At 70.5% G+C, this 103164-nt stretch carries 94 protein-coding genes and 1 pseudogene; 65 read left to right on the plus strand and 30 right to left on the minus strand.

All coding sequences use genetic code 11. The features are described 5' to 3' along the window. Positions 1–280 precede the first annotated feature (280 nt). Genes AB0B72_RS29635 through AB0B72_RS29645 form a run of 3 tightly spaced genes read left to right on the plus strand, consistent with a single transcriptional unit; the run spans position 281 to position 1116 of the window. On the plus strand, positions 281–427 hold the full coding sequence (locus AB0B72_RS29635; protein WP_367742429.1) for a hypothetical protein: 147 nt from the start codon (positions 281–283) through the stop codon (positions 425–427). Positions 428–437: 10 nt separating this feature from the next. After that, on the plus strand, positions 438–665 hold the full coding sequence (locus AB0B72_RS29640) for a DUF6158 family protein (RefSeq protein ID WP_367742431.1): 228 nt from the start codon (positions 438–440) through the stop codon (positions 663–665). After that, positions 658–1116 carry a hypothetical protein gene (locus AB0B72_RS29645; protein WP_367742434.1) on the plus strand — a complete coding sequence of 153 codons (459 nt, stop codon included), beginning with the start codon at positions 658–660 and terminating at the stop codon, positions 1114–1116. Before AB0B72_RS29640 ends, AB0B72_RS29645 begins: the two co-directional genes overlap by 8 nt. Before the next feature lie 83 nt (positions 1117–1199). On the opposite strand, the gene AB0B72_RS29650 is transcribed toward AB0B72_RS29645, so the two are convergent. Next, complete coding sequence (locus AB0B72_RS29650; RefSeq protein ID WP_367742436.1) at positions 1200–1574, minus strand: hypothetical protein; 375 nt, start codon at positions 1572–1574, stop codon at positions 1200–1202. Positions 1575–1739: 165 nt separating this feature from the next. Between AB0B72_RS29650 and AB0B72_RS29655 the strand changes: the two genes are divergently transcribed. The 6 genes from AB0B72_RS29655 to AB0B72_RS29680 all read left to right on the plus strand — a co-directional run bounded on the left by AB0B72_RS29655 (position 1740) and on the right by AB0B72_RS29680 (position 9006). Then, positions 1740–2720, plus strand: coding sequence for a LacI family DNA-binding transcriptional regulator (locus AB0B72_RS29655; RefSeq protein ID WP_367742437.1), 981 nt, complete (start codon positions 1740–1742; stop codon positions 2718–2720). 161 nt (positions 2721–2881) lie between these two features. After that, positions 2882–3892, plus strand: a complete 1011-nt coding sequence (locus AB0B72_RS29660; RefSeq protein ID WP_367742438.1) for a LacI family DNA-binding transcriptional regulator — start codon at positions 2882–2884, stop codon at positions 3890–3892. Positions 3893–4050: 158 nt separating this feature from the next. Continuing rightward, the gene (locus tag AB0B72_RS29665) at positions 4051–5424 is read left to right on the plus strand and encodes an ABC transporter substrate-binding protein (protein ID WP_367742439.1); all 1374 of its coding nucleotides are present in this window, start codon (positions 4051–4053) and stop codon (positions 5422–5424) included. Positions 5425–5509: 85 nt separating this feature from the next. Continuing rightward, positions 5510–6421, plus strand: a complete 912-nt coding sequence (locus AB0B72_RS29670; protein WP_367742441.1) for a carbohydrate ABC transporter permease — start codon at positions 5510–5512, stop codon at positions 6419–6421. Then, on the plus strand, positions 6421–7395 hold the full coding sequence (locus AB0B72_RS29675; protein WP_367742443.1) for a carbohydrate ABC transporter permease: 975 nt from the start codon (positions 6421–6423) through the stop codon (positions 7393–7395). Before AB0B72_RS29670 ends, AB0B72_RS29675 begins: the two co-directional genes overlap by 1 nt. Positions 7396–7425: 30 nt before the next feature. Then, positions 7426–9006, plus strand: coding sequence for an alpha-amylase family glycosyl hydrolase (locus AB0B72_RS29680; protein ID WP_367742445.1), 1581 nt, complete (start codon positions 7426–7428; stop codon positions 9004–9006). A 99-nt stretch (positions 9007–9105) separates the two neighbouring features. On the opposite strand, the gene AB0B72_RS29685 is transcribed toward AB0B72_RS29680, so the two are convergent. The 3 genes from AB0B72_RS29685 to AB0B72_RS29695 all read right to left on the minus strand — a co-directional run bounded on the left by AB0B72_RS29685 (position 9106) and on the right by AB0B72_RS29695 (position 10535). Further along, positions 9106–9306 carry a DUF397 domain-containing protein gene (locus AB0B72_RS29685; protein WP_367742447.1) on the minus strand — a complete coding sequence of 67 codons (201 nt, stop codon included), beginning with the start codon at positions 9304–9306 and terminating at the stop codon, positions 9106–9108. Between the two features lie 121 nt (positions 9307–9427). Beyond that, entirely contained in the window at positions 9428–9649 is a 222-nt protein-coding gene (locus tag AB0B72_RS29690; RefSeq protein ID WP_367742547.1) for a DUF397 domain-containing protein, read from the minus strand. Between the two features lie 25 nt (positions 9650–9674). Then, positions 9675–10535 carry a helix-turn-helix domain-containing protein gene (locus AB0B72_RS29695; protein ID WP_367742448.1) on the minus strand — a complete coding sequence of 287 codons (861 nt, stop codon included), beginning with the start codon at positions 10533–10535 and terminating at the stop codon, positions 9675–9677. A gap of 386 nt (positions 10536–10921) precedes the next feature. Here AB0B72_RS29695 and AB0B72_RS29700 point away from each other — a divergent pair, with 386 nt between their 5' ends. Together AB0B72_RS29700 and AB0B72_RS29705 are read left to right on the plus strand one after the other, a co-directional pair. After that, positions 10922–11230: a hypothetical protein gene (locus AB0B72_RS29700; RefSeq protein WP_367742449.1), complete on the plus strand. Its 309-nt coding sequence runs from the start codon at positions 10922–10924 to the stop codon at positions 11228–11230. Continuing rightward, a complete protein-coding gene (locus tag AB0B72_RS29705) occupies positions 11227–11832 on the plus strand; it encodes a hypothetical protein (protein ID WP_367742450.1) in 606 nt (201 codons plus the stop codon). Before AB0B72_RS29700 ends, AB0B72_RS29705 begins: the two co-directional genes overlap by 4 nt. Positions 11833–11891: 59 nt before the next feature. Here AB0B72_RS29705 and mscL read toward each other — a convergent pair whose 3' ends face one another. The 4 genes and pseudogenes from mscL to AB0B72_RS29725 form a co-directional block, all read right to left on the minus strand. Beyond that, the gene (gene mscL / locus AB0B72_RS29710) at positions 11892–12320 is read right to left on the minus strand and encodes a large conductance mechanosensitive channel protein MscL (protein WP_367742451.1); all 429 of its coding nucleotides are present in this window, start codon (positions 12318–12320) and stop codon (positions 11892–11894) included. A 212-nt stretch (positions 12321–12532) separates the two neighbouring features. Next, positions 12533–13987 carry a protein kinase gene (locus AB0B72_RS29715; protein ID WP_367742452.1) on the minus strand — a complete coding sequence of 485 codons (1455 nt, stop codon included), beginning with the start codon at positions 13985–13987 and terminating at the stop codon, positions 12533–12535. Next, positions 13974–14855: a LacI family DNA-binding transcriptional regulator gene (locus AB0B72_RS29720; RefSeq protein WP_367742548.1), complete on the minus strand. Its 882-nt coding sequence runs from the start codon at positions 14853–14855 to the stop codon at positions 13974–13976. Before AB0B72_RS29720 ends, AB0B72_RS29715 begins: the two co-directional genes overlap by 14 nt. Continuing rightward, positions 14847–14981, minus strand: a pseudogene (locus AB0B72_RS29725) (LacI family DNA-binding transcriptional regulator); the annotation flags it as partial. The gene AB0B72_RS29720 and the pseudogene AB0B72_RS29725, both read right to left, overlap by 9 nt. A gap of 517 nt (positions 14982–15498) precedes the next feature. On the opposite strand from AB0B72_RS29725, the gene AB0B72_RS29730 reads away from it, so the two are divergent. From AB0B72_RS29730 to treZ, 5 genes are all read left to right on the plus strand, one after another. Next, entirely contained in the window at positions 15499–16143 is a 645-nt protein-coding gene (locus AB0B72_RS29730) for a DUF305 domain-containing protein (RefSeq protein ID WP_367742453.1), read from the plus strand. Positions 16144–16694: 551 nt separating this feature from the next. Continuing rightward, complete coding sequence (locus AB0B72_RS29735; protein ID WP_367742454.1) at positions 16695–17600, plus strand: TauD/TfdA dioxygenase family protein; 906 nt, start codon at positions 16695–16697, stop codon at positions 17598–17600. A gap of 475 nt (positions 17601–18075) precedes the next feature. Further along, on the plus strand, positions 18076–20220 hold the full coding sequence (gene glgX / locus AB0B72_RS29740; RefSeq protein ID WP_367742455.1) for a glycogen debranching protein GlgX: 2145 nt from the start codon (positions 18076–18078) through the stop codon (positions 20218–20220). A 93-nt stretch (positions 20221–20313) separates the two neighbouring features. After that, positions 20314–22494, plus strand: a complete 2181-nt coding sequence (treY, locus tag AB0B72_RS29745; protein ID WP_367742456.1) for a malto-oligosyltrehalose synthase — start codon at positions 20314–20316, stop codon at positions 22492–22494. A gap of 53 nt (positions 22495–22547) precedes the next feature. After that, positions 22548–24254: a malto-oligosyltrehalose trehalohydrolase gene (treZ, locus tag AB0B72_RS29750; protein WP_367742457.1), complete on the plus strand. Its 1707-nt coding sequence runs from the start codon at positions 22548–22550 to the stop codon at positions 24252–24254. Positions 24255–24279: 25 nt separating this feature from the next. On the opposite strand, the gene AB0B72_RS29755 is transcribed toward treZ, so the two are convergent. Together AB0B72_RS29755 and AB0B72_RS29760 are read right to left on the minus strand one after the other, a co-directional pair. Next, a complete protein-coding gene (locus AB0B72_RS29755; protein WP_367742458.1) occupies positions 24280–24978 on the minus strand; it encodes a Fic family protein in 699 nt (232 codons plus the stop codon). Beyond that, complete coding sequence (locus tag AB0B72_RS29760) at positions 24975–25196, minus strand: hypothetical protein (RefSeq protein WP_367742459.1); 222 nt, start codon at positions 25194–25196, stop codon at positions 24975–24977. The genes AB0B72_RS29755 and AB0B72_RS29760 overlap by 4 nt, the downstream gene beginning before the upstream one ends. Positions 25197–25702: 506 nt before the next feature. Here AB0B72_RS29760 and AB0B72_RS29765 point away from each other — a divergent pair. Together AB0B72_RS29765 and AB0B72_RS29770 are read left to right on the plus strand one after the other, a co-directional pair. Next, on the plus strand, positions 25703–25828 hold the full coding sequence (locus AB0B72_RS29765; RefSeq protein ID WP_367742460.1) for a hypothetical protein: 126 nt from the start codon (positions 25703–25705) through the stop codon (positions 25826–25828). Next, the gene (locus tag AB0B72_RS29770; RefSeq protein WP_367742461.1) at positions 25825–26934 is read left to right on the plus strand and encodes a methyltransferase domain-containing protein; all 1110 of its coding nucleotides are present in this window, start codon (positions 25825–25827) and stop codon (positions 26932–26934) included. Before AB0B72_RS29765 ends, AB0B72_RS29770 begins: the two co-directional genes overlap by 4 nt. Before the next feature lie 271 nt (positions 26935–27205). On the opposite strand, the gene AB0B72_RS29775 is transcribed toward AB0B72_RS29770, so the two are convergent. Next, a complete protein-coding gene (locus AB0B72_RS29775; protein WP_367742462.1) occupies positions 27206–28177 on the minus strand; it encodes a superoxide dismutase in 972 nt (323 codons plus the stop codon). A gap of 420 nt (positions 28178–28597) precedes the next feature. On the opposite strand from AB0B72_RS29775, the gene AB0B72_RS29780 reads away from it, so the two are divergent. Both AB0B72_RS29780 and AB0B72_RS29785 read left to right on the plus strand, forming a co-directional pair. Then, positions 28598–30043, plus strand: coding sequence for a hypothetical protein (locus AB0B72_RS29780; protein WP_367742463.1), 1446 nt, complete (start codon positions 28598–28600; stop codon positions 30041–30043). 153 nt (positions 30044–30196) lie between these two features. Continuing rightward, complete coding sequence (locus AB0B72_RS29785) at positions 30197–30967, plus strand: sensor histidine kinase (protein ID WP_367742465.1); 771 nt, start codon at positions 30197–30199, stop codon at positions 30965–30967. A gap of 79 nt (positions 30968–31046) precedes the next feature. Here AB0B72_RS29785 and AB0B72_RS29790 read toward each other — a convergent pair whose 3' ends face one another. From AB0B72_RS29790 to AB0B72_RS29800, 3 genes are read right to left on the minus strand one after another with little or no spacing between them, the layout of a single operon-like run. Next, positions 31047–31835 carry an ABC transporter permease gene (locus tag AB0B72_RS29790; protein WP_367742466.1) on the minus strand — a complete coding sequence of 263 codons (789 nt, stop codon included), beginning with the start codon at positions 31833–31835 and terminating at the stop codon, positions 31047–31049. After that, positions 31832–33241 carry a hypothetical protein gene (locus AB0B72_RS29795; RefSeq protein ID WP_367742467.1) on the minus strand — a complete coding sequence of 470 codons (1410 nt, stop codon included), beginning with the start codon at positions 33239–33241 and terminating at the stop codon, positions 31832–31834. The genes AB0B72_RS29790 and AB0B72_RS29795 overlap by 4 nt, the downstream gene beginning before the upstream one ends. After that, positions 33235–34167: an ABC transporter ATP-binding protein gene (locus AB0B72_RS29800; RefSeq protein WP_367742468.1), complete on the minus strand. Its 933-nt coding sequence runs from the start codon at positions 34165–34167 to the stop codon at positions 33235–33237. The genes AB0B72_RS29795 and AB0B72_RS29800 overlap by 7 nt, the downstream gene beginning before the upstream one ends. 167 nt (positions 34168–34334) lie before the next feature. Between AB0B72_RS29800 and AB0B72_RS29805 the strand changes: the two genes are divergently transcribed. The 3 genes from AB0B72_RS29805 to AB0B72_RS29815 all read left to right on the plus strand — a co-directional run bounded on the left by AB0B72_RS29805 (position 34335) and on the right by AB0B72_RS29815 (position 37170). Next, positions 34335–35453, plus strand: coding sequence for a sensor histidine kinase (locus AB0B72_RS29805; protein ID WP_367742469.1), 1119 nt, complete (start codon positions 34335–34337; stop codon positions 35451–35453). After that, on the plus strand, positions 35450–36157 hold the full coding sequence (locus AB0B72_RS29810) for a response regulator (RefSeq protein WP_367742470.1): 708 nt from the start codon (positions 35450–35452) through the stop codon (positions 36155–36157). Before AB0B72_RS29805 ends, AB0B72_RS29810 begins: the two co-directional genes overlap by 4 nt. A 146-nt stretch (positions 36158–36303) precedes the next feature. Then, positions 36304–37170 carry a hypothetical protein gene (locus AB0B72_RS29815; RefSeq protein ID WP_367742471.1) on the plus strand — a complete coding sequence of 289 codons (867 nt, stop codon included), beginning with the start codon at positions 36304–36306 and terminating at the stop codon, positions 37168–37170. Here the strand turns inward: AB0B72_RS29815 and AB0B72_RS29820 are convergent. Continuing rightward, positions 37143–39722 (minus strand): LuxR C-terminal-related transcriptional regulator, encoded by a 2580-nt coding sequence (locus tag AB0B72_RS29820; RefSeq protein WP_367742473.1) that lies wholly within the window; start codon positions 39720–39722, stop codon positions 37143–37145. The genes AB0B72_RS29815 and AB0B72_RS29820 overlap by 28 nt on opposite strands. 65 nt (positions 39723–39787) lie before the next feature. Between AB0B72_RS29820 and AB0B72_RS29825 the strand changes: the two genes are divergently transcribed. After that, positions 39788–40879, plus strand: coding sequence for a phosphotransferase (locus AB0B72_RS29825; protein ID WP_367742474.1), 1092 nt, complete (start codon positions 39788–39790; stop codon positions 40877–40879). A 20-nt stretch (positions 40880–40899) separates the two neighbouring features. Here the strand turns inward: AB0B72_RS29825 and AB0B72_RS29830 are convergent, their stop codons facing one another. Further along, entirely contained in the window at positions 40900–41319 is a 420-nt protein-coding gene (locus tag AB0B72_RS29830) for a winged helix-turn-helix transcriptional regulator (protein ID WP_367742475.1), read from the minus strand. A 106-nt stretch (positions 41320–41425) separates the two neighbouring features. On the opposite strand from AB0B72_RS29830, the gene AB0B72_RS29835 reads away from it, so the two are divergent. After that, positions 41426–42358 (plus strand): NADP-dependent oxidoreductase, encoded by a 933-nt coding sequence (locus AB0B72_RS29835; RefSeq protein ID WP_367742476.1) that lies wholly within the window; start codon positions 41426–41428, stop codon positions 42356–42358. A gap of 83 nt (positions 42359–42441) precedes the next feature. Here AB0B72_RS29835 and AB0B72_RS29840 read toward each other — a convergent pair whose 3' ends face one another. Beyond that, positions 42442–42714, minus strand: a complete 273-nt coding sequence (locus AB0B72_RS29840; RefSeq protein WP_367742477.1) for a hypothetical protein — start codon at positions 42712–42714, stop codon at positions 42442–42444. A 115-nt stretch (positions 42715–42829) separates the two neighbouring features. Between AB0B72_RS29840 and AB0B72_RS29845 the strand changes: the two genes are divergently transcribed. Further along, positions 42830–43771, plus strand: coding sequence for a hypothetical protein (locus AB0B72_RS29845; RefSeq protein WP_367742478.1), 942 nt, complete (start codon positions 42830–42832; stop codon positions 43769–43771). A gap of 2 nt (positions 43772–43773) precedes the next feature. On the opposite strand, the gene AB0B72_RS29850 is transcribed toward AB0B72_RS29845, so the two are convergent. Continuing rightward, entirely contained in the window at positions 43774–44307 is a 534-nt protein-coding gene (locus tag AB0B72_RS29850; protein WP_367742479.1) for an Lrp/AsnC family transcriptional regulator, read from the minus strand. 34 nt (positions 44308–44341) lie between these two features. Here AB0B72_RS29850 and AB0B72_RS29855 point away from each other — a divergent pair, with 34 nt between their 5' ends. Genes AB0B72_RS29855 through AB0B72_RS29865 form a run of 3 tightly spaced genes read left to right on the plus strand, consistent with a single transcriptional unit; the run spans position 44342 to position 46769 of the window. Then, positions 44342–45265 (plus strand): DMT family transporter, encoded by a 924-nt coding sequence (locus tag AB0B72_RS29855; RefSeq protein ID WP_367742480.1) that lies wholly within the window; start codon positions 44342–44344, stop codon positions 45263–45265. Then, positions 45192–46172 carry an aldo/keto reductase gene (locus AB0B72_RS29860; protein WP_367742481.1) on the plus strand — a complete coding sequence of 327 codons (981 nt, stop codon included), beginning with the start codon at positions 45192–45194 and terminating at the stop codon, positions 46170–46172. The genes AB0B72_RS29855 and AB0B72_RS29860 overlap by 74 nt, the downstream gene beginning before the upstream one ends. A 48-nt stretch (positions 46173–46220) precedes the next feature. Continuing rightward, complete coding sequence (locus tag AB0B72_RS29865) at positions 46221–46769, plus strand: MOSC domain-containing protein (RefSeq protein WP_367742482.1); 549 nt, start codon at positions 46221–46223, stop codon at positions 46767–46769. A 60-nt stretch (positions 46770–46829) separates the two neighbouring features. Here the strand turns inward: AB0B72_RS29865 and AB0B72_RS29870 are convergent, their stop codons facing one another. The 6 genes from AB0B72_RS29870 to AB0B72_RS29895 form a co-directional block, all read right to left on the minus strand. After that, positions 46830–47180, minus strand: coding sequence for a hypothetical protein (locus AB0B72_RS29870; RefSeq protein ID WP_367742483.1), 351 nt, complete (start codon positions 47178–47180; stop codon positions 46830–46832). Between the two features lie 23 nt (positions 47181–47203). Continuing rightward, positions 47204–47881, minus strand: coding sequence for a uracil-DNA glycosylase (locus AB0B72_RS29875; RefSeq protein WP_367742484.1), 678 nt, complete (start codon positions 47879–47881; stop codon positions 47204–47206). 203 nt (positions 47882–48084) lie between these two features. Beyond that, the gene (locus AB0B72_RS29880) at positions 48085–48975 is read right to left on the minus strand and encodes a carbohydrate ABC transporter permease (protein ID WP_367742485.1); all 891 of its coding nucleotides are present in this window, start codon (positions 48973–48975) and stop codon (positions 48085–48087) included. Next, on the minus strand, positions 48972–50453 hold the full coding sequence (locus AB0B72_RS29885; RefSeq protein ID WP_367742486.1) for an ABC transporter permease subunit: 1482 nt from the start codon (positions 50451–50453) through the stop codon (positions 48972–48974). Before AB0B72_RS29885 ends, AB0B72_RS29880 begins: the two co-directional genes overlap by 4 nt. A 12-nt stretch (positions 50454–50465) precedes the next feature. Continuing rightward, positions 50466–51788: an ABC transporter substrate-binding protein gene (locus AB0B72_RS29890; protein ID WP_367742487.1), complete on the minus strand. Its 1323-nt coding sequence runs from the start codon at positions 51786–51788 to the stop codon at positions 50466–50468. A gap of 3 nt (positions 51789–51791) precedes the next feature. Next, complete coding sequence (locus AB0B72_RS29895; RefSeq protein ID WP_367742488.1) at positions 51792–53054, minus strand: ABC transporter substrate-binding protein; 1263 nt, start codon at positions 53052–53054, stop codon at positions 51792–51794. 131 nt (positions 53055–53185) lie between these two features. Between AB0B72_RS29895 and AB0B72_RS29900 the strand changes: the two genes are divergently transcribed. The 5 genes from AB0B72_RS29900 to AB0B72_RS29920 all read left to right on the plus strand — a co-directional run bounded on the left by AB0B72_RS29900 (position 53186) and on the right by AB0B72_RS29920 (position 58178). Further along, the gene (locus AB0B72_RS29900; RefSeq protein WP_367742489.1) at positions 53186–53692 is read left to right on the plus strand and encodes a PadR family transcriptional regulator; all 507 of its coding nucleotides are present in this window, start codon (positions 53186–53188) and stop codon (positions 53690–53692) included. Between the two features lie 31 nt (positions 53693–53723). Next, entirely contained in the window at positions 53724–54479 is a 756-nt protein-coding gene (locus AB0B72_RS29905; protein WP_367742490.1) for an ABC transporter ATP-binding protein, read from the plus strand. A 60-nt stretch (positions 54480–54539) separates the two neighbouring features. After that, positions 54540–56810, plus strand: coding sequence for an FtsX-like permease family protein (locus AB0B72_RS29910; RefSeq protein ID WP_367742491.1), 2271 nt, complete (start codon positions 54540–54542; stop codon positions 56808–56810). A gap of 232 nt (positions 56811–57042) precedes the next feature. Next, positions 57043–57546 (plus strand): RNA polymerase sigma factor, encoded by a 504-nt coding sequence (locus AB0B72_RS29915; protein WP_367742492.1) that lies wholly within the window; start codon positions 57043–57045, stop codon positions 57544–57546. Continuing rightward, positions 57543–58178, plus strand: a complete 636-nt coding sequence (locus AB0B72_RS29920) for a permease-like cell division protein FtsX (RefSeq protein WP_367742494.1) — start codon at positions 57543–57545, stop codon at positions 58176–58178. The genes AB0B72_RS29915 and AB0B72_RS29920 overlap by 4 nt, the downstream gene beginning before the upstream one ends. 102 nt (positions 58179–58280) lie before the next feature. On the opposite strand, the gene AB0B72_RS29925 is transcribed toward AB0B72_RS29920, so the two are convergent. The 4 genes from AB0B72_RS29925 to AB0B72_RS29940 form a co-directional block, all read right to left on the minus strand. Continuing rightward, positions 58281–58883, minus strand: a complete 603-nt coding sequence (locus AB0B72_RS29925) for a superoxide dismutase family protein (protein WP_367742495.1) — start codon at positions 58881–58883, stop codon at positions 58281–58283. Positions 58884–59014: 131 nt separating this feature from the next. Further along, positions 59015–60700: a maltose alpha-D-glucosyltransferase gene (gene treS, locus AB0B72_RS29930; protein WP_367742496.1), complete on the minus strand. Its 1686-nt coding sequence runs from the start codon at positions 60698–60700 to the stop codon at positions 59015–59017. Positions 60701–60922: 222 nt separating this feature from the next. Further along, positions 60923–62617, minus strand: coding sequence for an asparagine synthetase B family protein (locus tag AB0B72_RS29935; RefSeq protein WP_367742497.1), 1695 nt, complete (start codon positions 62615–62617; stop codon positions 60923–60925). A 95-nt stretch (positions 62618–62712) separates the two neighbouring features. Then, the gene (locus AB0B72_RS29940) at positions 62713–63381 is read right to left on the minus strand and encodes a TetR family transcriptional regulator (RefSeq protein WP_367742498.1); all 669 of its coding nucleotides are present in this window, start codon (positions 63379–63381) and stop codon (positions 62713–62715) included. Positions 63382–63470: 89 nt separating this feature from the next. Between AB0B72_RS29940 and AB0B72_RS29945 the strand changes: the two genes are divergently transcribed. The 9 genes from AB0B72_RS29945 to AB0B72_RS29985 all read left to right on the plus strand — a co-directional run bounded on the left by AB0B72_RS29945 (position 63471) and on the right by AB0B72_RS29985 (position 76287). After that, complete coding sequence (locus AB0B72_RS29945; protein WP_367742499.1) at positions 63471–64892, plus strand: FAD-dependent oxidoreductase; 1422 nt, start codon at positions 63471–63473, stop codon at positions 64890–64892. A 254-nt stretch (positions 64893–65146) separates the two neighbouring features. Then, positions 65147–67246 (plus strand): hypothetical protein, encoded by a 2100-nt coding sequence (locus AB0B72_RS29950; protein ID WP_367742500.1) that lies wholly within the window; start codon positions 65147–65149, stop codon positions 67244–67246. A 31-nt stretch (positions 67247–67277) separates the two neighbouring features. After that, positions 67278–67976, plus strand: a complete 699-nt coding sequence (locus AB0B72_RS29955; RefSeq protein WP_367742501.1) for an anticodon-binding protein — start codon at positions 67278–67280, stop codon at positions 67974–67976. 130 nt (positions 67977–68106) lie between these two features. Then, positions 68107–69456, plus strand: coding sequence for a diaminopimelate decarboxylase (gene lysA, locus AB0B72_RS29960; RefSeq protein ID WP_367742550.1), 1350 nt, complete (start codon positions 68107–68109; stop codon positions 69454–69456). Between the two features lie 43 nt (positions 69457–69499). Next, a complete protein-coding gene (locus tag AB0B72_RS29965; RefSeq protein ID WP_367742502.1) occupies positions 69500–70807 on the plus strand; it encodes a homoserine dehydrogenase in 1308 nt (435 codons plus the stop codon). Between the two features lie 157 nt (positions 70808–70964). Then, on the plus strand, positions 70965–72440 hold the full coding sequence (locus AB0B72_RS29970; protein ID WP_367742503.1) for a glycosyltransferase family 39 protein: 1476 nt from the start codon (positions 70965–70967) through the stop codon (positions 72438–72440). Positions 72441–72487: 47 nt separating this feature from the next. Then, positions 72488–73312 (plus strand): polysaccharide deacetylase family protein, encoded by an 825-nt coding sequence (locus tag AB0B72_RS29975; RefSeq protein ID WP_367742504.1) that lies wholly within the window; start codon positions 72488–72490, stop codon positions 73310–73312. A gap of 96 nt (positions 73313–73408) precedes the next feature. Next, entirely contained in the window at positions 73409–74650 is a 1242-nt protein-coding gene (locus tag AB0B72_RS29980; RefSeq protein WP_367742505.1) for a glycosyltransferase family 2 protein, read from the plus strand. Continuing rightward, complete coding sequence (locus AB0B72_RS29985) at positions 74647–76287, plus strand: glycosyltransferase (RefSeq protein WP_367742506.1); 1641 nt, start codon at positions 74647–74649, stop codon at positions 76285–76287. The genes AB0B72_RS29980 and AB0B72_RS29985 overlap by 4 nt, the downstream gene beginning before the upstream one ends. 52 nt (positions 76288–76339) lie before the next feature. Here the strand turns inward: AB0B72_RS29985 and AB0B72_RS29990 are convergent, their stop codons facing one another. Continuing rightward, entirely contained in the window at positions 76340–77935 is a 1596-nt protein-coding gene (locus AB0B72_RS29990; protein WP_367742508.1) for a glycosyltransferase family 2 protein, read from the minus strand. A 198-nt stretch (positions 77936–78133) separates the two neighbouring features. Between AB0B72_RS29990 and thrC the strand changes: the two genes are divergently transcribed. From thrC to AB0B72_RS30015, 5 genes are all read left to right on the plus strand, one after another. Beyond that, positions 78134–79192 (plus strand): threonine synthase, encoded by a 1059-nt coding sequence (gene thrC, locus AB0B72_RS29995; protein WP_367742510.1) that lies wholly within the window; start codon positions 78134–78136, stop codon positions 79190–79192. A 104-nt stretch (positions 79193–79296) separates the two neighbouring features. After that, positions 79297–80262, plus strand: a complete 966-nt coding sequence (thrB, locus tag AB0B72_RS30000) for a homoserine kinase (RefSeq protein WP_367742512.1) — start codon at positions 79297–79299, stop codon at positions 80260–80262. A 413-nt stretch (positions 80263–80675) separates the two neighbouring features. Next, entirely contained in the window at positions 80676–82754 is a 2079-nt protein-coding gene (gene rho / locus AB0B72_RS30005) for a transcription termination factor Rho (protein ID WP_367742514.1), read from the plus strand. A gap of 176 nt (positions 82755–82930) precedes the next feature. Continuing rightward, positions 82931–84250 carry a sensor histidine kinase gene (locus AB0B72_RS30010; protein WP_367742516.1) on the plus strand — a complete coding sequence of 440 codons (1320 nt, stop codon included), beginning with the start codon at positions 82931–82933 and terminating at the stop codon, positions 84248–84250. Positions 84251–84278: 28 nt separating this feature from the next. Next, positions 84279–84920: a response regulator gene (locus AB0B72_RS30015; protein ID WP_367742518.1), complete on the plus strand. Its 642-nt coding sequence runs from the start codon at positions 84279–84281 to the stop codon at positions 84918–84920. 110 nt (positions 84921–85030) lie between these two features. Here the strand turns inward: AB0B72_RS30015 and AB0B72_RS30020 are convergent, their stop codons facing one another. Beyond that, positions 85031–86119: a hypothetical protein gene (locus AB0B72_RS30020; RefSeq protein ID WP_367742520.1), complete on the minus strand. Its 1089-nt coding sequence runs from the start codon at positions 86117–86119 to the stop codon at positions 85031–85033. A gap of 320 nt (positions 86120–86439) precedes the next feature. Here AB0B72_RS30020 and rpmE point away from each other — a divergent pair, with 320 nt between their 5' ends. From rpmE to atpD, 17 genes are all read left to right on the plus strand, one after another. Beyond that, the gene (rpmE, locus tag AB0B72_RS30025) at positions 86440–86658 is read left to right on the plus strand and encodes a 50S ribosomal protein L31 (RefSeq protein ID WP_367742522.1); all 219 of its coding nucleotides are present in this window, start codon (positions 86440–86442) and stop codon (positions 86656–86658) included. A gap of 110 nt (positions 86659–86768) precedes the next feature. Beyond that, the gene (gene prfA / locus AB0B72_RS30030) at positions 86769–87815 is read left to right on the plus strand and encodes a peptide chain release factor 1 (protein WP_367742525.1); all 1047 of its coding nucleotides are present in this window, start codon (positions 86769–86771) and stop codon (positions 87813–87815) included. 93 nt (positions 87816–87908) lie between these two features. Beyond that, positions 87909–88763 carry a peptide chain release factor N(5)-glutamine methyltransferase gene (gene prmC, locus AB0B72_RS30035; RefSeq protein ID WP_367742526.1) on the plus strand — a complete coding sequence of 285 codons (855 nt, stop codon included), beginning with the start codon at positions 87909–87911 and terminating at the stop codon, positions 88761–88763. Between the two features lie 49 nt (positions 88764–88812). Next, positions 88813–89460 carry an L-threonylcarbamoyladenylate synthase gene (locus AB0B72_RS30040; RefSeq protein WP_367742527.1) on the plus strand — a complete coding sequence of 216 codons (648 nt, stop codon included), beginning with the start codon at positions 88813–88815 and terminating at the stop codon, positions 89458–89460. Positions 89461–89622: 162 nt separating this feature from the next. Next, on the plus strand, positions 89623–91959 hold the full coding sequence (locus tag AB0B72_RS30045; protein WP_367742529.1) for a hypothetical protein: 2337 nt from the start codon (positions 89623–89625) through the stop codon (positions 91957–91959). A 245-nt stretch (positions 91960–92204) separates the two neighbouring features. Then, the gene (locus AB0B72_RS30050) at positions 92205–92591 is read left to right on the plus strand and encodes a hypothetical protein (RefSeq protein ID WP_367742531.1); all 387 of its coding nucleotides are present in this window, start codon (positions 92205–92207) and stop codon (positions 92589–92591) included. 177 nt (positions 92592–92768) lie between these two features. Then, on the plus strand, positions 92769–94037 hold the full coding sequence (glyA, locus tag AB0B72_RS30055; protein WP_367742532.1) for a serine hydroxymethyltransferase: 1269 nt from the start codon (positions 92769–92771) through the stop codon (positions 94035–94037). 57 nt (positions 94038–94094) lie between these two features. Continuing rightward, on the plus strand, positions 94095–95594 hold the full coding sequence (locus AB0B72_RS30060) for an undecaprenyl/decaprenyl-phosphate alpha-N-acetylglucosaminyl 1-phosphate transferase (RefSeq protein ID WP_367742533.1): 1500 nt from the start codon (positions 94095–94097) through the stop codon (positions 95592–95594). Positions 95595–95761: 167 nt separating this feature from the next. Further along, positions 95762–96184, plus strand: coding sequence for a hypothetical protein (locus tag AB0B72_RS30065; RefSeq protein ID WP_367742535.1), 423 nt, complete (start codon positions 95762–95764; stop codon positions 96182–96184). A 63-nt stretch (positions 96185–96247) separates the two neighbouring features. Then, positions 96248–96463: a hypothetical protein gene (locus AB0B72_RS30070; RefSeq protein ID WP_367742536.1), complete on the plus strand. Its 216-nt coding sequence runs from the start codon at positions 96248–96250 to the stop codon at positions 96461–96463. A gap of 143 nt (positions 96464–96606) precedes the next feature. Next, complete coding sequence (atpB, locus tag AB0B72_RS30075) at positions 96607–97398, plus strand: F0F1 ATP synthase subunit A (protein ID WP_367742538.1); 792 nt, start codon at positions 96607–96609, stop codon at positions 97396–97398. 63 nt (positions 97399–97461) lie between these two features. After that, positions 97462–97692 carry an ATP synthase F0 subunit C gene (gene atpE / locus AB0B72_RS30080; RefSeq protein ID WP_367742540.1) on the plus strand — a complete coding sequence of 77 codons (231 nt, stop codon included), beginning with the start codon at positions 97462–97464 and terminating at the stop codon, positions 97690–97692. 28 nt (positions 97693–97720) lie between these two features. Further along, positions 97721–98266, plus strand: coding sequence for a F0F1 ATP synthase subunit B (locus tag AB0B72_RS30085; RefSeq protein ID WP_367742541.1), 546 nt, complete (start codon positions 97721–97723; stop codon positions 98264–98266). Beyond that, complete coding sequence (locus AB0B72_RS30090) at positions 98266–99075, plus strand: F0F1 ATP synthase subunit delta (RefSeq protein WP_367742542.1); 810 nt, start codon at positions 98266–98268, stop codon at positions 99073–99075. The genes AB0B72_RS30085 and AB0B72_RS30090 overlap by 1 nt, the downstream gene beginning before the upstream one ends. Positions 99076–99098: 23 nt before the next feature. Beyond that, positions 99099–100748, plus strand: a complete 1650-nt coding sequence (atpA, locus tag AB0B72_RS30095) for a F0F1 ATP synthase subunit alpha (protein WP_367742543.1) — start codon at positions 99099–99101, stop codon at positions 100746–100748. 3 nt (positions 100749–100751) lie between these two features. Further along, a complete protein-coding gene (locus AB0B72_RS30100; protein WP_367742545.1) occupies positions 100752–101651 on the plus strand; it encodes a F0F1 ATP synthase subunit gamma in 900 nt (299 codons plus the stop codon). Position 101652: 1 nt separating this feature from the next. Continuing rightward, positions 101653–103080, plus strand: coding sequence for a F0F1 ATP synthase subunit beta (atpD, locus tag AB0B72_RS30105; RefSeq protein WP_367742546.1), 1428 nt, complete (start codon positions 101653–101655; stop codon positions 103078–103080). Positions 103081–103164 lie beyond the last annotated feature (84 nt).

The following is a 103164-nucleotide window of genomic DNA, read 5'->3' on the forward strand; positions in this document are numbered from 1 at the left end:
GGGGCCGGAAACTCACATAAGGCCAGGTCGCACCAGGCCTCCAAAAGATCTACCTAGGTGCCTGCAGTCAACCCGCCGTCCAATGTGCGCGCCCCTGGCCGGTTCTGGCCGAGGGCGAGTGGAGACCGGCGCCTTAGGAACCATGATCACTGAAAGGTGTCCAGTACGGACCTTGATGAACTCGAGGGCAGGTGAGGCCACGACTTCATACGGGGCCTGGGGCGACTCCGCCGCCGTACGCCTGATGTATGGGTGCCCGGCGAGCGGGCAGGGAACCGGCATGCGTACAGAAGACGGCCGTTATATCGAGACCGACGACGAGCCGGACTTCGCCGACGAGAACGCCCCGTCGGCGACCGACCCGCCGAACGCCGGGCCCGACGACGACAACCCGGACGAGCGCTGGGAAAAGCCGACCGAAGTGTGAGGGAGACGTTATGACCATGGGAGTCGACCCGCAGGAGTTGGGCGACGAGGACCTCTTCCGCGAGTTGCGCAGCCTGCACGAGACCCGGACGGACACGCTCCTCCACGGGTCGGACGACGCGCTGGAGCGCCACACCTCGCGGACCGAGGAGCTGGAAGGGGAGTACCTCAAGCGCTATCCCGACCGGCACATCGACCCGGGACGGCTGCGGGACGGGGCGAGGTTGCGCAATGCGTGACGGCGGCACCACCCGCGACGGCGCGCCCGAGGGCGGCGCCTGGAAAGGCGCAACCCCGGATAACGGGACGCGGGACGACGGCATCCGGGACGACGCAACAAGGGACCACGCAACGCGGAACTTCGGCACTCGGGACGACGGCACTCGGGACGACGCAGCAAGGGACGACGCAACCCGAGACGACGGCATCCGGGGTGACACGGCGCGGGACGACGAGAGCCTGCGTGACGCGCAGGAGATGTCAGCTGAGCAGATGAGCGTCTACGAGGCCGTGGCCGCGCTGAACGTGGAGGGCGATCGCCGCGCCACGCTCGCGGAGATCGCCGGCTTCACTGGGCTGCCCGAGGACACCGTACGGTGCTGCCTCGACAGCCTGGCCGGAGGCGGCCGCGTGGTGCCGAAAGGCGACCTCTTCCTTCTCGGTCCCCACGACTGGGGCCTCGACTACTGAGATCGCGGCACATTTCGAGGCCGGCACGAGACGGCGAAGCCGCCGGCCCGGGCACGGGTGCGGCGGCTTCGCGTGCCGGTCTTTCAGGAGCAGGCGGCGGCCAGCTGCTGGGTGGCCTGGGTCGCCTTGGTGGTGAACTCGGTGAGCTTCGCGGTCGCCGCCGGGTCGGTGATGTCGATCTTGAAGGACGCCCACGAGTCCGCCATGCCGGCGAGCGCCGTCTTGAGGTCGCCGTCGGCCTGGCCGGAGAGGTCCTTCAGCCGGGAGGCGAGGTCCGCGGTGGCCGAGTTGAGGTTCTCCAGGTTCCCCGCGGAGGCGCCGGCCTTGGCGCTGTAGTCGGTGAACGCCTTGGTCGCGTCCTGGCACACGGAGGCCTGGGCGCTGCTGCCGCACGCGGCGGTCAGGCTCAGAAGGACGGACGCCGCGGCGAGGGCGAGGGAGGTCTTGAGGATGTTCATGGTGCCTTCCTGGGGATCTTGTGACGTCACAGACACTACGAACGGGCCCTTGCGGATCACTTACACGGCGCTTTCAAGGAGCCGAGCCGACCCCGGTCCGGCGGGGTGAACGCGGCCGGAAACGGAGATCGTTGACCGCAGGGCCCGCGCCGTATGCTTGCGGCCATGACGCGGCGGCTTGCGGAGGTTGCGAAGAAGGTCGGTGTCAGCGAGGCGACGGTGAGTCGCGTGCTCAACGGCAAGGCCGGAGTCTCCGAAGCCACTCGCGAGGCCGTGCTGACCGCGCTCGACGTGCTGGGTTACGAGCGGCCCACGCAGCTGCGCGGTGAGCGTGGCCGGCTCGTCGGGCTCGTCCTGCCCGAGCTGCAGAACCCGATCTTTCCGGCGTTCGCCGAGGTCGTCGGGGGCGCGCTGGCCCAGCAGGGGTTCACGCCCGTGCTGTGCACGCGGACCGTCGGCGGCATCTCCGAGGCCGACTACGTCGACCTGCTCCTCCAGCAGCAGGTGTCCGGCGTGGTGTTCGCCGGGGGGCTCTACACACAGACGGGCGTCGTCCACGGGCACTACCTGAGGCTGGTCGAGCGACGGCTGCCGACCGTGCTGGTGAACGCGGCCGCCGACCACTGGGACTTCCCCCGCGTCTCCTGCGACGACGCCATCGCGGTCGAGCAGGCGCTGGGGCACCTGCGGGCCCTCGGCCACGAGCGCATCGGGCTGATCGTGGGCCCTGCGGACCACATGCCGTCGATACGCAAGCTGGAGGCGTTCCGCGCGTCGGGCGGCGAGCTGGTCGAGCACACCATGCACGCGCTGGAGGGCGGCCACGCGGCGGCGCTCAAACTGGTCCGGCAGAAGACCACCGGGATCATCTGCGGCAGCGACCCGCTGGCCCTCGGCGCGATCCGGGCGGCCCGCCGGGCCGGGCTGCGCGTGCCGCAGGACATCTCGGTCGTCGGCTACGACGACTCCGCGCTGATGACCTGTGTCGATCCGCCCCTCACGACCGTACGCCAGCCGATCGAGGCGATGGGCAGAGCCGCCGTGGAGCTGCTGGTCAGCCAGATCGAGGGTGCGGCGGTCGCCACGGGGGAGCTGCTGTTCGAGCCCGAGCTGGTCGTCCGCTCCTCCACCGGCCGGGTCACCTGACTCTCCGCGCATGCGAGGCGGAGGCCTCCAGCGCAGGTTCACACCAGGTGAGCGCGGCCGTCGCCCGCCATATCGACTCTCCCTCCATACGACCTCTGGCCGTATCACGTCATACGCAAGTGACTGAAATTGCTTGCAGAAATTGTCGTATAGTTGCGCTCATGACGCGACGGCTTGCGGAAGTGGCCAAGAAGGTCGGCGTGAGCGAGGCGACGGTGAGTCGCGTGCTCAACGGCAAGCCCGGGGTCTCCGAAGCCACCCGCGAGGCCGTGCTGACCGCGCTCGACGTGCTCGGCTACGAACGGCCGACGCAGCTTCGCGGCGACCGCGGCCGCCTGGTCGGGCTCGTGCTGCCCGAGCTGCAGAACCCGATCTTCCCGGCGTTCGCCGAGGTCGTCGGGGGCGCGCTGGCCCAGCAGGGCTTCACCTCGGTGCTGTGCACGCGGACTGTGGGCGGGGTCTCCGAGGCCGACTACGTCGACCTGCTGCTCCAGCAGCACGTGTCAGGGATGGTCTTCGCCGGCGGACTGTACGCCCAGGGCGACGCCTCGCACAGCCATTACCGGCGGGTGCTGGAGCGCAAGCTGCCGATCGTGCTGGTCAACGCGGCGGTGGAGCATCTCGCATTCCCGCAGGTGTCGTGCGACGACGTGGCGGCGGCCCAGATAGCGCTCGGCCACCTGATGGCCCTCGGGCACCGGCGTGTCGCCATGCTGCTCGGGCCGCCCGACCACGTGCCGTCGCAGCGCAAGCTCGCCGCCTTCCGTTCGCACGCCAAGGCCAACGGGCTGGAGTTGCCGCCCGACCATGTGGAGCACACGATGTTCTCGCTGGAGGGCGGCCACGCCGCCGCCGCCCGCATGGTGACCCGGGGTGTGACCGGCATCGTCTGCGCGAGCGACGTGCTTGCGCTCGGCGCCATCCGCGCCGCCAGGCGGGCCGGCCTCTCCGTGCCCGGCGACGTCTCGGTGATCGGGTACGACGACTCCGCGCTGATGAACTGCACCGACCCGCCGCTGACCACCGTCCGCCAGCCGATCGACGCGATGGGCCGGGCCGCGGTGGAGCTGCTCGTGGCGCAGATCGACGCCGCCGTGGTCACGGAGGACGAGTTGCTCTTCGAGCCCGAGCTGGTCGTCCGGGCCTCCACCGCGCCCGCTCCGCGCGACTGAACCCCATCACTGTCACTTTTTTGCAGCGTTACTACTGGACTATTGCTCGATCCTGCTTGCATCTATATGTTTCTCGCAACCGAGCGGATCGGGGCGCTCCAACCGGCCCCGGGACGCGTGCTCCAACGGGTCGTGGCGCGCGGTTCCAGAAGGGAACGATGATGAAAGCCCACAATCTCTCGATACTGCTGGTCACGGGGCTCGCTCTGACGGCCGCCGCATGCGGCGGCGAGGACGGCGGCAGCGGTGACGGCAAGAACGCCGCGGCCCCCGCCGCGGCGGCCAAAGTGACGATCTCGGTCGGCTGCCAGCCGCCGAAGACCAACCCGGTGCAGCGCGCGGAATGGGACGAGGACGTCGCCGCCTTCCAGAAGCTGCATCCCAATATCACGATCGACAGCAAGGACGGCTTCCCCTGCCACGACGTCAAGACGTACGACGCGAAGCTCGCGGGCGGGCAGATGGAGGACGTCTTCTACGGGTACGTCGGTGACGTCCAGACGGCCATCAAGGCGGGTCAGGCCGCCGACATCACCGAATACGTCAAGGACGTCAAGACGCTCAAGGACCTCGATCCGAGCGTCATGAACGCCTTCACGGTCAACGGCAAGATCTACGGCCTGCCCAGGACCACGTACAAGGTCGGCCTGGTCTACAACCGCAAGCTGTTCACCCAGGCGGGCCTCGATCCCAACTCGCCGCCGAAGACGTGGGCGGAGATCCGCGAGGCCGCCAAGAAGATCAGCGCCCTCGGCCCCGCGTACGTCGGTTACGGCGAGTACAGCGCGGGCAACACCGGCGGCTGGCACTTCACGCAGGAGATCTACGGCCGGGGCGGCTCCGTCGTGTCCGACGACGGCAAGACCGCGACGTTCAACACCCCTGAGGGCAAGGCCGTCCTGCAGAACCTCAAGGACATGCGCTGGACCGACAACAGCATGGGCACCAAGCAGCTCTACCAGTGGGACGACCTGATGCGTCTCATGGGCGCCGGAAAGATGGGCATGATCCTCGGCGCTCCCGACGTCATCACCGAGCTTCACGACAACCGCAAGGCCAAGTACGAGGACTTCGGGCTCGCGGCCTTCCCCGAGGCCAAGGCCACGCTCGGCGGCGGTGACGGTTACCTGTTCAACGTGAAGGACACCCCCGAGCAGATCCGGGCCGGCATCGCCTGGCTCGACTACTACAACCTCACCCCCGGCCAGGGGCAGTTCAACTACGAGCGGCAGAAGGCCAAGGGCAGGGCCGTCGGCCTCCCGGACAACAACCCGTGGGGCGCCAGCCCGAGCGGCCAGAAGCTTCTCGACCTGCGCAAGCAGTTCGCCACGCTGCCGCTGGACAACTACGCGGCCTACGCCGACGGCTCCGGGTCCATCCCCCTCAAGCTGGAGCCGGTGAACACCCAGCAGATCTACCAGATCCTCGACACCCCGATGTCGGCCGTACTGACCCGGCAGGACGCGGACGTCGACAAGCTGCTCATGGACGCGGAGAAGAAGGTCAACGACCTGCTCGCACGGGCGGGCTGACCCACGACCGGGGTGCCGGGCGGTGCCACCCACCGCCCGGTGCCCCCCCGGCTCACGTCCAGACCTCACCAGGAGAGACACACGCATGAACGTCGTGGCCATCGGCCGGCGCCGAGGACCGTCGGCGCGCGCCCGTGACGTGCGACGGAACCTCACCGCTTACGGATTCCTCTGCGGAGCGCTGATCTGCTTCGCGTTCTTCTCCTGGTATCCGATGATCCGGGAGGTCTTCCTCAGCTTCCAGAAGAACAACTTCGTCAGCGACCCGGTCTGGGTGGGCTTCGACAACTTCAGGGCGGTCTTCGCCGACTCGGCGTTCTGGCCCGCGTGGATCAACACCGCCGAGTTCACCCTGCTGGCGCTGGTCGTCGGCTACGTCGTGCCGTTCGCCTCGGCGATCGTCCTGAACGAGCTGCGGCACGCGCGGGCCTACCTCAGGTTCGTCGTCTACCTGCCCGTCATGCTTCCCCCGGCCGTGTCGGTCCTGCTGTTCAAGTGGTTCTACGACCCCGGCGCGGGCCTGTTCAACCAGATCCTCACGTTCTTCCACCTCCCGGCGCTGAGCTGGCTCGACTCGGGCAGCACGGCGCTCATCTCGCTCGTCATCGTCTCCACCTGGATGAACCTGGGCAGCGGCACGCTGATCTACCTGGCCGCGCTGCAGACGATCCCGAGCGAGCTGTACGAGGCGGCCGAGCTGGACGGGGCCGGGATCTTCCGGCGCCTCCGGCACGTGACGATCCCGCAGACGAAGCTGATCCTCCTGGTGATGCTGATGTTGCAGATCATCGCCACCATGCAGGTCTTCATCGAGCCGTTCATGCTCACCGGCGGCGGCCCGGAGGACGCCACCGTGACCGTGGCGTACCTGATGTACCAGTACGCGTTCAACTTCGGGAACTTCGGCGGCGGCGGCGCGCTCGGCCTCATGCTGATGATCGTCTTGATGGTGTTCTCGGTCGCCTACCTGCGCGTCGCCCGGGAGGACACCCGCTGATGCCGAACGTCACCGCCCCACCGAGCCGTACGGCGCCCGCCCGGCCGGCCGCGCCCGCCCCACGGCCGGTCAGGAAGCCGGACCGCCTGGCGACCACGCAGTTCCGCACGCTCGTCTCCCCGCACCAGCTGAACAGCCGCAGGGGCCGGAGGATCTACTGGATCGTCCTGGTCACCATGATCACGACCTTCACGCTGGTGTTCGTGTTCCCGCTGTACTGGATGGTCACGGGCGCGCTGAAGTCCCCCGAGGAGCTCTCCCAGATCCCGCCGACGCTCTTCCCCCGCGACGGCCTCAACTGGGACGCGTACAAAGAGGCGTGGGACCTGCTCGACCTCGGGACCCTCCTCAAGAACACGGTGCTCTACGCGGCCGGCGCCTGGATCTTCACGATGGCGGTCGACGTGACCGCCGCGTACGCGCTGTCGAAGCTGCGGCCCGTCCTCGGCAAGGTCATCCTCGGCGGCATGCTCGCCACCTTGATGATCCCCCCGATGGTGCTGCTGCTGCCCACGTACGTCACCGTGCTGAACCTGCCGATCCTGCACGTCAACCTACTGAACACCCCGTGGGCGATCTGGCTGCCCGCCGCCGCCAACGGGTTCAACATCTTCCTGCTCAAGCGGTTCTTCGACTCGATCCCGCGGGAGCTGCTGGAGGCGGCCGAGATGGACGGCGCGTCTCCGGCGCGCATCCTGTGGTCGATCGTCCTGCCGATCTCCCGCCCGATCCTGGGCGTGGTGTCGATCTTCACGATCGTCAACGTCTGGCGGGACTTCGTCTGGCCGCTGCTGGTGCTGCCGGACACCGAGAAGATGACCGTGAGCGTCGCCATCAACTCCCTGTCCCAGACCATGCCGCAGAACGCGCTCACGGCGTCCCTGGTGATCGCCAGCCTGCCGACCATCGTCGTCTTCTTCCTCTTCCAGCGGCACATCATGGCCGGCCTCACGGCCGGAAGCCTCAAGGGCTGACGCCTTCACCTGTAAGGAGTTGTATTCAGCATGCCCGGCAGCACGTCCCCGGGGACGACCCCGGACCGCGGATGGTGGCGCGGGGCCGCGATCTACCAGGTCTACCTGCGCAGCTTCGCCGACGGGAACGGCGACGGCACCGGAGACCTGGCAGGGCTGCGGTCGCGCCTGCCGTACCTGGCGGACCTCGGCGTCGACGCCATCTGGCTGAACCCGTGGTACCCCTCGCCCATGGCCGACGGCGGCTACGACGTCGCCGACTACCGGAGCATCGAGCCGGTCTTCGGCACGCTCGCCGAGGCGGAGAAGCTGATCGAGGAGGCCCACGGCCTCGGCATCCGCACCATCATCGACGTCGTCCCCAACCACGCCTCCGACCAGCACGCCTGGTTCACCGAGGCGCTCGCAGCCGGTCCCGGTTCGGAGGCCAGGGAGCGGTTCTGGTTCCGCCCGGGCGTGGGGGACGGGCCGCCCAACGGCTGGCAGTCGATCTTCGGCGGCCCCGCCTGGACACAGGTCCCGGACGGCGAGTGGTACCTGCACCTGTTCGCCCCGGAGCAGCCCGACTTCAACTGGAACAGCCCCGTCGTGCGCGAGGAGTTCCTCGACGTGCTGCGCTTCTGGTTCGATCGAGGCGTGGACGGCGTCCGCATCGACTCGGCCGCCGTCATCATCAAGGACCTGGAGAGCGTCGAGGAGTCCTACACCGACCACGACGGGGTCCACGACATCTACCGCGAATGGCGCCGCCTGTCCGACTCGTACGGCGACCGCATCCTGATCGGGGAGGTGTGGCTGCCGGACCAGGAGCGTTTCGCCAACTACCTGCGCCCCGACGAGCTGCACACGGCGTTCAACTTCGAGTTCCTGTCCAGCGCGTGGGAGGCGGGCGCGCTGCGCGCCGGCATCGACCTCACGCTCGCCACCCACCTCCCGCTCGGCGCGCCCGCGACCTGGGTGCTGTCCAACCACGACGTGGCTCGTCCCGTCACCCGGTACGGCAGGGCCGTCACCTCGTGGGACAACGCCGACCGCAGGGACGGCATGCCGTCCGACCTGGAGCTCGGCGGGCGCCGGGCGCGGGCGGCCGCGCTGCTGGCGATGGCCCTGCCCGGCAGTGTGTACGTCTACCAGGGGGAGGAGCTCGGCCTGGAGGAGGTGGAGGACATCCCCGAGGAGCTGATCGACGACCCGATGTGGACTCGGTCGGGCCACACGGTCCGCGGCCGTGACGGCTGCCGGGTGCCCCTGCCCTGGTCGGGGACCGAGCCGCCGTTCGGGTACAGCACCGGAGTCCCGTGGCTGCCCCAGCCCGCGGGATGGCGCGACCTCACGGTCGAGGCCCAGCGGGACGACCCGTCGTCGATGCTGTCCCTCTACCGGTCGGCCCTGCGCATCCGGCGGGAGCTGCTCGGAGACGGCGTCATGTCCTGGCTCCCGCTCGGCGACGACGTGCTGGCCTTCGTCCGCGACTCCGGCCTGCTCTGCGTCGTCAACCTCGGCCCGTCGCCGCTCGTGCTTCCGCCCCACGAGTCGGTCCTGCTGTCCAGCGGCCCGCTGGACGGCGACCTGCTCCCCACCGACACCGCGGTCTGGCTCATGACGGCGTGACGATCAAGAGCCGGGGATCCATTGAAGCCGAGAGGCTTCCCCGGCCGAATGCCGGGGAAGCCCTTTCAGCGCATCGATGAGCGAGACCCTCGCGGGACCTCAGGGCATGTCGAAGTACCCGTTTCTGACCCCTCCCACAAACGCTCGCCACTCCTCAGCCGTGAACGTCAGGATCGGGCCCTTTTCACCCGCTTTGCCGTCGCGCAGGGCCACCCATTCCGCCTGGAAGGCCACCTGGACACAGTTGCCTCCGTTGCAGATGGAGTGCCAGACGGCGCCCTCGAACGTCGGTCGCATCATGTGCGCTGCCTTTCGTAGGCGGGGTAAAGATCTCTCTGAGATCTCGCGCCATGATGATTCTATCGGTTTGAGGTTCTCTACTCCATATGTCCGTTGAGGGGGCTGCTGGGGCTATTGGTGATTACGTGATTCGTGGGTCATGGGCCCCGTCTTTCACTTCTTGGACGAAAGCGTTCCATGCGTCACGTGGAAACTCCAGTACCGGACCGCCGGCGACCTTTGTATCCCTTAGCCCGATGACTCCCTGGCCCAGGTTCGCCACTTCCACGCAGTTGCCGTTGTTGCAGCGACTGGCCTTGATCCAGACGGCGTCGGCGTGGCGCCGCTGTTGTGATGACTTCATCGTCACCGTGCTCTTTCTGTGCAGATCATATGGGGAAGCGTTCTCTGCTGATCTTTTTCACCAGCTCCACTGACTCTCGTGGGTGCAGTGCCGCCGCGTGGAGGTGACCTAACGCTTCCCTGTAGGGTTTGAGGTCGGAAGGCTTTTCCAAGTATTCCATGGTCTCAAGGCCTTCGATGAATACCACGGCGGACGTCTGGGGATCGGGTATCTCTAGAAATGCGAAGGAATTGTCCAAGCCCATGTAGGCGCCGACCGAAAACGGGATCACCTGGACGACGATATTGGGCAGCTCCGCCGTCTTGATGATTCCCCGGAGCTGTTCGCCCATCACCTCGGGACTTCCCACGACGCGATGCAGGGCGGCCTCGTCGATGAGCGTCCAGTACTGGGGCGGTTCCTCCTGGCGCAGGAGTTCCCTGCGTTTCATCCGCGCCTCGACGCGGCTGTTGAGCACATGCTCCTGAATGTGGGGAAGCATGCCCCGTATGAGCGCCCGAGCGTAGTCGGGAGTCTGCAGCAGACCGGGAAGGAAGCAGCACTGGAACTCAGTGATCTTCGAGGCGCTCGCTTCCAGTTCCACGTACGGATAAGCGGCCTGGTCTCCGAGATCGCCGAGCTGCTGACGCAGCCCCGGCTGCCTCGCCTCTCTGGCGAGGCTCATCAATGACTCGGTTTCCGAGGCGCTGACGTCGTAGATCGCGCACAGGTCCCGGACGTCGCGCAGCATTATGCCGCGCTGCGCGTTCTCCAGCCTGGACAGCTTTCCCGCTGAAACCATGAGCCGCTCGCCGACCTCGTCGAGGGTCAGCCCTCTGGCCAGGCGCAGCTCTTTCAGCTTGGCGGCAAGCTGGCGGCGGCGCAGGGTCGGATTCGGCCGTGCCACGCACGCTCACCTCTTCCCGCCCGCGCTGTCCGTCGCTGCTCTCCTTCCGGCGCCCCGATGCTAACAGGACGGGACATGTCAGCGGCAAAACTAGATGGTAACTATCACGAGACATTTCAGGTGGCAATTGCCAACTCGCGGTTGCCAAGGCTATGTGCGGGTAAAGGCTACATAAGCCTCAACGTGGCGGCTGCCGCAGCCGGTTCCCGGAGGGAGGCGATGTTCTCAGGGCCGCAGGATCTCGGCCCCTCCTTGTCTCATAACGCCGCTGGGCCGATGGTGACACATCGGCCCAGCGAGGGATGACCACCCGAACCAGTAAGGGATGATCCACCGTGAATCGTAACCACATCCGCACCCGGAAAAATCCCCCTCGGGGATTACGGATGCGCATCGTCGCCCTGATCTGGGCGCTGAGCGACGAGGCGTTCGCCGAGATAGACGCGTTCGCCTGGGTCCAGCGCTGGCAGATCCGGCGTTCCTGGCAGCGGCACACCTATCGCGACCGGCGGTTCGACGCCGTCATCGCCTGCCGGGCATGCCAGGCGACCGGCCAGGCCCCTACTTCTGGGCCCTGCCCCTCCTGCGGGGGGACCGGACGGCTCAATCTGCTCGAACCCGTGGTGAGCCCGAACAAGGGCTCACCACGGCCGCCACGGCCCGGCCGCGAGTGCCCCGAGGGAGGGCGCACATGAGGCACCGGGTCCGGCGGAACCCCCACCTGGTCATGCGGTTCATCGAGAGCTCCGTCTCTCCGGTGGCAAGGCCGGGGCCGCTGACCCTGCTGTGGAGGTGGCGGTACGAGACCGCGCTGATCGCCGGCGGCCCCGCCGTCGTGGTCCTCTCCGTACGGACCGTCGACCCGGCGTTCACGGTGACCACCGGTGCGGTGGTCTGCGTGATCGTCATCGTGTGGCCGCAGGCCCGCCGGGAGGTGGAGAGCCGCCTCTGGTGCGTGGTCACGCCCCACCGCGTACGCAAGGCGTGCGCCGAGGCGATGATCGTCACGCGCCGTGGCAAGCTGCCGGTCATCCTCCGGACCAGGCCGGAGCCGTTCGGCGAGAGACTGTGGATCTGGTGCCGGGCCGGGATCAGCCCACGCGACCTGGAGCAGGCGCACGACGTGATCGCCGCCGCCTGCTGGCTGGCCAGGGAGGTGCGGGTGACGCGCCATCCCCACCGGGCCTCCCTCGTGGTCCTGAATGTCATCCGGCGGCCGGAGGGACCTGTCCTGGAGGAGGAGCCGCCGCCATGTGAGACGTGGCAGCGGTCCCTTCCCCGGTTCCCGAGACATTGACGCAGAGACAGCGACGCGGTGGCAGTCACGCGGTGGCAGTCACGCGGTGAGCCGGGAGGTCAGGCAGGGGGCTTCTCGGCGGCGGGGACGGTGGTCAGCTCGGCGGTGCAGAACGCGCAGCGCCGGGCGGCGACGGGGATGTCGCTGAGGCACTCGGGGCACTGCTTCTCGGTGGCCTCCTTGTTCCGGTCGAACAGGCTCATGAGGCGGGTCATCGGCGTGACGACCAGCCAGTACACGACGGCGGCCATGATGACGAACGCCAGCAGGTGGTTGACCAGGTCGCCGTACTGGAAGGCGGCGCCGTTCACGGTGAACTTGTACTTCGCGAAGTCGGGCTGACGGCCACCTGTGACGGCGGCGATCAGAGGAGTGATGAGATCGGCCACGAGGGCGTTGATGAGCCCGCTGAATGCGGCCCCGATGACTACTGCGACGGCGAGCTCCACGAGATTGCCGCGCATGAGGAACTTCTTGAATCCACTCATGAGGCATCGCTTTATCCCGATTTGCCCTCGCTGTGCAAGGTCTTGACGGAGGCGTGGATTTCCCGGTAAGTAAGATCAACAGTGTGAGTCGGGGTACCCCTATGGGGTGTGGGAGCGCTCCCATTGTCCGAAACTAATTACCGGACACGCAGACATGGTGACGGGGCGTCCGAATATTACTCAAATTGGTCAATAAGGGTCCGACCGCTGCGTCAGGTTCCGCTCGCCTGCGCGAGGGCGTTTTCGACGCGGTCGAGCTCGCCGTCCAACCGCGCGCGGATCTCGGGAGGGAGCCGGCCCTCCCGCGAGCGTACGGCGAGCTTGTCGCGCACCGGGTCGACCCCGTAGCCGGCTTCGACGGCGTTGCGCAACACCTGCTTGAGGTCGAGGGCGACGTCGTCGTCGATGTCGTGGGCGGCCTCGGCGTCGTCGACGAGCAGCCCGAACCGGGAGATCGCGGTGTCCAGGGCGATCGGAGCGGTCGAGGTGGCCAGCGGCAGAGTGGAGACGTCGGGCTTACGGGTGGCCCGCGGGGACTTCTCGCCGCGGGGGGCCGGGGTCGTGTCCGCCCTCTTCGGAGTGGCGGTGTCGTGCTGGTCGGAGGGGTGGCCGGGAGACGAAGGCAGCCCGGTGGGAAGTCCCGGGTCGGCCACGGGTTCGACCTGCGGACCCGGGGCGGTGGAAGTGGTGAGGACGGGATTGCCGGCGACCGAGGGGCTCGGCAAGGTGACCGCGCCCCTGTCGGCGCCGGCCGACTGGGTGAACCAGAGGACGGTGCCGAGGGCCAGGGCGCCGACGGCGGCGGCGCCCCAACCCGCACCGTGGGGGCCCGGAGGCTTCCTGACCTCGGTGAGGGCGGCCGCCACGGCCCGTGCGCTCGGCCGGTCGGCCGGGTCGGAGCACAGGCAGGTGCGGCACAGCTCGGCCACCTCCTGCGGCAGGCCGGGCACTCGTTCCGGTTTGGGCGGCGGGCCCTCCCGCCGGGCGGCCTCGACGGCCTCCCAGGTCGTCTCCGGGTACGGCGGGGCGCCGGTGAGCATCTCGAACAGCAGCACGCCGAGCGCGTAGACGTCCACGGCGGGATCCGCCGTGGCGCCCTTGAGCCGCTCCGGCGCCACGTACGGCGGGGTGCCGAAGTCGGCCACGAGCTGGTCGTCGCACTCGCCGATGAACGCGGCGATCCCGAAGTCCAGGAGCTTCGGCCCGTCGGCGGCCAGCAGCACGTTCTCCGGAGTCACGTCACGGTGCACGATGCCCCGGTCGTGGGCCGCGGCCAGCACCTTGGCCAGGCCGCAGGCGATCGCCGTCGCCTCCGGCCAGGGGAGCGGGCCCTCGCTGACGCGGTCGGCCAGCGAGCGGCCCTCAAGCAGCCGCATCACGACATAGGCCGCCAGGCGGCCGCCGTTGGTGACGGTCTCGCCGTAGTCGTACACCTCGATGGCGTCCGGGTGGATCAGCCGGGCGGTCGCCCTGGCCTCCCGCCGCATCAGCTCACGGCCGGGGTTGTCCTCGTTGAGCGTCGCGTCCAGGACCTTGATAGCCACCATCCGCTGGAGGGACTGGTCGAAGGCGCGCCAGATGACCGACATCCCTCCCGTCGCTATCCGTTCCTGGAGCAGATAGCGACGGGTCAGGACGTCGCCCTCCTTGAGCTCAGGCCGATTCACGAACCACCAGTTCCGTGGGCAGCACGGGATTGCCCTTCGGCTTGTCCTCTTCGTCGCTCAGCGCCATGAGCAGCAGCCTGGCGGCGAGGGTGGCCATCTCCTCCACCGGTTGCCGGACCGTGGTGAGAGCCGGCGAGGTGTGCCGGGCGACCGGTGCGTCGTCGTAGCCGATCACCGCCACGTCCTCCGGCACCTTGCGCCCGGCGCGGCGCAGCGTCTGCATCGCCCCGGCCGCCATCACGTCCGACGCCGCGAACACGGCGTCGAGGTGGGGCGCCCGCTGGAGCAGCCATTGCATCGCGTGAGCGCCTGACGCATGGGTGAAGTCACCGTACGCCACCGGCATGTCGACCATCCCGGCGTCGCGCAGTGTCTGCCGGAAGCCCTCCAGCCGATCCCGGGCGGCCGGGAGGGTCGGTGGACCGGCGATGGTGGCGATCGCCCTGCGGTTGCCGAGCAGCAGGTGCTCGGCCGCCTGCCGGCCGCCGTCGATGTTGTCCATGTCGACGTAGGGTAGGTCGATGCCGTCCGGCGGCCGCCCGGCGCAACGCACCGGGATGCCCGAGGCCGCCAGGGTCACGGCGAGCGGGTGCCTGGCGCGTGCTCCGATCAGGAGCACGGCGTCGGCGGCTCCCGCCACCAGTGGTGGCGCGGCGATGGAGGCCGTCGCGGGGGTCGCGGTCATGATGACCAACGGCACCCCATGGCTCGCGAGCACCTCCTCGCAGGCCGATAGGAGCCGTGCGTAGAACGGCTCACTGAACAAACGTGGACTGTGCTCGCAGACAACGGCGGCGATGATCTGCTCGGCCCGCCTGCCCGCCGAACCCCTGGGGGCACGGCGTCTGACATAGCCCAGACGCGACATCGCGTCATGGACCTGTCGACGGGTCGATGTCGTCACGCGTACCGAGCCGGTCAGGACCCGGGAAGCTGTTGCCGGGGAGACGCCGGCTGCGGCGGCTACCTCTGCGAGGGTGGGAAGATCGGCCATCCGGTCTCCTCGGCCCGAAGGTTCACACGGCTTGGGAGCGCTCCCAAGCGAAAGTATCACTGTTTCGCTCGTGTCAACAGAGGTTTCCTCGGTGTGAAACCTTTCGTAGAGTTTCACGGCCTTTTCGCATGAGATGGAGGCTAGAGCAAGCGCCGTCAGGCTGGGAAGCGAATGGGAAATTTGTCAGGGAATCCCTACGTCTGACCTGGAATCGTGGGATGTGGGATGACCGGGGAGCCGGGGACCCGAGGGGCGGATGAGGGCGGAGCGGGCGGGCTCCCCCCGGCGGTAAGGTCCTCCTGTAAGGGATCACGGGAAGGGGAGGCCTGGGTGCTGGAACCCGCACTCACCTGCGTCTCCCGCAGCGCGGCGGCCCGATGCGGCCGCTCGCGGCCCCGTTCGACCGCGCATGGTCTCGGGGGTCCGTGCGGCCTCGCCGGCCGGTCCGACCGCCCGAGCCGGAAAGGCCACTCCAGTGACGACCACCTCCCGCCGGATCCCCGCGCACGGTGTGACGATGACGTTAACGGGCGTGATCGCCGCCGCTCTGCTCGCGGCGTGTGGCGGGTCGGGCGACGCCGCCGCCCCGTCGCCGGCGGCCTCGCCGGCGCCTGTCTCCACCGAAAGCCCGCAGGCCACGGCCTCACCGGCGTCGCCGGCCCCGTCGGTGGCGGCGGCGGAGACCAGCCCGGCCGCTGAGACCCCGGCTGCGGGGTTCAATCAGGCCGACGTCTCGTTCGCGCGGCAGATGATCCCCCATCACCTGCAGGCCATCGACCTCGCGATCCTCGCCCAGACCAGGGCGGGGGACCAGTGGATCCGCGACCTCGCCGCGCAGATCAAGGACGCCCGCGACCCGCAGATCCGCACGCTGAAGGGCTGGCTGGACGCCTGGGGCGCCGAGCCGCTGCCCCGGGGTCATCGCATGCCGGGCATGCTCTCCTCCGCCGACGTGGAGAGGCTGGCCAGGGCGAGTGGAGCACGGTTCGACCGGCTGTTCGTGACCATGATGATCGAACACGAGGGCGGGGCGATCACCCTGGCCCGCGCGGAACAGGCCCAGGGGGCGTTCGCGGACGCCACCGCGATGGCCGAGTCGATCTCCACGACCCAGACAGCGGAGGTCAAGGAGATGAAGAAGTACCTCACCGCGCTTCAATGATCCGTTAACCGAAACAAGGCTTTCGGACAACCGATCCCGACGCCTCCCTCGGAGACCGCCGCCGGCATCTCATGGGCCCCGTCGTCGCCTGGCTCACAACGCGCCCTGAGTGCAATGCCCTCATTGGGACGTGACAGCATGCCTGGACCCTCCGGGGAGCGCATTCTGTCGTGACGGGTAATTTCGGTTGTAAATAAAAGACAGATAGGCGGAGGGGTGGTCAGTCGCGACATCCCTGAGGGGCGTACCGCACCTGAGTGGCCGGCCCCGGGCGACTCGGGCCGGGGTCGAGGATGACTCGCGAGGATCGCGGCGCGCCCGGCGTCGGCGGGAGGTGCCGCCCCTCGGACGGCTTCCAGGTAATTCCTACTTGCTTTGCATGAAACTCTCGGGTTAACGTCGGCCCATGACGCCATCCGAGGGGCTCGCCCGGCGCGGCCACGTGGACTTCTGCCGCGTGGCCAGCGCCCTGTGTCGCGCCGCCTGATTCCGCTCTCCCTCCGTACGGCCGGGCTCCGCCGTACGCCATGATCAGGATGAAAGGCGCAACCATGTCCAACGACCTGCACATTTCCCCCGTCTCCGGCCGCATCGGGGCCACCGTCTCCGGTGTGAAGCTCGGCGGCGACCTCGACAAGGCGACCGTCAAGGAGATCAGGAACGCGCTGCTCCGGCACAAGGTGATCTTCTTCCGGGGGCAGGACCACCTCGACGCCGACGGCCAGGTCGCCTTCGCCGGGCTGCTCGGCCCGCTCACGACGGCGCACCCGACCGTGCCCTCCCTCGACGGGCATGAGCACGTGCTCGACCTCGACTACGGCTCGGGCCAGAAGGTCGACCGCTGGCACACCGACGTCACGTTCGTCGACCGGCCGCCGCAGGCGTCGGTCCTGCGCGCGATCGAGGTCCCGGCCGCGGGCGGCGACACCCTGTGGGCCAACACCGTGACCGCCTATCTCGACCTGCCCTCGGAGCTGCGCGAGCTCGTCGAGCGGCTTCGCGCGGTCCACACCAACGCCTTCGACTACGCGCGGATCGCCTTCGCGGACGACCCCGAGCGGACCAGGGCGCACGCCGCGGTGTTCGCCTCGACGGTCTACGAGACCGAGCACCCGGTCGTACGCGTCCACCCGGAGACGGGTGAGCATTCGATCCTGCTGGGGGACTTCGCCCGGCGGATCGTCGGCCTGCCCTCCGACCTGTCCGAGGGGATCATCCGGCTGATCCAGCAGCAGGTCACCAAGGTGGAGAACACCGTGCGCTGGCACTGGCAGCCGGGCGATGTGGCGGTCTGGGACAACCGTTCGACGCAGCATCGGGTGGTCCACGACTTCGGCGACCAGCCCCGGCGGCTCCAGCGGGTGACGGTCGCCGGAGACGTCCCCGCCGGGGTGGACGGCCGGGCCTCGGCCGTGCTGCGCGGCGACGCCACCGCGTACTCCCGGCTCGCCGCCTGACGCCTGCTTCCTCGGGAGAGGGCCGGTCCCCTACGTGGACCGGCCCTCTCCGCCTATTTTCGGACAAATAGGTCGAGGTGACATGGACTGCTCCAAGGGTGTCGCGACCGGCCCAACGGCTGCGGTAAGTGACGATTGCCGGGGCCGTCCAGTCGCGGCCGGGTGTCCGGTCGCCGGCCCTCCCGGGCGGCGGCGCACCGCGTCCTCGCAGCTCTCCGCTTGATCGGCTCCTCCCCAGGGGTGGACGGCCCATTTGCTCCGGCATGGCACGTTCACCCCTTTGCCATACCCGCAGTTAACGTGGCGGGACTGTCGCAGCCATTTCTGGGCAGGCACGATGTCTTGTGAACGACTGTCATTCCAGAGATCTCACGTGCGGACGCCGGGGGCGCACCGCCGGAGAGCGCAGCGATAGGACCGGTGGGCTCGGGGGCACTCCCGCGAGGGCCGCCGCACCGGAAGGCGAGGAGGGCCTGTGAGGGAGATCTGGCCGGGGGATTCGTATCCGCTCGGAGCGACGTACGACGGAGCGGGGACGAACTTCTCCCTCTTCTCCGAGGTGGCCGAGCGGGTGGAGCTGTGCCTGTTCGACGACGAGGGCAACGAGGAGAGGGTGACGCTCGCCGAGGTCGACGGCTTCGTCTGGCACGGCTACCTGCCCGGGATCGGGCCGGGCCAGCAGTACGGCTACCGCGTGCACGGGCCGTACTCGCCGGGTGAGGGCCTGCGGTGCAACCCCAACAAGCTCCTGATCGACCCCTACGCGAAGGCGGTCGAGGGCCACGTCCGGTGGGACCAGGCGGTGTACGGCTACCGCTTCGGCGAGCCGGACAGCCGTGACGACAGCGACTCGGCGCCGTACGTGCCTCGCTCGATCGTCGTCAACCCCTTCTTCGGATGGGGGCACGACCGGCCGCCGGCCACGCCGTACCACGACACCGTGATCTACGAGGCGCATGTCCGGGGCCTGACGATCTCCCACCCGAAGATCCCGGAGCGCATCAGGGGCACCTACGCCGCGCTCGGCCACCCGGAGATCATCGATCACCTCACCGGGCTCGGGGTGACCGCGATCGAGCTGATGCCGGTGCACCAGTTCCTCACCGACCACATGCTGGAGAAGCGGGGGTTGGCCAACTACTGGGGCTACAACACGATCGGCTTCTTCGCGCCCCACAACGCGTACTCCAGCTCGGGGGAGCGCGGCGGGCAGGTGCTGGAGTTCAAGGCGATGGTGAAGGCCCTGCACGAGGCGGGCATCGAGGTCATCCTCGACGTGGTCTACAACCACACCGCCGAGGGCAACCACCTTGGGCCGACCCTGTCCATGCGGGGCATCGACAACGCCAACTACTACCGGCTCGTCGAGGACGACCGGCGCTACTACATGGACACCACGGGCACCGGCAACAGCCTGCTGATGCGCAGCCCGCACTCGCTGCAGCTCATCATGGACTCGCTGCGCTACTGGGTGCGCGACATGCACGTGGACGGCTTCCGCTTCGACCTCGCGGCGTCCCTCGCGCGGGAGCTGCACGAGGTCGACCGGCTGAGCGCGTTCTTCGACCTCGTCCAGCAGGACCCGGTCCTGTCGCAGGTCAAGCTCATCGCCGAGCCCTGGGACGTCGGCCCCGGCGGCTACCAGGTCGGCAACTTCCCCGCCCGCTGGACGGAGTGGAACGGCCGCTACCGCGACACGATCCGCGACCTGTGGCGGGGGGAGCCGGCCGCGCTGCCGGAGTTCGCCTCGCGGCTCACCGGGTCGAGTGACCTCTACCAGGACGACTCGCGCCGCCCGGCCGCGTCGATCAACTTCGTCACCTGCCACGACGGCTTCACGCTGCAGGACCTCGTGTCGTACAACGACAAGCACAACGAGGCCAACGGCGAGGACAACCGCGACGGCGCCGACGACAACCGTTCGTGGAACTGCGGGGTCGAGGGCCCGGCGACCGGTCCGGTGGCGCAGCTGCGCGAGCGGCAGAAGCGCAACTTCCTCACGACGCTCTTCCTGTCGCAGGGCGTGCCGATGCTGTCCCACGGCGACGAGATGAGCCGCACCCAGGGCGGCAACAACAACTCCTACTGCCAGGACACCGAGATCAGCTGGGTCGACTGGGGGGCGCTGCTGGAGGAGGGCGCCACCCAGCAGGACGACGCCGAGATCAGGGAGAAGCGGCAGCTGCTGGAGTTCACCCGGCGGCTCGCCCGGCTGCGGCGCGACCACCCCGTCTTCCGGCGCCGCCGCTTCTTCTACGGCCGGCCCGTGCGGGGCTCCCACGACCAGCTCAGCGACATCGCGTGGCTCACGCCCTCGGGCACGGAGATGGCCGACACCGACTGGACCAACGGCTACGCCAAGGCCCTGGCGGTCTTCCTCAACGGCGACGCCATCACCGAGCCCGACCGGCGGGGCAGGCGCATAAGGGACGACTCGTTCCTGCTGCTGTTCAACGCCCACCACGAGGTCATCCGGTTCACCGTCCCCAAGGACTACGGCGAGATGTGGGCGACCGAGCTCGACACGGCGATGCCGATGCCGAGCGAGTCGCGGCTGTGCCGGGCCGGCGAGGCCGTCCCCGTGTCGGGCCGGTCGGTGCGGGTCCTGCGACGCGTCTAACCTGGCCCTCCAGGGTCCTGTCCCGGCAGGCGCGGATTCGTGACGCGCGGCCCTGGGCAGGACCCCGGGGATTCGACTTCGAAGGGCGGTTCCGTGACTTCTACCTACCGGGTGCAGCTGACGCCTGACTTCGGCTTCGCGGAGGCCGCCGGCCTCGTCGGCTACCTGCGGGAGCTGGGGGCCGGTCATCTCTACCTGTCGCCGATCCTCCAGGCGGTGCGCGAGTCGCGGCACGGGTACGACGTGGTGGACCACGGCCGCATCCGGGCCGAGTTCGGCGGGGAGGAGGGGCTGCGCGCGCTGGCCGCCGAGGGTCTTCCCCTGGTCGCCGACATCGTCCCCAACCACATGACGATCCCGCTGCCGGAGTCGGACAACGCGCAGCTGTGGGCGGCGCTGCGCGACGGCCCGGAGTCGCCGCACGCGCGGTGGTTCGACTTCCAGTGGCCGGTGGCCTTCCCGATCCTGGGCGACCAGCCCGGCGGGCTGGTGGTGGACGGGCAGGTTCTGCGTTACCACGACCACGAGTTCCCCATCCGGCCGGGCACCGAGCACCTGCCGCTGGAGGAGCTGCTCGAGGCCCAGCACTACCGGCTCGTCAACTGGCGGGAGAGCCCGGGATACCGGCGCTTCTTCGACGTGTCGTCCCTGATGGGCCTGCGCGTGGAGGACCCCGCGGTCTTCGAGGCCACCCACGCCGTGACGTTCAGGCTCATCGACGAGGGGGTCGTCAAGGGCCTGCGGGTGGACCACCCGGACGGCCTGGCGGACCCGCGCGGCTACGTGCGGCGGCTGCGCCCCCACGTGCCCGGCCCCCTGTGGGTGGAGAAGATCCTCATCGACGACGAGCGGCTGCCGGCCGACTGGCCGTGCGACGGCACCACCGGCTACGACGCGCTGAACATGGTGACCCGCCTGTTCGTCGACCCGTCGGCCCGTGACGCGCTCATCGAGACCTTCGCCCGCCACACCGGCGTGCGGGACGACTACGACACCGTGCGCAGGCAGTCGAAGAGGCACGTCCTGGAGCTGTTCTTCAAGGGCGAGGTCGACCGGGTCGCGCGGGACCTCGGCGATCCCGGGCTGCGTGACGCCGTCGCCGAGCTGCTGACCGCCATGCCGATCTACCGGGCGTACGTGAACCCGGGTGAGCAGCCGCCGCCGGAGTCGGTGAAGGTCGTCCAGGAGGCCGCGCGGGAGGCCGCCACCCACACCGACCCCGACGCCGTCGCCAAGGCCGCCGACCTCGTGCTGTACGGCCCGCCCGAGGGGGTCACCCGGTTCCAGCAGACCTGCGGCCCGGTCATGGCCAAGGGCGTGGAGGACACCGCGCTCTACCGGTGGTATCCACTGGCGTGCCTCAACGAGGTGGGCGGCGAGCCCGACCGCTTCGGCGTGTCGGCGGGCGAGTTCCACGAGTTCTGCGCCGGCCTGCCGCCCCGCACGATGACGACGCTGTCGACCCACGACACCAAACGGTCGGAGGACGTGCGGGCGCGCCTCGCCGTGCTGTCGGAGATGCCGCGGGAGTGGGCGCTCGCCGTCGACTCGTGGGCGTCGTCGGTGTCGTTCGACCCGAAGCTCGACTACCTCGCCTGGCAGAACCTGATGGCCGCCTGGCCCATCACGCCGGAGCGCTTCACCGACTACCTGCTCAAGGCCGCGAGGGAGGCCAAGACGGCGATCTCCTGGATGGAGCCCGACCCGGCGTACGAGGACGGCGTCCGGGATTTCGTCCAGCGGGCCGTCGACGTCTGCGGCTACTCGATCGCCTCGTTCACGGAGGTCGTCGACAGGTACGCCCGGGTCAACTCCCTGGGCCAGAAGGTCGTCCAGCTCCTGATGCCCGGCATACCGGACGTCTACCAGGGCAACGAGATCACCGACTTCTCGCTGGTCGACCCCGACAACCGGCGGCCGGTCGACTTCGCCAGGCGCCGCAGTCTCCTGGCCGAGCCCGACGACAGCTGGGACGGCGAGAAGCTGCTGGTCACCAGGACGGCCCTTCAGCTGCGGCACCGGTTCGACCCCGAGGCGCCGTACGTGCCGATCGAGGCGGGTGAGCACGCGGTCGCGTTCGCCAGGGGGGACCGGGCGGTGGCGGTCGCGACCCGGCTGCCGGTCGGGCTGGAGCGGCGCGGCGGCTGGGGGAGCGAGACGCTCATGCTGCCGCCAGGCACCTGGCGCGACCTGCTCACCGGCAGGCTGTACACCGGCCGGGTCCCCATGGCGCACCTGCTGTCCAGCCACCCTGTCGCGATCCTCGAAGGGTGAATTCCCTCCCACATCGGGGAAGAGGGCATGGTGCGGCGAGCGGATAAGGGGAGATGATGTTCGAGGTCTGGGCGCCCGAGGCGACGCAGGTGGAGGTCGAGTACAAGGGCGGCAGGCACGGCATGACGCCTGGCGAAGGCGGCTGGTGGAGGGCGCCCGGTGACGAGCACGGCCTCGACTACGCCTTCTACGTCGACGGCGAGGGGCCGTTCCCCGACCCGAGGACGCAGCGGCAGCCGTACGGCGTGAACGGCGTGAGCCGCGTCTACGAGCACGGCAGGTACACCTGGGGCGACCAGGACTGGCACGGCCGTGACCTGCGCGGGTCGGTCATCTACGAGCTGCACGTCGGCACGTTCAGCCCGGAGGGCACCTTCCGCGGGGCGGCCAAGAAGCTCGACCACCTCGTCGACCTGGGCGTCGACTTCGTCGAGGTCATGCCGGTCGCGCCGGTGCCGGGCACGCGCAACTGGGGATACGACGGCGTCGACCTCTACGCCGTCTTCGAGGAGTACGGCGGGCCCGACGGGCTGAAGACCTTCGTCGACGCCTGCCACCAGGCAGGGCTCGGCGTGATCCTCGACGTCGTCTACAACCACCTCGGGCCCTCGGGCAACTACCTGTCGAAGTTCGGGCCGTACTTCAAGAACTTCAAGGGGTCGTACTGGGGCGACGCGGTCAACCTGGACGGGCGCGGCTCCGACGGTGTGCGGCGGTACTTCATCGAGAACGCGCTGCAGTGGCTGCGCGACTACCACATCGACGGCCTGCGCCTCGACGCCGTGCACGCCCTGCACGACAGCCGCGCCGTCCACTTCCTGGAGGAGCTGGCGGCCGACGTCGACGCCCTCGCCGCGAGCGTGGGCAGGCCGCTGACGCTGATCGCCGAGTCCGACCTGAACGACCCGCGCATGATGACGCCGCGCGACGCCGGCGGTCTCGGGATGCACGCGAGCTGGAACGACGACGTGCATCACGCGATCCACGCCGCGGTCACCGGGGAGAGGCAGGCGTACTACTGCGACTTCGGCTCGCTGCCCGCCCTGGCCAAGGTGCTGACGTCGGGCTTCTTCCACGACGGCACGTTCTCGACCTTCCGCGGGCGGTCGCACGGCAGGCCCGCGACGGGGGTGCCCGGCTACCGGTTCGTCTGCTGCGTGCAGAACCACGACCAGATCGGCAACCGGCCCGAGGGCGACCGGATGGACCCCGACCACCTGTGGCTGGCGTCGGGCCTGCTGCTGACCTCGCCGTTCACCCCGATGCTGTTCATGGGGGAGGAGTGGGGCGCCACCACGCCGTTCTTCTTCTTCACCGACCACTTCGAGCCGCACCTGGCCGAGGGCGAGGGGGAGCGCCGGGCGCGCGAGTTCGAGAGCTTCGGCTACGACTGGAAGGCCCCCGAGCCCGGCGAGGAGGAGACGTTCCTGCGCTCGAAGCTCGACTGGAACGAGCTGGCGGAGGATCCGCACGCCTCGCTGCTCGGCTGGTACCGGGATCTGATCGCGCTGCGCAAGGCGCACCCGGACCTCGCCGACCCCCGGCTCGACCGGGTGAAGGTCCGCTTCGACGAGGACCGTCACTTCCTGGTCGTCGAGCGCGGCTCGCTGCGGGTGGCGGCCAACTTCGGCGAGATGCCCGTCCCCGTACGGCTCTCGCCCGGCGCGAGGCGGATCCTGCTCGCCTCCGACGAGGGCGCCCGGACCATGGACGGCGACCTCCACCTCCCCGCCCGCTCCCTCGTCGTCGTCCAGACCTGACCGCGCTGAGAAGCGTTGCCCATTGTCACGAAAGGCTGCCTCGCGTCCATGACGCTGAGCGGCCGACGCCGTCGGCGGTGATGATCCCTTCCTTCCTCAACTCGGTGAGGACGAGTCGGATCGTCTGATCGCTGATGCCCGGGAGCGCGGCGCGGATGTCGGTGACTCGAAAGACAGGTGGGCCTTGACGGAGGACGTAGTCCCGCACGCGATCCTGCTTGGTGCCTGGTGAGTGCTCGGCCGCGGCGCGGGCGGCGAAGGTCTCGTACGCCTGGGAGAGCAGTCCGGTGAAGTAGCCCAGCCAGGGCCATGGGTCGGCGTTGTCCTGGTGCCAGCCGTGGGTGGAGTCCAGCAGGCTTTGATAGTAGGAATCGGACGATCTGGCGATCGCCTGCTCAAGGCTGACATAGCGCACGACGCCGTATCCGGCGTCCGAGAGTAACGCATTGGTGAGCGCGCGGGCGATCCTGCCGTTTCCATCCTCGAAGGGGTGGATCACCAGCAGATCCAGGACGAAAAGGCCGACCAGTAGTACGCGGTGGTGCGAGCCTTGGAGGAAGGCCTTGCGGTAGTTCTCGATGAGCTCCCGGACGTACATGTCGGTCTCGGCGGCGGTGACCGGACGGAACCGCTCGACCAGCGTCCCGTCGGCCATTCGATCGACGACCAGATTTGCCCCGTACATCTCGGCAAGCGTGGCCACCGCTTTGAGTACCGCGCTCACCACCGAACGTCGGTCGGATCCAGATCGCGGAGTGTACTCGACACGTGGCTTGAGGTACTTGGGATGATCACCGTGCCCTCGTGCCGGGTGGCCGGCTTGCGCTTCAACGTGATGCCGGCCGCGCCGAGAACCCGCTCCGCGTCCGCGGTCGATCGTGTGATGTCCGCGATCGCACCAATGGAATCAGCACTGAGCAAAGGGCGCTTCGTCTCCGTCATGGGACCAATTTTCCTCTCCCACCGACCGTTATCGGCGTGATCCGCGTGATGCCCTGGGGGTCTTCGAGGGCGTGCGGGGCGCTCATCGTTTGGGCGTCACCGCGCCCGGGTGACCCCCTCTTACGGCGATGTTCGCGCGTGGCCCCTTCCGGCCGGTGGGTCTGCGCCAGATGACCCCGACGTTGAAGGTTTCTCCCAGGAGGTCGAGCGCCCAGTGGTCCGCAAGCAGCTGGAATCCCATATTGGGGGAGACTATTGCGCAGCCTTGACTCCTGGTGTCCAGGGTCTATGTGCTGATAGCGCTATAGCGGTCTTGCTCCTAGATTGTTTTCGTCTGATTCTTTTGCGGTGATTTGTTAGCCGAATCGATATGGCTTCTCGAGTGACTAGTTGGAGTTCCATCTAATCGCTATGCTGGCAATGCATTGAGAGTGGGTTCTCAACACTGGGGATCAGCCGTATAGGTCTCTATCGGGCACTTCTGAACAAGAAGGGAACCTTCGAGCGTGGGTGGAAAGCACGAGGGGCGGCCGTCGGAGAGCAAACCGGTGGAGGTGCCGAAGAAGCCGAACGGTGACACCGTCCGGCCTGACCCGGGCGGTGGAAAACACGAGAAGAAGGACGGCAAGTGAACGCCGGCGAGCGAGCCGCCCGACTCGCCGACCGCTTACCGGTCGCCGACGAGCGATGGCGAGAGGCGATGCGGGCGGTGCCACGCCATCTCTTCATCCCCGACCAGGCCTGGTGCCTGCCCGGCGACGGGAGCCCCGGCTATCCGATCGACCGGGGCGGCGAACCCGAGCGCTGGCTCGACGCCGTCTACTCGGCTGCCGCGATCATCACCCAGGTGGACGACGGCGCTACGGACGTTGCCGAGGGTGGAGGTGACTACACCTCGTCGTCGTCCATGCCCGAGATCGTCGCGGCCGAGCTGGAGCTGCTCGATCCGTACGACGGGGACGAGGTCCTGGAGATCGGCACAGGCACGGGCTGGACGGCGGCGCTGCTCGCCCACCGGCTGGGGCCGGACAGTGTGACGAGTGTCGAGATCGACCCGGCCGTGCACGAGGCGGCGGCCGGGAACCTGAAGCGTGCGGGATACGCGCCCCGGGTCGTCCTGGGGGACGGTGCGGACGGGTGGCCGGAGGGCGGGCCGTACGACCGGGTCCACGTCACGTGCGGCGCGACCAGAGTGCCGTACGCGTGGATCGCGCAGACCAGGCCAGGCGGGATGATCGTGTTCCCCTGGATGTCTGGCTGGGGCGGCCACCTGACGAGGCTTACGGTCACGGCGGACGGTGCCGCCGGAGGCGGCTTCCATCAGGCCTGTGGCTTCATGCTGCTGAGATCCCAGCGAGCCGCTCCTGGCGGGATCGAAGGCGACTACCGGGATTCGGGGACGCTCCTCGATCCACGCCGGATCGCGCGTGCGGGTCATGGCGCCGAGGTCGCCCTCGCGGGGCTGCTTCCCGATGTGTCCCGCGTCCATCGCGAGGAGGACGACGGCCGTTTCCGACTGTGGGTGACGTCCGCAGGCTCCGAGGCGCAGGTGCACCATGCGCCCGGATACAGGCAGGCGGCGGTCCATCAGCGAGGGCCGCGCGACCTGTGGGACGAGGTGGAGGCCGCCTTTATGCGCTGGGTCTCCTGGGGAAGCCCCGGCCGGGACCGTTTCGGGCTGACGGTCACGGCCGAGGAGCAGTACGTCTGGCTCGATCGGCCAGGCAGTCGCCTCTGAGCCAACAGAGCCGCCGCATCCCGTGGCGCCACGGGATGTAGGCGGCCTGTCCCATGATGAGCGCGGCGCGGTGGCGCAAGTCACGCCTTTCCGGTGATAACCCTGATCAGCTCGCTAGATATGGGTGATGAGCGCGTAACGCTCACCGTTCATCTGGGCCGCCCCAGAGATCGGGATCGTCGCTGAGCGGTTCGATACGCAGGCGCGACGGGCGGCCCGGTCCCGCCCCGGTCGGTCTGTGCCGGGCCCGGCTGCGATGAGTCCCGTCGGCTCAGCTGTTGACGGCAATCACGCTGTACGGGGTCGTCGGGGTGGGGGGCACGGTGAAGCGTCCGTTGGGGAGGTAGAGACGGCTTCCGTAGGAATCGACGGTGGTGGGGATGTCGAAGCGGCTGTCGGTGAGCCTGCGGACGACCTGTCCCGACCTGCCGTCCGCGCTGAGGCGGACGGAGGTCAGGGTGTTGAGGTAGTTCTGCACCGCGTAGAGGGTGCGCCCCCGGAGCAGCAACCCGTCGCCGTAGAGGAGGGAGTCGGCCCCGAGGTCGACCTGGGTGGCGACGCCGGTCGAGGGGGCGACGCGGAACAGCTTGCCGGTGCTGGACTGGACGATCAGCAGGGCCTGGCCGTCGGGCGTCGGGGCGATGCCGTTGGCGTTGATGCCGTCGGCCCCGCTGCCGGTGGTGTAGACGATGTCCCCGCTCAACGGCACCGTCACCACCTCACTCGGCAGTTGCCCGTCCGTCCGGAGGGGAAGCTTGTACAGCACCGGCCTGATCGAGTCGGTGAAGTAGGCCGCGTCGTGGAGGAGCACGACGTCGTTGACGAACGCGGGCTCCGTGGAGAGCCGGTAGGTCGCGAGCAGACGGCCACTGAAGGCGTCGATGACGCGCGCGTCGCCGCCGGCCCCGCCGGCGACGAACAGACGGCCGCGCCCGTCGAGTTTGAGGCCCAGCGACGGGGTGCCCGGTCCGGGGTTGATGACCCCGCCCCGGCCGGTGAGCAGGTCGGCCCGGTAGATCGCGCCGCTCTCGCGTGAGCTGATGTACGCCACCGGGCCGGGGCCGATGGCGATCCCCTCCGGTGCGAAGCCGCCGGGGAGGGGAAACTCGGTGGGAAGGGCTCCCGCCCTGCCCGAGGCGGAGGAGAAAGTCGCGCCGGCGGGGCCGGTCTCGGCGGCGGCGGAAGCAGCCGGGGCCGCCATGAGCACGGACAACAACCCCGTCACGAGAATTGTGAACTTCATGCAATGCATCCCATCTATAACGAACGACATGATTCGACGGAAATGCTCGCCGATCATGGTTCAACGTACGACACGGACTGGGCGGTGACCATGAATTTCGGCAACCATTCGCCGGCGATCCGATCCGTTCGCTCTCCCGGGCGTCCGAGGGGCCCAAGCTGGGCGCCGCCGGGGTCAAGGCCGATGTGACCTTCATGGCCGGGGCATGCGGTGCGCGCCCCCCGGTTTCCCCGGCGTGGATTCCACCCATGGCGGGCCGCTAACCGCGGGACCGGACGAGCTCTGTTCGCTCGTGAACGAGGCGCGTTCGTGATCGAGTGTCTCCCGCTCGCCGGCCGTATGGGGACTGCGCGTAACCGTTCTTTAGAAATGAGGACTTTGCCGGGAAACGCCGTGTGGTGGACGGTATCCTCCGTTCTCATGTCGCGGCGATCTTGGATTCTCTGGGCGGCGGCGATGCTGACCGCCCTGGGGCCCCAGCTCTACTTCCTGCTCATATCGTTCGCGTTCGGGGACGACGGCATCCGGAGCTACATATGGGAATCCTGGGGTTCCTGCCTGGGCCGTGACATCTACGACCCGATCGAAAGCTGGACGTTCGCGGTCGCCGATTTCCCCCTCTTCCAGTACGGCGGGGCACCGTTGATCGTGCTGGGCTTCGCCGGCTGGTATCTGAGCGTCCGGAGGGGGCGCGAGACGCTCGGCAGGGTCCTCGGCCGCGTCATCGCCGTAGTGCTGCTCGTCCTCAGCCTTCCCGGGCCCTTGCTGATCGGCCTCGACTCGGCGCTCGGCCCCCAATGCGCAGAGGCGTGGGGACCGGCGGACCTGGTGAGCGACCGCATGTGGTGGGGGCTCTATTCGCTGGTGTCTCCCGTGCTGGTCCTGCTCGCCGTACGGCCCCCGCGGCGTGAGTTCGTGCGGCGCAGCACTGTCGCCCTTACGGCGGCGGCCATCCTGGTGGTGGCGACGCTCCTCCTGCTCCCCACGCGGTCCGCCGCGCCATCCAAGGTGAGCAGCGAACAGGAGCTCGACTGTGTCGGCTTCGGGGGCGGGACCGTCACTGGGCTGAGCGCGGATGAGAAGCGCTTCTTATGCCAGGTCCGTGGCTACGACCTGCCCGATGGTTCGTCCTATGGCACGGAAGGTCTCGAGGGGTGGGACGAGGTTTCCGACGAGGACGTCCTGGCGCAGGGGCGTCAGCTCTGTGACGTGGCAACGCGGCATGGAGGCGACATCCAAGCACCGGCCGTACAGCAGGCTCCGCAGGTGTCGCTGGCGGGCGCGCTCACGAGTCTGTGCCCCGCGGTCGCCCGCGCGCAGGAGGCGGAGGGCCGGCGGAGGCAGGAGGAGGCCGACGCGTACGTCGCCGAGAAGGAGAAGGCCTGCGCGGCGCATCCCCGGCACCGGCCGAGGATCCACCCGGTACGGCAGCGCCGGGCCACCATGTGGACCGAGTTCTGGACGATCGACGGGTGGGACGAAGGATTCGAGGGCACCGTCCCCGATCTGGTGAAAGACCTGGTCGGAAGCGAGCGGGGGGCCCTCAGGATCTGGGCGGCCGACGAGATCGGACATGCCTGTGTGACCGCCGAGTCCTACACCAGGCGGCCTCCGCTGGAGGCCAAGGCGTGGGAGGAGATCGTCGAGGTGGGCTACGAGAGCCCGACCGGATCCCTGTACCTCGTCGACGGTGACGGCAAGCAGCTGCCCGGACTCGCGTCCCGCGGCCCGGGTTCGTACCGGGTGCGGGTCCACCTGCGCGGCCGCAAGCTTGTCTACCAGGTGGCGTATCCGCCCGACGGAGCCGTGGAACTGCTGATCGAGGTGTTCCCCGGCAAGGAGAAGAAGCCCGTCGTCTACAAATGAGTCCCGGGCCGTCCAAGGCTCGCCGATCCAGGCGATGGCCCGGAAAGCCGCAGAGGAAGCCCGAGGGGGCCGGCCGACGCCGCCACATGCGACACGGGGCTACTTCAGGTAGCTATAGGGGTATATGTCCGGTCAGTGGGAGGAGGCCGGGACATGGTGTCGTCCAGCCATCTGCGGGCTTGCGTCGGCGAGCTCGACCAGTTCGAACGCGGCCTGCAACGGTCACTGGACAGCCTGCACAACAAGCTGCGGAAGGCGATCGACGAGCAGCGCCGGTTCGAGGCGGACGCCTCCCACGAGTTGCGCACCCCCGTCGCAGGGCTGAGGGCCCGGCTTGAGGAGGCCCAGCTCAACCCCGGCGAGGTAGACCTGGACAAGCTGCTCGAGCGTGCCCTGGGCGACGTGAAGCGGCTGCAGTCCATCATCGACGACCTCCATCTTCTCTCCCAGGTCGAGGCGGCAGGTCGGCCGGCCGGGCCGGTGCCCGTGGACCTCGCGGAGTTCGTCCAGGCCGAGGTGTCCCGGCGGGACCACAAGCACGAGGTCACGGTGAAGGGGGAGCGGGGTGTGGTCGTCACGGCGGTACCCCCGAGGCTCGGCCGCCTGCTCGGCGAACTGCTCGACAACGCTCAACGCCACGCGCGTTCCCTTGTGCGGGTGGATGTCCGGCGCGCCGGAGGCCTGGGTGAGCTGGTCGTGTGCGACGACGGGCCGGGAATCCCGCCGCATGAGCGCGAGCGCGTGTTCGATCGCTTCGCGCGGCTCGACACCGCCCGGTCTCGCGACCGCGGGGGGAGCGGCCTCGGCCTGGCGATCGTCTGGAAAATCGCCGAGGCGCACGGCGGCGATGTCCACGCCGAGGAGGCGCCCGGCGGCGGCGGTGTCTTCGTCGTGCGCCTGCCTCTCGCCCGTACGGCCCGGTGATCGGCGTGCCGCCGTACGGCACCCGCGGGCGTCCGGCGTAGCCGTCGCCGACGGCGCGGTGCCCGCTCAGGAGATGCGTTCAGGCTCTGCGGACCATGAACAGGACGCCTCCCAGCAGCATGGCCCCGGCGGCGTAACCGGCCAGCACGCCGAGGCCCGGCCAGGGAGCGATCGGCAGCCGTTCGAGGTTCCTCGTGGCCTGGATGGCGAGGCCGGCCGTCATCGGCGAGAACCTCCTCAGGCGGTCGAGCCACTCCGGGTCCTTCACGAACGCGCCGACCACCGGCACGACGTACAACAGGGTCAGCACGGCGGTGATGCCGGAGGCGGTGTCGCGGACGGCGGTGCCGACGCCGAGCGCCAGCAAGGCGATCAGGGCGAGATACAGCACCGAGCCGGCGGCGGCCCGCAGCGTCGGCCCGTCCGCGAGCGACAGGGGCGGGTAGCCGTTGGCCTGGCCGAACCCGTTGATCGGCAGCACCACCCGGCCGACGGCCAGCGAGCCGAGCACGCCCACCGTCCCGGCCGTCAGCACGGCCGCGACGACGACGGCGGCCTTGGTCAGCAGCACCGTGTGCCGCCGGGGGACGGCCGCCAGCGTCGTCCGGATCATTCCCGTGCCGTACTCGTCGCTCATCGCGAGCACCGCGAGCACCACGACCAGCGCCTGCCCGAGCCAGACCCCTTTGAGGCTCAGCCTGGCGGTGTCCTCGAAGCACGTGGTGGGCGTGGGGCACTGGGCGGTGCCGACGGCCGCGGTGGCCGCCGCCGTGGCGGCCACCGTGAGCCCGGCCGCGGCGAGCGCCAGCCACAGGTTGCCGCGCAGCGTGCGCAGCTTCGTCCACTCGGCGCGCAGGGCGTGCCTCATGCGTGCCGCCGCCCGCTCCGCCAGATCGCGTAGCCGAGCGCGAGCGCCGTGTACACGCCGAGCACGGCCAGCCCGGGCAACGGCGCGATGGCCGTGTCGTACCGCTCCAGGGTCTGCTGTACGGCGAACCCGGCGGCCGGCGTGACTCTCTCCAGCCACTTCGCCGCGGCGAGTGGAAGCGCGCTGCCGGCGACCAGCGGCGCCAGCAGGAGCAGCAGGACCACGGCGATCGCCGCGGCTCCGCGGCGCAGGATCGAGGCGACGGCCAGGCTGAACACCGCGACCAGCGCCAGCAGCGCGGCGGTGCCCACGATGGCGCGCAGCACCTGCGGGTCGGACAGCGCCGGCGGGGCGGCGTTGCCCTTGCGCACCATCGGTGAGGCGAGCAGGAAGGTGGCGAACGCGGCGACCAGCCCGACCACGAACGTCACCCCCCCGAGCACCACCGCCCGGGCGGCCAGGACCCTGCCGCGCCGCGGGCTCGCGGTGAACGTCGTCCAGATGAGGCCGTGCTGGTATTCGGAGGTGAGGTACAGGACGGCGAGCGCGACGATCGCCATCATCCCGAACATGGCGCCGGTCAGCATCGTCTCGGTGGCGTCGGTGGCGTAGTGGTACATCGCGATGTCCCCGGCCCCCGCCAGGGAGAACGACGTCGCGTCCGGAGCCGCCCGCTCGCCGCCGCCGCGCCACGGCGGCAGCTGCTGGGGCCGCGCGGGCTCCACCTTCACGTTGTCGAAGGTGGCCTCTCCCAGGTTGCTGGTCTCGACGAGGTCCTCGCCGCCGAACTGACGTCGCAGGTTCAGGGCGTCGGGGGAGGCGACGAACATGCCGATCTCGGCTCCCTGGCGCAGCCCTTCGAGCTCCACCGTGCCGACCTTGTTCCACGTGACGCCGTCCGCGGACTCCGAGCCGGTCACGGAGGTGCCCTGGCGGGTCAGCTTGAGCCACCGGGGAGCCCGGCCGGAGCTGCCGGGGATGTCGGTGGTGAAGTTCGCCTGCAACCGGACGCCGTTCCCCGGCGTGATCATGAGTGCCGCGTACGGCGAGCCCGGTTCGGTGCTCGCCCGCAGCATGAGGCCGCCCTTGGCCCACGGGTCGTTGTTCTTCTGTGAGGCGACCCGCACGGTGATGCTTCCGTCGCCGAGCAGCACCCGGTGCACGTAGTCGCCCGCGTCCCGGTACTGCGGCGAGATGCCCTTGGTCGAGCCGTCGCTTCCCGAGCCGGAGCTTCCCGCCCCACCGGCCACCAGCATGCCAGAAAGGATCGTCACGGCGACTCCGGCCAGCATGGTCAGCCCCCACCGGGGCACCGACCTGAGCTTGGTCCACTCCGACAGCATGAGCTGCGCGAAACCGTCACGGGGGTCGCGCACCGAGCTGCGGTACGGCGTCGTCGTCACCATGCCCGCACCTGCCCGGCGGTCGCGTGGAACTCCACCGCGTTCCGGGTGAGCTCCATGTACGCCTCTTCGAGCGACGGGCGGTGCTCGGAGACCCCGGAGAAGGACACCCCGCCGTCGCTGAGCAGGGTGACGATCCGCTCGACCGGCAGCCCCGCGACGGTGACCGAGTCGGGGCCGCCGGCCGCCACGGTCGCGCCGTCGACCGCCAGCACGGTCAGCGCCTCCAGGCACTGCGCGGTGCGTACGGCGACGCGCCCGTCGGACGCGCGGTCGAGCAGCTCCCGCACGCTTGTGTCGGCGATGAGCCTGCCCCTGCCGATCACCACGAGGTGGTCGGCGCTGCCCTCCAGCTCGCTCATCAGGTGGCTCGACACCAGCACCGCCCGGCCCTCGCCTGCCAGACGCCGCAGCAGGTCGCGTATCCACACGATGCCTTCGGGGTCCAGCCCGTTGACCGGCTCGTCGAAGATCAGCATGGGTGGGTCGCCGAGCAGGGCGCCGGCGATGCCGAGCCGCTGGTGCATCCCGAGGGAGAAGGCGCCGGCCCGCCGCCCGGCGGCGGTGGTGAGGCCCACGAGTTCGAGCACCTCGTCGACCCGCTTGGCGGGTAACCCGTTGGATCGCGCGATCCACAGCAGGTGGTCACGAGCGCGCCGGCCCGGGTGGAAGGCCCCGGCGTCCAGCAGCGCCCCGACCTGACACAGTGGCGCCCGCAGCTCGCGGTACCTGCGGCCGCCGACCAGCGCGACGCCGCCGTCCGGCGTGTCCAGCCCCAGCAGCATGCGCATCGTTGTGGACTTGCCCGCGCCGTTCGGCCCGACGAAGCCGGTGACCTGGCCGGGCCGCACCGTGAACGACAGGCCGTCTATGGCGACGGTGGACCCGTAACTCTTGCGCAGCTCACGAACTTCGATGGTTGCCTCCATACCCCGAGAGGCTACGAAGGGGAGGGGCCCCAGGTCGTCACGCCGGGGGACTGTCTTGCGCGCCCCGGCGCCGGGGGACGGACGGGCGGCGTGTCCCTCCAGCGGGGTACGGATCACGGTTCGTCACGGGGGATGGCAGGGGGCGTCGCGTTGGCGACAATGGTCCGATGAAGGAGAGCAGCCGCGTCCTCATGGCCGGCCGGTGGCTCGCAGGCGAGGCCGACTGGCCGCTGGTGGCCGGAGTCGCACTCGGTCTGCTCGCGACGGTCGAAACCGTCATCCGTACGGACGGGTCCTGGGTGATCAGGCCCGTCGCGCTGCTGCTGGCCCTGTTCGCCACCGTGCCTGTGGTCTTCGTGCCCCGTCACGCCCTGTCCGCGGGGATCGTGATCACCGTGTCGGCGTCGCTGACCGCCATGGTCTACCGGTGGGGGCCGACGGCGTCCGGAGTGGTGGCAGTGCTCGCCGTCTGGTCCGTCATCCTGCGCGACCGGGCCCGGCGGCTGCGCGCCGAGGCGGAGGAACGCGAGTCCTCCCGGCGGGCCCTGGAGGACTCGCTGCTGGAGTTCACCGCGCGAGGTGAGCGCGCGCGCATCGCCCGTGAGCTGCACGACGTGGTGGCGCACCACATATCGATGATCTCGGTGCAGGCGGAGACGGCCCGCCTGACCACGCCTGGCATGCCGGAGGACGGGGCGATGCGCCTGCGCGCCATCGGTGAGACGGCCAGGACGGCGCTCACCGAGATGCGCCGCCTGCTCGGCGTGCTGCGCGAGGAGCCCGAGGACGAGCCCATGCGCCGGCCTCAGCCCGGTCTGCGGCAGCTCCTGGAGCTGATCGACGAGACCCGCGCGCTCACCGGCGCCGGCACCCGGCTCATCGTCCGCGGGCCGATCGCCGCGCTCGACCCGGGGGTCGAGCTGACGGCGTACCGCATCGTCCAGGAGGCGCTGACCAACGCGCGCAGGCACGCGCCGGGCGCCGCCGTCGACGTGGAGATGGACTACGCCGGCGAGACCCTCTACGTGCGGGTACGCGACAACGGCCCCGGGCCGCGGGGCTCCACCGGCGACTTCGGGGACCGGCCGGACAGGCACGGGGGCCACGTGGGCCACGTGGGCCACGGGGGGCACGGGGGGCACGGGGGGCACGGCCTGCTCGGGATGCGTGAGCGCGCCGCGATGGTCGGTGGTGAGCTGCGGATCGGCCACGCGAACGGCAACGGCTTCCTCATCGAGGCCGCCCTCCCTGTGGCGGAGCCGGCCCGGAACGGGGTGGGCGTATGAGCGCCGAACGCCCCATCCGCGTCGTCGTGGCGGACGACCAGGAGGTGGTCCGCGCCGGGTTCGCGGCGTTGTTGAGCACGCAGCCCGACTTCACGGTGGTCGCGACCGCCGCCGACGGGGCGGAGGCGGTCTCCCACTGCCGGGCGCATCACCCGGATGTCGTCCTCATGGACGTACGCATGCCGGTCATGGACGGCATCGAGGCGACTCGGAGGATCACGGCCGGCGCCGACGGCGGGGAGCAGCCGCGTATTCTCATGCTCACCACGTTCGACCTGGACGAATACGTGTACAACGCGCTCACCGCCGGTGCCAGCGGCTTCCTGCTCAAGGACGTGACGGCCGAAAGGCTCTTCGACGCGGTGCGCGTGGTCGCCGCCGGGGAGGCGCTGCTCGCGCCCAGCGTCACGCGGCGGCTGATCAGCGAGTTCGCCCGGTTCCGGCCGCGCCCGGTCTCGCCGCGGCTGCGGCGGCTGACACCGCGCGAGCTCGACGTGCTCCGGCTGGTGGCCGAGGGGCTGACCAACGCCGAGATCGCTCCGCGCCTCGTGGTGAGCGAGCAGACGGTCAAGACGCACGTGAGCCGGCTCCTGCGGAAACTCGAGCTGCGCGATCGGGTGCAGGCCGTCGTGCTGGCCTACGAGTCCGGCCTCGTCGTGCCGCGCTCCGACGGTCAGGGGCCGGGCCGGCTGGCCTCACGCTGACGCGGCAGCCGTACGGGGGCTTGCCTGTGGATGAATCGCGCCGTCCTCCGCGCCGGGCGGCTCGCCGTCCACAGAACCGGTTTCGGGAAGCGCGGGGAGGAGGGCGATCGCGGAGTCTGGGGCCTCCAGCGTTCGGAGGAGGAGCCATGAAGATCACCTATCCGATACCGGCCGAGACGACCTCGGTGTTCGTCGTGGCGGTCGACCGCACGCCGACCGACCTGTCGTCGATCGTCCCCTGGCGGATGGGCAAGCCCCACCGGCGTGCCGCGATGGACGTGCTCGACACGCCCCGGCTTGAGCTGGAGGCGTACCGGTCGGGTCAGTCGCCGTGGCGGCGGATGGACGTGAGCCCCGGCGATCTCAAACGGGTGCGGGCGGCGCGCTACCACGTGGTGATCTCCAGCACCGCCCCGGTCGCCGTCCAGCCGGAGGCCGCGCAGGTCGCCCGCGCCGCCGCGCGAGGCGTCGCCGAGGCCTACCGCGGCACGATCCTCGACCCTCTCACCGGTACGGCCGTCTACCACTGCGCCCGGTGCCCGGGGGAGCGGCAGGACTTCCGCCTCGGCGACGACTGGCTGGGGTGGACGGCCGCGGAGACCGGACAGGCGGAGTCGTGCGCCTCCCAGGGGGCCGCCGGGATGTGCGCCTGCCTGCGGATGACGAGCCGGGGCCTGCGGCGGTTCGGCCTGCCCGAGATCATGCTGGAGGGCGCCGCCTGCGCGCACAGCCTGTGCGCGGCGACCATCCTGCGCACTGTGGCGGGGCGGCTGCTGGGGGAGCACCTGGAGTGGACGGCCGCCAACCCGGCCGCGAGCTTCCGGACGGTGGGGGAGCGTCTCCGCGTCGACGGCGCCGACTTCGCCGTGCTGTCCGGTACTCCGGACGCGGAGGGCGAGCCCTTCCGCGTACGGCTCACGCGTGGCGCCGCCGGCCGGGCGTGTGCACGGGTCGCCGGGGCGGACGGCGCCGACGCGCCGCTCCGTCACACCCCCGGGCTGCTGGTCGCCTGAGGCGGGTTCCCCGCATGAGACTCACTCGGGGGCGTGAGCGTCTCCATGACGCGGGCCAGCTCCTCGCGGCCGGTGACACCGGTCCTTTCGTAGACCGTGTAAAGGGTGTTCGCCACCGTGCGGATGGAGACGACGAGGTGTTCGGCGATTTCGCGGTTGGTCAGTCCCCGGGAGGCCAGGACGGCGATCTCGCTCTGCCTCCTGGTGAGGCCGGGCAGGGACAGGCCGACCAGGGCCGGGGTGCGGGCGCCCTGGCAGTGATGGGCCAGGGCCCATGCCCGGGTCTCCGCGGCGCGGGCGTCGCGGGGGCGGCCGTCCTGACGGTAGAGGGCGCCGGACCGGGCCAAGCTCTCTGCCGCGTACAGGAGCATGCCGCGCCGCTCGAAGCTCGCGGAGACCTCCTCCAGCTCCGCGGGGCCACGGGCGTTCGCGTGCCGCGCGAACAGCTCCGCGAGCGGGCCGTGCCCGGCGAGCCGCGCCAAGGGGGCCGCGGCCAGCTCCGGATGGCCGAGCCGTACGACGTCGTGCAGGGCGAACAACGAGAAGAACACATACGGGCTGTCGCCCATCTCCAGCGCCAGCTCCACGGCACCGCTCAGATCGCCTCGGGCGGCGGCGGTCCACACCCTCGCCATTCGCAGCGGGTAGGCGACGAGAGGGCCGGCGGGAGGCACGTGCGCCTCCGCGCGTGCCAGCGCCGCGGCGGCCGCCTCGGCGTCACCCCGGAGGGCGTGGGCATGGGCGAGCTCGCTGAGGCATGGACCGGCGTAGGCGCTCCGCTCCGGCAGCCGGACGACCGCCTCGTCACAGACCGCGATGGAGTCCAGCAACCGGCCGCGCAGCCGGTGGATCTCAGCTTTGCGCCCGCCGAACTGGAGGAACGCCCTGTCCCACAGCTCGAACCGGCCGTCAGGGCCGTACGTGCGGTCCACATACCGATCGGCCCGCCGCAGATCCCCTGTGACGATCGCGGCCGTGACACCGGCGTCGAGCACCACGGCCATGATGCTCGGCATCGCGTCGGGCAGCTCGGCGAGCCTGGTCAGCAGACGGTCGACCTTGATCATCGCCTCGCCGCCGTGGCCGGTGAGCGCGAGCAGACAGGCCTCCGAGGAGGTGAGCGCACCCCACGCGGAGTCGTCGGCAGGCCCCTCTCGCCGGACATCGGCCAGGTAGAACTCACCGGCCGGGAGGTCTCCGGCGAGCGTTGCCACCCCGGCCTCGAAGCAGTGCAGTACCTGCCAGGCGGCCCGGCTGGACGTGGTCCGCTTGGCCTCGGCGAGCACGGCCCTGGCCTCGTCCGTACGGCCGAGAACCCAGGCCAGATTGATCGCTCGCATCGCGGATCCCTCGAACCGCGTGACGTCGTCGAGGCCGGAATCCATCGCGGCCCGAAAGAGCTCCTCCGCCTCCGCGCCGCGATCCATGTAGGTCAGGACGTTGGCGAGGGCGAGCCGGGCCCGGGCGCCCTCGCCCGCGGCGGTGGCGAGGCGCTCGGCCAGCGTCAGGTCCCGCACCTGTCTCGCCTTGCCGCACGCCCGCAAAAGGAGGTCCGAATCGCCCGCGTCGCCGGCGTCGAGCCGCCAGACCGCGATTCGCAGCACGTCCTCCCGCCGGCGCGCTCCGGTGCCCGCGACGGCGTCGGCCAGCCGGCGCGACACCGTCCTGGTCCGCAGCTCGCCGCACTGGTCGCGCAGGACTTCGCCGTACAGAGGGTGCGCGAGCCGCACATCCAGCCGGCGTCCGCTCGGCTGCACCGTGACGAGCTGCCGCTGCTCCAGCCGCTCGATGGCGGCCTCCGAGCACAACGAGGCCAGCAGCCCGGCGCCGAGCGGCTCGCCGAACGCGACGAGCTCCATGACCTCGCGCTCCTCGCCGCTCAGGTCTCCGATGCGCGCGGTGACGATCTCGCGCATCGAGGTGCTCATCGCGAGGGGGCCGTTCCACACCCACAGACCGCCGAGGTCGCGCAGCACACCGCTGAGGACCAGCTCGCGCAGATAGAGCGGATTGCCCTGGCTGACGGCCCAGAGCCGGGCGAGCGACCCCGCCTCGATCCTCCCCGGCAGCGCCTCGGCCAGCATGCGCTCGGTCTCCTCCATCGACAGCGGAGCGAGCTCAAGCCGGGTGAGCAGCTCGTCCTTCCACAGGGCCACGACGGCGTCGGGCGGCTTGGCCCCCGCGCGGACCGTCACCAACAGCCGTGCGGTCCCGTGCAGGGCCAGAAGATGGACCAAGCCCGCGGACGCCGGGTCCAGCAGATGTGCGTCGTCCACGACCAGGGTCGGCGCGTCGATCGCCGCGGCCGCCCATCTCAGCGGGTTGCCGCCGGGCCGCGAGCCGGGCAGCAGGTGCGCGAACGCCCCGAACGGCAGCTCGGCCGCCGCCTCCGTGGCCCGGGCCCACGCCACGCCCGGGACATCCCGTACGGCCTCGGCGACCAGCCGGCTCTTCCCCGCGCCCGCCGGTCCGAGCACGACGACCCCGCGTCCCGCCGCGCGAAGCTCGGCGAGCTGGTCCGCGCGGCCGGCGAAGGGCCAGGGACTCGACATGCCGCGAGGATATTTGAGTACGGCCGACTCATGCGATGCCCGCAAGGGGCGATCATCGTGGTGCCATGAGCGTTCTCGCCGACACCGATCTGACCCATCTCGTCCGGACCAGCCTCGAAGACCCCACCGCGGAGATAGCCGAACAGCATGTGACACCGGTCGACGCCGAATCGGGCGCCTTCTCGACGGCCGGCCTCCACCGGGTGAGCGGGACGACCACCGCCGGAGCGACCTGGTCGTTCTTCGTGAAGTCCGTCCGCTCCGTCCGCCACTCCCCGGCGCTCGCGACGCTTCCGGAGCACCTGCGGGGCCCGTTGGTCGAGACCTTCCCGTGGCGCGCCGACGCGGACGTCTACCTGGCGGCCAGGGAGCTTCCCCCCGGGTTGCGCCTGCCCCGGCTGTACCGCGTCGACGACCTGGGAGACGACAGCCTGATCATGTGGCTGGAGTACGTCGAGCAGGCCCCCGGCGCCGCGTGGGACCTCGGCAGGTACGCACGGGCCGCCCACCTCCTGGGAGCCCTGGCCGCGATACGCCCGATCGCCGGCTCCGCCCCCGGCCCGTCACCGGACAGCGGCCTACGCGTCTTCTGCGAGAAGCTGCTCCCCGGCACGATCGACCCGCAGCTCCTGGGCGACGAGCTGTGGCGGCATCCTCTGGTCGCGCCATACGCCGACGACCGCCTCCGCCAGGACATCAAGATCCTCATCGACCGCCGGACGGCCATACTCGACGCCCTCGACCGTCTCCCGCGCACCGAGGTCCACGGCGACGCCAGCCCGCAGAACCTCCTGATCCCGGCCGACGGCTCGGCGGACTTCGTCGCCGTCGACTGGAGCTTCAACGACCCCGCTCCCGTCGGCCACGACCTGGGCCAGCTCCTCATCGGCCGCGTCCACACGGGCCGGCTGGCGGTCGAGGAGCTGCCCACGCTCCAGGAGACGATCAAGTCGTCCTACGCCGCCGCCTTTCCCGCGGCCGACCCCTCCCACATCACCCGCGGCTTCCTCGGCGGCCTGGTCGTCCGCAGCCTCTGGACCGCCATCCCCGTCAACCGCGTCGCCGAGGAGCCCACCCCGGACCTGCACGCGGTCTTCCGGCGACGCGTGGCCCTGGCCCGCTACATCGCCGACCAGGGTCTTGCGCTCGACCTGTGAGGCGTACGCCCGCAGGCGTGTCAGGCGGGCGGGTCAGGCTCCGGGAACGGCCGGGGCTCCTCGGCGGCCCGGCGATCGAAGGACTCCCGGGCCGCGAGGATCTCGTCGACATGGTCCTCCGACCAGCATCGGATCCCTTCCATCAGCGTCACCAGGCTGTGCCCCAGCTCCGTCAGCGCGTAGTCGACCCGAGGAGGGATCGTGGGGTAGATGGTCCGCGCCACCATCCCGTCGCGTTCGAGGTTCCGCAATGTCTGGGTGAGGCTCTTCTGGGTGATGCCGTCGAGCCTGCGGCGGAGCACGCCGAACCGCACCGGGCCGTCCCGCAGAGCGTCGATCAGCAGGCAGGTCCATTTGTTCGCGATGGCATCGAGCACCTTCCGGGACGCGCAGTCCCTCAGGTACGCGTTCGCCCCCCCGCTGTATCTGAGCCGCGCCATGGTATCCATAAGGTACCTATATCTCTGAAAGGTGCCTTCTTTCCAGTGGATACCGGAATGAAGACCATTGATCTCGACGAGGTTCCCCCTTATCGAGGAGATCGAGATGCGCACCATCACGCAGTCCGTCTTCGGCGGCCCTTCCGTGCTGCAGGTGACCGAGGTCGAGCGCCCGGCGCCGGACCACGGGCAGGTCCTGATAAAGGTCGGTGCGGCGGGTTACAACCCCGTGGACTCCGTTGTCCGATCCGGCCTGTTCCCGCTGCTGGGCGAGCCGCCGTTCACACTCGGCTGGGACGTCGCCGGCGTGATCGAGGAGACCCACCCCGGCGTCTCGGCGTTCCAGCCGGGAGACGAGGTGTTCGGGCTGGTCGGCTTCCCCTCGGCGGGCAACGCGTACGCCGACTACGTGGTCGCCTCGCCCAATGAGATCGTCCGCAAGCCCGCGCGGCTGACCTTCGAGGAGGCGGCGGCGCTGCCGCTGTCCGGCCTCACCGCGTGGCAGGCGCTCACCGGCATCGCCCGGCTGGACGCGGGCCGGCGGGTGCTCGTCCACCGGGCCGCCGGCGGGGTCGGGCATCTCGCCGTGCAGCTCGCCAAGCAGCGCGGCGCGTACGTGATCGGCACCGCCACGGCGGCCAAGCACGAATTCCTGCGAGGGCTGGGCGCCGACCAGCTCATCGACCACACCGCCGCCGACTTCGTCACCGAGACCGAGCCGGTGGACGTGGTGCTCGATCTCCTCGGCGGAGAGTACGCGGAGCGGTCGGCCGCCGTGCTCAAGCCCGGCGGTCTGCTCATCGGCGCCATCGGCGGCAATCTGGGCATCACGCCGGAGCGCGCCGCCGAGCTGGGCGTGAGGTTGCAGGTGCTGTCCGTACGCCCTTTGGCGGCCGACCTCGCGGCGCTGGGGGCGCTGGCCGAGACAGGGCGGCTGAAGGTGCACGTCGAGCAGGCCGTGCCGCTGGCCGAGGCGGCCAAGGCGCACGAGATCGGAGAGACCGGGCGGGTAACCGGCAAGATCGTCTTGGTGCCCTGATTCCCCCGCCTGTGCGTGTCACCCAGCCTCTTCGGGCTCGCGTCGATCGAGACAAGGACCCGCACCGGCGGGCGGCGTCGTGATCAGCGGTCAGGTCGCGGCCACGGGGGCCACGGGGCCGCGGGGGCGTCGAGGAACGCGCGGGCCTTCTCGACGCATCGGGGGCACACCGGCTCCTTCACGGCCCTCGCCAGGCTTTCCGGTGTGGGCTCGCGCATGGATCCCAGAGGCGTCATGCCCGGAGGGAGACCGGTTGCCGGGTCGACGTCGAAGAGGGTGACGGTCGACGGATCGAAGGCGAAGGCACGCCGGCACGCGTAACACCGCCCGATGGTCGTGATCGGTTTGTCGTCCATCGCTCCTCCCTGTCCGGACGCTACACCTGGCGGGCGTCGGGCACGACGCCCGCCGGGCGTCCGGGCGGGTACGAGGCGCGGGAACCATTCGACGCGGGCCGCACGTCTGCCGTATGTGACCCCCTTCGCTGCGATCGACGAAGAGATACGCGACGCCCGGGACCGGGCCCGTCGCCGCGAGCAGCTCACCCGGCAGCGTGCCGCCCTTCTCCACCAGATGGACGAGGTCAGGCACCTGCTCGCCGAGCTGGAAGGACAGCTCGCCAAGGAGGACCGTGACGTCGCCAAGCTGGAGCAGGGCGGTTTCACGGCCTTCCTGTCCGGCCTGACGGGGAACAAGGACGAGCGGCTGGCCCGGGAGCGCGCCGAGGCCGCCGCCGTGCGGGAGCGTGTCAAGGGCCAGCGGACGAGGCTCGACTGGCTGGCCACCGACCTCCGCGCGGCGGAGCAGGGTCTCGCGGAGGCCGGTGACCCGGGACGCGAGCTGGAGGCACTGCTGGCGCGCAAGGAGCGGATGCTGGTCGACTCGGGAGACCCGCGTGGCCGGGACCTCGCCGATGTCGCCACCCGGCTCGCCGGCGTGACGGCCGACCTGCGTGAGCACCAGGAGGCGCACCAGGCCGGGATGGCGGCGGCTCAGGCGGTCGCCTATGTCATGCGTTTCCTGGGGAGCGCCCGCGGCGCCTCCACCTGGGACATGCTGGGCGGCGGCGGCTTCGCCGACATGGTGGAGCACGGACACCTCCGGCAGGCAAGCGAGGCGGCGTGGCACGCCCAGGCCGTGCTCGACCGGTTCTCCCGGGAGCTGGCCGACATCGGTGTCACCGCCGCTCCGCGGCTGCCCGAGGTGGACACCCGGTGGTTCGCCGACGTCTTCTTCGACAACATCATCACCGACGCGCTGAAGCACCAGCGGATCGCGCGTACGGCGGAGTCGGTGCGGCAGGTCGCCGAATGGGTCGGCGGCATGGTGAACCAGCTGGCGGCCAGGTGCGGGGAGCTCACCCGCTACCAGGAGTCCCTGGTCAGGCGCCGCGAGGAGCTTCTCGGCGCCTGACGTCACAACGGTGGCGCGTCCTCGAACGCGGGCTCCCGGCGGGGTGATGCCGGCTCGTCCGGCGTCACGGGACGGCGGGGGACGGGGGCTGACTGGACGATCGACGTGGTCGTCCGCCCGAAGGGGGTGAACCGGTCGAGGATGGGTTCGAGCTCGTCGATCGCGCGCAGGTGCATGGTCAGGTGGAAGCAGTCCTCGCCGGTCATCCGGTAGCACTCGACGATCTCGGGGATCTCCCTGGCGATCATGGCGATGCGCGGCAGCTGGCGGACCGCCGGACGGACGCGGACGATCACCATGAGGGGGAAGCCAAGCGCCCGGGGGTCCACCTCGGCGCGATACCCCGTGATCACTCCCGTGTCCTCCAGCCGCTGCACTCGCTCGGCTACCGACGGCGCCGACAGGCCGACCCGCCGGCCCAGCTCGGCGAGGCTCAGCCGGGCGTTCGCCTGGAGCTCGACGAGGATGCGTCGGTCGACGGCGTCGATCGCCTTCGGTTCGTAGGCGCGCTCCGGGCGTATCCTTCGGTTCGTCATTCCGCCACGTTAACGATCTGGCTGACAATCCGGTGTGGGCCTTCTCCAGCGTTCCCCCTGGCTCTATTTCGTCGGAAGCGCGATCTTTCACTACCTCGGCCCGGCGTTCGCGGTGCTGTTGTTCGCCCGGATCCCGCCCCTCGGAGTGGCGGGCCTGCGCATCTGGAGCGCCGGTGTGGTACTGGCGATGTGGTGCCGTCCCTGGCGGGCCTACGCCCGGCTCGGTGCGGGAGGACGGCGGGACGTGGTCGCTCTCGGCGCCGTGCTCGCCGCCATGAACGCCTGCTTCTATCTGTCGATCGCGCGGTTGCCGATGGGCACGGTGGCGGCGATCGAGTTCCTGCCGGTCATCGCGCTGGCCGCGGTCGGCGCTCGCACCGGCCGCAACCTCGCCGCGCTTGCCGGCGCCGTGGCCGGCGTCTACCTGCTGACCGACATCCGGCTGGCGGGAAACGTGACCGCCTTCGTCTTCGCCTTCGCCAACGCCGCGCTGTTCGCGGCCTACATCGTGCTGGCCCACCGGGTCGCCCAGCGGCTGAAGGGCCTGGACGGGCTGGCCCTGGCCATGTTGGCGGCCTCGGCGTTCATCCTCCCCGTGAGCCTGCTGCCTGCCGGTCCCGCCCTCGGTGACATCACCCTGCTCGGCGCGGCGATCGGCGTCGGGATCACCTCCTCGGTCATCCCCTACGTGTGCGACCAGCTCGCGATGGCCAGGATGAGCCGGTCCACGTACGCGCTGCTCGTCGCTCTGCTCCCGGCGACGGCCACGGTGATCGGCGTCCTCGTGCTCAGACAGGTGCCGTCGGTCGTCGAGGTGGCCGGAGTCGGCCTGGTCGTGTGCGCCGTCGCCCTCCACAAAGGAACCCACTCCGAACGGAGAGACCATGAAGTACGTGAGCCTGGGATCGTCGGGCCTGAAGGTGTCGCGGATCTGCCTCGGCATGATGAGTTACGGTGACGCCGGCTCGCGAGCGTGGCACCTCGGCGGTGAGGCGGCCGAGGCCGTCGTGCGGCGAGCGGTCGAGTCCGGCGTCACGTTCTTCGACACCGCCGACATGTATTCCGAGGGCGCGAGCGAGGAGATCACCGGGCGGCTGCTTGACAAGCTGTTCGGATGCCGTGAGGACTACGTGCTGGCCACCAAGGTCTACTTTCCGACCGGACCGGGGCCCAACGACCGGGGACTGTCGCGCAAGCACATCCTGGCCGCCGTCGACGCGTCGCTGCGGCGCCTGGGCACCGACTACGTCGATCTCTACCAGATCCACCGGTGGGACGACGAGACGCCCATCGAGGAGACGATGGAGGCCCTGCACGACGTCGTGCGGGCGGGCAAGGCCCGCCACATCGGCGCCTCCAGCATGTACGCCTGGCAGTTCGCCAAGGCGCAGCACACCGCCGAGCGCCACGGCTGGACCAGGTTCGTCAGCATGCAGAACCACTACAACCTCGCCTACCGCGAGGAGGAGCGCGAGATGATCCCCCTCTGCCGTGATCAGGGCGTGGGGGTGATCCCGTGGAGCCCGCTCGCCCGCGGCCTGCTCGTCGGCACGCGTGAACGGGGCGGCGGGGGACGCACCGTCCGGTCCGGCAGCGATCCACTCGCAGACGAGTTGTACGGCGAGGCCGACTTCGATGTGGTGGACGCCGTCCGGGCGGTCGCCGGCGCGCGAGGGCTGCCGCCCGCGCAGATCGCCCTGTCCTGGCTGGTGGGGCGGCCGGAGGTGACCGCGCCCGTCGTGGGCGCGACCAAAATCGGCCACCTTGACGACGCCGTGGCCGCGCTGGGGATCGCGCTCACCCCGGAGGAGGTCGCCCGGCTCGAAGCGCCCTACCGGCCGCACGCCGTGCTGGGCCACCAGTGACACGGACCCAATGTCCGGTCTGCGAAGATGATCCCCGGAGGGGGGACGATGAGCACAGGCGCGGTGGTGGTGGCCGTGAGCCGCAGCGGAGGCCACACCTTCAGCAAGCCGAACGCGCATGCCATCCGGCTTCTGGCCGGTCTCGGCGTCGAGGACGACGCCCACATGGGTGTGACGGTGAAGCACCGGTCGAGGGTCGCCCGCGACCCCTCGCAGCCCAACCTCCGTCAGGTGCACCTCATCCACGAGGAGCTGCACGACGAGTTGCGCGCCCAGGGCTTCGCCGTACGGGCGGGGGACATGGGGGAGAACGTCACGACAAGGGGTGTGGACCTGCTCGGCCTGCCCACGGGGACGCTGCTGCGCATCGGCGCTTCGGCCGTGGTGGAGGTCACCGGCCTGCGCAACCCCTGCGCGCAGCTCGACCGGTTCCAGGACGGCCTGATGAAGGCGGTGCTGGACCGGGACGAACACGGCGGGCTCGTCCGCAAGGCGGGGGTCATGGGAGTGGTGCTGGCCGGTGGAGAGGTCCGGCCGGGAGACCCGATCGAGGTCGAGCTCCCGGCCGGGCCTCCCCGCCGGCTCGAGGTCGTCTAGAGCTTCGACGGTCGTCTGCCCTCGAAGCCGTCGAGCTCGCCGGCGCTGTACCGGGCAGGATCAGTGAAGGTGGCCGGGCCCGTCGAACTCGTGGTCGTCCTCGTCCTCCTCCTCGAGGACGCCGTCGGAGGGCTCGACGCCCAGCATGGCCTCCCTGGGCTCCACTTCGGCCACGTGCTCGACCAGCCCGAGGACGTGATCGGGCTCGATGAGCCACTGCAGGGCCGCCGCGCCGGTCTCGTCGGTGTTCACCAGCTCGATCTGCTCCTGGCGCTCGCCGTCGTCCAGCTCCGTCTGGGGGTCGCGGATCTCCGCGAGAGCCGCCGCCTGCAGCGCGCCGATGTCGAGGACCTCGACCACGAGGTCCACCGTGAGCCGCAGGTAGCGAGCCGTATCCGTTCCATCGCTCATGGTCGGGATCCTATCGGCAGCCGTCACGGCAGCTTCCATTCGACGGGTGCGGCGTCCTGCCGGACGAGGAGTTCGTTGGCCCGGCTGAAGGGCCGGGAGCCGAAGAAGCCGCTGCGGGCCGACAGCGGGCTCGGGTGGGCGGACTCGATGCACGGCACCTCGCCGAGCATCGGGCGCAGGTTGCGGGCGTCACGGCCCCACAGGATCGCGACCAGCGGGCCGCCCCGGGCCACGAGTGCCTTGATGGCCTGCTCGGTGACCTCCTCCCAGCCCTTGCCCCGGTGCGAGGCGGGCTTGCCCGGCATGACCGTCAGCACCCTGTTCAGCAGGAGGACGCCCTGCTCGGTCCAGGGGGTGAGGTCGCCGTTGGACGGCTGGGGATGGCCGAGATCGGCCGTGTACTCGGTGAAGATGTTGCGAAGGCTCCCCGGCAGCGGCCGCACGTTGGGGGCGACGGAGAAGCTGAGGCCCACCGGATGGCCGGGCGTGGGATATGGATCCTGCCCCACGATCAGCACCCGGACATCGGCCAGGGGCTGCTGGAACGCGCGGAGCACGTTCGGCCCGGCCGGGAGGTACTGCCGGCCCTCGGCGATCTCCTGCCGGAGGAAGTCACCCATGGCGGTGATCTGCGCGGCGACGGGTGCGAGGGCCTCGGCCCACCCGGCTTCCACGACTTCATGCAACGGACGTCCTGACATGGTCGCGCACTCTATCGGCTTTCCCCGTTCCGTACGGGAGACACCGGCGGAAAACATCGGATGCCCGCCTACCCCCGTAAAGCGGGCATCCGACATCTTGAATACCCGAGTCCCCGATTAGGGGACATCGGGGGCCCCGGGCCCCCACAATGGGGCCTAGTCCGGATGCGCGCTTTTCCCCCCGTGAAGTGCGCATCCGGACGCTACTTGACCGACCCCGCGAGCAGTCCCTGGACGAAATACCGCTGGAACGCGAAGAACAGGATCAGCGGCACGATCAGCGACAGGAATGCACCGGGTGCGAGGATGTCGACGTTCGTGCCGAATTGCCGCATCTGGGACTGCAAGGCCTTGGTCATCGGCTGGTTCGCCGAGTCGGCGAAGACCAGCGCGACGAGCAGGTCGTTCCACACCCAGAGGAACTGGAAGATGCCGAGCGACGCGATCGCGGGCTTGGCCAGAGGGAACACCACGGTCGCGAAGATCCGCCACTCCGGAGCACCGTCCATGCGGGCCGCCTCAAGCAGCTCCCTGGGAATTCCCGCGAAGAAGTTGCGCAGCAGGAAGATGGCGAACGGCAGGCCGAACGCGACGTGGAAAAGCACCACCCCGGTTATCGACCCGAAGATGCCGAGCAGTCCGTACAACTTGGCGATCGGGATCAGCGCGATCTGGACCGGCACCACGAGCAGCGCGATGACCACGAGGAACACCGTGTCCCTGCCGGGGAACTCGATCCAGGCGAACGCGTACGCCGCCATCGCCGCGATGCCGATGACCAGCGCCGTGGACGGCACCGTGATGAGCACGGTGTTCCAGAACGACGAGCTGAACCCGGACGCGAGCAGGTTCGAGTAGTTCTTGATCGTCAGCTCGGCCGGCTTGGTGAAGATCGTCCACCAGCCGGTCGAGTTGTTGGCGGTCTCGCCGCGCATCGAGACGATGAGCAGCCCCAGCGTCGGGAGCAGCCAGAACAGCGCGATCAGCACCATGAAGATCTGGACCACGCCGCCGCCCAGCCGGTCCACGAGGCGGCCTGCCCGGCCGCGTCGGACTCCGGGCGTCGCCTGGATCGGTTCGGCCAGGGTTGTCATCGCTCGTCCCTCCTGAACCGGCGGATGTTGAAGATCATGAACGGCACCACCAGCACGAGCAGGAGGATCGACAGCGCGCTTCCCATGCCCTGGTTGCCGCCGCCGCCGAACGAGACCCGCCACATCTCCAGCGCGATCACGTTCGCCTGCGGCTGCACCGAGCCCGGCGCGATGATGAACACCAGGTCGAAGACCTTGAGCACATTGATGATGATCGTGACGAAGACCACGAGCAGCACCGGCGCGAGCAGCGGCACGGTGATCCGGCGGAACACCTGCCACTCCGTCGCGCCGTCGATGCGGGCCGCCTCCAGCGCGTCCCTGGGGATCGCCGAGAGCCCGGCCGCGATCAGGACCATCGCGAACCCGGCCCAGACCCAGATGTACGCGCCGATGATCGCCGGCGTGATGAGCGACGGGCCGAGCCAGCTGATCCCGTTGAACGGCGCGGTGAAGTTCGACTGCGGCAGCCGCAGGGTGTAGGACCCGTCGGGCAGGCCGGCGAAGTGGAACGTGCCGTCCTGCGCGGTCTCCGTCGTCGCCCTGACCGCGCCGCCGGAGACCGCTTCCACCGTGATGCCGGCCAGGCCCTTCTCCTGGGTGTCGATCTGGTTCAGAGTGCCGCCGCCCCCGCGGACGACGTCGAGCCAGACGGTGCCACTGAGACCGCCGGCGGGCGCCGCCTTCGCGGGCGCGGCTCCCTTGACGGCGTCCTGGTTCAGCCCCACGAGGGGGATGAGCACAGGCCGGCCGGCCTGCGCCTGCTGTTTGGCCACGACGGCGCCGCCCTGCACGACCGCGGGCGCCTGGTCGTTCTCCCGAGGCCGGGCGCCGGGGTAGCCGTGGCTGGAGGAGAACGCGTCGTGGATCGTGGTGACGACGGCGTTGGCCACGCCGCGGTCGGGGTCCTGCTCGTAGACGAGCCGGAAGATGACCCCGGCGGCGAGCAGCGAGACCGCCATCGGCATGAACAGGATGAGCTTGAACGCCGTCGCCCACCGGATCCGCTCGGTGAGCACGGCGAAGATCAGGCCGAGCGCCGTCACGATGATCGGGGCGACCACGACCCAGATCACGTTGTTCCTGATCGTGGTCAGGGTCGCGGAGTCGGTGAAGATGGACAGGTAGTTGCCCAGCCCGACGAACCGGTTGCCCGTCGCGTCGTAGAGGCTGCGGTACGCCGAGTAGGCGATGGGGTAGAGCATCCAGGCGGCGAGCAGGAGGAGCGCGGGCAGCAGGAAGAGCACCGCCAGCCTCGGTGACGGGCCGAGCCTCCGTGGTGCGGCCCCCTCATTGGAGACGCCGGCGGCCTCTGCGGCCCCGGGAGCCGTGGAAGCGTCGGGGGTGTCGGGAGTGTCGTGAGTCTCGGGGGCGTCGGGAGCGGGCACGCCGCCGGTGGGAATCTGTCGCGGGCCGGGGGAGTCCCCGGCGGCGGAGTCGCCGCCGGGGGCCTGCGGGCCGTCCAACCGTTCGGTCACGGCCGTCCTTCCTTACTTCTTGAAGGCCTTCGCGGCGTCCGCCTCGAGCTTGCTCTGCGTGCCCTTCACGTCGGAGGGGTTACGGACGAAGTCCTGCAGGTCCTTCCACTCGCCCTTGCCTTCCGTGCCGCCGAAGGCGCTCGGGGCCAGGTCGGACATGTCGTACCGCGCCGACTCACCCGCGGAGATGATCGTCTGGGCGAGCTGCTTGGTCAGGTCGTCCGGGTAGTTCTCGGGGGAGACGTTGCGGTTGGGGGACAGGTAGCCGGGCTGCTTGGCCCAGACCTCGCCGCCCTCCTTGGAGGCCAGGAACGCCAGCAGGGCCTGGCCGCCCTTGGAGTCCTTCATCACGACGCCGACGTCGCCTCCGAGGATCACGGAGGGGGTGTCGCCCACCTTCGGGAACGGCATGATCTTGGCGTCCTCGCCGACCTTCGCACCCGACTGGCCCACGGAGGCGGCCACGAAGTCGGCCTCGATGACCATCGCGGCCTTCTTCTGGCCGTAGACCTGGGTGACGCAGGTTGGGAAGTCGGTCTGCAGCGCGCCGGACGGGCCGCCGAGTATGAACTCCTTCTTGCCGACGATCTGGGCCATCTTCTGCAGCGCGGTGGTGACCGAGGGGTCGGTCCACGGGATCTCGTGCTTCGACAGCTTGTCGTAGTTCTCCGGGCCGGCCGAGGAGAGGTAGATGTTCTCGAACAGGTCGGTGAGCGTCCAGCCCGAGGCTCCGCACAGCGCGAACGGCGTCGTGCCGGAGTCCGACAGGGTCTGCGCCGTCTTGCCGATCAGGTCGTCCCAGGTCGCCGCCGGCTGGGCCCCGGCGTCGTCGAACGCCGGCTGGCGGTACCAGATGAGCGACTTGTGCGCCGCCTTGACCAGCACGCCGTACACTTGCCCCTTGGCCGAGCCGAGCTCCTTCCAGTACGGCGTGTAGTTCTGGTCGATCTGCGCCTGGACCTCCGGCGACAGCGGCTTCAGCGAGTTGTCGTCGGCGTACTGCTGGACCAGCCCGGGCTGCGGCAGGATCGCGACGTCCGGCGCCTTGCCCGCCTCGATGCGCGGGCCGAGGAAGGCTCCGGTGTCCTCGCCGGTGGCGGTGTAGGTGACGACGGCGCCGGTCTTGGCCTGGAAGGCGTCGAGGACCTTCTGGAAGTTGGCCTGCTCGTCGCCGGTCCACTTGGCCGCGACCTCGATCTTCTCGCCGGCGAGCGGCTTGGCGGCGGGGGCGGCGGCGCCGCTGCTCTGGCCCGCGGCCGGGGTGTCGGCGGAGTTGCCGCCGCACGCCGCGACGGCGAGGGCGAGGAGCGCGACCATCGGGGGGAGTTTGCGCATGTTCTATCCTCCGGGCTGGATCACCTCGCCGAGCTGCTGTCGCAGCTCGGCGACGGTCTCTTCAACGGGTTCTGTCAGGGTGAGCGCGCCGGAGACGGCGCTGGAGATGACCAGGCTGACCTGGTTGTAGTTGGCGGTGACCGGACGCGGCCGGGCCGACAGGATCGACTCCTTGAGCACGGGCAGGTAGGGAAACCGCTTGATCAGGGCCGGGTCGTCGTACAGCTCGGCCCAGACCGGGGGGAAGGACCCCTCGGTCAGGACCAGCCGCTGGATCTCCCGGCCGGTGAAGTAACGGATGAAGTCGAGGGCCGACTTCTGCCGCTTCGAATAGGCGCTGATGGCGAGGTTGAGCCCGCCGAGGGAGCTGGATCCGGGGCCGTCGAGCCCCGGCAGCCTGGTCACGGCGAACTTGCCGTTCAGGGCCGAATGGGTGGCCGGGCCGTACGCGTGGGGCCAGTTGCGGGCGAACAGCAGCCGCCCCTCCTGGAACGCGAGCCGCGACTCCTCCTCCTTGTACGTCAGCGCCTCACGGGGGATCCACCCGTCCTTGACGCCGCCGGCGAGGAAGTCGAGCGCCGTCCGCGCCTTGCCGAGATCCATCGTGACCCGGCGGGCGTCGGAGCTGAGGATGGAGCCGCCCGCCGACTGCACCGCCTCGGCGAAGTTGACCGTCAGCCCCTCGTACGGCAGGAACTGCCCGGCGTAGCCCCCGATGTGGTACTTCGGGCCCAGGCGGGTGGCCTCGTCCCGGAGCTCGGCCCAGGTCCTGGGCGGCTTCAGGTGCTCCTTGGCCAGGATGTCGGAGCGGTAGTAGAGCAGCCCGGCGTTGCTCACGTACGGCGCGGCCCACAGCCGGTCGCGGTAGATGGCGGTGTCCGCCACGCCCTTGAGCATCTTGTCCAGGGGGACCTGGCTGCGGTCGAGCGGCACGATCCAGCCGGCGTCGGCGAACTCGGCCGTCCAGACGACGTCGAGCCCGAGCACGTCGTAGACGCTGTTGTGCGCCTGCAGGTTGGCCACCATCTGGGCGCGCTGCTCGTCGGCCGCCTCGGGCAGCTCCATCAGGGTCACCGGCTCGGCGGGATGCGCCCGGTTCCACCGCTCAAGCAGGGGGCCGAGGTACGCGGTGGTGTCGCGGCCGATGGCCAGTGTGATCGGGCCGGTGCCGCCGGTCCCCTGGGGGCCGCCGCTGCCGCCGTCGGTGAGCCCCGCGCATCCGGCCGCCACCAGGGCGGTCAGGACGGCGAGGGCTCGGCGGACCACGTGGCCTCCATATTAATTACCAGTTACATACGTGTTAGGTAGGTGCATGCATGTTATGCATAGCGGTAATGTGACATCAACGGATGGACCGATAACGCTCCAGTAACTGCTTCGAAGGCTGGGGGTGGCGCGTGCGGCAGTCGCTGCTGGCGCTCCTTGCGAAGGAACCTGCCCATGGGTACGAGCTGAAACAGGCGCTCGAAGCCATCTTCGGCGGCGCGTACCCGTCCCCCAACATCGGGCAGATCTACGTCACCCTGGGCCGGCTGGAGAAGGACGGGTACGTCCGGGCCGTCGACGTCGAGCAGTCGAACCGGCCGAACAAGAAGGTCTACTACATCACCGCGGCGGGCCGTGAGGCGCTGGAGACCTGGGCGGACGAGCCCACCGAGGGGCCACGCATCCGCGACGAGTTCTTCATGAAGCTGGTGCTCGCCCCGATGACCGGCCTGTCCGACCGGATGGCTCTTGTCAACCGGCAGCGGCGGCACTATCTGTCGATGATGAGAGATCTCGACGAGCTCGCCCAGCGCACCGACCCGGACAACCGCGTGGCCCTCCTGCTGATCGAGGGCGCCATGCTGCATCTCCAGGCCGACCTCGACTGGCTCGAACGCTGCCAGGAGGAGCTGCCCTGATGCCGCCGCTGTCTCCCCCCGGGGGCGCGGCATGACCGGCCCGCCCGTCGTCAAGGCCGTCAACCTGGTGAAGATCTACCAGACCGGCGGGCTGCCGGTGCCCGCGGTCCGCGGCGTCGATCTCACCGTCCAGGCCGGCGAGTTCATCGCCGTCATGGGCCCGTCCGGGTCCGGCAAGTCGACGCTGATCCACATGCTCGGCGGTCTCGACGTACGAACCAGCGGCGAGATCTGGCTGGACGGCAAGCGGGCGGACACGCTGTCGGAGAGCGGCTGGGCCGTGCTCCGGCGGCAGAAGGTCGGGTTCGTCTTCCAGTTCTTCAACCTGGTGACCAACATGACGGTGGCCGACAACGTGGAGCTGCCCGCGCTGCTCGGCGGCGCCTCCCCCCGCCATGCCCGCGAGCGCAGGGAGTACCTGCTGGGCGAGCTGGGGCTCACCGACCGCGCCGGGGCCGCCCCCGCGCAGCTGTCCGGCGGGGAGCAGCAGCGGGTCGCGCTGGCCCGCGCGCTCGCCAACCAGCCCCGGCTGCTGCTGGCCGACGAGCCGACCGGCAATCTGGACAGCCGCAACACCCGCGATGTCCTGCGGCTGCTCGGCCAGGTGCACCGGCAGGGCCAGACGATCGTCCTGGTCACCCACGACGCCCGCGTGGCGAGCATGGCCGACCGGGTGGTGAGCCTGCTCGACGGGCAGATCGTCGACGACGGCGCGATCCCCAGGAGCAGGCGCCGCCCGGGCGGCGCGACGGGCACCGCGGGCGACGTCGTCGAGCTGCGAGGCTGACATGCGAACCACCGGCCCGAGTGCCGTATGCCTTGCCGGGCCGGCGCTCCGGGGACCGGCGTGATCACCTGGCAGGGGGCGGAGGGCAGGTGGGTGCGGGCCGACCTGCGCGCCCGCCGGGGGCAGGCCGGGCTCACCGTCCTCGCGGTCGCCGGCATCGTCACCGCCCTGATCATCGCCGCGACCCTCCTTGAGGACGGAACCAACCCGTGGCGCGGCCTGTTCGAGCGCAGCCACGGCGCGCACGTCTGGATCCACAGCAAGGACGTCCCCGACGTCGCCGCGCTGCGGGGCCTGACCGGCGTGACCGACGTGGCCGGGCCCTACCGCAGCGCACCCGCGACGCTCGTGGACCACGGCCGCCGGGTGCCGATCGCCTTGCAGGAGACGCCGGCGGCCTTCCCCGCCGTGGCCCGCCCGCTGCTGCGCGAGGGGCGCTGGCTCGATGTCAGCCGTCCCGGCGGGGTGGTCGTGGAGTGGTCGTTCGCCAGGGCGCTCGGGCTGCGGCCCGGCAGCCCGTTCACGGTCACCGGCCTGAACGGCGCCACCCACACCCTGACCGTCACGGGCCTGGCGGAAAGCGGCGACCAGGGGTTCTACCCCGAGTGGACGCCGGGCCTGGCGTGGACGCTGGCCCAGACCCTCACCCTCGTCGAGCCGGCCCCCGGCCGCACCGAGACGGTCACGGGGCTGCGGCTGGCCGACCCCGGCGCGACCGACCTCGTCGTCCAGCGCGCCGTCTTCACGCTGCGCAACCAGGTCCAGCGGGTCACCACATGGCGTGAGGTCCGCGCGTCGATGGAGCTCGACAACCGGCTGCTCGGGCTGCTGCTCGCCCTGTTCGGCATGGCGGGCCTGGTCGCCGCCGCCCTCGCGCTCGCCAACGCCACCGGCGGCCGGGTGCTGACCCAGCTCCGCGACATCGCCACGCTCAAGTCGCTCGGGTTCACCCGCGGCCAGGTCACCCGGATGCTCGTCGTCGAGCACGGCACCCTCGGCCTGCTCGGCATCGTCCTCGGCGTCGCCTGCGCCCGGCTGATCACCGCGTACGCCCTGGCGGAGACCGTCGTCGTGCCGCTGTCGGCCGGCCCGCTCGCCGCCATCGCGGCCGGCACGGCCCTGACCGTGCTGCTGGCGGTCTGGCTCCCGGCGTGGCGGGGCGGCCGCACTCCGCCGATCCCGGCGACCTCCGCCGCGCCTCCGCGCGGCCACCTGTCGCGCCTCGCCCGGGTCGCCCTGCTCGTACGGCTGCCGCCGGCGCTCGTCCTGGGCGCCAGGGACGCCTTCACCCGCCGGACGCCCGCCGCCCTCACGATCTTCGGTGTGGCGATCCCGATGATGATGATCACGATCGGGCTGGGCTGCTGGGCCACGCTCGACGACTTCATCCGCCACCCCGAGAGCGTCGGCCAGGCGGCCGCCCTGTCCGTACGGCCCGGCGACCTGACCGCCGAGGAGGTGCGCGAACGGGCGATGGCCGACCCCGACGTGGTCGCCGCCTACCCGGGTGCCGAGCTCGACGCGCTCGTGCCCTGGCAGACGAGGACCGTGCGGACCCGGGCGCTCGGCCAGTCCGCCGATCCGTACCCCTTCCCGGTCGTGGAGGGCCGGATGTTCGCCGAGCACGGTGAGGCCGTGGCCGGGCAGGGCCTGCTCGACCTCCTCGACGTCCGCATCGGGGACCGGGTCCGCATGACGATCGGCGGGACGCCGCTGATCGTGCGCATCGTCGGGAGGGTCGTCGAGCCCGAGCAGGACGGCGAGGTGCTCTCGTTCGGCATCGACAGCCTGGCCGCCAAGGACGCGGTGCCGCAGTTCTACGACCTCGTGCTCCGCCACGGCGCCGATCCGGCGGACGCGCGGGCACGGCTGCAGGCGCAGGGGCTGGAGGTCGCCCAGGCGGTCAACCCGGCCGCCCGGCTCTCGGTCATCCGGGTGATCATCGTCGCGCTGGTGGTGGTGCTCGCGCTCATCGGCCTGGCCAACCTGCTCACCGCGAGCGCCCTCGGGCTGCGCGACCACGTGCTCGACCTGGCCGTGCTCAAGGCGATGGGCCTCACTCCGCGCCAGGTCATGGCGACCCTGGTCACCGGCACCGGGCTGCTCGTCGTCGTGGGGGTGCTGCTGGGGGCGTCCGCCGGGGCGCTGGCGTCGAGGAGCCTGATCGACATGGAGGGCCGCGGCAGCGGCGTCGGGGCCGGCATCGGACGGCCGCCGACCCCGGGGATGTTCGCCGCCGGTGTGCTCGTGGCGATCGGGGCGGCGCTGCTGGTCGCCCTCATCCCCGCACGCCGGGCCGCCCGCGCCCAGGTGCCGATCACGGCTCGCTGAGCAGCAGCCGCGTTCACCTCCCGGACTCACCTCCCGGGCGCCGCCCCGTACGGCCCGTGCTCGGGGACCGATGCCCGCGCTTCAACGGGCGCCTCGGCTTGCGGGGCGGGAATGCGCGGTGGGCCGCCCTTGACGCCCTCTGGTGTTCACAACCCGCCCGAGAGGAATCGGGGTCGCGGGGATGATTCCCTTTCTCGCGGTAATCGACGGACTCGAGAGGTCATTACTAGGTGTGGACGATTCCGAAGCGCGGCTCACCGCGTTATATGAGGAGCACTATCGCAGCGTGCTCAGCTATGTGCTGTTGCGAGCCGAGCAGCAGACGGCCGAGGACATCACCAGCGAGACGTTCCTGATCGCCTGGCGACGACTCGAGCGTGTGTCTGAACCGCCGTTGCCATGGCTGCTCGGCGTGGCCCGCAATCTGCTGCGAACGCAACGCCGGTCCCGGCTGCGTGGGAAGAGCCTGGTCGAGCGGCTCGCCGAACTGGCCCCGGCCGACGATGTCGCCGAGCAGGTGGCCGAACGGCAGGTGGCGCTGGACGCGCTCGCAAACCTGTCCGAGCGGGATGCCGAGGCCGTGCTCCTGGCCAGTTGGTACGGCCTCAGCCCAGCCGAGGCGGCGAAGATCGCGGGCTGTTCGGCTCGCACGTTCAACGTCCGCCTGCACCGTGCGCGCCGTCGCCTGGCCGACGCACTCGGCCTTTCCCGCCTCACCTTCCAGGAGCAGTCATGAACGACCTCGATGAGTTGATCGCCTCCCTGCGCCCCGACACCGAGGCCGCCTACCTGCGTCGCCGCGAGTCCGACCTGGCTCGCGCCTTCGCCGCTCCTCGCCGCCGCTCCTTCTTCCCACGGCTGCGATTGGCGGCCGTGGCCGCCGTCCCCCTCGTGCTGACCGGCGTCGTGGCCGCGGTCGCACTGGCACCCGACCCGTCGAAGGATCGCGTCGTCATGGCCGCGAGTGTGCAACAGCTTCTTTCGACCCGCACGGGCGAAGCGGCGATCATGGTGTTCCTGTGTAAGGAAAATCTTCCGGTGCCCGAGTGCGGAGGCCGCACGGACAACTCGGCGATCACCGAACAGCAGAAGGAGGCCGTCGAAAGGGCGCTGACCACGATGACCGGCGTAAAGAACCTAACATATATGGACAAAAGTGCCATGTATGACAGATTTCTTAACGACCCGCAGATCGGTAAGGACTCGATGCTCCGTCAAATCATGACGGTTGAGGACATGACCGAGGCGTTTCGGGTCACGATGAAGCCGGGCGCGGACTGGCAGCCAGTGATCGAAAGGGCGCAGGGGATGCCCGGGGTCGCCAATGCCGTCGACCAGAGAAAGGTGGAGGCACCGCCTCGAGGATGAGTCGCCGAGATCCGCACCGGTGGCATGTCAAGGCCGCGGGCACGGCCGGCTACGCCGCCGATGACGAAGGGCGGCGGAGGCCGTACGCCACCTCACGCCGGCTCACCGGCGGCTGATGACGCCGCAGGCGATCCGGCCACCGGAGTCGCCGGCCTTCAGAGTGGCCGCGTCGGGGCCTGCCCTGCCCGCCGTACGGTAACGGTCCGGGATGTTGGCGTCGTTGTCAGGCGCGGCGTGGAGGACGAGCGACGTGCCGTTCCCGGTGACGAGCCGGTCCACGGTGAAGCGGTCGGTCACGTAGGAGGCCGTGGCGGTGCCGTCTTCGCCGACCAGCAGGTCGGGCAGGTCTCCCGCGTGATCGGGATGGAGGCCCTGGCCCAGGTGCGCCCCGGCGCTGAAGAACGGGCCACCGGTCGCCGGGTCGGCCGACCGGGGGTCGCAGCGGCCCCTGCGGTGGACGTGGATGCCGTGGAAGCCGGGCGGCAGGTTGGCCGCCGTGACGCTGATCTTGACCCTGCCGTCGCCCTGGTCCTGCACCTGGACGACGCCGACCGTCTGGCCGCCCGGGTTCTTGAGCACCGCGCCCGCCGATCCGGGCGAGGGCGGAGGCGAGGGCGTCACGGCCCCGGCGCCTCCGGGTGCCGCGGCGCCCAGGCTCACCGGGCCGAGCGCCACCGTCAGGGCGAGGCATGTCTGCCGGAGCATGAGGATCTCCCTCCCGCCTGAGCCCGCGTGGAAAGCCGGGCCCTCCGGCCAGGGTAGGCACGGACCGCGGCGGCAGTGGGTCAAGCGGGCCTCCGGGCAGGGTCAAGTCGCGGAGGGGCGGTGTCCGATTCTCAGGAGCCCTCCACAGGGCCGGGGATGGCCAGCCAGTAGAAGCCGTACGCGGGGAGGGTCAGCAGGTAGGGCAGGTCGCCGATGGTCGGGAACGGGACGCCGCCGCGGCACTCGACCGGGGTCATCCCGCTGAAGCGGCGCAGGTCGAGCTCGACCGGCTGGGCGAAGCGCGACAGGTTGTTCACGCACAGGACCCGGTCGTCGCCCTCCTCGCGCATGTACGCCAGCACGCTCGGGTTGGGCGACCACAGCTCGGTGTAGCTGCCCGTGCCGAAGATCGGGTGCTCGCGGCGGATCTGCAGCATCCTGCGGGTGAAGTGCAGCAGCGACGACTCGCTCTTGATCTGCGCCTCGACGTTGACGGCCTGGTAGCCGTACACCGGGTCCATGACGACGGGCAGGTACAGGCGGCCGGGGTCGGCGGCGGAGAACCCGGCGTTGCGGTCGGGGCTCCACTGCATCGGCGTGCGGACCGCGTCCCGGTCCTCCAGCCAGATGTTGTCGCCCATGCCGATCTCGTCGCCGTAGTACATGACCGGCGAACCCGGCATGCTGAGCAGCAGCGAGGTGAACAGCTCGATCTGGTCCCTGTCGTTGTCCAGCAGGGGGGCCAGGCGCCGCCGGATGCCGAGGTAGGCCCGCATTCGCGGGTCCTTGGCGTACTCGGCGTGCATGTAGTCGCGCTCCTCCTCCGTCACCGTTTCGAGCGTCAGCTCGTCGTGGTTGCGGAGGAAGATGCCCCACTGGGCGCTCTCGGGCAGCTTGGGGGTGCGCGACATGATCTCGGAGATGGGCTCCCTGCTCTGCCGGCGCACGGCCATGAAGATGCGCGGCATCAGCGGGAAGTGGAACGCCATGTGGCACTCGTCGCCGCCGGTCATCGGGTCGCCGAAGTACTCCGTGACGTCCTCGGGCCAGCCGTTCGCCTCGGCCAGCAGCACCCGGTCGGGGTAGAGCCGGTCGACCTCGGCCCGGATCCGCTTCAGGTAGTCGTGCGTCTCGGGCAGGCCGGCGCACGAGGTGCCCTCACGCTCGAACAGATACGGCACCGCGTCCAGCCGGAACCCGTCCACGCCGAGGTCGAGCCAGAAGCGGATGACCTCCATCATCGCGTCCTGGACGGCCGGGTTGTCGTAGTTGAGGTCGGGCTGGTGGTGGAAGAACCGGTGCCAGTAGTACTGGCCGCGCACGGGGTCGTAGGTCCAGTTCGACTCCTCGGCGCCCACGAAGATGATCGGCGTGCCGGCGTAGCGCGTGGGGTCGTCGGACCACACGTAGAAGTCGCCGTAGGGGCCGTCCGGGTCGCTCCGGGAGGCCTGGAACCACGGGTGCTCGTCGCTGGTGTGGTTCATCACCAGGTCGGTGATGATGCGCAGGCCCCGCTCGTGCGCCGCCTCGATCGTCTTGACGAAGTCGCCCAGGTCGCCGAACTCGGGGAGGATCTTCAGGTAGTCGGAGACGTCGTACCCGCCGTCGCGCAGGGGGGACTCCTGCAGCGGCAGCAGCCAGAGGCAGTCGACGCCGAGCCACTTGAGGTAGTCCATCTGCTCGATCAGCCCGCGCAGGTCGCCGGTGCCGTCGCCGTTGGAGTCCTTGAAGCCCCGGACCAGCACCTCGTAGAAGACCGCCCGCTTGTACCAGCGAGGGTCCTGCGAGGTGAAGTCCTCGATCTCGGACGATGTCACGAGGCCGCGGTGGGGCGCCGGAGCCGGGTCAGGGCGGGGCGCAGCAGCAGCGTTCATGGGTTCTCGCAAAGGGAGAGGAGGGGCGCGTGATCAGGTCACGCCCGAGCATTGACGCTCGCGCCGTGTTGCTTTGGCGCTATTTGACCCAAATTACACCCGAAGAGGGCTGACCGAAAATACTGACAGCCCTCTGACATGCATTTTTTACCTGATTCTTTGCGGTCACGCACCGCTACGGGCCCACGGGGGCGTGAGGTCGCCGAGGTCGTCGCCGTAGTCGTCGAGCCACGCCCCGAACACCACCAGGCCGCGCAGCCAGAAGCGGGAGTTCCACGACCCGAACGCGGCGAGCGCGTCCGGCCCGCCCTCGATCACCTCGCCCATCTGCGGCGACATCAGGCCGGGGATCGAGGCGGCCCTGCGCAGCATCCGGTGGCTCCACTCGCGGGCCACCGGGCCGTTCGACCGCAACGGTACGCGGCGGTGCGGGAGGGCGCCGTTGGTCGACGGCAGCGCCGCCACCCGGGGGTTGGCCGCCCGCAGGATCTCGCGGTAGAACCGGCCGCCCTCCTTGCGTGTCACCGGCACCGACAGTGCGGCGTCGAAGAACTCGGGGTGGAGGAACGGGAAGACCGGCTCGGCCTCCGGCCCCACCAGGCCGATCGGCGAGCGGGCGATGCCCCGCACCGTCCGGGTGTGGAGCACGCTCAGCGGCAGCTCCGACCGGTGGCCGTGTAGCGCGGAGGTCGCCCGGGCGAAGGCCGTGCCGACCTGGTCGTCCATCCATTCCAGGGCCGCGTCGCCGAGCACGGGGATGTGCGCGTCGCCGGTGGTCAGCGACGCCAGCAGCGCCTCGCGCCGGGAGGCGCCGGTGCCCGCGCCGACGGCGTCCGCGCTGATCAGGAAGTTCTTCATCAGGGGCCCGCCGGCCAGCCCGTCGACCACCGGCCGTCCCCCGGCGTGGACCTCGCGGGCGAAGGGGGAGTACCAGGCGTGGTGGCTGGTCAGGTATTCGAGCCGCCGGGCCGCCCAGAGCGCCTCGTCGGGGAATCTCCCCGCGTCCTGCGGGACGATCCGGTGGGGAATGCCGAGCTCCCGCGTGATGTAGCGCGCGAAGTCGATGTCGTTGTCGAGGCCGTCGTCGGGGCTGGTCGTCCACGACTCGACGTCCATCCGCCGGGCCACGGCGACGCTCGCGAGCAGCCGCGAGTCGTACCCGCCGCTCACCGGCACCAGCACCCGCTCATACGGCTTGAGCGCGTCGTGGAGCAGAGCCACCATGTCGCCGCCGGTCACGCCCCGGTCCACCGGCTCCTCCCGCACCCACCGGGGGGCCCGCCGGTCCAGGCGCAGCCGCCGCTCCGTCCGCGACCACGTCAGCGCGGTCGCGCCGGGAAGCCGCCGGATCTGCTGGTACGGCGTGTCCTCCAGCAGCGGGAAGGTCAGCTTCAAGATGGCCGCCCAGGCCGCCCAGTTGACCTCGTACGGGTGGCGGGCCAGCGTGAGGAGCGGCTCGATGAGGCCGGCGAAGTAGATCGCGTCCCCGTCGGCCAGGTAGTAGACGTCGTCCAGCCCGAAGGCCCCCGTGTGCAGGGTCGCTCCTTCGGGGGCGTCGACCAGCCCCGGCGTCTCCCAGGTCTCGGCGACCTTCAGCCAGTCCCCGGGCGTGCCGTCCCCCTGGACCGGCCCCCGGCCTCCCCAGGCGTACGCCGTGGTCCCGGCCGCCTGGCTCGCCGTCGTGTCGCGGTACGGCTCCAGGGGGGCGCTCGCGAGCAGCGCGGCGTCCGGCCCGGAACGGACCGGGCGCACGGCGGGCCCGGACCGCGCGAGCAGATCGAGCCGCGCCTGGTCGAACGGCCCGATCGCACCACAGACGTACGGCCTGGCCTGGAAACGCGGCCACTCACCCTTGCGCACGGTTTGCCCTCCCTTGAACCGCAGCCGAGTCTACGGACCGCCGCCCCCGCTCGTGGGCACGTGACCCGGGCTGCCGGGCGGAATGGGGCGAACCGCTACCGTGATCTCTGGGGCTCGGTGGCCCGCGTCGTCAACTGGGACACAAGGTGCCCGGCCAGACCCTCGGACAGCAGGGTGAAGGCGTGTTCGGCGTCGGCGACCGCCTCCGCGTAGCGTTCGTCAGCGGACTGGCCGCCGGCCAGCGCCTGGGAGTTGTCCATCGACAGCAGCCAGTGCGTGCCCACCACCTGGCCGGCCGCCAGGCGCGCGGTCAGGGCGGGGACGCCGGCGGTTTCCTGGAGCGCCTCCGCTAGCGCCCGTTCGGCGTCTTCCTGAAAGTGGACCGCCCTCGTGCGCAGCGCGGGAGTCTCCCGGACCATGCGGGTGAGCGCGATGATCTCCGGGACGTCGTTGAGGCCGGTGATCGGGTCGCGGTTGCGCAGGCCGTCCAGGAAGTGGTCGCGGAGGGCCGCCAGCGGCCCGACGCCCGGCGGGCGGGCGCGCACCACGCGAGCCGCCTCGGTCTGGTGGTCGGCGAAGCGATGGACGACGAGGTCCTCCTTGGCGGGGAAGTACGCGAACAGGGTCCGCTTCGACACTTCGGCGGCCTCCGCCACCTGCGCCACCGAAACGTGATCGAACCCGCGTTCAAGGAAGAGCGCGATGGCTGCTTCCGAGATGGCGGCATGGGTCCGTGCCCGTTTGCGTTCACGCAGCCCTGTCATGCCCCCCACGGTACCAAATTCTGCACTCGTACCCTTACTGCACCTGGTATACATTTGCACCAAGTGGAGAGGTCGAGGCGGGAGGAACGATGGCGGATGTAATCGTGGTGGGCGCTGGGCCCACCGGGCTGACGGTGGCCTGCGAGCTGGCTCTGGCAGGGGTGGAGGTACTGGTGGTGGAGCGCCTGCCGTACCGGATCAAGCAGACCAAGGGCGGTGCGATCCAGCCGCGCACACAGGAGCTGCTCGAGCTGCGCGACCTGCTGGAGCCGATGCGGGCCAGCGCGATGTCACGCGAGCCGGTAGGCGGGCACTTCGCGATGCTGCCCGTGCCGCTCGACTGCACGGCGTGGGACACCGCGCACCCCTACCCGCTCTCGGTCCCGCAGTGGGAGATCGAGGAGGTCCTGGAGGAGCGTGCCACAGCGCTGGGGGGCAAGGTGCTGCGTGAGACACCGGTCACCGCGGTGGAGCAGTCGGAGGACGGCGTGGTGGCGACGGTCGGCGACCGACGGATCGCGGCGCGCTATCTGGTGGCCTGCGACGGCGCGCACAGCACGGTCAGGAAGCTGCTCGGCGTGCCGTTCCCCGGAAGGCCGGGGACGTACACGGCGATGCTGGCCGACGTGCGGCTGTCGTCGGTGTCAGATCTGGTGCCCAAGACTCTCGGGCACATCAGCACGCTCACGCGCGAGGTCGACGACCGCTGGGTGATGTTGGTGCCGATGGGCGGCGACCGCTACCGGTTCACCGGCGGGGCGGCGGGCGAGGAAGAGCAGGCCAAGGACAGGCCGGTCACGTTCGAGGAGATCGCCGAGTTGCTGCGCGTCGTGTACGGCGAGCAGACAGTGCTGGCGGCGGTGGACAACGCCTCATGGTTCGGCGACGCCACCCGGCAGATCGAGAGCTACCGGGTGGGCGACGTGTTCTTCGCCGGCGAGGCCGCGCACATCCACCCGCCGTTCGGAGGGCAAGGCCTCAACCTCGGCGTGCAGGACGCCTTCAACCTGGGCTGGAAGATGGCCGCGGTACTGCGGGGCCGGGCCTCGAAGGACCTCCTGGACACCTACCACGCCGAACGGCATCCGGTCGGTGCCTGGGTCCTGCACATCACCCAGGCGCAGCGCGTCTTCGCCAACCCCCGGCCCAGCGCGGACGTCATCGAACTGCGCGAGGTCTTCACCGATCTGATGCGTCTGCCGGAGGCCAACAGACATCTGGCGGGCCTCATGTCGGGGCTGTCGCACTCCTATGACCTGCCCGGCGACCACCCGCTGGTCGGTCATCGAGTCCCCGGCCTCGACCCGTCGCTGTTCCTGACCGGAAGGCCGGTCCTGCTCGACCTGGGCGGGATCCTCCCGCCCGACCTCGGTGCCACGCGCGCCCAGTCGGTGGACGGCCTGCCCCAAGCGGTTCTGGTCCGCCCCGACGGCTACGCGGCGTGGGCGGCGGACACGGCTCCAGACCTGGACGCACTCCTCGGCGATCCGTGCCGGCCCCTCCTGGCGTAGGCCTGAGTGGAGACAGGCCGGTGCATGCCGTAGAGGACGGTGGCGTCCGCGGCGGGCGCGGGCTACGGAAGGATCTGCCCGCTCTTGGAACGCTGCCGCGACAGCCCCATCCGTCGCTCCGTCAGTTGTCGGTCGGGTCGCAGGGGCCTGTGACTTGTGAGGTCGATGATGTCTGGCCTCTGGCTGAGATGGATCAGGGTGATCTGCGAATATTGTGACTCTCGTTCTTTCGGCCTACCGCGGAGTCATCCCCTATGAGTGAGCGAAGCGAGCTGGCGGCCCTACAGGAGGCGCTGGCCCGGGCCGTCGAGCAGGCGGCCGGGGCGGCGGAGCTCGCCCGGCTGCTCGCCGACTACCAGCGGCGGCTCGACGAGGCGGCCACGGCGGAGGCGGAGGCGCTGACGAGGCTCCGCGAGGCCGAGGCCCGCGTGAAGACGGTCGAGCGGCAGAACGCCCAGCTCGCCAAGAACCTGGCCGAGCAGCGCTACCAGACCGAGGTCGCCACCTGGCGCCTCACCTCGGTGCAGGAGAGCCGCTGGATCAAGCTGGGCGACGCTCTTCACACCAAGAACCCCGGCGTGGTGGCCAAGACGCTGAAGGCGCCCGCCAAGAAGCCCCCGGCGCCGAAGCGGTCGGACTTCAAGCCGGAGCTTCCCGCCGTGCCCCAGGCGCAGGCGGCCCCGGTCGCGCCCGACCCCAGGGCGCCCGAGGTCTCCGCGCCGCTCGCCGAGGCGTTCAGCGTGCCCAAGGGCCCGCTGGCCCGGCCGTACCTGACGGTGGCGGCGATCGTGGACCGGCAGACAGAGGCCCTGCTGCGCTACGAGTGGCGGCTGGTGACGAACTTCGGCCCGGACAACTGGGAGGCGATGCTCGACCAGCACCAGCCGCACGTGCTGTTCGTCGAGTCCGTACGGCCCGGCCCGAGGCAGGGGAACGGCGGCCGGTGGCTGGAGGCGCTGGCGGGGGAGACCAGGGCGCTGCGCGACCTGGTGGAGGCCTGCCGCAAGCGCGGGATCAAGACGGTCTTCTGGCACTCGGGGGGCGCGGTGTCGCGGTCCGTCCCGCCGGCCGAGCACTTCGAGCACGTCCTCACGACCGCGGAGGCGCGGGCGCGGGAGTGGCGGGCGGCCCTGCGGCACGACCGGGTCGGCGTGCTGCCCCACGCGATCCAGCCGCGCGTCCACAACCCCATCCCCGCGTTCGGCGGCCGTACGGGCGAGGTCGTGACCCTCGGCACGGTCCCCCAGCCCGCCCCTCCCGCGAACGCGGCCGACACGGCGAACCCGAACGCCGGAACCGGGAATCCCGGAGACGTGCGAGTCGCCGGAGTGGCCACGAACGCCGGGGCCGCGCCGGCCGCCTCCGCCAAGTGGCCGGCGCTGGCCGGTCAGGGTGACGACAAGGCGTCCTACGACGACCTCCTGACCGCCTACCGGCGACCCGCCCTGGTCGTGGCGGGCGCCGACGCCGAGCCGAGGACGATCGCCGAGGTCGCCGCCTGCGGCACGCCGGTGCTCCAGGTGCGGGCCGGGGCCAAGGGCGAGGAGGTCGTCGCCGCCGCAGAGATCCTCATGAACGACGCGGAGCGGCTGGCCCGTGAGGCCCACCTCGCCTGGCGGGCCCGTACGAGCGTCACCCCGCTGCTCGACCCGATCCTCGACACGCTCGGGGTGCCGAGCGTGCGGGGCAGCGGTGCGATCACCGCCGTCACGGCGGTCACCGGGCAGGCCGAGCTCGATCACCTGCTCGCCCAGATCGCCCGCCAGATCGAGAAGCCGGGCCAGCTCGTCGTCGTCGCCGACGGCATGGACGCCGGCCTGGTGGAGAAGACCGCCCGCCAGGCGCTGCACGCCGATCTCGACCTCGTGGTGCGCGCCGCCGAGGAGCCGATCACGCGCGGCGCCGGGCTCGACCGGGCGCTGCGGCTGGCCGACGGCGACCACGTGGCGGTTCTCGACCCCAGGGACCTGTACGGCGAGCACTACCTGGCCGATCTGGTCAGGCACTTCGCCTCCACCGACGCCGAGATCCTCGGGAAGGCCGCTTTCTACGCCCATCTGCCGAAGGCGGGCATCACGCTGCTGCGCCAGCCGGAGGCCGAGCACCGGTTCCTGCCCGAGGTCGCCGGGGGCACAGTGCTGGCCCGCCGCCAGGCCCTGGCCGACCTGGGGCTCGCCGACGTCGCGGAGGAGTGGGGCGAGGTCCTCATGCGGCAGTGCCGTACGGACGGCGTCCGGGTGTACTCGGCCGACCGGTACTCCTACGTCTGCGTCCGGGACACCGCCGAGAGCGCTCTGCTGGGTTCGGCCCGCATGGAGGGCTACGTCCCCGCCGAGCCGCTCGCGCTGCTCTGACCCCCACGGCGAGGGCCGTAGGGTTTCCGGTGTGACGCCAGCGCTGCTCGGCAGGCTTCTGGGGGCGCCGCCGGCGCCTCGGGGCTCGTGGGAGCGGGAGGCGGCCCTCGTGTCCACCGTCCCGCTCCAGACCGCCGCGCGGCGAGGCATGCCCGCCCGCGAGGTCGCCGAGGAGATCGCCGGACGGCTGCGGGGCGAGGACGGCGTCGCCGGCGTCGAGATCGGGCCGAACGGTTTCCTGACGATCCTCCTGTCCCGTCCGGGCGAGATCGTCAGGGAGATCACCGAGGGAGGGCCGCGGGCCGCCGGGGCGCCGGCCATGCCTCCCGTGCCGCCGCGGACATGGCCCGACTTCCCCCGCACCTGGGACAACCCCGGCTTCGCCGTGCGGTACGCGCACGTCAGGGCGGCCGCCGTACGACGGTGGGCGCGAGATCTGGGCGTGCCCTACGAGGGCTTCCGGCCGGAGGCGCTCGACGGCCCGCACGACCGCGCGGTGCTGCGGCTGCTCGCGGAGCTGCCCGGCCGTACGGCGGGGCGCGAGCCGGCATGGGCCGCCTACGCCGAGCGGCTCGCCCTCGCCTACCACGACGCCCACGAGCGCGCCCCGGCCCTGCCGAAGGGCGACCGGCCGGTCGAGGACGTCCACACGGCACGGCTCCGGCTGGCCGGAGCCGTCCAGGACGTCCTGATCGCCCTGCTCGGCCCGGAGCTGCTGGAGAGGATGTGATCGTCCCGAACGCCCGTCTCGCCACGTGGGCGGCCGTCTCATGATGGGTGCGGGGTCGGATAGCCTCGTTCGGGTGAGTCGATTCGCCCACCCTGCCGGCGACATGCACGCCGCCTCGGCCATCGTCGCCATGAGCGCGTCGCTGCCGGAGGAGCGCCCGCCGCACGCTTCCGACGACCTCAACGCGCTGGAGCCCAAGATCTGGCCGCGAACGTCCGGCCGGACCGGCGGCGCCGTCACGATCGGCGGCGTCGACGTGAGGGACCTGGCGAAGGAGTACGGCACGCCGCTGTACGTCGTCGACGAAGAGGACTTCCGGTCCCGTTGCCGCGACTACCGCGCCGCCTTCCACGACGGCGAGGTCCACTACGCGGGCAAGGCGTTCCTGTGCCGCGAGGTGGCCAGGTGGATCGACCAGGAGGGCCTGGGACTCGACGTCTGCAGCGCGGGCGAGCTGGCCGTGGCGCTCAGCGTCGGCTTCCCGCCCGAGCGGATCACGATGCACGGCAACAACAAGTCGCTCGCCGAGCTGGAGAAGGCCGTCGAGGCGGGGGTCGGCCACATCGTGATCGACTCCTACGAGGAGATCGCCCGCCTGGGGTTCCTGGCCGACCGGCACGGCGTCCGTCCCAAGGTCATGATCCGGGTCACGGTCGGCGTCGAGGCGCACACCCACGAGTTCATCGCCACGGCGCACGACGACCAGAAGTTCGGCCTGTCGCTGAGCAGCGGCGCCGCCGCCGAGGCCGTACGGCGCATCCTGGCGCTGCCGCAGCTGGAGCTGGCCGGCCTGCACTCCCACATCGGGTCGCAGATCACCGACACCGGCGGGTTCGAGGTGGCCGCGCGGCGCCTGGCCCGGCTGCTCGTCGAGATCAAGGAGGAGCACGGCGTCGTGCTCCCCGACCTCGACCTCGGCGGCGGCTACGGCGTCCCTTACGTCAAGGGGGACGAGGCCCCGGACATCAAGGTCATCGCGGACGGCCTGCGTGAGATCGTCACCAAGGTCTGCGAGTCGGCGGGGCTGCCGGTCCCGCGCCTGACGGTGGAGCCGGGCCGTGCGATCGCCGGTATCGCCGGTGTGACCCTGTACGAGGCCGGTACGGTCAAGGACGTGGAGGGCCTGCGGACCTACGTCAGCGTCGACGGCGGCATGAGCGACAACATCCGCACCGCGCTGTACGGCGCCGACTACACGGCGGTGCTCGCCTCCCGGGAGAGCGAGGCCGGGCCCATGCTGTCCCGCCTGGTCGGCAAGCACTGCGAGAGCGGCGACATGGTGGTCCGCGACCTCTTCCTGCCGGCCGACCTCGCCCCCGGCGATCTGATCGCGGTCGCGGGCACCGGCGCGTACTGCCGCTCGCTGGCGAACAACTACAACTACCTGCCCAAGCCCGCGGTGGTCGCGGTCGCCGGTGGCCGCTCCCGCGTGATCGTCCGCAGGGAGACCGAGGACGACCTGCTGAGGGGCCAGCTGTGAGGCCCGCCCCCGTACGGTTCGTCGAGCGAAGCGAGGAGAGGTCGTGAGCAACGCCAAACCGGCGCTGAAGGTCGCGCTGCTGGGCTGCGGCGTGGTCGGGTCGCAGGTCGTGCGCCTGCTCGGCGAGCAGGCCGACGACCTCGCCGCCCGGATCGGCGCTCCGCTGGAGCTGGCCGGCGTGGCCGTGCGCAGGCTCGGCCGCAGGCGTGACGCCGAGGTGGACCCCGCGCTGCTCACCACCGACGCCGAGGCGCTGGTGACCCGCGACGACGTGGACATCGTGATCGAGGTGATCGGCGGCATCGAGCCCGCGCGGTCGCTGATCCTGGCCGCGCTGGGGGGCGGCAAGTCGGTGGTGACCGCCAACAAGGCGCTGCTCGCAGAGGACGGCGCCACCATCCACCGGGCCGCCCGCGAGAACGGCGCCGACCTGTACTTCGAGGCGAGCGTCGCGGGCGCCATCCCGCTGCTGCGCCCCCTGCGCGAGTCGATGGCCGGCGACCACGTGCGCCGCGTTCTGGGCATCGTCAACGGCACGACCAACTACATCCTCGACAAGATGGACTCCTCCGGCGCCTCGTTCACCGACGCGCTGGACGAGGCTCAGGCGCTGGGGTACGCGGAGGCCGACCCCACGGCCGACGTCGAGGGCTTCGACGCCGCCGCGAAGGCCGCCATCCTCGCGGGCATCGCCTTCCACAGCCGGGTGACCGCCGCCGACGTCCACCGCGAGGGCATCACGGAGATCAGCGCCGCCGACGTCGCCTCGGCGAAGGGCATGGGCTACGTGATCAAGCTGCTGGCCATCTGCGCCCGTTCCGACGACGGCCGGTCGGTCGGCGTGCGGGTGCATCCGGCGATGATCCCCAGGTCGCATCCCCTGGCCGGCGTCCGCGAGGCGTACAACGCGGTGTTCGTCGAGGCCGAGTCGGCCGGCCGGCTGATGTTCTACGGCGCCGGTGCGGGCGGCGCCCCGACGGCCTCCGCGGTGCTGGGGGACATCGTCGCGGTCGCGCGCAACCGCCTCGCCGGCGCTCGCGGGCCCGAGGAGTCGACGTACGCCGACCTGAAGGTCCACCCGATGGGCGACACCGTGACGCGCTACCACGTGTCGCTGGACGTCGCCGACAAGCCGGGCGTGCTCGCCCGGGTGGCGGACATCTTCTCCCGGCGGGACGTCTCGATCCAGACCGTGCGGCAGGAGGGGCGCGGCGACGACGCCCAGCTCGTGCTGGTGACCCACCGGGCGAGCGACGCCGCGCTGTCGGCGACGATCGAGGACCTGCGCGATCTCGACATCGTCCGCGCCGTGGCCAGCGTGATGCGCGTCGAAGGCGACGACACGCCGTAAACCGGGCCTGAGGCGCGTCGACGGCGGGATCCATCGTCGTCTGCCGTGGCGCCGGGCGCGAATATCGGACTGTCGCAAAGACGTGGGCCGAAAATCGATTCGATAACGTCCCCGCGATCTTCACGAGGCTCTCGCAGCCGCCTTCTAGCCTTCCTTGATGATCACTCTTGCGGGGAAGAGTGCCGGTGCCGCGCGGCATGGCCGGGAACGGCCGTCTCGGCCGCGGGCGCGGTGGACGCCGGTCGCCGCGGGGGCGGTGGCCGCCGGAGTGGCCGTCTCCGGCTCGGCGGCGCCGTCGCTGTCCGGTGACGAGATCGCCACCTACAGCGCGGTGGTACGGCCGCTGAGCGGATTGTGGGAGCTGGCCCAGCACGTCGACGGGCACTTCCTGCCGTACTACCTGCTCATGCATTTCTGGGCGCTGTTCGGGGAGGCCGAGTGGTGGCTGCGGCTGCCCTCGGTGCTCGCCATCGGCGTCGCGGCCGGGTTCCTCGCCGATCTGGGGCGCCGCGTGTACGGCCGGCGCGCAGGGCTGGTGGCCGCTGGGCTGTTCGCCGTCCTGCCGTCGGTGTCGTACCACGGCGAGAACGCCCGTCCGTACGCGTTCGCCGCGGCGGCGGCGGTGATCTCCGCCTGGGCCCTGTGGAGGATGGCGGAGGCGCCCACGGGTGGCAGGGCGTGCCAGTACGCGGGCGCGCTGGCCCTGCTCGGCTGCACGCACCTGTTCTCCGTCCTCGTGCTCGCGGCCCACGTGCTGGCGGTGCCCTGGCTGCTGCCCCGGCGTGTGTCTTTGACGAGGGCGCTGCCCGCCGCGGTCGCGGGATGCGTGCCGGTCGCCGTCCTCGCCGTGGTGGGGTGGGGAGAGCGCCACGCGATCAGCTGGATCCAGCCGCACGGACCTGACGTGCTGCTGAAGTTTCCGAAGATGGTCACGGGTTCGGAGATCCTCGGAGGCCTGCTGGCGGCGCTCGCCGTCGCCGGGGTCGTCCTGTTGTGCAGGCGGCGGCCCACCCGGCCATGGGGGTTGCTGGTCGGCGGCTGGCTCGTCCTGCCGCCGCTCCTCCTCCTTCTGGTCTCGGCCCTGGTCACGCCGGTCTACGTGGACCGCTACCTCTTCGTGTCGGCGCCCGCGCTGGCGCTGGCGGCGGGTGTGGCCGTCGCCTCCGTGCCGTGGGCGGCCCTCCCCGTGGTCTTGGTCGCCGGTCTGCTCGGCCTCCCCACGCAGCAGGACTACCGGCGGCCGAACGGCCACTACGACGACTTCCCCGGAGCGGTCGCGGCGATCCAGGCCAGGGCGGCGTCCGGCGACGCGATCCTGTACGGCCAGAGCCGATTGCGCACCGGCTTCGGCTACTACGCGGGAGGGCGGCTGCCCGACGACGTCCTGCGTGCCGGGACCGGGTTCGGCCCCGCGTTCGAGTATCCGGAGCGGCGGGACGTGGCGGAGGCGCTCGGCGGGCGGAAGCGGGTCTGGATCGTGTGGCGGGGGACGCGCCAGGCGGGCCTGACCGGATCGAAGATCCCGAGAGTCGCGGCGCTGCGGGCCGCCGGGTTCCGGCTCTCGTGGGCATGGCACTCGGCCGAGCTCCCGGGGCTCACGGTCGCCCTGTTCACCGCGGACTTACCAAAATGATGGGGGTAAAGGCGGCATTGCTCCCGCTTTAAGTACAGTTCTCTGTCATGCCCCTGAAGACGATGTTCAAGAGACTCATGGCGCTGAGTCTCGTCACGGCGGCTTTCGTCGTATCCATCCCGCCGCTCACCTCCACGGCGCAGGCCGCGACAAGGAAGACGACGGTCGTCCTCACGTTCGACGACGGCACGGCGGACCACCTCGCCGCCGCCCGGATGCTGAAGGCACGGGGCCTCAAGGGAACGTTCTACGTCAACAGCGGCCGGCTCGGAAAGCCCGGCTCGCTGACCGTCGCGGGCGTGCGGTCCATCGCAAAGGCGGGCAACGAGATCGGGGGGCACACCCTCCACCACGTCCATCTGGCGCACGAGTCGAACGCCGTGCAGCAAACGGAGATCTGCGACGACAGGCGGGCCCTGCTAGATCTCGGGTTCAAGGTGCGGTCGTTCGCCTACCCGTTCGGCGAGTTCGACGAGTCGAGCAAGGAGACGGCCATGCGCTGCGGCTACACCAGCGCCCGCATGGTCAACGGCGTCTACCGGGACAACAGCTGCCGGTCGTGCCCGTACGCCGAGAAGGTCTCGCCTCCGGACCTCGGCGCCGTCCGGACCACCTCGCAGACCGGCATGCCCCGCACCAGCGCCACCTTCCGGAGCTTTGTCACCAGGGCGTACCGCAACGGCGGAGGTCTCGTCATCTTCGTCTTCCACACGATCGACAACAACAAGAAGGACCAGTACTCGACGAGCCCGAAGGAGCTGTCGGCGTTCCTCGACTGGGTCGCCAAGCAGAAGAAGGCCAAGAACATCGACGTGAGACCGCTGGGCGACGTCATCGGAGGGCCGGTCTGGCCCGTGCCGGACGTTATGTGACGCGGCGGTCGCCTCATTGACTCAGGGATTTACCAGACTGCTGTGATAGCAGTTCCTTTTGTGCCGGATGCCGCCTCGAAGACTGGAGGGTCTGCCGTGACGACAGATCCGCCGACGACGGAGCTCCCCGTGGCGGGCGCCCCTGTGGCCGTGCTGACGGCCGGCGGCCACGACCTGTGCACGCCGCTGGGGTTCACGCGATCCGCCCCTGAGGGGGCGGCCGGGCTGTCCTGGCAGGGGGACCGGTGGGCCGTCGGCGACCGCCCGCTGGACGCGCCGCTCGGCGCCGGCGAGGTCGCCGCGCTCCGGCCGCTGCGTGCCCTTCATGTCGGGTGGCCGGAGGAGCCCTCCGGCGACGCCATGACGACGATCGTGGATCTCGCCGGGGCGGGCGTGCCGCTCACATCGGGACCGGCGCCCTCCTGGGTGCGCGACGCCGACCCCCGCCTGGCGGATCTGGTCGCCGGCTGGGCTCCCGAGCTGGACGGCGAAATGCCCGCCAAGCCCGGCTCGCCCGCCGCGGCGGTCTCGGTGGCCGACCTCCGCCGGGAGGAGCACAGCGTGCGCCTGCGGCGGCACGCCCTCCGCGCGAAGGGCCTCGCCCGCGTCCTGCCTTCCGTGACGGTGGTCATGGCGACCCGGCGGCCGCACTTCCTGCGCGGCGCGCTTGAGCAGATGGCCGCCCAGCGCCACGTCGACCTCCAGGTGATCGTGGCCCTGCACGGCGTCCCCCTCGCCGAGGTCCGCGAGGCGGTCGAAGGCCTCCCCCTGCCACTGACCGTGCTGGAGGAGGACGCGCGGGCGCCGTTCGGTGAGGTGCTCAACCGCGCCGCCGCCCGCGCGGAGGGGGACGTCCTCGCCAAGTGGGACGACGACGACTGGTACGGCCCCGAGCACCTGGCCGACCTGCTGCTGGCCAGGGCCTACTCCGGCGGGGACGTCGTCGGGATGGCCCAGGAGTTCTTCTACCTGGAGCCCCTGAACGTCACGATCCGGCGGGTCGACTACTCCAGCGAGGTGTGGAGCGACCACGTCGCCGGCGGCACCGTCCTGATCGGGCGGGAGCTCTTCCACGAGGTCGGGGGGTTCGGGCCGAACGGCCCGGGCGAGGACGCGCACCTGCTGCGGGCCGTCGGGGCGGCGGGCGGGAGCATCTACCGCACCCACGGTCTCGGCTACGTCCTGCGGCGGTCGGTCGGCGCGGAGCACACCTGGCAGCTGCCTCTCGCCCACTTCCTGAGAGTCGCGGCACACCAGTGGCGAGGGTTCCGGCCCAGTTCGATCCTCGAAGGCGCACGTCATTCCGGAGGGACCAGAGTGATTCTGGAAGGGTCATGACGCCACGCATCCGCGGAAACGACTACACCGTTCTCGAGCCGCCCGCGCTGGGATCGCCGTGGACGCCGCGGCTGCGGGTGAGCGTGGTGGTGCCCGCCTACGGGTCCCAGGCCAAGCTCGACCTCACGCTGGCCGCCCTTGCCGCCCAGACCTATCCGGCCGACCTGCTCGAAGTGCTCGTGGTCGACAACGGGAGCGCTCCGCCGCTGCGCCTGCCCGCGCTGCGGCCGCCGGGCACCCGGCTGATCGTCTGCGAGACCCCCGGGCGCGCCAGCGCGCGCAACGCCGGGCTGGCCGCCGCCGGCGGCGACGTCATCCACTGGATGGACTCCGACGTCGTGCCCGAGCGCGAGGAGGTGGAGGCGCACATGCGCTGGCACCACCTCGCGCCCTACTTGTCGGTCACGTCGTACCTGCGCTTCACCACCGCGGCCCTTCCCACGCCGGAGGAGGTGGCCGGGGCCGAGGACCTCGCGAAGCTCTTCGAGCCCGCCGACCCGCACGCCTGGATCGAGGACCTGGTCGAGCGGAGCCAGGGGCTGACCCGGTCGAACAGGCCGTTCAGCATCCACATCGGCGGCGCGTCCTCGGTGGGCGTCCGGCTGCTGGAACGCGCTGGGCCCATGGATCCCGAGATGATCCTCGGCCAGGACACCGAGATGGGCTACCGGCTCTCCCAGGCCGGCGCCGTGTTCATCCCGGATCCGCAGGCCCGGGCCTACCACCTCGGCCCGTCCATGCGCATGCGCGACAGCGAGTCGATCAACCGGGTCAGCCACGCGCTGGTGACCGGCCGTATCCCGGGCTACCGGTGGCTGCGGACCCATCCGGCCAGGCAGTGGAAGGTGCCCGCCCTGGAGGTGATCGTCGACACCGCCGGGGCCTCGTACGACGACGTCCGCGGCACGGTCGACGGCGTGCTCGCCGGAACGCTGACCGACGTGTCGGTGGCCCTGACGGGCCCCTGGGACGAGGTGGCGCCCGACCGGCGCGCTCCGCTGGCCGACCCGGCCCTCGACCTCGTCCTGCTGCGCGCCCACTACGCCGACGAGGGCCGGGTCCGCCTGGTGCCGCCGAAGCCCGGCGCGGCCGCGCCGTTCCGGCTGCTGCTGCCGGCCGGGTGGGCGCCCGGCGAGGACACGCTCTACCGGCTGCTGACGCTCGCGCGTGACGAACCCCTCGGCCTCGTCGGCGTGCTGCTGTCCGAAGGCCCGGACGGGGTCGTGGCCGCCCGGCTGGAGCGGACCGAGGCCTTCGCCCGCGCCGACCTGCTCGTCGCCGAGGGCGAGGACGTCGACGACGTGGTCGAGGAGGTCTTCGGCACGTTCTGGGTGGACGGTGAGACCTACGGGTTCGTCCCCGCCGGGGAGGCCGGGCCGTACCTGAGCGCGCGGGCCGCCTACCGGGCCCGCGTTGAGGCGCAGGCGGAGGTCGAGCGCCTCACCAAGGAGGCCGAGCGGCTCCGCGGCCAGATCGTCAAGTGGCGGGAGGAGGCCGGGCGCTGGCGAAAGACGGCCGTCGAGTACCGCCGTGAGATCGGCGAGCTGCGCCGCCAGATCACCGTGCTGCGGCGGGCCCAGGGACTCAAGGGCATCGCCCGGGGCCTGGCCCGCTCGATCAACCAGCGAAGGTCATAAGCGGCGAACAGGTCGTGCATGATCGGCGCTGGTCACGAACGATCAACGCAGGTCATGAGCGGCGGAAGCGTCCCAGGCGACCGCGCCCCGTCCGCCCCGCCCCGGTCGCGCCGTCGTCGCCGCCGCCTGTGCCGCGCGCGCCGTCGGTATGAGCCGGGCCGTCTGTACGGGCAGGGCCGCCTGTGCCGCGCGTGCCGTTGCCATGAGCCGGGCCGCCCGTTTGATCACCGGCGTACGTGGGGTCGGCCGGCGACGGCCGGAAGTCGCTCTCCGGGGTGTGCCGTACGCCGTGGGTCTGATCGACGACGTCGGCGAGATCCTCTCCGGGAGCGGCGAGGAGGCGGGCCCGGGCGGCGGCCTCCGTCCGTTCGAGGGTGGCCGTCCCCCCGCCTGCCAGCCCGACGACGAGCAGCCCCAGCCGCTCCTCCGTCATCAGCTTCGTCATCCGTTCCAGGAGGTCGCCGCCCGGCGGCGAGCCGAGCGGCGCCGTGTAGCGGAAGGGAACGGGCGCCGCGGTCACGGCGGCCCGCTCGGCGAACCGGACACGCCCGTCATGCCGGAACGTCTCATGCACGAGGGCGAGGCCGAACGCCGGCCCGCCGGGAGCCGGCCTCGCCTTCCCGTCCTCACCGGCGAGATGGGGCCAGGGGCCGGTCAACGTGACCGCGACGTCGGTGAGCGTGCCCCCGAGCGCCGCGTCGACGGCCTCGCGGATCCGCGGCTCGTCCGCGCCGGTCACGTCCAGCACGATCTCGACGTACGGGACGAGCCTGCGCCGTGCGCGGTCCTTGCGCAGATCACGGCGGAGCGGCACCCGGTGCGCCAGGTGGGTCTCGACCAGCCGGACGATCGCCTCCCGGTGCTCGCCGCGCTGGGCGGGCAGGCCGAGATGGACGGCGTGCGCCGCCATGTCGGGCACGAACACCGCTCCCGCTTGGGCGAGCCGGTAGGCGAACTCGGTGTCCTGGCCGCGCACCACCTCAGGGTCGAATCCACGCACCTCGCCCAGCAGCGCGCGGCGCACGGAGACGGTCGGGCCGGTGCAGACCTGGTAGGGGTTCCTGCTGGCGCGCAGCCCGTCGAGACGGCGGATCGTCTGCTCGGTCGAGCTGGAGATCAGCGCCGACGGGTCGAACAGCGACTCCAGCTCCCCGCGCCGCACCGCCTCGTGCACCTGCTCCGGAGTGAGCGTCGGCTCCTCGACGAACTTCTTCCCGCCGAAGGTCACCAGGTAGTCGGTGAGGTGATGCCAGCGGAAAAGCGATTCCAGGTGCTCCCGCGCGATCACCATGTCGGCGTCGAGACGCTGGACGATCTCTCCCTCGGCGGCGGCGATCCCGGCGTTCATCGCGTGCCCGGCCCCCCAGCCGCCCGGCGGGCCGACCACGATCCGCGTGTTCTCCGGGCGCAGATCGGGCAGGCGCAGCGGCGGTTCGCTGCGGTCGTCGACCACGATGACCTCGGTGAGCGTGCCGGGGTACGTCTGCGCGGCCAGCGCCGCCAGCGTCAGGTCCAGCCGGTGCTGCCCGCCGTGCGCGGGGATGACGACGCTCGCCGGCAGCGACGGCGTCCACTCCCCGGGGGCCGGCGGGGTCAAGGGGGAGTAGTCGTTGTGCCGGATCCTCGGCCGGGGCTCGACGCCCGTCACGATGGCCGCTCCTCAAGGGTCGCCCGCGGTGTCAAAGATCTGGCCAACCTTAGCGAACGGCCGTCCGGACCTTCTCCGATGACGCCCATTATGTCCATCAGATGGACAACGCATCCCGTACCTCGGGCGGTTGCCCGTAGACTCGGTGACCGACACCCCAGGTGACACGCGTGCTCACGGCGCGTGGGAGGAGCGATCATGTTCAGGCCTTGGCGTGGTCTCATCGAGGAGTACCGTGACCGTCTCCCGGTCTCCGCGACGACCCCCGTGGTGACCCTGCTCGAGGGCGGCACGCCGCTCGTCCCGGCCAGGCGCCTGTCCACGCTCACCGGCTGCGACGTGTACCTCAAGGTCGAGGGCCTCAACCCGACGGGCAGCTTCAAGGACCGCGGCATGACCGTGGCCATCAGCAAGGCCGTGGAGGAGGGCGCCAAGGCGGTCATCTGCGCGTCCACCGGCAACACCAGCGCGTCCGCCGCGGCCTACGCCGTACGGGCCGGCCTGACATGCGCGGTGCTCGTGCCGCGCGGCAAGATCGCGATGGGCAAGCTGGCCCAGGCGCTGGTCCACGGCGCCCGGCTCCTGCAGGTCGAGGGCTCCTTCGACGACTGCCTCGAAATGACGAGGAAGCTCGCGGAGAACTACCCCATCGCGCTGGTCAACTCCGTCAACCCGCACCGGCTCCAGGGCCAGAAGACGGCGGCGTTCGAGATCGTCGACGCGCTCGGGGACGCGCCCGACGTCCACTGCATCCCCGTCGGCAACGCCGGCAACATCTCGGCCTACTGGATGGGCTACCGCGAGTACGCCGAGGACAAGGTGGCGGCGAAGCTGCCGCGGATGCTCGGCTTCCAGGCCAGCGGGGCCGCCCCCCTGGTCAACGGCAGCCCGGTCACGCACCCGCAGACCATCGCCACCGCCATCCGGATCGGCAACCCGGCCTCCTGGCGGCTCGCCGAGGCCGCGCGCGACGAGTCCGGCGGCGACATCCAGGCGGTCACCGACCGCCAGATCGCGGCGGCCTACAAGCTGCTCGCCCAGGAGGAGGGCGTGTTCGTCGAGCTCGCCTCGGCGGCGAGTGTCGCCGGCCTGCTGCAGGCGCGCGGACAGGGCCTGCTGGCGCCGGGGGAGCGCGTGGTCTGCACGGTCACCGGCAACGGCCTCAAGGACCCCGACTGGGCGATCTCCGGCGCCCCGTCCCCGCTGACGATCCCGATCGACGCCTACGCCGCGGCGGCCGCCCTCGAACTCGCCTGACGGCCCCGCCGCGCCGGGCGCGGCCCTCACACCGGATCCTGCCGGTCCGGCCTGACAGACAGCAGTGTCCCGCAGTGAGATCGACCATGGGTTCAGGTGACGAAGTGACCGACAGTCGCGGGGTCGTCGTCCGCGTGCCGGCGACCAGCGCCAACCTCGGCCCGGGCTTCGACAGCCTCGGCCTCGCCCTCGACCTGTACGACGAGGTGGAGGCCGCCCTCACCGAGGGCACGGGGGTGAAGATCGACGTCGAGGGCGAGGGCGCCGGCGAGCTCGACGGCGGTGAGGGCCACCTGATCGTGCGGACGATGCGGGCCGCGTTCGACCGCATGGGCGTCCCCCAGCCCGCCGGCATCCGCCTGGTCTGCCGCAACCGCATCCCGCACGCGCGTGGGCTCGGCTCGTCCTCGGCCGCCATCTGCGCGGGCATCCTCGCCGCCCGCGCGCTCGCCGCCCCGCCCGCCGCCGGGGACGTCCCGTCGCACGGCACGGCCGCGGGAGCCGTACGGGACCTGTCGGACGCGGAGGCGTTCGCGCTCGCGACCGAGCTGGAGGGGCACCCCGACAACGTGGCCCCCTGTCTGGCGGGCGGGCTCACCATCGCCTGGACGGACGGCTCCGGAGCTGCGAGTATGGTGAAACTGACGCCGCACGAGGACGTCCGGCCGGTGGCCTTGGTTCCCGGTTTCCGGTTGTCCACGGAGGAGGCGCGAGGGCTCCTGCCGAAGGATGTGCCGCACGCCGACGCCGCGGTCAACGCGGGGCGGGCTGCACTGCTCGTCGCGGCGCTCACGCAGAGACCGGAACCCGGTCTCCTGCTCGCCGCCACCGAAGATCGACTGCACCAGGACTATCGGGCGCCCGCGATGCCGCGGACGACCGATCTGGTACGGCGCCTGCGAGCGGCGGGCGTCGCCGCAGTGGTCTCGGGCGCCGGTCCCACGGTTCTCGCGTTTACGACACGGGACACAGAGGATTTGATCGCACCAGAAGTGGGTAATGACTGGCACATCCAACCAATGAGCGTCGACCCGCGCGGTGCGTTCGTTCGGTTTCCCGAGACACGCTGATGCTTCTTCGACCTTCAGGGAATAGCTGTGCGCTCTGGTGATGTTAGGCTGATAGCCGCACCAGGTGCCCCCGTGTTGGGTGCGTGCTTGTCATTCGCACATCGCTGCACTTCGCTTCGCGTCCTTCGACGCGGGCAAGGCGATTTCCCCGAAACCGTTTCCTTCTGCCGGCCCACCCGCGGGTGGCATGGCCGGAGGCGGCGTTCTCGGCGACATGCGCGTTCGAACCACCAAGACATCTGGACGGTTGCGGCGATCCGGGGGCTGACCCCCGGGCACCCACCGCTCGCGAGCCCCGAGGGTCATCGACACATGAGACTCGCGAAGCCCGACCCGGTCTGTCCCGCCGGGTCGCACCACCGGGACGCATGGACGCATGAATCCGGCGCCCGACCCCTGGGAAGGACCCTTAGTTGAGCGACACCACCGAACTCCTCTCCGACGGCCAGGCCGCCGGCGACACCCCCACTCCCGCCCCGGCCCGGCCGCGTCGTCGCTCCGGCACCGGCCTCGCAGGCATGGTGCTCCCTGAGCTGCAGGCCATGGCGACCGGACTCGGTATCACCGGCACCGGACGGATGCGCAAGAGCCAGCTCATCGCGGCCATCCAGGACAAGCAGGGCGGCGCCGCGGAGGTCTCCGCCGAGCCGAAGCCGGTCGCGGAGGCCCCGGCCGTCGTCGAGCGGCCCGCCCGTGGCCGCAGGGAACGTTCCCGCGCCTCGTCCGCGAGCTCGGTGGCCGCTCCGGCCGCCGCCCCGGCTGTGACCGCGGAGCCGGCCGTCGTCGCCGAGCCCGCCGTCGTGGCCCGTGACGAGCGCCCCATCGTCGAGGCCGCCCCCGCGCCGGAGGCCTCCAACGGAGCGTCCCCGCACGCGACCGCGGAGCCGCAGGCCGACGCCGTTCAGAGCGACCCGCGCACCGAGGGCAGGCCCGAGCGCGGCGAGCGCCGCGAGCGCCGCACACGCGGCGAGCGGGGCCGTGAGCGCACCGACCGTGACGGCCGTGCCGACCGCGGTGACCAGCGCGCCGCCGCCGCCGACGCCGGCGATGGTCCGGGACGCGGCTCGCAGGGCCGTGACCAGGGACGTGACCAGCAGGGCCGTGACGGCAGGCAGGACACCCGCCAGGACGCACGGCAGGACAGCAGGCAGGACGGCAGGGCCGACAGCCGCGACTCCCGCGACTCCCGTGACTCGCGTGACCGTGACGGTCGCGACCGGGATGTCCGTGACCGGGACGGCAGGGGCGGCCCCGACCAGCAGGACGACGGCCGTGGCCGTCGTGGACGGTTCCGGGAGCGCAACCGGCGTGGCCGTGACCGCTTCGACAGCAACGAGCCGGTCATCAGCGACGACGACGTCCTCATCCCGATCGCCGGGATCCTCGATATCCTCGACAACTACGCCTTCGTGCGGACCAGCGGCTATCTGCCCGGTTCGAACGACGTCTACGTCTCGCTCGCCCAGATCCGCCGCAACGGCCTGCGCAAGGGCGACGTCATCACCGGCGCCGTCAGGCAGCCCCGCGACGGCGAGCGGCGCGAGAAGTTCAACGCGCTCGTCCGGCTCGACACGGTCAACGGGATGGACCCGGAGCAGGCCCGCCAGCGGCCGGACTTCAACAAGCTCACGCCGCTCTACCCGCAGGAGCGCCTGCGCCTGGAGACCGAGCCGAACGTCCTGACCACGCGGATCATCGACCTGGTCTCGCCGATCGGCAAGGGCCAGCGTGGCCTCATCGTGTCGCCGCCCAAGGCCGGCAAGACGATGGTGCTCCAGGCGATCGCCAACGCGATCACCCACAACAACCCCGAGTGCCACCTGATGGTCGTCCTCGTCGACGAGCGTCCGGAAGAGGTCACCGACATGCAGCGGTCGGTGAAGGGCGAGGTCATCCACTCGACCTTCGACCGTCCCGCCGAGGACCACACCACGGTCGCGGAGCTGGCGATCGAGCGGGCCAAGCGCCTGGTCGAGCTGGGCCACGACGTGGTCGTCCTGCTCGACTCGATCACCCGCCTGGGCCGCGCGTACAACCTCGCGGCGCCCGCGAGCGGCCGGATCCTGTCCGGTGGTGTCGACTCGACCGCGCTCTACCCGCCGAAGCGGTTCTTCGGCGCCGCCCGCAACATCGAGAACGGCGGCTCGCTGACGATCCTCGCGACGGCGCTCGTCGAGACCGGATCCAAGATGGACGAGGTCATCTTCGAGGAGTTCAAGGGCACCGGCAACATGGAGCTCAAGCTCAACCGGTCGCTGGCCGACAAGCGGATCTTCCCGGCGGTGGACGTCGACGCGTCCGGCACCCGCAAGGAGGAGATCCTCATGGCCAAGGACGAGCTGGGCATCGTCTGGAAGCTCCGCCGCGTCCTCCACGCTCTCGACATGCAGCAGGCGCTGGAGCTCCTTCTGGAGAAGATGAAGGAGACCAAGTCCAACGCCGAGTTCATGCTTCAGGTGCAGAAGACGACGGTCAGCAACGACCGCGACTGACACAGGCCGGGGCCCCGCCCCGGTGACGATCGACGCCCCGGGTGGTCCGCCGCCCGGGGCGTCGGCGTTTACAGCTAGCCCCACCCCCAGGATGGGCGTTCGCCCCATTCACCGCGGCCGTGGAAGTTGGCAGGCTTGCCTCGCAGGCCCGTACGCGTAGAACGGGAAGGGTGAGGATGACTGCCGAGATGGCGGCGGGGGACCGGGAGGACCTCCGCGCCCGCAGGCCGCTCAGGGAACGGGTGCCGCTCGGCCCCCGCGGCCCCCTGGGGATGGTCGTCGATCCGCTCACATGGCGGGCCGTGCCGTACCTGCTGGTGAGCATGTTCCTCGGCATGGCCTGGCTCACCGTGCTGGCCTTTGTCATCCCCGTGTCGATGGCGCTCGTCATCGTCTGGGTGGGGCTCCCGATGCTCGTCGTGACGATGCTGCTGTGGCGGGGCGCGGCGATGCTCGAACGGCGGTTCCTGCGGCTGGCCTTCGGGGTGACCATCCGCGATCCCTACCGCCCCCGCCCTCAGGGCGGGCTCGTCCGCCATGTCGAGTGGCTCTTCGGCGACCCCGCCACCTGGAAGGACCTGGGCTACCTGTGCCTGCTCCTGCCGCTGGGGGCGATGGAGTTCGTCGTGTCGCTCCTGCTGTGGGGAAGCGGGCTGACGCTCCTCACCGGGCCGGTCACCGCCCTGCTCGGCCTGGACGCCTTCATGGACGTGCGGTACGGATCGGCGCTGGACGCGCTGCCCTGGACGCTGCTCGGCGTGATCTGCCTCGTGCTGGCGCTGTACGCCGTGCGGGGGATGGCCGCGCTGCACACGATGCTCGCGCAGATCCTGCTCGGCGCCGACGAGCAGGCCCGGCTGCGGGCGCAGACCGAGCACCTGAGGGCGAGCCGCGCCAGGGGCGTCGACACGGCGGAGACCGAACGGCGGCGCATCGAGCGCGACCTGCACGACGGCGCCCAGCAGCGGCTGCTGGCCGTCGCCCTCGACCTGGGGCGGGCCCAGGCGAAGTTCGACGACGACCCGGAGACGGCCAGGGAGTTGCTGGCCAGCGCGCACGCGGGGACGAAGGCCGCCATCTCCGAGCTGCGCGACCTCGCCCGGGGGATCTACCCGGCCATCCTCACCGACCGGGGCCTCGACGCCGCCCTGTCGTCGCTCGCCGCACGGGCACCCGTACGGGTCGATCTGTCGGTGGAGATCACCGATCGGCCGCCGCCCGCCGTGGAGAGCATCGCCTACTTCATCGTCGCCGAGACGCTCAGCAACATGGCCAAGCACTCCCAGGCGACACAGGCGTCGGTGTCCGTGCGCAGGGATGGAACGAACGTCGTCGTGGAGATCCGCGACAACGGCGTCGGCGGGGCGAGGGCCGTGCCGGGCGGCGGCCTGGCGGGCCTCGCCGACCGCGCCGCGACCATCGACGGCGCGCTGTTCGTGGACAGCCCGCCCGGAGGGCCGACGGCCGTCCGGGCGGAGCTTCCCTGCACCTGGTGAGGCTCCACCGGCGCTCTAGGGTGGGCCCATGCGCGTGGTGATCGCTGAAGACTCGGTGCTGCTCCGCGAGGGCCTCGTACGGCTGCTGGCCGACGGGGGGATAGAGACGGTCGCCACGGTCGGCGACGGGCCCGGGCTGGTCGCCGCCGTCGACGGCCATGGGCCGGACCTGGCGATCGTCGACGTCCGTATGCCGCCCTCGCACACCGACGAGGGGCTGCGCGCCGCGATCGAGGTCCGCGGCCGCCGCCCCGGCTTCCCGATCCTCGTGCTGTCGCAGTACGTCGAGGAGCGGTACGCGACCGACCTGATCGGCGGCGGCGCGGCGGCGGTCGGCTACCTGCTCAAGGAGCGGATCGCGGACGTCACCGAGTTTCTCGACGCGGTCCGCCGGGTGGCCGCCGGAGGCACGGTCATCGACCCGGAGGTGGTCGTGCAGCTTCTCAGCCGCCGCCGTGGCCGCCTCGACGCGCTGAGCGCGCGTGAGCGGCAGGTGCTGTCGCTGATGGCGGAGGGGCGGTCCAACGCGGCCGTCGCCTCCCGCCTCGTCGTCAGCGAGGGAGCTGTGGAGAAGCACATCTCGGCCATCTTCGTGAAGCTGGGCCTCGACCCCGCGCCGGACGACCACCGCCGTGTGCTCGCCGTGCTGGCCTATCTGGGGCATTCGTAAGGCCGGGTACGCCGAAGGCCCGCGCGGATCGCTCCGGCGCGGGCCTTCCTCACCTCATCTGTACGGCTTGCTCCAGGGGTTGGTGGGGCGAGCCGTACAGCCGTGTGCCACTACTTGACGTCGACGAACTTGATGTTCGACAGCGAGCCGTACGTGAGGCTCGTGGCCGCGGCCGTCGTCCGCCAGTAGCCGTCGTACTTGGGCTTGACGACCTTGGCGTACTTACCGGTGGAGGTGGCGCCGACGTAGCCGACGAACTTCCACTTGGAGGTGCCCTTCTTCTTGAAGTAGAGCTTCAGGATCTTCTTGCTCCAGGCCTTGGAGCCCCGGTAGACCTTGCCGTAGAGCTTGGTCGTCTTGCCCTTCTTCACCTTGGACGGCGAGGCGTACAGGGTGATCTTGGACTTGGCCTTGGAGCTGGTCTTCCTGACCTCGAAGGTCTTGACGAAGCTGTACTTCTTGCTGCCCCGCTCGACGCTGACCTTGAGCTGCCAGGTGCCGGTGTCGGTGCTGTAGTCGAAGGCCGTCGAGTCGTGGTAGGAGTCGTCCGCCTCCAGCCCGGTGGTGAGGCTGTAGTAGTCGTCCCCGTCCTTGCTCTCCAGGCGGACGTCGGTGATCTTCTCCTCGCCGGCCGCGCCGCCGCGCTCCAGGTGGAACGCCGCGTAGACGTCGATCTCCTTGCCCGACTTCAGGTACACCGGGTCAGGGTCGACGTTCGCCGACGTGACACGCGTGGCCTGGGCGACCGTGATCCCGAAGATTTCTGACTTGGCTTCGGCGCTGCCGTCGGGGTCGACGGTGACCTTGAGGTTCCACTTGCCCGGCTTGTCGCTCGAGGAGACCGGCACGCTGCCGCTGACCTCGGTCGGCTTGGTGGTGGCGGTGGTGTCGGTCAACTGGGTGACGTTGGCGGCCGTGCCCGTACCGGTGGTCGCCTCACCGTCCTTGTAGAACACCGCTGTGATCTTCGGCGCCTTGTCGCCGACGTACGAGTCGGTGACGCCCACCTTGAACGGGATCGTCGTGCTCCCGCTCGGGGGGATGAACGTGTCGGTGAAGGTCGCCGAGCCGATCCCGAAGGCACGGGCGGCTGTCGTGATGCTGGCGCTTGCGGGGGAAGCTACGGTGATGGCCCCACCGCTGGCGAAGACTGCCGCCCCCGTAGCGGCCGCGAAGGCGAGCCGCAGGCTCTTCCTCATGCATACCCCTATCATTGGTAAAATTGAGGGAAAAGTCGGGTTTAAACACCGGAGCCTAGTGGGGCTGCTGAGGCTCGTCCACCAGGATGTAAACGTTCATCCGGTTTGCGGTGAATTGACCGGTTACCTCCCCTGTCAGAGCTCCCGGCGTACGCGTGGGAATAGCCCATGGCCTGGGAAGGTTGCAGGATCTGGCACACTGGTAGCCGAACCGCAGTGGTACCGGTTCACGCGCCGCGCATCCGAGTGTGCTGATGCGCGCTCCGCCGTACGGGCGGGAAAGCGACCCGGCGACCGCACCGAGCGTTAGGAACTGACACATGAAGGCCGACATCCACCCGGAGTACGTGGACACCCAGGTGACGTGCACCTGCGGGAACACGTTCACCACCCGCAGCACCGCGAAGAACGGCGTGATCCACGCCGACGTGTGCTCCGCCTGCCACCCCTTCTACACGGGCAAGCAGAAGATCCTCGACACCGGTGGCCGGGTGGCGCGCTTCGAGGCGCGCTTCGGCAAGAAGGCCCAGGGCAAGTAGCTCGTCTCGAACGCCGGCTCGGAGGCGTCCCTTCTCGACAGGGGCGCATCCGGGTCGGCGTTCTTGGTGATTGCGGCCTATTCGCGAGGATCTGAGGAAAGGAGCGCGCGGTGAACCTCGAAGAGATCCTGAGCGAGTACGCGGACCTGGAGTCCCGGCTCGCTGACCCCGCCGTTCACGCCGACCAGTCCAAGGCGAGGACGTACGGCAAGCGCTACGCGGCGCTGACGCCGATCGTCTCGACCTACCGGGAGCTGGAGGGCGTCCGGCAGGACCTCGCGACGGCCCGGGAGCTGGGGGCGGAGGACCAGGCGTTCGCCGACGAGGCGGCCGAGCTGGAGAGCCGCGTCCCCGTCCTGGAGGAGAAGCTCACCCACCTCCTCGTCCCCCGCGACCCCAATGACGACAAGGACGTCATCATGGAGATCAAGGCGGGCGAGGGCGGCCAGGAGTCGGCCCTGTTCGCCGGGGACCTCCTGCGGATGTACCTCAGATACGCCGAGCGGGTCGGCTACAAGACCGAGATCATCGACGCCCAGCACTCCGATCTCGGCGGCTACAAGGACGTCACCGTCGCGATCAAGGGCAAGGAGGGCGTCTGGGCCCGGCTCAAGTTCGAGGGCGGGGTCCACCGGGTCCAGCGGGTGCCGGTGACCGAGTCGCAGGGGCGCATCCACACCTCCGCCGCCGGCGTGCTCGTCTACCCCGAGGCCGAGGAGGTGGAGGTCCAGATCGACCAGAACGACCTGCGGATCGACGTCTTCCGTTCCAGCGGCCCCGGCGGCCAGAGCGTCAACACGACCGACTCCGCCGTCCGGATCACCCACCTGCCGACCGGCGTGGTCGTCTCCTGCCAGAACGAGAAGAGCCAGCTGCAGAACAAGGAGTCGGCGCTGCGCATCCTGCGCGCCCGGCTGCTCGTCATGGCGCAGGAGGAGGCGGAGGCGGCGGCGATGGCCGAGCGCAAGTCGCAGATCCGCACCGTCGACCGCTCCGAACGGGTTCGCACGTACAACTATCCGGAAAACCGCATTTCCGACCATCGCGTCGGCTTCAAGGCCTACAACCTCGACCAAGTGCTGGACGGCGATCTCGACGCGGTGATACAGGCTTTGCTCGACGCAGAACTGGCGGACAAGCTCGCCGCCCACTCGTGAGCCCGTACCATCCCCTCGCAGGCCCTGTACCAGGGAAGCCGCCCCCGCACGTGTCGTGAGCCCGATGCCGTGAGACCAGTGCCGTAAGAGACCATGACCTTCCTGTTCGACGAGATCGCCCTCGCGACCGCCCGGCTAGCCGAGGCGGGCGTGCCGTCGCCGCGCACCGACGCAGAAGAGATCGCGGCCTTCGTCCATGGCGTCCCCAGGGGAATGCTGCACACGGTGAAGGACGCCGACTTCGACGCGCGCTTCTGGGAGGGCGTCGCGCGGCGGGAGGCCCGCGAGCCGCTCCAGCACATCACCGGCCGCGCCTACTTCCGCTACCTGTCGCTGGAAGTGGGCCCCGGCGTCTTCGTGCCCCGGCCGGAGACCGAGGTCGTCGCCGGATGGGCCATCGACCGGCTGCGCGAGATGGACGTCGCCTCGCCCGTCGTCGTGGACCTCGGCACAGGGTCCGGCGCGATCGCACTGTCCATCGCCCAGGAGGTCGCGCTCGCCCAGGTGCACGCGGTGGAGATCGACCCCGTGGCGTACGCCTGGGCCAGGCGCAACGTCCTGGAGCACGGCCAGGGACGCACGACGCTGCACCCGGAGGATCTGGCCGACTGCCTGCCCGAGCTCGACGGCCAGGTGGACCTGGTCGTGTCGAATCCCCCGTACATCCCGCCCGGCGCGATCCCCCGCGACCCCGAGGTGCGCGACTACGATCCGTCCCGGGCGTTGTACGGTTCGGGAGACGACGGGCTCGACGAGGTCAGAGCCGTGGAGCGGACGGCGCGCCGGCTGCTGCGGCCTGGCGGGTTCGTCGCCGTCGAGCACGCCGACCAGCAGGGGAATTCGGTCTACTGGGTGTTCTCCGAGGAGAACGGCTGGCGCGACGTGCGCCTGCGCCAGGATCTGACGGGAAGGGACCGGTTCGTCACCGCGCGGCTGGCGCAGGACTGACCGGGCATTCGATGAAAGCGCGTACGCGGCACATGGAAGGATGGGCGTTGTGAGCCGACGGTATGACTGTGCTGACCCGACCGAGCGGGCCGCGGGCCTTGCCGACGCGACCTCCGTGGTACGACGGGGTGAGCTGGTCGTTCTGCCCACCGACACCGTCTACGGCATCGGCGCCGACGCGTTCAGCCATTCGGGGGTCACCGCTCTGCTGGAGGCCAAGGGCCGTGGCCGGGACATGCCCGTCCCCGTGCTCGTCGGCACCGTGCGCGCGGCCAACGCGCTGGTGGAGGGTCTCGGCACGTACGGTCAGGACCTCGTGGACGCCTTCTGGCCCGGCCCTCTCACCCTGATCCTGCGGGCCAACCGGTCGCTCTCGTGGGACCTCGGCGACACCAAGGGGACCGTCGCCGTACGCATGCCGCTCCACTCGCTCGCCCTGGAACTGCTCAAGGAGACCGGCCCGATGGCCGTCTCCAGCGCCAACCGGTCGGGGTCGGCGCCGGCGACCACGGCCGAAGAGGCGGAGGAGCAGCTCGGCGACTCGGTGTCGCTCTATCTCGACGACGGACCGTGCAAGGACAACGTCCCGTCCACGATCCTCGATCTCACGACGGCCGTGCCGCGTGTGCTGCGCAAGGGCGGAGTGCCCGTGGACAAGCTGCGCGGCATCGTCGGCTACCTCGCCACCGAGGACTGATCACACCCTGTCCTGTACAGCCGGACCGTACGGCCAGGCGCGTACGGACCGGCTGTTAGGGCGGCGATCAGGGCGATTCATGCCATCTGGATAAAGGTCTTCTCGACGGCTGTCACCCCAGCTACCGTGAAGTGCGCCGATATCTCTGTGGAGGCGCGCCCCATGGCCAAGCTCGACGGGATGGATCCCAAGCTCGTCCGCGAGTTGCTGTCAGAGGTTCAGCACGCCGCGAAGCAGATGGACAGCATCGAGGCCCGGGTCACCCAGCTCACACGTGGGGCCGGTGTCTCCGTGCACACGACCCATCGACCGGCTCAGGTGGCGGACGCCTGCTCCACGATGGTCAAGGACGTCGACAGCCGCCTCGTCCTTCTGGAGAAGAAGGAGAAGCAGCAGGGCGGCAACGGCAAAGCCCCGACGGGCAAGGAGACCACGTTCTCCCCCGAGCAGGACACGACCAAGCCGTCGGACGACCCCAAGCCCGCCGGTGACAAGTCCGACGACGCCAAAGCCGACTCGAAGGAAGATGCCAAGGCTGATTCCAAGGCCGACTCGAAGGCCGATGCCAAGGCCGACCCGAAGCCGGACGGGAAGGCGGCGCAGGACAATTCCGGTGCAGGGCATTCCGGCTCGGCCGTGACCACGCCAGATTCTCCTTCGAAGAGCGAACCGACCCACAAGACGCACAGTGCGGCCGAAAGCGCCACCCACGCGAAGAGCGGCGGCGCGACGCACGGTGTCGCCGAAGGCACGCTCGCGCAGAAGACCCACGGCACGGCCGAAGGCGAGCTCGCCCAAGTCGCCCGGCCCAGTCACGGCGACAGTGCTGAGGGCGCGGGCACGAGCGGCGCCGCGAACCCTGGAACGGGCAACGGCGCGAACGGATCGACCGGCACTCACGGCTCGGGCAACGGAACCTCCGGCACAGGCACCGGAGACGCGAACGGCACCGGCACCGGGACAGGCACGGGTCATGCCAACGACACCGGTTCTCAAGGCGGCACAGGAGCCGGCACCAGCACAGGCAATGCGAACGGCACCGGCGACGTCAACGGCAGCGGCTCTCAGGGCGGTACCGGCACAGGCAACGGCACCGGCACTGGAACCGGTGCCGGCGATGTCAACGGAACCGGGACCGGCACTGGCGACGTCAACGGCAGCGGATCTCACACCGGTACCGGCACGGGTGACGGTGCCGCGACTGGCACTGGTAACGCCAATGGCGCTGGCTCTCAGGGTGGTACGGGCACGGGCGATGGCAGCGCGACCGGCACTGGCGACGTGAACGGCAGCGGGTCTGACACCGGTACCGGCACGGGTGACGGTGCCGCGACTGGCACTGGTAACGCCAACGGCAGCGGATCCCACACCGGCACCGGCACCGGGGACGCCAACGGCGCTGGCTCTCAGGGTGGCACGGGCACGGGCGATGGCAGCGCGACCGGCACTGGCACCGGCACGGGGGACGTCAATGGGACCGGGAACGCCACAGGCAACGGTGACGGCAGTGGCCATGGAACAGGCGGAGCGGACGGGTCGAAGGCGACCGGAGAGCAGCCGCCCTCCGGTCGTGACGACTCGCAGATCATCGACACGCCGAAGAAGGATCACCCCGACGACATCGACCAGACAGCCGGCAGGCAGGTGATCGTGGTCGACGGGGTCAAGGTGGTCAGCACACCGATGAATCAGCCGAGCGCCGACTACACCAACTGGCTGAACGACCACATGAGCGAGGTCCAGCCAATCGACATGCCGAGCGTGGACGCGCACGCAGGCACCGCGACGACGGGTCCCCATCCGGACGGGAAGCCGGGGTATGTCGAGCCGCTGGAGCCCAGCCATACGACCGCCGGCAGTTCCTCCCACGCCGGCCTGGCACCGGGCGACCCGATGGGCGACTACGTCGGCACCGCCGCCGACAACGTCACCGAGGACCCGTTCGCGACAGGAAACGCCGATTCGGTGCCAGGAACACCCGACGACCAGGCCACCGCCGCCACACCCCACTCAACCTCAGGCCACACCGGCACCGGTGGCCACACCGGCACCGGTGCGGGCGCGTCAGACGCGACGCCAGGGGCGGGTTCAGGCTCAGGTTCCACCGGCTCCGGGACAGGGGCGAACGGCGGCTCGGGATCCGGGCCGGACGCGGGTGCGGGTTCCACCGGCTCGGGTGCGGGTTCCGCCGGCTCCGGGGCGGGGTCCGGCACTTCCGGGTCCGACGCGGGGACGATACCCGATCCGCGATCGATGGCGGCCGCGCAGCCTGGTGACGTGCTGTCCTATCCCGCGCGGGGCTCCGACGACGACGCCGTTCTCAAGATGCTCGTCGACCACCACCGGGAGATCGAGCCGATCGACATGCCGAGTGTCAGTGTGCCGGAAGGCGAGTGGGGCAAGGGCGACTGGGTGGCGAGGAAGATCGAGCCCGACGGGCCTTCCGGCAGCGTCGATCCCATCGACCCCGGCAAGCCGATCCCGCCCCCGGGGAGCTGACGGATGACCGGCCTTCCCGTGCCCGTTGACCACTGCTCCGTGCCATCCGGACACGCGCCGGGGGAGCAGGCCGCCGAACGCCCCCGGACGCGACTCCTGCCCAGGTCGGCACGTCGAACCGGCCCGGAAACGGGTTCACTACAGGCGTCCGGCAGGGAGGGGCGCCATCCCGCGCCCGCCATGACCGCCGTACACGCGAAAGACCCGGCCGGCACCACGGCCGGCCCATCTTGGGAGGCGCGATCGTGACGTACGTCGACCCGCCGGCGCCGACGCCCCTGCAGCCGGGTGAGGCGCCGCCCGCGCCGTCGAGCACCGATCTGCTCGCCCCGGGCGGGCAGCCGACGGGCTGGGTGTTCAACCCCGAGTACCAGAAGCTCGTCGACCTGTGGCTGCAGGTCGTCCCGCTGATGGACCAGCTCACGCGTTCCCTGGACAAGCCGTACGAGATGGCGCGAAGCAAGGACGTGTGGGACGCGCCGGTCGCGGGGCGCTACGTCGAGGACCTGGCCGAGTCGCGCACCAGGCTGGGCATGTACCGCCAGGCCGTGCTGACGGCGATCAGCGACCAGGCCGCTGACACCCCCCGCTGGGTCCCGAGCAGCGCGGGGGCGCCGCACGCGTACTCCTGACCCGCGGAGGACCGCTCGGAGGACCGCTCGGAGGACCGCTCGGCGGGCGGCCCCGGCGGCCGCCCTGATCTGACTCCACCGGCCACGACCTGCGGCGAACGACGTATTCGCCGCAGGGACGGGCGCGGGCTTACATTGGGAGCGGCGACGGTCGTCGCCGGGATGTGAGCCGCTCCCATGACGCCAGCCGAACCGTTCTACGGGCCTGACTTCACCCAGCTCGCCGGGCAGGACCCCGAGGTGGCCCAAGTGCTGCTCGACGAGGTCGCCAGGGTGCGCGGCGGGCTTCAGCTCATCGCCAGCGAGAACTTCGCCTCGCCCGCCGTGCTGGCTGCGCTCGGTTCGACGCTCACCAACAAGTACGCAGAGGGCTACCCTGGCCGCCGCTATTACGGCGGCTGCGAGGTGGTCGACCGGGCCGAGCGGATCGCCCTCGACAGAGCCAGAAAGCTGTTCGGGGCCGACCACGCCAACGTCCAGCCGCACAGCGGCGCGTCGGCCAACCTGGCGGCGTACGCGGCGCTTCTGCAGCCGGGGGACACGGCGCTGGCGATGGACCTCCAGCACGGAGGTCACCTCACCCACGGCTCCAAGGTCAACTTCTCGGGCAGATGGTTCCACGTCGTCCCGTACGGCGTCCGCCGGGACAGCGAGCTGATCGACTACGACGAGGTGCGCGACCTCGCCCTCAGGCACCAGCCCAAGATGATCATCTGTGGCGCGACGTCGTACCCCCGGCTGATCGACCACGCCGCCTTCCGCGGGATCGCCGACGAGGTCGGTGCCTGGCTGCTCGTGGACGCCGCCCACACGATCGGCCTGATGGCCGGCGGGGCGATCCCGTCGGCCGTTCCGTACGCCGACGTGGTGACGTTCACGACGCACAAGGGGTTGCGCGGGCCGCGCGGGGGAGGGGTGCTGTGCACGGAGGAGCTGGCGTCCCTGATCGACCGGGCCGTGTTCCCCTTCACCCAAGGCGGCCCGCTGATGCACGCCGTCGCGGCGAAGGCGGTGGCCTTCGGGGAGGCGATGCGGCCGGAGTTCGCGGCGTACGCGGCGGCGGTGGCCGCGAACGCGGCGACGCTCGCGGAAGGGCTGACGGCGGAGGGGATGCGCCCGGTGTCGGGCGGCACGGACACCCACCTCGCGCTGATCGACCTGCGTGGCCTCGGCGTGAGCGGCGCAGACGCGGAGCGGCGCTGCGCGGCCGCCGGGGTGACGCTCAACCGCAACGTCATCCCGTACGACCCGGAGCCGCCGACGGTCACCTCTGGGATCAGGGTCGGCACGCCCTGCGTGACCACCCAGGGGATGGGGGTGCCGGAAATGAGGGAGGTCGCATCCATCGTCGTTCAGGCCATCGCCCACCCGGGTGCGGTAGCGTCGGTCATTGAACGGGTAAAGGGGCTGACCGCGACGCATCCGGCATATCCCCGAGTGGATTGAGGCGGTCTGTGTCGTTTTCCCGTCACAACTGGTCCTCCCATCCAGGAAACTAGGTCCGTGCGGGAATATCTCCTCTTGGCACTCGTGGCGTCAGCGGTGACCTACCTGCTGGTGCCGCCTGTCCGGGCGTTCGCGCTGCGCATCGGCGCGGCACCGGAGGTGCGGGAGCGGGACGTGCACAAGGTCCCCATCCCCCGGCTCGGCGGCCTGGCCATGTTCGGCGGGCTGGCGGCGGGGCTGCTCGTGGCCACCCGATTGCCGTACGTGGGGCACGCGCTCGCCAGCGGCCAGACGGGGAGCACGCTGGCGGCCCTGCTCGCCGCGGGCGGCCTGATCGTGGTGACCGGCTTCCTCGACGACTGGCTGGGGATGGACGCCATCGTCAAGCTCGGCGGCCAGATCGCCGCGGGAGGCCTGCTCGTCTACTTCGGGATGTACATCCAGTGGCTGCCGCTGCCCGAGTTCATGGGCGGCCCCCTGAGCCTGGACACCAACCTCCAGACGATCCTGACGATCCTGGTCGTGGTGGTCGTCATCAACGCGGTGAACTTCGTCGACGGCCTGGACGGCCTGGCCGCCGGGATCGTCGGCATCGCGGCGATGGCGACGTTCGCCTACTCGGTCGCGCTGTCCCAGATCGGCAGCGGGTCGCGGATCAACGTCACGGCCGCCATCGCGGCGATCCTCATCGGGATGTGCGTGGGCTTCCTGCCGCACAACTTCCACCCGGCGAAGATCTTCATGGGTGACACGGGGGCCATGCTCATCGGGCTGCTCCTGGCCACCTCGCTGGTCACCATCGCCTCGTCGGTCGACACGAGCAGCAAGGAGATCAACGAGTTCCCGGTGATCCTGCCGCTGATCCTTCCGGTCGCGGTGATGATCCTGCCGCTGGCCGACCTCGTCATGGCCGTGGTCCGCCGCACGTCGGCCGGGCTGTCGCCGTTCGCGCCCGACCGCGGTCACCTGCACCACCGGCTGCTCGACATCGGCCACTCCCACCGGCGCAGCGTCCTGATCATGTACGCGTGGACGTTCCTGTTCGCGTTCGCCATCGTGGGCCTGTCGATCCAGGGGGTGCCGCTTGTGCTGTTCCCGCTGACGGTCCTGCTGGCGGTGCTGGTGCTCATCATGATGGCGCTGCCCCGGTGGCGGGCGCGCCGGGACGCCCTGCGGTACAGGAAGATCGGCGCTCACGCGGCCGGGCGCCGGCCCTCGGGCGCCTTCCCGGCGCCTGTGACGCCGGCGCCGGAGGTGGCGGTGCCGGGCCAGGCCCGAACGGGCCAGCACGCGTCTGGTCCGTCGGCACAGGGCCCGGCTGTGCCGGGCCGGGCCGCATCGGGTCCGCCGGCACATGGCTCAGGCGCTCAGGGGCACGGTGCCCAGGGTCCAGGTGCCCAGGGCCCCGGTGCACAGGGTCCAGGTGTGCCGGGCTCCGTCACCCCAGGGCCAGTTCTTCCGGGTCATGGCGTGCCTGGTCAGGGTGTGCCTGGTCAAGGTGTGCCCGGGTCTCCCACGGCGCCGCCCACTCACCGGGCCAACACCACAACCCTCTGACCAGCGAGAACCCTCCACCACTCAGGCCACGCCGCTTACGCCGCCCCGAAACGGCAGGTAAAGGTGGCACTCCGAGGCTTGTGATAGCTTTCACTAGCAGGGGGGCGACGCGCAGCACGCCCCAAGAGGTACCAATCGCTCGCTTGACAACCGACCATGGAGTTCCGATGCAGGCCAACGACGTGCGCGTTCTCAAGGGCGCCGCCGTGCCGACCGTCGTAGTGGGTGTCGTCGCCGTGCTCGTGGCGGCCCTCCTGACCGGTGCGAAGGGGGCGCTCGGCGCCGGGATCGGCGTCGTCCTCGTCGCCGCCTTCTTCACCGTCGGCCTGGTGGTCGTCTCCTGGGCCGGAAAAGTGTCGCCCATGGCGATGATGGCGGCGGCCGTCGTGGGCTACGTCGTCAAGGTGCTGGCGATCATGGCCGTGCTGACCGCCTTCGACGGCACGACCGCATTCAACTCCCAGGTGTTCGCCCTGGTCACGATCCTGTGTACGCTGACATGGACGGTCGGCGAGATGCGCGGCTTCATGAAGCTCAAGCTGCTCTATGTCGAGCCGGATGCCGAGGTCCCCGGGCAGGGCCGTCGATGATCATGTTGGCGGGGCAGCCCGATATGACTAGTCCCCACGCCTCCTGCTATCGTCGTGCCCGCGATGAGCGAACAGGAGCGCAGCCCCGAAAAGGACGGCCGCGACTTCGCCGACGCCGCCTGGTCGGTCCCGAGCTATCTGCTGTCAGGGATCCTGGTATGGGGCGGCATCGGCTGGTTGCTGAGCTGGTGGACGGGTGTGCACGCGTTCATCCCCATAGGCGTTGTTCTCGGGGCCGGGCTCGCGGCCTACCTCGTGTATCTGAAGTTCGGCCGCTGAGAGCCGGCCAGTTTCCCCCGCTCCTCTGTCGCTTCCGTTGATCGAATCACTCTGAAGGGAACGCCCGTGCGCGAGCGTAGCGAACGGACGAACAAGCACATGCTTCGGGCCCTCGGCTCCGGACGGGTAGTAGAGGTGGCCCGGTGACCCTCCTGACGTTTGCGGCCGAGGGCGACTTCGAGGCGCCCGGTCCGTCGATCTTCAACTTCCCCCCGCTGTACGAGGGCGCGCCGTCCTGGCTGACCAAGCCGGCGGTGTTCGCCGTCGTCGGAGCCCTGCTCGTGTGCGCCTTCCTGTGGAGCGCGTTCGCCAAGCCGCAGCTGGTGCCGCGCAGGATGCAGAACATCGGCGAGATGGGCTACGAGTTCGTCCGCGACCAGGTGGCCCGGCCGTTCCTGGGCAAGGACGCCGAGCGCTGGATGCCGCTGCTGCTCAGCATGTTCTTCCTGATCCTGCTCTGGAACTTCTTCGGCGTCGTCCCGCTGATCCAGATGCCGATCGCCTCGCACATCGCGTTCCCCGCGGTCCTGGCGATTCTCATCTACGTGATCAAGGTCTACCTCGGGATCAAGCACCAGGGCGCCGGTGGCTACTTCAAGAACATGATGTTCCCGCCGGGACTGCCCAAGCCGATCTACCTGCTGCTGGCCCCGATCGAGTTCGCGTCGAACCTGATCATCGCTCCGTTCACCCACGCGGTCCGGCTCTTCGCGAACATGTTCGCCGGCCACCTCATCCTGGCCTTCTTCAGCGCCGTCGGCTTCTGGTTCCTCTTCGAGAGGCTCACCCCGCTTGGCGCCGGCCTCGGCGTGCTCGGAGCGATCATGACGATCGCGATGACCGGATTCGAGATGTTCATCCAGTTCCTGCAGGCGTTCCTCTTCACGCTGCTGGCCGCCATGTACATCGGCGGCTCGCTGCACTCGGACCACTGATCCACCCCCTGACGTAGACAAGACCGGTGAGCTTCACCGGCCGACAGTAAAGGAAGAACACCCATGAGCGTTCTCGCTGAAGTGGTCGGCAACCTCGGCGCGATCGGTTACGGCCTCGCCGCCATCGGCCCCGGCATCGGCGTGGGCATCATCTTCGGTCAGGGCGTGCAGGCGATCGCCCGCCAGCCCGAGGCGTACGGCCTGATCCGGCAGAACATGCTGCTCGGCTTCGTCCTCACCGAGGCGCTGGCCCTCATCGGCCTCGTCGCGCCCTTCATCTACCCCAAGGCCTGACGTCCGACTCTGAAGGAAGGCTGCATCCATGACATACGCAGCTACGATCCTCGCGGCAGAGGAGAACAATCCTCTCCTGCCGCACCTGTCCGAGCTGGTCGTCGGCAGCTTCGCCTTCCTTGTCGTCTTCCTCGTCGTCGGCAAGATCCTCACCCCGCGCATCCAGAAGACCCTGGCCGAGCGGACCGAGGCGATCGAGGGCGGCATCAAGAAGGCGGAGGACGCGCAGGCCGAGGCCCAGCGAACCCTTGAGGAGTACCGCGCCCGGCTGAACGAGGCACGGCAGGAGGCGTCGCGTCTCCGCGAGGAGGCGCGTGAGCAGGGCGCCCAGCTCAAGGCGGAGCTCCGCGAGGAGGCGCAGGCCGAGGCCAGGCGCATCGTCGAGGCGGCGCACGCCCAGATCGAGGCCGACAAGCAGCAGGCCCTCAACCAGCTGCGCGGCGAGATCGGCCGCCTGTCCACCGAGCTCGCCGGCCGCATCGTCGGCGAGTCGCTGGAGGACGAGGCCCGGCAGCGCCGCATCGTCGACAGGTTCCTCGAGGAGCTCGAGGGCCGGCCGGAGGCGGTTCGCTGATGCGCGGCCTGAGCAGGACCGCTCTCGCCGAGGTCGAGGAGAGGTTCAACGCGGTCGCGGCTGCGGCCGACCTCGGCGTGCTCGCCGAGGAGCTGTTCGCCGTCGCCGACCTGTTCGACCGGGAGCACGGGCTGCGGCGCGGGCTGTCCGACCCCGCCCGTCACGCCGAGCAGAAGGAGCGGACCATCCGCGGCCTGCTGGACGGCAAGGTGGGTCAGGAGGCCCTCGAGGTCACGGTCGCCGCTGTCCGCGCCCGGTGGTCCGGCTCGGGCGACCTGGCCGACGCCCTTGAGCGCGTCGGCGTGATGGCCGCCGCGGCGGAGGCCGAGTCGGGCAACCGGCTCGACGACGTCGAGGACGAGCTGTTCAGGTTCGGCCGGATCCTGGCCGCCAACCCCTCGCTGCGCCGCGCGCTCGCCGACCCCGCCGTCGCGGGGGAGCACAAGCAGGAGCTGCTCGACGCGCTGCTCGGCGGCAAGGTCGCCCCGTCCACGCTCCGTCTCATCGCGCAGGTGGTCCTGCACCCGCGAGGACGTAGCCTGGAGACGGCCCTTGAGGAGTACGGCTGGATCGTGGCCCGGGCGCGGCAGCGCCTCGTGGGAGTCGTGCGCAGCGCGGTCCCGCTCGGGGACGAGCAGAAGCAGCGGCTCGCGGCATGGCTGCGAGCCACCTACGGTCGAGAGGTCCACCTGAACGTCGAGGTGGATCCCAAGGTGCTCGGTGGGTTCTCGGTGCAGGTCGGCGACGACCTCATCGACACCACGATCGCCGGACGCATCGAAGAAGTCCGCCGCCGGTTGGCCGGCTAGGCGAATAGGGAGACGAAGAAGAGATGGCGGAGCTTACGATCCGGCCGGACGAGATCCGGGATGCCCTTGAGCGTTTCGTCGAGGCGTACGAGCCGGAAGGCGCGGCGCGCGAGGAGATCGGGACCGTCGTCGACGCCGGCGACGGCATCGCCCATGTCTCCGGTCTGCCGTCGGCGATGGCGAACGAGCTGATCGAGTTCGAGAACGGCACCCGCGGTCTGGCCCTCAACCTGGACGTCCGCGAGCTCGGCGCGGTCATCCTCGGCCAGTTCAGCGGCATCGAGGAGGGGCAGCAGGTCCGCCGTACCGGCGAGGTCCTGTCGGTCCCGGTCGGCGACGACTTCCTCGGCCGCGTGGTCGACCCCCTGGGCAACCCGCTCGACGGCAAGGGCGCGATCCAGGCGGAGACCCGTCGAGCCCTGGAGCTGCAGGCCCCCTCGGTGGTCCAGCGCCAGCCGGTGAAGGAGCCGCTGCAGACCGGCCTCAAGGCGATCGACGCCATGACGCCGATCGGCCGCGGCCAGCGCCAGCTGATCATCGGTGACCGCGGCACCGGCAAGACCGCGATCGCCGTGGACACGATCCTGAACCAGAAGGAGAACTGGCTCTCCGGCGACCCGGCGCGGCAGGTGCGCTGCATCTACGTCGCCGTCGGCCAGAAGGGCTCGACCATCGCGCAGGTCCGCGGTCGCCTCGAGGAGGCCGGCGCGCTGGAGTACACCACCATCATCGCCGCCCCCGCGTCCGACCCCGCGGGCTTCAAGTACATCGCCCCCTACACCGGCTCCGCCCTCGGGCAGCACTGGATGTACCAGGGCAAGCACGTCCTGATCGTCTTCGACGACCTGACGAAGCAGGCCGACGCCTACCGCGCCGTGTCGCTGCTGCTGCGCCGCCCGCCGGGCCGCGAGGCCTTCCCCGGCGACGTCTTCTACTTGCACTCCCGCCTGCTGGAGCGTTGCGCCAAGCTGTCGGACGACCTGGGCGGCGGCTCGATGACCGGTCTGCCGATCATCGAGACCAAGGGCAACGACGTCTCGGCGTTCATCCCCACCAACGTCATCTCGATCACCGACGGCCAGTGCTTCCTGGAGACCGACCTGTTCAACGCGGGCGTCCGCCCGGCGATCAACGTCGGTATCTCGGTCTCCCGCGTCGGCGGCTCCGCCCAGATCAAGGCCATGAAGACGGTGGCCGGCACGCTCCGCCTGTCGCTGTCCCAGTACCGCGACCTGGAGGCGTTCGCCGCCTTCGCCTCCGACCTGGACGCGGCCTCCCGCGCCCAGCTGGAGCGCGGCTCGCGCCTGGTGGAGCTGCTCAAGCAGCCGCAGTACAGCCCGTTCCCGGTCGAGAAGCAGGTCGTCTCGGTCTGGGCCGGCACCACCGGCCAGCTCGACGACGTGCCGCTGGAGGACATCCGCCGCTTCGAGGCGGAGTTCCTCGAGTACCTGCAGAGCACCCAGAAGGGTGTCTTCGACAGCATCCGCGAGACGCGGCAGCTGGCCGACGACACGGTGACCGCCCTCAAGGACTCCATCACCGAGTTCAAGAAGGGCTTCACCACCTCCGGCGGCGAGCTGCTGGTGAAGGACGAGCCCGTGGAGTCGCTCGACGCCTCCGAGGTCGGCCAGGAGAAGGTCGTCCGGCACGTGCGCAAGGCTGAGGCGAAGTAGGCCATGGGTGCCCAGCTGAGATTGCTGCGGCGGCGGATCAGGTCGGTCAAGTCCACCGCGAAGATCACCCGCGCGCAGGAGCTGATCGCCTCGTCCCGCATCATCAAGGCGCAGCAGCGGATGCAGGCGGCCGTGCCGTACGAGCGTGAGATCACGCACGCGGTCTCGGCCGTCCTGTCGAACACCGCGCGCGTGGACCACCCCCTCACCGTTGCCAAGGAGCAGCCGCGGACGGCGGGCGTGCTCATCGTCACCAGCGACCGCGGCTTCGCGGGCGGCTTCAACGCCAACGTGCTGCGCGAGGCCGAGGCGCTGCGAGGGCACCTGAGCGACCGGGGCCTGTCGGTCCAGCCGTACGTCGTGGGCCGCAAGGGCCTGACATGGCACCGGTTCCGCGGCCGTGAGCTGTTCGGCGAGTGGGACGGTTTCTCCGACAACCCGTCGTACGGCCACGCCAAGGACATCGCGAACGCGCTGATCGGCTCGTTCAAGCAGGACGACGGGATCGACGAGATCCACGTCGTGTCCACGGAGTTCGTGTCGATGCTGACGCAGAACGTCGTCGTCAAGCGGATTCTGCCGCTCGAGGTCGAGGAGACGGAGGAGCCCCCGGACGGGCCGATGCCGTACTTCGAGTTCGAACCGGGAGCCGGTGACGTCCTCGACGCGCTGCTGCCGCGCTACATCGAGTCGCGCATCTACAACGCGCTGCTCCAGTCGGCGGCCTCCGAGCACGCCGCCCGCCGCCGGGCGATGAAGTCCGCCACGGACAACGCCAACGACCTCATCGGGGTGTTCACCCGTCAGATGAACCAGGCGCGCCAGGCCGAGATCACCCAGGAAATCAGCGAGATCGTCGGTGGCGCCAACGCGCTCGCTGACGCCGCAGCGGGGAAAGAGTGAAATGACCGCACAGACTGTTGAGACCTCCGTGGGCCGTGTCGCCCGCGTCACCGGTCCGGTCGTCGACGTGGAGTTCCCCGTCGAGGCCATGCCGGAGATCTACAACGCGCTCACCGTCGACGTCACGCTCGGCGATGAGACCAGCACCCTGACCCTTGAGGTCGCCCAGCACCTCGGCGACAACATCGTCCGGGCCATCTCCATGCAGCCCACCGACGGCCTCGTCCGCGGCGCGGCCGTGACCGACAGCGGAGAGCCCATCTCCGTGCCGGTGGGAGACGTCGTCAAGGGCCACGTGTGGAACGCCCTCGGCGAGCCGCTCGACATTCCCAAGGCGTCCCTGGAGATCACCGAGAGGTGGCCGATCCACCGGCCGTCCCCGGCGTTCGACCAGCTCGAGTCGCGCACCGAGATCCTGCCCACCGGCATCAAGGTGCTCGACCTGCTCACGCCGTACGTGAAGGGCGGCAAGATCGGCCTGTTCGGCGGCGCGGGCGTCGGCAAGACCGTTCTGATCCAGGAGATGATCCGCCGGGTCGCGCGCGAGTTCTCGGGCACCTCGGTGTTCGCGGGCGTCGGCGAGCGCACCCGCGAGGGCAACGACCTGTGGCTGGAGATGGAGGAGGCGAACGTCCTCAAGGACACCGCCCTCGTCTTCGGCCAGATGGACGAGCCCCCGGGCACCCGTCTGCGGGTGGCGCTGTCCGCGCTGACCATGGCGGAGTACTTCCGCGACGTGCAGAAGCAGGACGTGCTGCTGTTCATCGACAACATCTTCCGGTTCACCCAGGCGGGCTCCGAGGTGTCCACGCTGCTCGGCCGTATGCCGTCCGCGGTGGGTTACCAGCCGACCCTCGCCGACGAGATGGGCGTCCTCCAGGAGCGCATCACCTCGACCCGCGGCCACTCGATCACCTCCATGCAGGCGATCTACGTGCCCGCCGACGACATCACCGACCCGGCCCCGCACAACGCGTTCGCGCACCTCGACGCGCAGACCGTGCTGTCGCGGCCGATCTCGGAGAAGGGCATCTACCCCGCGGTGGACCCGCTCGACTCCACCTCGCGGATCCTCGACCCGCAGATCCTCGGTGAGGAGCACTACGCGGTCGCCCAGCAGACCAAGCAGATCCTGCAGAAGTACAGGGAGCTGCAGGACATCATCGCCATCCTGGGCATCGACGAGCTGTCCGAAGAGGACAAGGTCACCGTCAACCGGGCCCGCCGGATCGAGCGGTTCCTGTCCCACCCGATGTACGCCGCCGAGGCGTTCACCGGCCAGCCCGGCGAGTTCGTCCCGCTGGACGAGACCATCGCGTCCTTCAAGGGTCTGTGCGCCGGCGAGTACGACCACCTGCCCGAGCAGGCGTTCTTCATGGTCGGCGGCATCGAGCAGGCCGTCGCCAAGGCGAAGGAACTCGAGCGCTAGACGCCCGCGAGGCCGGTGCGGCGCGGCCCGCCGCGCCGCCCCGGCCCCGACGGCGTCTCCGTGGACTGGGAGCTGGGTAAGTGG

This window comes from Microbispora sp. NPDC049125, from assembly GCF_040802045.1.
Lineage (GTDB): Bacteria > Actinomycetota > Actinomycetes > Streptosporangiales > Streptosporangiaceae > Microbispora.

Excerpts from the sequence above, each read along its gene's own strand:
- AB0B72_RS30100 (WP_367742545.1), top strand. The coding sequence starts at position 100,752 with ATGGGTGCCCAGCTGAGATTGCTGCGGCGGCGGATCAGGTCGGTCAAG.
- AB0B72_RS29875 (WP_367742484.1), bottom strand. The coding sequence starts at position 47,881 with ATGTCAGGACGTCCGTTGCATGAAGTCGTGGAAGCCGGGTGGGCCGAG.
- AB0B72_RS29920 (WP_367742494.1), top strand. The coding sequence starts at position 57,543 with ATGAACGACCTCGATGAGTTGATCGCCTCCCTGCGCCCCGACACCGAG.
- AB0B72_RS29655 (WP_367742437.1), top strand. The coding sequence starts at position 1,740 with ATGACGCGGCGGCTTGCGGAGGTTGCGAAGAAGGTCGGTGTCAGCGAG.
- AB0B72_RS29730 (WP_367742453.1), top strand. The coding sequence starts at position 15,499 with ATGACGTTAACGGGCGTGATCGCCGCCGCTCTGCTCGCGGCGTGTGGC.
- AB0B72_RS29635 (WP_367742429.1), top strand. The coding sequence starts at position 281 with ATGCGTACAGAAGACGGCCGTTATATCGAGACCGACGACGAGCCGGAC.
- AB0B72_RS29950 (WP_367742500.1), top strand. The coding sequence starts at position 65,147 with ATGAGTGAGCGAAGCGAGCTGGCGGCCCTACAGGAGGCGCTGGCCCGG.
- AB0B72_RS29670 (WP_367742441.1), top strand. The coding sequence starts at position 5,510 with ATGAACGTCGTGGCCATCGGCCGGCGCCGAGGACCGTCGGCGCGCGCC.
- AB0B72_RS29780 (WP_367742463.1), top strand. The coding sequence starts at position 28,598 with ATGTCGCGGCGATCTTGGATTCTCTGGGCGGCGGCGATGCTGACCGCC.
- AB0B72_RS30070 (WP_367742536.1), top strand. The coding sequence starts at position 96,248 with ATGAGCGAACAGGAGCGCAGCCCCGAAAAGGACGGCCGCGACTTCGCC.
- AB0B72_RS29640 (WP_367742431.1), top strand. The coding sequence starts at position 438 with ATGACCATGGGAGTCGACCCGCAGGAGTTGGGCGACGAGGACCTCTTC.
- AB0B72_RS29735 (WP_367742454.1), top strand. The coding sequence starts at position 16,695 with ATGTCCAACGACCTGCACATTTCCCCCGTCTCCGGCCGCATCGGGGCC.
- atpA (WP_367742543.1), top strand. The coding sequence starts at position 99,099 with ATGGCGGAGCTTACGATCCGGCCGGACGAGATCCGGGATGCCCTTGAG.
- AB0B72_RS29840 (WP_367742477.1), bottom strand. The coding sequence starts at position 42,714 with ATGGACGACAAACCGATCACGACCATCGGGCGGTGTTACGCGTGCCGG.
- AB0B72_RS29705 (WP_367742450.1), top strand. The coding sequence starts at position 11,227 with ATGAGGCACCGGGTCCGGCGGAACCCCCACCTGGTCATGCGGTTCATC.
- AB0B72_RS29860 (WP_367742481.1), top strand. The coding sequence starts at position 45,192 with ATGAAGTACGTGAGCCTGGGATCGTCGGGCCTGAAGGTGTCGCGGATC.
- AB0B72_RS29940 (WP_367742498.1), bottom strand. The coding sequence starts at position 63,381 with ATGACAGGGCTGCGTGAACGCAAACGGGCACGGACCCATGCCGCCATC.
- thrC (WP_367742510.1), top strand. The coding sequence starts at position 78,134 with ATGTTCAGGCCTTGGCGTGGTCTCATCGAGGAGTACCGTGACCGTCTC.
- AB0B72_RS29870 (WP_367742483.1), bottom strand. The coding sequence starts at position 47,180 with ATGAGCGATGGAACGGATACGGCTCGCTACCTGCGGCTCACGGTGGAC.
- AB0B72_RS29650 (WP_367742436.1), bottom strand. The coding sequence starts at position 1,574 with ATGAACATCCTCAAGACCTCCCTCGCCCTCGCCGCGGCGTCCGTCCTT.
- rpmE (WP_367742522.1), top strand. The coding sequence starts at position 86,440 with ATGAAGGCCGACATCCACCCGGAGTACGTGGACACCCAGGTGACGTGC.
- AB0B72_RS29645 (WP_367742434.1), top strand. The coding sequence starts at position 658 with ATGCGTGACGGCGGCACCACCCGCGACGGCGCGCCCGAGGGCGGCGCC.
- AB0B72_RS29825 (WP_367742474.1), top strand. The coding sequence starts at position 39,788 with ATGAGCGTTCTCGCCGACACCGATCTGACCCATCTCGTCCGGACCAGC.
- AB0B72_RS30010 (WP_367742516.1), top strand. The coding sequence starts at position 82,931 with ATGACTGCCGAGATGGCGGCGGGGGACCGGGAGGACCTCCGCGCCCGC.
- AB0B72_RS29925 (WP_367742495.1), bottom strand. The coding sequence starts at position 58,883 with ATGCTCCGGCAGACATGCCTCGCCCTGACGGTGGCGCTCGGCCCGGTG.
- AB0B72_RS29985 (WP_367742506.1), top strand. The coding sequence starts at position 74,647 with ATGACGCCACGCATCCGCGGAAACGACTACACCGTTCTCGAGCCGCCC.
- prmC (WP_367742526.1), top strand. The coding sequence starts at position 87,909 with ATGACCTTCCTGTTCGACGAGATCGCCCTCGCGACCGCCCGGCTAGCC.
- AB0B72_RS29890 (WP_367742487.1), bottom strand. The coding sequence starts at position 51,788 with ATGCGCAAACTCCCCCCGATGGTCGCGCTCCTCGCCCTCGCCGTCGCG.
- AB0B72_RS29790 (WP_367742466.1), bottom strand. The coding sequence starts at position 31,835 with ATGAGGCACGCCCTGCGCGCCGAGTGGACGAAGCTGCGCACGCTGCGC.
- lysA (WP_367742550.1), top strand. The coding sequence starts at position 68,107 with ATGAGCGCGTCGCTGCCGGAGGAGCGCCCGCCGCACGCTTCCGACGAC.
- AB0B72_RS29775 (WP_367742462.1), bottom strand. The coding sequence starts at position 28,177 with ATGAAGTTCACAATTCTCGTGACGGGGTTGTTGTCCGTGCTCATGGCG.
- atpE (WP_367742540.1), top strand. The coding sequence starts at position 97,462 with ATGAGCGTTCTCGCTGAAGTGGTCGGCAACCTCGGCGCGATCGGTTAC.
- AB0B72_RS29810 (WP_367742470.1), top strand. The coding sequence starts at position 35,450 with ATGAGCGCCGAACGCCCCATCCGCGTCGTCGTGGCGGACGACCAGGAG.
- AB0B72_RS29795 (WP_367742467.1), bottom strand. The coding sequence starts at position 33,241 with ATGGTGACGACGACGCCGTACCGCAGCTCGGTGCGCGACCCCCGTGAC.
- AB0B72_RS30015 (WP_367742518.1), top strand. The coding sequence starts at position 84,279 with ATGCGCGTGGTGATCGCTGAAGACTCGGTGCTGCTCCGCGAGGGCCTC.
- AB0B72_RS29680 (WP_367742445.1), top strand. The coding sequence starts at position 7,426 with ATGCCCGGCAGCACGTCCCCGGGGACGACCCCGGACCGCGGATGGTGG.
- AB0B72_RS29660 (WP_367742438.1), top strand. The coding sequence starts at position 2,882 with ATGACGCGACGGCTTGCGGAAGTGGCCAAGAAGGTCGGCGTGAGCGAG.
- AB0B72_RS29720 (WP_367742548.1), bottom strand. The coding sequence starts at position 14,855 with ATGTCGCGTCTGGGCTATGTCAGACGCCGTGCCCCCAGGGGTTCGGCG.
- AB0B72_RS29690 (WP_367742547.1), bottom strand. The coding sequence starts at position 9,649 with ATGAAGTCATCACAACAGCGGCGCCACGCCGACGCCGTCTGGATCAAG.
- glyA (WP_367742532.1), top strand. The coding sequence starts at position 92,769 with ATGACGCCAGCCGAACCGTTCTACGGGCCTGACTTCACCCAGCTCGCC.
- AB0B72_RS29905 (WP_367742490.1), top strand. The coding sequence starts at position 53,724 with ATGACCGGCCCGCCCGTCGTCAAGGCCGTCAACCTGGTGAAGATCTAC.
- AB0B72_RS29820 (WP_367742473.1), bottom strand. The coding sequence starts at position 39,722 with ATGTCGAGTCCCTGGCCCTTCGCCGGCCGCGCGGACCAGCTCGCCGAG.
- atpD (WP_367742546.1), top strand. The coding sequence starts at position 101,653 with ATGACCGCACAGACTGTTGAGACCTCCGTGGGCCGTGTCGCCCGCGTC.
- AB0B72_RS30090 (WP_367742542.1), top strand. The coding sequence starts at position 98,266 with ATGCGCGGCCTGAGCAGGACCGCTCTCGCCGAGGTCGAGGAGAGGTTC.
- AB0B72_RS30045 (WP_367742529.1), top strand. The coding sequence starts at position 89,623 with ATGGCCAAGCTCGACGGGATGGATCCCAAGCTCGTCCGCGAGTTGCTG.
- treZ (WP_367742457.1), top strand. The coding sequence starts at position 22,548 with ATGATGTTCGAGGTCTGGGCGCCCGAGGCGACGCAGGTGGAGGTCGAG.
- AB0B72_RS29785 (WP_367742465.1), top strand. The coding sequence starts at position 30,197 with ATGGTGTCGTCCAGCCATCTGCGGGCTTGCGTCGGCGAGCTCGACCAG.
- AB0B72_RS29945 (WP_367742499.1), top strand. The coding sequence starts at position 63,471 with ATGGCGGATGTAATCGTGGTGGGCGCTGGGCCCACCGGGCTGACGGTG.
- AB0B72_RS29815 (WP_367742471.1), top strand. The coding sequence starts at position 36,304 with ATGAAGATCACCTATCCGATACCGGCCGAGACGACCTCGGTGTTCGTC.
- AB0B72_RS29700 (WP_367742449.1), top strand. The coding sequence starts at position 10,922 with ATGCGCATCGTCGCCCTGATCTGGGCGCTGAGCGACGAGGCGTTCGCC.
- AB0B72_RS29805 (WP_367742469.1), top strand. The coding sequence starts at position 34,335 with ATGAAGGAGAGCAGCCGCGTCCTCATGGCCGGCCGGTGGCTCGCAGGC.
- AB0B72_RS30065 (WP_367742535.1), top strand. The coding sequence starts at position 95,762 with ATGCAGGCCAACGACGTGCGCGTTCTCAAGGGCGCCGCCGTGCCGACC.
- AB0B72_RS29675 (WP_367742443.1), top strand. The coding sequence starts at position 6,421 with ATGCCGAACGTCACCGCCCCACCGAGCCGTACGGCGCCCGCCCGGCCG.
- AB0B72_RS29800 (WP_367742468.1), bottom strand. The coding sequence starts at position 34,167 with ATGGAGGCAACCATCGAAGTTCGTGAGCTGCGCAAGAGTTACGGGTCC.
- AB0B72_RS29665 (WP_367742439.1), top strand. The coding sequence starts at position 4,051 with ATGATGAAAGCCCACAATCTCTCGATACTGCTGGTCACGGGGCTCGCT.
- AB0B72_RS30020 (WP_367742520.1), bottom strand. The coding sequence starts at position 86,119 with ATGAGGAAGAGCCTGCGGCTCGCCTTCGCGGCCGCTACGGGGGCGGCA.
- AB0B72_RS29865 (WP_367742482.1), top strand. The coding sequence starts at position 46,221 with ATGAGCACAGGCGCGGTGGTGGTGGCCGTGAGCCGCAGCGGAGGCCAC.
- AB0B72_RS29830 (WP_367742475.1), bottom strand. The coding sequence starts at position 41,319 with ATGGCGCGGCTCAGATACAGCGGGGGGGCGAACGCGTACCTGAGGGAC.
- AB0B72_RS29850 (WP_367742479.1), bottom strand. The coding sequence starts at position 44,307 with ATGACGAACCGAAGGATACGCCCGGAGCGCGCCTACGAACCGAAGGCG.
- AB0B72_RS29975 (WP_367742504.1), top strand. The coding sequence starts at position 72,488 with ATGCCCCTGAAGACGATGTTCAAGAGACTCATGGCGCTGAGTCTCGTC.
- mscL (WP_367742451.1), bottom strand. The coding sequence starts at position 12,320 with ATGAGTGGATTCAAGAAGTTCCTCATGCGCGGCAATCTCGTGGAGCTC.
- AB0B72_RS29835 (WP_367742476.1), top strand. The coding sequence starts at position 41,426 with ATGCGCACCATCACGCAGTCCGTCTTCGGCGGCCCTTCCGTGCTGCAG.
- AB0B72_RS29685 (WP_367742447.1), bottom strand. The coding sequence starts at position 9,306 with ATGATGCGACCGACGTTCGAGGGCGCCGTCTGGCACTCCATCTGCAAC.
- AB0B72_RS29970 (WP_367742503.1), top strand. The coding sequence starts at position 70,965 with ATGATCACTCTTGCGGGGAAGAGTGCCGGTGCCGCGCGGCATGGCCGG.
- AB0B72_RS29760 (WP_367742459.1), bottom strand. The coding sequence starts at position 25,196 with ATGACGGAGACGAAGCGCCCTTTGCTCAGTGCTGATTCCATTGGTGCG.
- AB0B72_RS29880 (WP_367742485.1), bottom strand. The coding sequence starts at position 48,975 with ATGACAACCCTGGCCGAACCGATCCAGGCGACGCCCGGAGTCCGACGC.
- AB0B72_RS30085 (WP_367742541.1), top strand. The coding sequence starts at position 97,721 with ATGACATACGCAGCTACGATCCTCGCGGCAGAGGAGAACAATCCTCTC.